This is a genomic window from Streptomyces sp. PsTaAH-137 (assembly GCF_003259365.1).
GTDB lineage: Bacteria > Actinomycetota > Actinomycetes > Streptomycetales > Streptomycetaceae > Streptomyces.
Genome location: NZ_QLLY01000021.1, coordinates 1 through 111,408, shown reverse-complemented (window position 1 = coordinate 111,408; position 111,408 = coordinate 1). Strand labels below are relative to the sequence as shown.

Here is a 111,408-nt window from a genome sequence, read left to right as displayed (position 1 = left end):
TGGCCGGCGCTGACGTTGATCGACGACTGGTGGCAGAACCACAGCTCGGTGCCGTCGTCGAGGGTGATGATCGTGCGGTAGCCGTACGCGCCCGCCCAGCCGGCCTCCGTGACGGTGCCGGAGTGGATCGCGTAGATCGGGGTACCCGTGGAAGCGGCGAAGTCCAGGCCCGTGTGATAGCCGGAGGACCACATGGCGCCGGGCTGCCCGAAGGTGCCGGTGATCGTGTAGGAGGCGACGGGGAGCTTGTAGCTCTTGGCCAGCTTGGCGAGGCGCTCGGCCTCGGCCTTCTTCTTGGCCTCCTCCTCCGCCTTCTTCTTGTCGGCGGCGGCCTTCTTGTCGGCCGCCTCCTTCTTGGCGACGGCCTCGTCGGCGGCCTTCTTGGCGGCGGCTTCCTCGGCGGCCTGCTTGGCCGAGGCGTCGGCGGCGTCCTGCTGGGTCTCGGCCTGGGCCAGGATCCGGGTGCGCAGCGCCTCGCCCGCGTCCGACGTGCCGCTGCCGACCGTGGTGAGCGGGGCCGCGGTGGCGGAGTCGGAGCTGTCGGAGCCGTCGGATATGAGCGCGCCGACGCCGGGCAGCGACCTGGCCTCGGGCAGCGAGTCCTTGACGGCCGAGAGGTCGGGCATGGAGATGTGGACGGCGGGCTTGCCGCCCTGCGCGGTGGCGATGCCGCCCGCGCCGACGGCCGCGATCACGCCGACGCCCAGCACGGTGGAGCTGCGCGCGAGACCTCCGCGCTGCCGGGCCACGCGGTGCTTGCCGCGGACCGGGCGGACGGACTCCTCGGTGGGGTTCCACTCCTCCCAGCTCTCGGGCTGGGGGCCGAACGCGTCGGTCGACGGATCCTTCAGTGAGGAGAACTCGGGGGCAGGCCGGTTCGACGCCACGGGGGCGCTCTCCTTTCCTTCCTTCTCGCCTACCGGGTTAGCTGACGGGTTCGGAGCAGGAAGGTCTCCTACGAGCACCCAAAGATGCCCGATTCACCCCAAGTTGGTGGTTCCCCGGCTCCCTTGCGGGATTAAGCGCGTGCGCGCGGAGCCGTCGCTGGTGACGGCTGGGACGACCGCGCTGCGTTATCGAACGTTAATAGACAGCCGACAGTAATTCCAAGCTGTTCCTACTGATCGTTCACGTCTTTGGCCAGGATTTAACGGGTCAAGACCGGCCGGAACGGGTCGACTTGACCGGCGGTGTGAACCGGCCACCTATCTGACGGTTCGTCAATTGTTATCCGCGGCATCTGCGGAGAGTCACGGCCGCCGCACCGCGAGCAGCGCCATGTCGTCCGTCGCGCCGCCCCCGGTGTGCGCACGCACCTCCGCGGCCAGGGACAGGAGCAGTTCCTCGGGCCCGGGGAAGATCCGCCCGGCCAGCCGGGCCGCCGGGTCGTAGAAGACGCCCGCCGCGTCGCGCGCCTCGGAGAGCCCGTCGGTGTAGAGCAGCAGCGTGGCCCCGGCCGGGAACTCGGCCTCGGCGACCCGGTCCGGCCAGGAGCCGAGTTCGCCCATGCCGAGCGGCAGCGCCCCCACGCCGTCGACGACGGGGATCATCCGGACGGTGCCGTCGCCGAGCAGCAGGATCGGCTCGGGGTGGCCGCGGTTGACGATGCGGACGCGGTGCTCGCCGTGCGGGATCTCGGCGAGCACGGCGGTGGTGAAGCCCTCGAAGTCGTCGATGCCGTCGCGCCGGGTGCCCTCGCGGGCCAGCGCCCGCTCCAGGCGCAGCGCGACCGCCTCCAGGCTGCCCTCCTGCTCGGCGGCCTCCCGGAACGCGCCGATGACCACGGCGACGGCGGAGACCGCGCCCATGCCCTTGCCCCGCACGTCCCCGACGACGATGCGCACGCCGTGCGGGGTGTCCTGGACGGCGTACAGGTCACCGCCGATGAAGGCACCGGCCTGCGCGGCCTCGTAGCGCGCGGCGATGGCCAGGCCGGCGATCCGGTCGGCCGGTTCGGGCAGTACGGCGAACTGGGCGGCCTGGGCGATCTGCCGGGCGGAGTCCAGCTGTTCGTTGCTGCGCCGCACGATCTGGTTGATGAAGCAGGCGAGCACGCAGACGGTGGCCACGGTGGCCATCTCGGTGACGATGTCGGTGCCGACCCGGTGCGTGTACCGGAAATGCACGACCAGGATGGCGACGACCGATCCGACCCCGGCCAGGATCGTGCTGCGCAGCGGGAAGAACGGGGCGGCGACCAGCGGAGCCGCGCTGAACAGCGGGGCCCCAGAGAAGCCGGAGGGGGTGACGTACTCGTAGAAGGCGCCCCCCAGGATCAGCAGAACCGGCAGCACGCGCAGGAACCACTGGGTGCCGCTGCTGTCCGCGACCGATCTGTGCCGTCCTCCGCGCTTCCCCACCGCTCGTCTCCTGACACGTCCGCGCCCGGTTTCCGGCGTCTCGTCAAGGGTTCCCGGGGAGCGTGACGGCGGCGACCTGGTGTGGTCCGTACGGGTGGCGGGCGCGCGCAACGACAGAGGCCGGAATCTCGATGAGATTCCGGCCTCGGCCTTCAGTAGCGGGGACAGGATTTGAACCTGCGACCTCTGGGTTATGAGCCCAGCGAGCTACCGAGCTGCTCCACCCCGCGTCGGTGAACCCGACTCTACGTCATCGGAGTGGGAGAACGCGAATCCGTCAGGCGGCGGTGGCGTGGGTCAGGGTCTCCCAGGCCACGAAGAGGTCGTCGGTGCCCTCGGGCCGCTCCTTGCGGGTCAGCTTCTCGGTCTGCGGGAGGTCCATCTTCAGGCGGCCGCGCAGATGGCTGAGGCCGACCTCGGTGTCCGGCCCCATGTCCCGCTGCACCTTGCCGCCGCAGAGCCAGGACGGGGCGGCGGCGCCGAGCTGGTACTTGGAGTGGAACTCCAGGGCCGCCTTGAGCCGGTCCCTCACCTCGCCGTACAGGTCGACGCCCTGGTGCCAGGCGGTCTCGGCGATGTGCGAGGTGGCGGCCAGCGAGTAGGAGGCGTGCTTGAAGTTGCGGCAGGTCTCCTGGGCGAGGCCGTCCTTGAAGGTGGTCTGCCCGAACCAGTACGTGTGCAGCTTCGCCGGGGTGTCGATGCCGCTGCCCTCGGGCTTGACCGGCAGCGGGCCGTCGGAGGAGAGGTAGAAGTAGGCGGGCACGCGCGCGCGGAAGTGGTGCACGGCCTTGTCGAAGGCGCTGTGGTCGTTGAGGTAGACGGCCATGTTCATGGTGGCGTCGGCCATGACCAGGTCCCAGTTGCCGTTGAAGTCGGCGGACCCCGGCTGCACCACGGGCAGGTACACCTCGCGCAGCATCCGCTGGAACTTCAGCTCCTGCCCGTCCGCCCAGCCGTCGTACGTGTACTGCGTCAGCTCGGCGGCCTTGGCCCAGGAGCTGCCGGCCCAGGCGGTCTGGAGGCCCGCGTTGCCCTCGGTGTGCCGCTTCACCTTGTCCGACCAGGCGTCCATGATCTCCACGGCCTTCTCGGCGTGGGCCTTGTCATGGGTGATGTTCCACAGGAGGGCCTGGGTGTACGCGGCGATGGCGTCCTCGCGCTCCTCGACGCAGCCCTGCCCGGGGCGGGTGTCGGGCGGGCACTCCACGGTCTCGTACGCCTTGGGCCTGTAGTCGAGCGCGGCGTACTTGCTGCGGCTCATCTCCTGGTACGCCGACAGCCACGGCTCTTCTTTACGGGCCACGTGCTCACGGGTGGCCGTCAGCTGGTCCTTGCCGACGAGCACGCCGGGGTGGGTGAAGGCCCCGCCCGCGGCCCGCGGCGGCGCGGCCACGGCCTGCGCGCCGCTGTCCTCCTTCGCGTCCGAGCCGCAGCCGGCGGCCGCGATCATCACCAGGGGGAGCAGGCTCCCCACAAGAAGGCGTCTCGCCGCTGCCATGCCCTACCTCCGGCTCAGATTCGGTCACTGGCAGCCTGACCCCTGCGTCCGTCACCCGCAGTTTCTGTTGAGCCGATGGAGATCATCGGGGGCCGCTACAACCCCCACACCCCCTTGCCCAGGGCGACGACCCCGCCCGCCAGCGCCAGCCCCAGAACGAGCCACCGCATCCCCCGCTCCGGCACCCGCCCGGCAAGCCCCCGCCCCACCAGCGCCCCCACGAACAGGGCCCCGCCGGCCACGCCCCACTCGCGCGCGTCCAGACCCGGCAGGCCCCCCGAGGCGACCGACACGACATTGACCACCACCCCGTAGAACTGCGCGTTCGGCACGAACTCCCGCATGGGCCAGCCCGCGTTCACGGCGTACAGGGAGAACGGCGGCCCGCCCACCCCGGCCGCCGCGTTCATGAACCCGCCCGCGCCTCCGGCGACGACCGCGCCCCCTGGCCCGCCGAACCCCGGCAGCCGCGCACCCCGCGCGACCAGCGCCACGGCCCCGCACACGAGTGCGCCGAACACCGTCATCAGGACCGGTTCGGACAGCCGCGCCGCCGTCCACGTACCGACCGGCACCGTGCACACGGCCGCCGCGACGAACGGCACCATGTCCCGCGGCCGCACCCGCCGCCACCCGCCCACGAGCCCGGCACAACTCACCACTCCCCCGGCGCAGATGGCGAGCAGCACCCCGTCGGCGGGCCCGAGCAGCAGCACCAGGGCGGGCGCGGCGACCAGCGCGAACCCCATCCCGGTCAGCCACTGCACACATCCCGCGACCGCCACGACCAGCGCAAGACCCACCTCACCCGCCATGCCGCGGAGCGTACGTGGCCCCTACACCCGTACGGCACCCCGCCGACGGAACCGAACAGGCCGCCCGGCGCTTAGACCTGACGAGTGGGCACCCTCCGGCCCCCGTATCCGCCCGGACGGCCGCTGCGTTGTAGAGGCATGACCTCAACTCGACGCGCCATGACCGCTGTCCTGCTCGCCGTCGGTGCCACCGCGATCGCGGTGCCCGCGGCGAGCGCCGCTCCGCTTCCGCTTCCGCTGGCCGGGGACGGCGAGGCCATCTCGCCGACCCAGACGCTCGACTCGGTGTCGACGATGGCGATCCCGGAGGAGCAGCGCGCGGCGGTGCCCAGCACCACGGCCCAGCTCGGCGGCCTGAACCGGCTGAACGAGCTGCACCAGCTCACCGACCTCGCGGCGCCGGTGACGGGCCTGGTGCCCTCGGTCGAGTAGGACCCGGGCGGCACGACGACGGCGGCGGATCGCAGTCGATCCGCCGCCGTTGTCGTGCCCGGGGGCCAAAAAAAGGGGGCAGCCGCGTGTCGGCGACCGCCCCCTCAGGTACTTCAGTGGTTCGCGGCACCGTTGCCGGACAGGACCGGGATGTCGTCCAGGATGTGCGACAGCGGCTCGTCGCCCTTGGCCTGGGTGGAGTTCTCGGTGCACTGCTGGTTCTGCGGGGCCGACAGGATCGGGATGTCCTGGACCGCGACCGGCACGACGCCGACGAGCGAGCCGACGTTGGCCTTGGCCGGCAGGCCGATGCAGGGCTTGTTCAGCGAGCCCTGGACGAGGCCGAGCTGCGGGCTCATGTCGCCGTGGGTCGCGGAGTTGCCGTACGCCTGCTCCGCGCCGTTGCCGCTGATGGACGTCGTGCCGCCGTCGTCACCGATGGCCAGCGCCTGGGGGGCGGCCACGGCCGACAGACCGGCGACGGACACCGCGAGCGTCGCGGTTGCCCACAGCTTCTGCTTCATGTGTATTCCCTTCACTGAACGAACTCCGATTGCGGAGCCACACTTGATCAACTGACGAGGGTTCGGACGGTTGCGGAGCGCGACCCGTTCGGCCCAGCGCTTCCCGCGTCACCGGCTCACGCGCAGGCGTACTTGTCGCCGCGCACGACGGGCTGGTCCTGGAGGCGCGGCGGGTCGGGCAGCTCGGTCTTCGAGGCGGGGGACGTCACCTGGCGGTCCTCGCGGAGCGCCGTGAAGAGCCGGTCGGCGCGCTCCTCGTCCCAGCGCAGGGTGGAGCCCACGTTCGGGATCAGGTCGTTGAACCCGGCGATGGGCACCGTCCCGAACTCCATGTTCTTGAGCGGCATCCGGTGCAGCTCGCGGGCCAGGGAGACGAGATCGGCCGCGGTGAAGCCCTGGTCGACCGAGGCCGAGCCGAGCAGCGTCCGGGCCAGCCCCGCCGCCTTCGCCGGGTCGGCGAGGGTCTTCTTCAGCCCGGCGCTCCGCAGGGCGTTGACCAGGAACCGCTGCTGGCGCTGTACGCGTCCCAGGTCGGCGCTGGTGTCCACATGGCGCGAGCGCACGTACTGCAGGGACGGTCCGCCGGCGAGGTGGTGCCGCCCGGGGGCGAGGTTCAGCTTCGTGGCCGAGTCCGAGAGCCGGCGCTCGGTGCACACCGTCACGCCGTTCACCGCGTCGACGCCGTCGATGAACCGGCGGAAGTCGATCTGCAGGAAGTGGTCGATCCGCAGTCCGGTCATGGATTCGACCGTCGCCACGGCGAGCGGCGCGCCGCCTTCCGCGTACGCGGCGTTGATCTTCGCCGGGTGGGCCTCGCGCTGCGTGCCGTCGGGCTCCTCGTACGCGGGGATCTCCGTGTACGAGTCCCGCGGCAGGCTGATCACGCTGAGCCGGTCGTGCTTCTGCGACAGATGGACCAGCATCATCGAGTCACTGCAATTGCAGGCGACGCCACCGGCGTGGAATTTCTCTTTCTCCGCACGGGTGATGGTGTCGCGGCTGTCCGTTCCCATCAGGAGGATATTGGTGCCGCTCCCTCCGGCGGGACGATTCTGCAGTCCGCTGAAGGCGTCCACCCGCGCGGGCAGGGCACCCGCCACCTGTCCGGCCGCCATCCCGGAAAAGGCCAGGAATCCCAGCGCGACAGCGCCGAACGCGATTCTCCTGCGGCCGCCCTGAAGAAACCTTTTCCTCATCGTGACACTCCACTGCGAAGGGGTCGATGCGCGAGGATCGTAGGCACATCTTCTTTTCTTCCTTCGAGCAGCCGCGCACGCCCGGGCGAAAACAACTCGTTCGCCTCACGGGCCGGAAAAGGCGTTGGGCCGCCGAGAATCGGCGGCCCAACGGAAATGCACGGTACGTCAGTTGTTGCCGGCACCGTTGCCGGAAAGAACCGGGATGTCGTCCAGGACGTGCGACAGCGGCTCGTCGCCCTTGGCCTGGGTCGAGTTCTCCGTGCACTGCTGGTTCTGCGGGGCCGACAGGACGGGGATGTCCTGCAGCGACACCGGCACGACACCGACGAGCGAACCGGCGTTGACCTTGGCCGGCAGGCCGATGCAGGGCTTGTTCAGCGAGCCCTGGATGAGCGCCATCTGCGGGCTCATGCTGCCGTACGTGGCGGAGTTGCCGTACGCCTGCTCGGCACCGTTGCCGCTGAGCGACGTGGTGCCACCGTCGTTGCCGATCGCCATCGCGGGCGCAGCCACGGCAGCCGAGACACCGACGACCGAAGCGGCGACCGCTGCGGCAGCCATAGCCTTCTTCATCATGAGAGGTTCCCCTTCATTTGCGTTTTGGGAGCACCGTGAACAACTCCGTATCTCCGGATCGGTTGTCCACGTTCACCCGGACGGGGGCCACCGCCGGAGGCAGAAGAAATGACTATCCGACCCGTCTCCGGAACCGGTAGCCCCGGGCATCCTCCGGGCAAACGAGTGAACCTGGAGAACCATTCACTCGGCTCGGAGTTGTTCCCTTCGCAGCAAACCGGTGCCTGTCAGAAAAGGAACACATCAATGCTCAAGAAGGCTATGGCTGCCGCAGCAGTCGCCGTTTCCGTCGTCGGCGTCTCCGCGGCCGCGGCCGCCCCCGCGCTCGCCATCGGCGACGACGGCGGCACCACCTCGCTCAGCGGCAACGGCGCGAAGCAGGCCTTCGGCAACTCCATGACCGAGGGCGACATGAGCCCGCAGCTCGGCCTGGTCCAGGGGTCGCTGAACAAGCCGTGCGTCGGCCTGCCCGTCAAGGGCAACGTCGGTTCGCTGGTCGGCGTCGTGCCGGTCGCCGTCCAGGACATCCCGGTCCTGTCGGCCCCGCAGAACCAGCAGTGCACGGAGAACTCGACGCAGGCCAAGGGCGACGAGCCGCTGTCGCACATCCTCAGCGACATCCCGGTCCTGTCGGGCAACGGCGTCGCGAACGGCTGATCGGCCGCCGCACCCGGAGCTCGGGCCGCCCGCTTCCTCGGAGCGCGGACGGCCCGAGCTTTTTTGTGCCCGAATGGCCGCAACCTTTCATCAATTAAGCGGGCACACAGTTTCCTCGCAGGCGGTTGTCTCGTTTTCCTTCCCGAGAGGCCGGGCGAGAAAGTGATCCCCTTTCGAACTGGCTCCTCATTCATATTTCTCGGAAATAAGGAGAGACACATGTCCCTGAAGAAGAGCGCCACGATCGTCGCCGGTGTCGTCATGGCCCTCGGCATGGCCGCCCCCGCGTTCGCCGACGCCGGCGCCGAGGGTGCGGCCGTGGGCTCCCCGGGCGTCCTGTCCGGCAACGTCGTGCAGGTCCCGGTCCACGTGCCGGTCAACGTCTGCGGCAACAGCGTCAACGTCATCGCGCTGCTGAACCCGGCGTTCGGCAACAGCTGCGCCAACGTCTGAAATACCCCGGCTCTCAGCCACCGGCCGGCCCTGGACACCCTCGGGATCCAGGGCCGGCCGCACTTTCACGGCACTTCAGCAGGAAGGGAAACGCATTGAGGCAGGCACTGAAGATCGGTGTCATGGCCGCCGCGGCAGCGACGGGCATGCTCTCCATGCCCGGCTCCAGCGCCGCGGCCCTGACCGGTGACGAGACCGACGCGGGCGCGGCCGCCTCCGCGGCCGACATCCACCCGCAGGACGCCCACGGGTACGGCGACTCGGCCCCGTCCGCGACCACCGCGAACTCCCCGGGGCTGTTGTCGGGGAACACGGTGCAGGCCCCCGTGGACATCGGCCTGAACCTCTGCGGGAACACCGCGGACGTGGTCGGCGCGCTCAACCCGACGACGGGCAACTCGTGCGCGGGCTCCGGTGACGCGTCGGCCACTCCCGCACCCCCCGAGGAGCAGCTGCCGCCCGCGCCGCACACTCCGCCGAGCACCCCCGCCGCGCCCGCCGCACCGGCCGGCCCCGGCACCCCCGCGCAGCCCCCGGCCGACCGGTCCGTTCCGCAGGCACCGCAGGTCGCCGTGGAGCATCAGGGGCAGAGCCGGGAGGTCCTGGCGCCGGTGGCGGCGCCCGAGGTGCGGGTGCCGCAGGCGCGCGAGCGGCTCGCCGACACGGGAGCCGACCCGAACCTGCTGGCCGCCGCGGCCGCCAGCGCCGGGCTGCTCGTCGGGGGCGGCATCCTGTACCGCAGGGCGAGCACCACGAGGCGCTGAGGGCCGGAAGTGCCGCGTGCCAGGTCGGGAAGAACTACGCAAAAGCTCTTCCCGACCCACAGAGGAAGCCGCGGACACAGGCTGCCTCCCCACGGCGTGACGCCGACGGCTGGGAGGAAGGCAGCGACGCGGCGGTTCTCATGACGGCGACCAGTGGACCACCGCCGGTTCCCCTGTGCAGAACCGGTTCACCCTTTCGCACACAACGTCACCCCAACGAGCCACCGGCCCCGCTCAGCCGCGGTCGGCCACCCCCGCCGCGACCGTCTCCTGCGCGTGCCTCCTGCCGCCGGGAACCGCCGCACCGCCCCGCACCGGCTGCCGTCCGAGGTGCCGCTCGACCCCGTCGACCAGCGCCGGCGCCGTGTAGGTCGCCCCGTGGACGAACCGCATCGCGGGACCGAAGTCGGCCGCCGTGACCAGACCGGCGAGGAAGAGCCCGGGGTAGGCGGACGCGAAGCCCCGGCCCACCCGCGGCGGGCCCTCGGGATCCGGCGCGAGCAGGTTCCGCAGCCGTGGGGCGAGCACCGTCATCCGGGCGCAGCTCGCCTCGAAGCCGGTGGCCGCGATGACGTGATCGGTCGTGAACTCCTCCCCGTCCGCCCCCGGCCCCGCCGTGCGCACCCGCAGCCGCCCCGCCGCGAGCCGGGTCTCCACGATCGTCCGCCCGAGCCGGATGTCGAGGTCCGCCGCCGCCACCCGGTCCCTGATCCACCAGGCCCCCGCGGGGCCGAGCGCCGTCTGCGAGATGCCGGCCCGGGTCCGCTCCGGCAGTCGGCGGAAGGCGCCCGGCCGCTGCGCGTAGAACCAGTTGCGCCAGCCGCAGCCGAGGCCGCTGTGCGGGGCGCGCAGGGACTTCCACCAGGGGCGCTCCCAGGGCGGCGGGACGTCGTTCCAGGCCAGTCGCGGGGCGCGGGCGACGAGCCGTACGCGGGTCGACTGCTCGGCGAGCAGCGCCGCGGTCTCCAGGGCCGCCTGGCCGCCGCCGACCACGGTGACGTCGGCCCCGGCGAACCGGTCCAGGTCGCTGTGGCGGCTGCTGTGCGTGACGTGATCCTCCGTCAGTCCGCGCAGGGCTTCCGGGAGATTCATGTACGGCAGCACCCCGGTGGCCAGGGCGACCGCCCGGGCGCGCAGGAGCTGTCCGTCCTCGGTCTCCAGGGTGAAGCCCTCGGGGGCCGCGTCGATGCGCGTGATCATCCGCTCGTCCAGGTGCGTCACCGCCTGCCGCGCGAACCACAGCCCGTACTCCGCGAAGGTCTCCACGGGGATGGGGTGCCCGTGCCGCGCGGTCGTGCCGATGCCCGCGCAGTACTGGTCCAGGGGGAAGGCCGCGCCGGGCGCGGAGAGGTTGGAGGCCCAGGGCTCCGACTTGAGGAACATGCCGCGCGGCATGGCGTGCCGCCACGACTCCATCGGCTTTCCGAAGACCGCGGTGCGCAGTCCCCTGGCCCCGGCGTGCGCGGCGATGGACAAGCCGTACGGGCCCGCCCCCACGATCAGCAGGTCGTACATCAGCAGCTCGCCTTTCGTTCGTCCGGAGTGGTGCGGGTGGTGACAGGTGGTTCGGTGCGGTGGCCGGGGGCGGCGCCGGGCGGTGGCCCGGACCTGCGCAGCAGGCGGCGCGCCGCGTGCCGGGACCACTCGGCGGCCATGTGCCGTGCGGGGGCCGGGTCGTCCGGGGCGTGCCAGGCCGGTTCACGCAGCGGGGAGGTGCGCCGGCCGGGCAGGGCGGCGGAGACCAGGGCCCCGAGCGCGGAGAGCGGGGCGTAGTTCTCGACGACGAAGGTGCGGCCCGGCAGGGCGCGTCCCGCGGGCAGCCGCTGGTGCGTCAGGTCGAGGTACTGGGCCCGTACGACGTCCAGGCCGCCCGCGTCCGCGAACAGCCGGAACTGCGCTCCCGGACGGGGGTTGAAGTCCAGCAGGCAGTACCGGCCCGTCTCCGGGTCGACGCGGAAGTCGATGTCGAAGATGCCCCGGTAGGCCAACTCCCCGACCAGGCGCTCGACCACGGCCTGGAGTTCGGGGACCGGGGTCCAGCGGCCCACGGCGGTCAGGCCCGCGCCGCGCGGCCATGACCGGTGCTTGGTCCCCGCTCCGCCGCCGTGCAGCCGGCCGCTCCCGTCGGCGTACCCGTGGCAGAACCAGTCGCCGCCGCCGGGTGCCAGGTGCTTCTGGAGCAGCAGGGCGCTGCCGGTTCCCACGCCCCTGCGGTACAGGCTCCTGGCCTCCTGCGGGGTGCTGATCAGGCAGGTGCTGCGCAGGCCCGCGTCCGGGGGCAGCAGCCACGGGCGGCTCCACTTGGCCACGACCGGGGCACCGAGGTCGCCGACCGCCGCGGCCGCCTCCCGCTCGTCGCGCGGCTCGACCGTGGCCGGGTGGGCGATGCCGGCGGCGCGGCAGAGCTCGGGCAGCAGCGCCTTGTCCGCGACGCGCTCGGCCAGGTGCCCCGGCTGGTCCGGCAGGAGGAAGGTCCCGGACAGCGCCTCGCCCAGTCGGCTCACCGCGACGGCACCGGCGTCGTCCATCGGGATCAGCACGGCCGGACGGGCGATCCGGGCCGCGATCCTGCGCAGTACCGCGGCGATCTCGTCGAGCGGGGCCCCCGGTGGCGGCGGCGGATGCATCTGGCGGACGAAGCGCGAGCGGGCGACCGGGCTGCGGTCCGCCTCGGCCGCCACATGGACCTCCACCCCGCAGCGGCCCAGGGACCGCACCGCCCCCAGGGTGCCGTGGTGGAAGGGGTTGGGATCGATCCTCAGCAGCAGCACCGGCACACAGGGGTCGAGCACGTGTCGATTCCTTCCAGGAGTTCCAGGAACTAGCCCGCGAGGGTGACGAGGATCGGCCATCGGCCGGTCCCCGATTGGCGCATTGGGCATATATATGACTGATTGTCAGAAATGGAGCGTCGCGCACGAGGAGCAAGGCATGGCCGCAGAACGCCGTTGGACGAAGAACAGACGACTGCCGCTGATCACCGCCGGAGTGCTGGTCTCGCTGGTGGTCGCCTCGGGATCCGTGACCACGGAGCCCGCGGACGCCAGTCCGCGCCCCGATCCGACCCCGACCACCGGATCAGGTCCCGTCCCGTGGTGGCCGGACGGCGCCGCCGACCCGAGCCCCGCGGCCGCGGACCCGGTCGCGGCGAGCGATCCGCCCGCGCCGGAACCGAGCGTGTCAGGCAGCCAGGACCCGGTGCCGTCCGCCACGCCGTCCGGCACCCCGTCCGGCACACCGACAGAGTCCCCGTCCCCGTCCGGGTCGCCGACCCAGGAGCCCGGCGCGAACGCGCCCAAGTACCCCGCGTTCGGCGCCTACCTGGACTACGGGCCCCGGGGCGTGACCCGGATGGCACAGCTCTCGCAGTGGCTCGGCGGAGCCGATCTGCGGGTCGGTCACACCTATCTGCCCGGAGACAGGTGGAGCAACATCGAGGGCGCCGACTCGTTCCTCGACAGCTGGGCCGAGTGGCGCAAGGAGCGCGACGACCGGCTCTTCGTCCTCAACGTGCCGATGCTGGAGCGCAACGAGGAGGGCGTCCCCGACGCCGAGGTGCGCAAGCTGCTCCAGCAGGGCGCGCAGGGCGACTTCGACCGGCACTACCGCGCCCTGGCCGAGAACCTGGTCGACCTGGACGTGCCGGACACCGTGGTGGTGCTCGGCTGGGAGATGAACGGCACCACGTACACCCACCGGTGCGGTCCCGACCCCGAGTCCTGGAAGAAGTACTGGAAACGGATCGTCACGGTGATGCGGTCGGTGCCGGGACAGAAGTTCCGCTTCGACTTCACCCCGAGCCGGGGCCGGGACGCCGTGCCGTGGACCGACTGCTACCCCGGTGACGACGTCGTCGACATCGTCGGCATGGACTCGTACGACCAGCCGGAGAACAAGTCCTTCGACGAGCAGGTCTCCGAGCCGTACGGGCTCCAGGCCCAGGTCGACTTCGCGGCGGAGCACAAGAAGCCGATCTCGTACCCGGAGTGGGGGCTGTTCCGCAACGGCGACAACGCCGAGTACATGAAGCGGATGCTCGACTGGATGGACGAGCACAAGCCGCTCTACAACACCCTGACGGACTACTGCCCGCACGGGGTGTGGCAGTGCGACAAGAACCCGAAGGCGTCGGAGGTCTACCGGACGGCGCTGACCGGCCGCGACAGGCCGACCGACCAGCCGACCGAACCCACGGTCCCGACCGAGCCCACCGGCCCGACCGAGCCGACCGCGCCTCCGGAGTGTTCGCCGGTGAACCTCGGCGACTGGATCGAGCACTGGCTCGGCGGCAAGCTGTGCCTGCGGTTCGACTGGTGGAAGCCCCGGTCCTGAACCGCCCGGCCCGGTGAGCGCGGTGGCGGCCGGTCCTCTACGTCGAGGGCCGTTCGTCACCGCGCTCCTTCCATGCCCGCCGCGCGGCTCTGGCCAGCGACCGGGCGCGTACGTCGGCGAGCAGCGCCGCCAGTTGCGGGGCGGAAGCGGCGCGGGCGAGCAGCAGCCGCTGGTTGACCAGCCGCTCGGGCCGCCAGTGCAGCTTGTAGGGCTCGGTGCCGCGCAGCAGGCTCAGCACTCCGGCCCGGGAGCCGTCCTGGAGGTGCTGGGCGCAGCTGCGCAGCAGCATCGTGGCGACGTCGATCTTGCGTTCCCGCAGCTCGGGGTGGGCGCCGTAGAGATAGCCGCCCGCGAGCCGCGGCGAGACGAAGGTCAGGTCGGCGGCGACGACGGTGCCGTCCAGGGTGAACTCCGTGACGACGGCGTCCCCGGTCTCGGCCATGAGCGTCGCGGACCGGCTCAGATGTTCGGCGAACCGGGGCTTGACGTGCTCCGTCGTCACCTTCCGCTCCTGCCACTGCAGTTGGTGCAGCTCCAGCAGGCGGCGCACCGACGCGCCGACCTCGGCCGGGGGCACCACCCGGCGCTCGATCCCGGTCGCGTCCAGCTTGCGCATCTTGGCGCGGGCCCGCTGCGCGCGCGGCCGGGGCAGCCGCTGCACCAGGTCGTCCATGGGCAGTGCGGGCAGTTCCAGGCACGCCGAGTCGTCGAGCCGGCGCCGCGGCCCGCGCCACCGGTCGTGCAGGGCCTCGACCGTGGAGCCGGGCCGCACCTCGCGGAAGTCGATGACGGCGGTGCGCGCGAGCCGCCACAGTCCGGCGCCGAGCGCGTCGAGCACGGCGTCGGCCCCGCCGGGCGGGTCCGCGTCGACCAGGACGTCGCTGAAGTCGGAGATGTCGGTGCCGAGCGGGGTCAGCGTCGGGAACGGGCGCAGCCGCTTCATGAGGGGCGCGGCCGCCACGAGCCGCCCGTCCTGCCGTACGAGGACCACGCGCAGCCGGCCCGCGCTGCCGTAGGACAGCCACCACGAGTGGAGCCAGGCGTGGGCCTGGAACGGGGTCGCGGTCGCGCAGGACCGGTGCAGCCGGTTCCACTCCTCGCGCAGCGCCCCGAACCCGGCCGCGTCCGCGCACACCGAGACGACGGGCGCCGCCGCGCCGCTCGGCATCAGGCGCCCCGCACCGAGGCGGCGGCCGCGGGCTCGGGCTCGCGCTCCGGCTCGGCGGGGGCCGGCACCGTGGCCGTCGCGGCCGCCTGGCCCGCGGTCCGGCGCGGCCTGGCCAGCAGCGCGAGCCCGCCGAGCAGTCCGCCCGCGCTGGCGCCGACCAGGGTGGTCAGCGCGGCGGACGGCGACGACGGGTCGGTCGGCTTCACGGCCCGGGTGAAGCGCAGCAGCTCCACGTGGGTGTCGTCCTTGGTGTGGCTGGCGTTGGCGGTGAGCGCGCGGGCGACCGCGTTGGCCATCTCCATCGCCTGCGCGGGCTTGGCCGAGGACGCCGAGATCGCGACCATCGGCGCGTCCGGCGAGGTCTCCGCCCGCACGTTCGCCTGGAGCGTGCTGATCGGCACGCCCGCCGCGACCTGGGCGTCGCTGAGCACCGCGACCTGGGTGGCGACCCGGCTGTACGCCTGGGCGAAGCCGAGCGCGGACATCGAGTCGGACTCGCCGGTCGGTACGGCGATGACATAGCTGGTCGCCGTGTACTGCGGGGTGCTGACCGCGCCGTACACCCCGCCGGCCAGCGCGCCGATCACGAGGCCCACGGGCAGCGGCCACCAGCGGGGCAGCTTCCGGCCCTTGGCGGCGGCGCGGGCGAGCGGGGCGCGCGCGGCGCTCCTGTCCTGGGCGGCTTCGGTCATCACGTACTCACTCCTGAGGTCGGGGCGCCCGCGGCCGTCACGTACACGTCGTGGTGCAGTGCGGCGCTACGGGCGATGCTGTAGTGGAGAGCGGCCCGCGAGGGCTGCCTGGCGCCGTGCGGCTCCTCGCGGACTCTTCGGATCTCACGGACGAACGAGGCGGTGTCACCCGGGACACGGACGGCGCGGGCCTCGGTGCCCGGCGGCAGGTCGTCGAGTGCGGGGCAGGTCGCGTAGAGCACCGGCAGCCCGCTGGCCTGCGCCTCCACCACGGCCAGGCCGAACGCCTCGTCGTAGGAGGGCGAGGCGAGCAGGTCCGCCGCGGACAGCAGCGCGGGCAGGTCGAGCGTGCCGTCGGCGCGGTCCGCGGTGTGCGGGCGTTCCCCGGCGAGGACGACGCGGCCGCAGACCCCGGCGCGGCGTGCGGCCTCCCGCAGGGCCTCCTCCTGCGGGCCGGTGCCGACCAGCAGCAGGTGGACGTCGTCGGGGAGTTCGCGCAGCGCCTCGACGAGGACGCCGAACCGTTTGCCCTCGACGAGGCGTCCGACCCCGCCGACGACGAACGCGTCGGACGGCAGGCCCAGGGCCTCGCGGGCCCCGGCGCGCGCGGCGGGGTCGTAGGCGAACCGGTCCACGTCCACACCGTTGGGGACGACCGCCACCCGGTCCCGGGCCACGCCCCACGCGCCGAGCCGGTCGGCCACCGCGGGGGACACGGCGATGGTCGTGCGGCCGAGCCGTTCGCCCGTCCGGTACAGGGCGCGCACCGACCGGGTCAGCGGGCGGCCCTCGATCTGATGGTCGCCGAGCGAGTGCTCGGTGGCGACGACCGCCCGGACCCCGGCGAGCCGGGCCGCGATCCGGCCGTACAGACAGGCCCGGTAGAGGTGGGTGTGGACGAGGTCGTAGCGGCCCTCGCGGATCAGCCGCACCAGGCGGGGCAGGGCCCGGCCGTCGCGGTTGCCGGCCATGCCGAGGTGGGTGACGCGCACACCGTCGCGGCGCAGCGCGTCGGCGACCTGGCCCGGGTTGGTCAGCGTCACGACGTCGTGGGTGCCCGGCACATGGCGCAGCAGCAGCCGCAGCTGCTGTTCGGCGCCGCCCGCGCCCAGGCCGGTGATGACGTGCAGCACCTTCACCGCGCGCACTCCCCGACCTGCCAGGGGCGCCGCAGCACCCGGTGGGCCCGGCGCTTGAGTTCGAGCCGCCACGGGGTGTCCCGCTGCCCCACGTAGACGCGCGGCATGGCGTGCACGCTGGTCAGCGGGCCCGGGGAGATGGCGCAGCCGTAGCGGTAGCCGGCCCGGCGGACCGCCTCCACCGTCGCGGAGTCCACATACCCGTACGGGTAGCAGAAGCCGAGCACCTCGGCGCCGGTGATCTCCTCGATCTGGGCCTTGCTGCGCTGGACCTCGGCCCGGCGCTGGTCCTCGTCGGCGTGGGTGAGGTCGACGTGCATCAGGCCGTGGGAGCCGATCTCCATGCCGGCCGCGGCGGCCTTCCGGATGCCCTGCGGGGTCAGCAGCGGCTTGCGCGGGCCCTCGGTGTCCCAGGCGTTCTCGCCGCCGAGGCGGCCCGCGAGGACGAAGACCGTGGCGGTGCACTCGTAGTGGCGCAGCAGCGGCAGCGCGTTCTCGACGAAGTCGCCGTAGCCGTCGTCGAAGGTGAGGCCGACCAGGCCGCGCCCGGCGCCGCGGGCGCGGGCCCGCAGGAGTTCGGCGACGCTGACGCCGCGCAGCCCGCGCGAGCGCAGCCAGCGCAGCTGCTGCTGGAGCCGGTCGGGGGTGACGGTGACGTTGTACGGGTCGTCGGAGCAGTCGTCCACGGAGTGGTACATCGCCACCCAGGGAGAGCGTCCCGGCAGCAGTTCTCTCGATCTGAGTCCCGGGGTGTCCTTGAGCGCTGTTTCAACGGTCATGACGGAGCTTTCTGGTCGCGAAGCGGACGGCGGGTACGAACGCCTGGACGTTCAGGGCCCACAGGAGGAGGCCGAAGACGGTCCCGACGGCCAGACACCCGACGGCGAGGGATCCCAGCGGCTGCCCGACCCGGGCCGCGCACACCAGCCCCGCGGCCGTGGCGGCCACGGCCGCGAGCAGCGTCTTGCCGAGTTCGAGGAGCACCACGGGCAGCCGGACGGGGACGCTGCGCCGGTCCATCGCCGTCAGCAGCAGCACGGCGGTGAAGGTGATGCCGAGGGCGTTGGCGGCGGCGATCCCCGCGACTCCGTAGGTGCCGACGGTGAGCGTGCCCACACCGGCGGTCAGCGTCATCCCGAGCGCCATCGAGGCCACCGGGTACCAGGTGGGGCGGCCCGCGGAGAAGTAGGAGCGGACGAGCGCGCCGACCAGGCAGTGGCCGAGGAGGCCCAGCGAGTAGACGCGCATGATGGACGCGGTGGCGGCGGTGTCCGCGGCGGTGAACGCGCCGCGCTGGAAGAGCAGTTGGATGATCTGCGGGGCGCAGGCGAACACCACGGCCGCGCCGGACAGCACGATGCAGGCGGCGAGCGCGACATCGCGCTCGACGCGGTCGCGGGCCCGCTCGATGTCGCCGCGTGCCAGTGCCTTCGCCACCACGGGGAAGGTGACCGTGCACAGCATCAGGGACAGCACCATCGGCAACTGCGCGACCTTCTGCGCGTAGTTGAGGTGCGAGATCGCGCCCGACGGCAGGGACGAGGCGAGGAAGCGCTCGATGAACACCTGCGACTGACGGCACAGCGCGAACAGCAGCACGGTGGAGATCAGCATCATGTTCAGCGACTGCTTCTGCGCCGGGCCGCCGTCGCCGCCCGCGCCCTGGGACGCCTGGAGCCCGGGGTCGGTCCGGGCCAGTCGGCGGCGCAGCACCGGCGCCTGCACCAGCACCATCAGGCAGCCGCCCACCGCGACCCCGGCCGCCGCGGCGCGCACGCCCCAGCGGTCGGCGAGCAGCAGCAGGGTGGCGATGATGCCGGTGTTGTACGCGACGTAGATCGCGGCCGGCGCGAGATAGCTGCTGTGGGCGCGCAGCGCGGCGCTGCAGTACCCGGTGAGCCCGAAGGTCAGCACGCAGGTCGCGGTCAGCCGCGTGCAGTCGACGGCGAGCTGCGGATCGGGCAGGCCCGGCGCGAGCAGCTCCACCAGCTGGGGTGCCCCGGCGATCAGGGCGAGCCCCGAGGCGACGAAGGCCAGGGTCAGCCGGGGCAGGGAGGCGGCCACCAGGGCCCGCACCGGGTCCTGCCCGCCTCCCTGGCGGCTGCCGCGCAGGGCGATCGCCGCGCTGAAGGCGGGCACGAGCATGAAGGCCAGGCCGTCCTCGATGAGGAGGGTCGCGGCCACCTCGGGCACGGTCCACGCCACGAGGAAGGCGTCCGTCTCGCTGCCCGCTCCGAAGAGATGGGCCAGCGTCTGGTCGCGGACGAGGCCGAGCAGCGAACCGGCGGCGGAGAGCACGGCCGTCAGGAGCGCGGCCCTGGCCAGGAAGGTGCTGGAGGTGCCGTGGCTGTCACGGCCGGGGTCGGGCGGCGCGGGGGCCGTCTGCTGGGCCGGGACCGCGGGCGGGCGGACGGTCTCGTCGTCGCCCGCGGGGAGGGTCGGTTTCATCGCCGGGTGGCCGCCTCACGGTCGGCGGCGGGCGCCAGCGCCCACCAGGCGGCCAGGCCGAACACGACGGAGGTGAGCACCGTGGAGGGCCCGCCGATGTCCGCGTACACGAAGTCGATCAGCTGCCAGACCAGCAGCCCGCAGGCGATGAGCGCGCAGTCGAGCCCGCCCTTCCCCCGGTGCGCCGTGACCAGCCGTCGCGCCCCGCACACCAGCATCGCGGCCCACGCCCCGACGATGGCGCACAGGCTCAGCAGCCCCTGCTCGCTGAGGACGAGCAGGTACATGTTGTGCGGCGAGAGCAGCGGCTGACGGCGGAAGGACGCGCCGGCGCCGGCCACGTCGCTGCCCGCGGACAGCGCGACGGAGGCGTGGCTGTCGCGGTAGGCGGGGAAGTTCTTGAGCCCCACGCCGGTGGCCGGGTGCTCCTCCCACATGTCGATCGCCGCGGCCCACATCGTGTACCGGTCCGTCACGGACTGGTCCGGGGCCGCGGTGACCTGCGTGATGCTGCTCAGCCGCTCCTGGAGCATCGAGGTGCCCACGCCGAGACCGCCGACGAGGACGACGGCCGCCGCGGCCCCGATCGCCAGCAGGCGGACGGCCCGGCGCAGTCCGGCGCAGACGATCTGCGCCACGCAGACCACGGCCGTCGCGATCCAGGCGCCGCGGCTGAAGGAGAGCGCGAGCGGCACCACGAGCCCGGCCGCGCAGGCCAGCGCGGTGAGCCGCACCCGGGGGCTCGCGCCGCCGAGCGCCAGGGCGACCGCGCACACGAGCCCGTACGCCACGACCGTGGACATGCCCATCACGTCCGTGGCGCCGAAGGTGCCGACGGCCCGGATGTCCTCGCCCGCGTAGCTGGCGCCCGTCCCGGTCAGGTACTGGTAGACGCCGAGCGCGCCCTGCCACAGCCCCAGCGCCACCAGGCCCCATGCGACGAGCCTGAAGTCGTCCCGGTCGCGTACGAGGATCAGCACGGCGGCCGGGACCAGCACCAGGATCTGGTAGTAACGCGCCATCCCCACCAGGGAGTTGGACACCGAGTCGGCGCCGAGCGCGGCGACCGCGACGGCGACGACGGGCAGCCCGAGCACGACGAGCGCGGTCCGGGTCAGCGGACGCTGCCGGTACCGCACGGCGCGGACGGCGCAGAAGATCACGACGAGCCCGGAGACGGCGTCGGCGAGGGTGCCGGTGCCGCCGCTGCCCTCCGTCTCCGCGCCGGCGCCGAGCGGCAGGCCGAGCATCGCGATCAGCAGCAGGACCGGGAGCACAGGACCGTGGCGGCGCAGCGCCGCCCACAGGGGCGTCTCCGCGCGCGGGCCGGTGACGGCAGGGAGGACGGTCACAGGTCAGCTTCCCGTCGGGCGGAAGAACTCGGACGCCGTGCGCAGGAGGATGCTGATGTCCCGCCACAGCGACCAGTTGTCGATGTACGCGTTGTCGAACCGGCAGCGGTCCTCGATGGAGGTGTCCCCGCGCAGCCCGTTGATCTGGGCGAGCCCGGTGATGCCGGTCGGCATCCGGTGCCGCTCGCTGTAACCGGGGTGAGTCTCGCTGAACTGCACGACGAAGTAAGGGCGTTCGGGCCGCGGGCCGACCAGGCTCATGTCGCCGCGGAAGACGTTCCACAGCTGGAGCAGCTCGTCCATCGAGGTGCGCCGCAGGAAGCGGCAGAACCACGGCATCCGGTGCTCGTTGGCGACGCTCCACCGGGTCGCGGACTCCAGCGGGTCGGCCGGGCGGTGGGTGCGGAACTTCAGCAGGGTGAACGGCCGGCCGTCCTTGCCGATGCGCTCCTGCCGGAACACCACACCGGGCCCCTCGCTCAGCCGCAGCCAGACGGCGCAGGTCAGCAGCACCGGGCCGGCGAGGACCAGCAGCACCGAGGAGATCGCCAGGTCGAGGGCGCGCTTGCCGGGGTGCCGCGGGAACGGCGGGGCGACGAGCGGCCGGACGGGGAAGCCCGCCAGCTGCCGTCGCGGCTCCCGGTGCTGCGCGACGTACGGTGACGGCTCGGGGTCCAACTCCCAGATCTCGCACCGCAGTTCGCTCAAGGACCGCAGCCAGGGCAGATGTTCGGGGGCGCCCGCGCTGCCGAGGACGATCGCGCGCCGGACGCCGTTCTGGATCACCGCGCGCCGCATGTCGCCCACGGTCGTGAGCACCGGGAGCGGGGGCGTCTGGTCGTCCGCGCGCTGCTCGGCCGCGCCGTCGCCGCTGACGACGCCGACGAGGTTGACGCCGCTGCGCGGGCTGCGCTGGAGCGCGGCCGCGACCCGCGCGGCGGTCTGCTCCGGCCCCACCAGGAGCGTCGTGCAGGGCCGCCGGACGAGGGTCACGCGCCGCCGCCAGTAGACGAGGGAGCGCCCCAGGAAGGTGAGGACGCCCTGCGCGGCGAAGCCGGTGAGCACCGCGTGCGGGGAGACCCGCTCCAGCGGCGGCAGCGTCGCCGCCAGCGCCATCAGCGCACACCACGCGACCGCGAGCCGCCCGGCCACGGTGGGCAGGTCGTCGAGCATGTACCGCTCGTCGAAACGGCGGTAGAGACCGGCGTTGCGGTACAGGGCGAGGACGAGCACGACGAACCCGGCCACCAGCAGCGGATGGCGCTGTACGGGCGTCAGGACGAGGGTGCCGAGCAGCGCGGCCGTGCTGTCCGTGGCGCACAGGAAGGCGCGCGAGGAGTGGCCCCGGGCGGGGCCGCCGATGAAGGTGACGCGGTTGCCTGCGGCGGTGCGCTGCGCGACGACGGTGCCGAGCCGGCCGGTGTCGTCCACGGCAAGCCGCTGGCCCGCGGAGGAGGCCACGGTTCGTTCCTGGGTCACGTCGCGACCGGCTCTCTGCACTCGATGGTCTCCAGACCCAGAAGTTCGCGATAGACGTCCGTGACGGCTTTGGCCGTCCGCCGTACGTCGTGGTGCGCGTGCACATGGCCCTGGGCCTCCCGGCCCAGCGCGCGCAGCGCGTCGGCGTCGCTCAGCAGCCCGGACAGGGCGCGGGCGAGGGCCGCGGGATCGTCCGGCGGGGCCAGGCACCGCTCGGCCAGGGGTGGCGGCAGGCTCTCGCGGGCTCCGTCGACGTCCGTGACGAGCACGGGTCTGCCGCAGGCCATGGCCTCCAGCGGGGCGAGCGCTATGCCCTCCCACCGCGAGGGCAGGACGACCAGGTCCGCCGCCCGGTACCAGGGGGCGGCGTCGTCGACGGACCCCGCGAAGCGCACCGACGGCGGTGCCGCGGCCCGGAGCCGGTCCAGGTCGGGGCCGTCGCCGACCAGCACGAGCCGCGCACCCGGCACCCGGGCGAGCACGTCCGGCCACGCCTCGACGAGGACGTCCTGCCCCTTCTGCCGGCACAGCCGCCCCACGCACACGACGAGCGGTCCTTCACCGTCGCCGGTGTCCGCGGCGGGGCCCTCGGGGCGGAACCGCTCCAGGTCGACGCCGTTCGGGACGAGCCGCCACGGCGCCTCGATCCCGTGGCCGGTTCCGGTCTCCTGCTCGGCCCGGCTGACGCAGATCAGCCGGGACGCCCACCGCGCCCCGCGCCGCTCCCAGGCCAGCGCCAGGCGGGCGCCGAGCCCGCCGACCGCCTCGAACGACCAGGCGTGCGGCTGGAAGACGGTGGGGATCCGGCCGCGTACGACGAGCCGGGCGGCCAGGCCCGCCTTGGCGCTGTGCGCGTGGACGAGCTGCGGCCGAGCGTGCCGCACGATCCGGGCCAGCCGGCGGCACTCGCCCGGCACGGCCCTGCCCGGCGCACGCGAGGCCTCCCACTCCAGGACCTCGCAGCCGAGGGCCGCGAGCATGCCGGGAAGCTCGCCCGAGGCGGGGCAGGCCACCGACACCTGCATCCCCGCGGCGCGCTGCGTGCGCACCAGGTCGGCCACCACACGCGCCACTCCGCCGTCGACCGGCTGGGTCACGTGCAGAACGTGCGGCGGCAAGGGTGCGGACGTCACATGCATCGCCTCTTCCGGCAGAACTGAGAGAGCGGTCGGCTCGTGTCCACAACGTCTCCAGGCCGCTCGGAGAAACGGTTCGAACCCGGCCTAGGACCGGGCGTCGACGGCGCCGAAGAGCACCCCGGCCCAGGCCGGGTCCCCGGTCGACGCCAGCCGGAAGTCCAGCGCGTCGCCGCCGCGGGCCAGGGCCCGGTCGAGCGGGAGCACGTCGGAGTCGTAGCCGAGGGTGTTGTCGTGGGCCGGGACCCGCTCGGGCTGGGTCCCCGGCTGGCTGATGGTCGAGTTGAGGACGTCGTCCGCCGGGTTGGCCCGGTCGGACAGCGTCACCGGGCGGCCCCGGCCGGCCGAGACGGTCAGGGAGTCGCCGGTCCCGCCGCGGTCGCCGTTGTAGGCCACCAGGCCCGCGTAGCCGCGCGCCCCCTCGGGGAACGCGGTCTTGACGTGCACCTTCTCGGCGGAGCGCGCCTTGGTGAAGGTGTCGAAACCGTCCCGCAGGAACAGATGACGCAGCGGCTCGGACGGCTTCTCGTACGCGGCCACGAGCGTCCACCCGCCCCAGGCCCCGGCGGCGGTCTGCCCCATGGCGACGTTCAGCTGCGCCACGGTGTAGAGCCCGGACCCGCTGGAGCGCACCAGATCGGTGACGTCCGCCGAGGCCTGGTAGGCGTCCGCGCCGTTCGCGACCCGGTGGCCGACCACGGTGTCGGCGAGCACCTGCTTGTACTCGCCGCCGGGCTCCGCGATCAGGACGCGTCCGTTGTCGCGCGGGGGCTTCTGCTCCCCGACCCGGAGGTTGCCGCCCCAGTACAGGCGCGCGTAGGTGACGCGCGCCCCCTCGGGGACGCGGACCTCCGCGCGGGTCGAGTTGTAGGTGTTCGGGTCGCGGTCGACGTCCGTGTAGAACATGTCGAAGTCGCCGTTGGCGGCCGTCGCGCCCGCCCGCGCCTCGGGGCAGCCCACGTTCTTGTCCGACGCCGCGCCCCGGCAGGTGATGGCGGAGTTCGCCGCGCGCACGAAACCGCCGTGCTGCACCGCGTCGTAGCGGCTGGTGAACGGGAGGGCGGGCTTCTCCGCCGCGGGCTTCGGTGGTGCCGAGGGAGTCGCCGACGCCGTCTGGCACAGCGGGGGCACTGCCGCCAGCGACAGGAGTCCCACCATCAGGCGACGCACAAAACAACCTTTCGAATTACGCATGGCCGGCGTCCCTTTCAGGAATGAGGAAGACGCTCTACTACACCCGGGAAATCAGAAAGTCACACTTATCCAACCGCGGCACGAAGGCCAGACCCCTTGCTCAGGGGGTGGCCAACGACAGCGGCGGGAAAGCGAGTTTCACTTCATACACGATGTGTGTCGGAGTTGTGAAATTCCCGGTACCCCGGTGTCGACACTCCGCGAGCCACTTCAACGAACCAATCGGTATTCACTCTTTCGGAGCCGAAACTCTCTGGCGCGTCGTCCGTTGCACACGAGCCGGGCGCCTGTCCCGGCCGTATGGATCGACCCAAGGAGCATGTTCATGTCGCGTACCGCGAAGGCAGTCGTCTTCTCCGCCATGGCCGCCGCCGCCGTGGCCGGCACCGCCGGCATCGCCGCCGCCGACAGCGGCGCGCAGGGTGCCGCCACCCACTCCCCCGGCGTGGTGTCGGGCAACGTCGTGCAGGTGCCCGTGCACGTGCCGGTCAACGTCTGCGGCAACACCGTGAACGTCATCGGTCTGCTGAACCCGGCCTTCGGCAACAGCTGCGTCAACAGCTGACCCGCGGAGCCTGACTCTTCCTCAGCCGCCCCTCTTCCAGGGGCGGCTGCTTCGTTTCCTGCCCCATTCGGACGCAGCGGCCGGAAGCCGGCCACACCGGCCTCACCAGGCAGAACGGCACAGACGCAGGGCATTCCGATCACGGAGAGCGGTCACTCGGTTGCGGACCGTCGTGCGGCATTTCACGGTGATCTCAAGCACCAACACGCCCTCGAAAGGGAAAGAAATGCCTGCTCTGCCCGTACGGCGCATCGCGACCTCCGCTCTCTGCGCGTCCCTCCTGATCGGTGCGGCGGCACCCGTGTTCGCCGCGGACTCGTCCGACGAGCGCGCCAGCCGCACGGTTGTGTCCACCTCCGTCGCTCCCGACGCCGCCGCCCTGCTGAGCCAGGTCAAGACCCTCCAGGACACCGGTGGCGTCCTGACCCCGGTCACCGGCCTGCTCGACGCCGTCCTCAAGACGAAGGACGGCAAGCTGCCCGCGGACGAGGCCCAGAAGCACGCCGACGCGATCAAGTCCGCCATCGACACCGCGAAGGCGGCGGCCCCCGCGGCTCCCGCCGTCCCGGCCACGCCCGGCAAGGCGGTCCCCGACGACGCGAAGGCGCCGCTCGACGTCAAGGCCGACGCCCTGGCCGCGCTGCAGTCCGCGGTCGACGCGCTGGTGAAGTCCGCGACGGCCGGCGATGTCACCGCCATCGCCACCCAGGCGCCCGTCGTCGTGACCGGCCTGGTCAACTTCCTCGCCGCCACGCTGCTCAGCGGCGCGCTCCCGGCCCCGAACCTGCCGGGCCTGCCCGCGCTGCCGGAGGTCCCGGCCGCGAACACCCCGGCGCTGCCCTCCACGCCGTCGCTGCCCGCGACCCCGTCCCTCCCGCAGGCGCCGGCTCTCCCCTCCGTGTAGCAGCGCCTCACACAGCCCGCCCGGGGCAGGTCGCACGACCTGCCCCGGGCGGGTTTTCGATGTGCGCACGGTAATTCATATTTACGCCGAGGAACCGTTCTTTCGAGTGGGGATCAAGGAACCCGCACACCCCGGAGTTTCCGTCGGCGAAGACGGTCGTTGAGTAAGCAGAAGCCGAACACCGCGCATTAAGAATGCCCCGCGGTGAATATTCCATGCCGATGACTTAAAAGTCGTCGAGGAAAGGATAAACAATGAAGTCTCTGAAGGCCGCTGCCGTTGTCGCCGGTTCCCTCGCCCTGGCCGGTGCCGCCGCCCCCGCCTTTGCCGCGGACCTCGCCCCGACGAGCCTGAACGGCGCCCTGGACACCATCGCCAGCCAGCCGACCCTCGACGTCCAGCCGGTCAGCAGTAACCTGCTCGACCCGAAGGCCGGCGGCGCGGTGGACACCGTGACGGGCGCCGCCGACCAGCTGAACCCGGGCGGCGCCGCGGCCCCCGGCGACCTGCTCGGTGGTCTTCCGCTCGGCGGCTGACCGCCCTGTTTCGTTGATCCGAACGGGCGACGAAGGGTTTACGCGGGTGTGTCTTTGCGGCAATTCGCGCGGAGCGCGCCCCTACGATCCCGGAAAACCCCCGTAGGAAGGTTCGCGAAATGAACACTGCCAAGAAGGCCGCCCTTGTCCTTGCCACCGCCGGCCTCGCGGCGGGTGCCGCTTCCGGTGCCGCCTTCGCCGACGGCGGCGCGAGCGCCGAGGGTGCCGCGGTGGGTTCGCCGGGCGTCGCCTCGGGCAACCTGGGCCAGGTTCCGGTCCACGTTCCGGTCAACGTCTCCGGCAACACGGTCAACGGCATCGCCGGCCTCAACCCGGCCTTCGGCAACACCGCCGTCAACGACTGACACGACGTCGCGGCTTTCCCCGCACGTTGAGCCACGTATCGAAGGCTGGTTCGGAACGCACCTGTTCCCGGACCAGCCTTCGGCGTTCTCCGACATCAATTCGAGTGCACCGCGTTCCGCCAATGGAGTGACAGCGCCGCAATCGACGGTCTCCGTCTCGCTAGGCTTCCTCGGTGACTTCAACGTCGAGTATTGACACCACGTTTCGGGCAGCGGATCTGGGAACACTCGCTGTCATCGCCTGGAGTGGGGAACACGTCGATGAGGAAGAGGACATGCCTTTCCTCCTCGCCTACTCCATGGGTGATTCCCCCGCCGGCCCCGAGGGCTCGGAGGCGGCCGTCCGGGCGCTCCTGACCAACAACGGGCTGACCGTGGGCACCACCGTCCACGACGGTTCCCGGCATCCCAGCTTCCCGGTCTCGCTGCTCGTCGAGGCGGGCCAGGCCGTCGTCACGATGCCGCTGCTGAACGCCCAGTGCCAGGTGCCCCCCGAGTGGCTGGAGGCGGCCGACGCGCGGGGCAGCGCGTACTTCATCTTCACCACCCGCCCCTGGCCCACCGCTCCTCCCGGACAGCCGGTCGCCGAGGGCGAGCTGGAGAAGTTCGCGGGCGCCGAGGAGACCCTGACGGCGGCCGCCCACTGCATCCTGCCCATCCGCAAGATCCGCGGATAGCACCGCACACACGCGTCCGCGGTGCGGCGGTGGCTGGCCGAATCATCGGCCCGCCCCGCCGCACCGCGGCGCACTGCTTCCCTGAGGCTCGGTCAGCCGAGGCCCAGACCCAGGCCGAGACCGAGGTCTAGACCGTGGCGGTGCCAGTGGTCGTGGTGGCAGCCCCACCCGTCGTCGCACGGGTGGGCGGCGGCCACCGACCGGGCCGGCGCCTGCGGCGCGGCGGCCTGGGCGGCACCCGCGAGGGGCACGAGGGCGGCGGCAGCGATCAGGGCGGCCACGGAGGTCCGAACTTGTCGCGCCGAGCTTCACATTTAGTAACGCTGCGCAATCAGCCCTGTTCGCAGCCACCAGGAGGGTCGCGTGAGCACCACCCACCAGAAGGCAACCACCGTTCCACACGCGCGGACGGGACCGGACGCGACAGCGGCGCCGCCGGGTCCACGGGACACCGCTCTCGGCGTTCTGCTGGTCCTCACCGGGGCCGCCGGGCTGCTCGCCTCGTGGGTCATCACCCTCGACAAGTTCAAGCTGCTCGAGGACCCGGACTTCACCCCGGGATGCAGCCTGAACCCGGTGGTCTCCTGCGGGAACATCATGAAGAGCGCGCAGGCGGCCGTGTTCGGGTTCCCCAACCCGATGCTCGGGCTCGCCGCCTACGCGATGGTGGTCTGCACCGGGGCCGGTCTGCTGGCCCGCGCGCGCTTCCCGCGCTGGTACTGGCTGGGCCTGCACGCCGGGTCCGCCTTCGGCGTCGGCTTCGTGACGTGGCTGCAGTTCCAGTCGCTCTACCGCATCAACTCGCTGTGCCTGTGGTGCTGTCTGGCCTGGGTGGCCACGATCCTGCTGTTCTGGCGCGTCACCGCGCACACCGTGTCCACCGGCGCCCTGCCCGCGCCGCCCGCCGCGCGCGGCTTCTTCGCCGACTTCTCCTGGGTGGCACCCGCACTGCACATCGGCGTCGTCGGGATGATGATCCTGACCCGCTGGTGGGACTTCTGGACGAGCTGATCCGGCTGATCCCGCGACAGAGTCAGGAACATGACGGGTGATCGGTTCCGCAGCGGCCATGAACCGTGAGCAGATAGCGGGCCTTGAACCGCAGCGCCTGCGGGTCCAGCGGCGTCGTCAGCACGTCCGCGACCTCCAGCTCGGCCGCCTCGGTCACGAATCCGGGCAGGTACCGGCGCTCGGACACGGTGATGACGGGGATGCAGCGCATCGGGCCGAGCCGCCGCATGTACCGGACGACCTCCAGCCGGTCCGCCCCGGGGCGCCCGAGCGCCAGGACGACCAGGCCCACGCCACCCCGTATCAGCGCCTTCAGCGCCGCGTCGTTCGAGGACGCGCCGGCGGTCGGGACGGCCAGCGGGACGAGGGCCGCCTCCAACGCCCTGATGCCCCAGGCGCATTCATCGATCAGCAGAATTTTCATCTTGGGCGCCCCCGATCTTTTCCGCCTCGCCGACAGATCGATTGTCCTGCAGATCGACGGTTCGGGAGGTGCACTATCCGCCGATTGCTCCCGCCGGGGGAATTCTGCACTGATACGCAAGAAGGTTCGTTAGCCCTGATGCGTCATCAATCCCGAACGGAAAGAGACAGCATCCGAAATGAGCATCAAGGTACGAGGAACGATCGCCGTGCTGGCCGGCTGCCTCGCCGCCGCGGCCGGGGCCACCCCCGCCGTCGCGTCGGCGAACGTGCCCATCGAGATTCCCCTCGCCGGCGTGGAGAACGCGCTGCACATGGACGTACCGGAGCTGAGCACCGAGGCTCCCGTCCCGATCCCCGGGGCTCCCGAGGGACCCCGGTACTCGCAGGACCACGTCCTGCCGCAGAACGCCCTGCCGCGGCTGCCGGTGAGCAGCGAACTGCCCGCCACCCAGGCCGGGGTGCCGGTGCCTCGGCTGCTGCCCGGCGAGCCCGCCGAGCAGATCGGGCTGAGCGCCGAGGGCTCCCCCGTGCACACCCTGACGCCGGGAGCCTCCGTGAACCCGCCGCTGAGCGGCCCCCGCTCCGAGCGGTTCGGGCTGCCCCAGGTGTCGGCCCCGCAGGCCGCGGTCGGCACCCCCGACGTACAGGCCCGGCCGGGGGCGGACCTGGCGCTGGGCTGATCCCCGAGGGGCCGGTCCCCCGGCCCCCAGACCTCCAGGAGGACATGGCCGTGAATTCCCGACTTCCCCTGACCACGGGCCGGGCACCGGGCGCGAGAGCGTTACTGACCCGGCGCAGCGCGGGCCTGGTCCTTCTGGGCGCCCTCTCCGCCACCGCCGCCGTCCTGCGGATGCGTCCCCGGCCGCAGCGGTCCGGCCCACGGACCGAGGCGGGCGAGACGTTCGACGAGATGTACCGCGGACGGCGGATCACGGGGAGCCGGGCCGCCGGGGCGGGCGGTGCGTGGCAGGTCATGGTGGACGGCCGTCCCCTGCACCTCATGCGGCGGGCCGACGGCTCGTACCTGAGCATGGTCGACCACTACGACTCGTACGCCACTCCCCTCGCCGCGGCGAGGGGGGCCGTGGCCGAGCTCGGCGGCCAGGCGCTCCGCGACCACACCGGGGAGGTGTGAAAGCCGATGGTGCACACCCGGCAGAACCAGAACACGCTCACCAAGGCGCAGAAGCGGCGCTTCGTGGACGCCGTCCTCGCGGTCAAGAAGAGCGGCCGCTACGACGACTTCGTGCGGACGCACATCGAGTTCTACCAAGGAGACGGTGACGGCGGTCTGCGGGTCGCGCACATGACCCCGTCGTTCTTCCCCTGGCACCGCAAGTTCCTGCTGGAGTTCGAGCGGGCCCTGCAGAAGGTCGACCCGGGCGTCACGGTCCCGTACTGGGACTGGACGGCGGACCGGACGCCGGCCGCCTCGCTGTGGGCCGAGGACTTCCTCGGCGGCAACGGCCGCGACGGCGACCGGCGGGTGACGACGGGACCGTTCGCGCGGGCGCGCGGCCACTGGACCGTCACGGTGGCCGTGACCGACGGCGACTTCCTGATGCGGGACTTCGGGCGGCCGCAGGCCCCGGTCGAGCTGCCGGGCAAGGACGAGCTGGCGTCGGCGATGCGGGAGAGCGCGTACGACGCCTCTCCGTGGAACTCCATGGCGACCAGCGGATTCCGCAACGCGTTCGAGGGCTGGCCCAGCCGGCTCGGGGACCGCACCTGGTACAACCACAACCGGGTGCACCGCTGGGTGAGCGGCCACATGCTGGGCGCCGGTTCGGTCAACGACCCGGTGTTCTGGCTGCACCACGCCTTCGTCGACCTGTGCTGGTCGCGGTGGCGCGAGCGGCACCCCGACGCGGCGCCGTACCTGCCCGCCGAGCGCCCCGGCCTCGGCGACGCGCAGCGCAAGAAGATCCTGATCGCGGGCGACTCCATGGAGCCCTGGAACACCCCGGTCCGGGACATGCTCGAACACAAGAGCCTGTACCGGTACGTGTGACGAGCGCGGGACGCACGAGGGCCCCCGGCACATGGTGCCGGGGGCCCTCGTCGGTGCGCGTACGCTGCTGAGTGTCAGCCGCCGTAGCCCATGTCGCCACCGTCGCTGTTCACGCAGGTGTTGCCGAACGCCGGGTTCAGCAGACCGATGACGTCCACGGTGTTGCCGCAGGCGTTGACCGGAACGTGGACGGGGACCTGGAGCAGGTTGCCCGACAGGACGCCCGGCGAGTTGGTGGCAGCGCCCTGGGCGCCCGCGTCGGCCATGGCCAGGCCGGCGCCGCTCATCACCACGGCACCCGTGCCGAGGGCGACAGCGGCTGCCTTCGCGATGCGAGACATCACGTTCTCCTTTTGCTTGGCAGTGCGGCCGCGTGGTCGCAGCCGTCGGCCTGTTCAACGGCCGCGCCCCCTCGGCAGTAACGGCTTTTGCGGGGATACCTCCTGAAAAGGGCAGGCATCCGGCGGCCGGTGTCCCTCAAACGGCGGGCGCCACGGTCCTCCCGTCGTACGCGCCGCCCCGGCACATCCGCACATCGCCGTCGGCAGCCCAGTGCGGGACACCGCCGCCCGCCCGGCACTCGGCGGGCGCCAGATAGTCCAGGTCGAAGCGCGGGCGGCGGACGTAGGCGAACCCGGTGTCCGTGCCGCCGGCCGAAGGACCGGCTCCCGCGACCCGCTTGACGCACCGGTAGGCATCGCCGCCGCCGAAGACGCGGAACGCGGGGACGCCGCCGCGCGCCCGGCACTGAGCCGCCGTCAGCAGCGCGGTCGGGTCGTGGGTGTCCGCCGTCGCGGAGCCCGCCGTCACGGGGAGCCAGGCGAGGGCCGCCGCCACGAGCGGGACCGCGCACCGAGTGAGGAACATCCTTGCGTACGCCTTTCGTCGCCCCCTCCCACAGTGCTCGCCGCCGGACCCGCGCGCAGGCGGGGAGGACCGAACGGGGCGCGCCCCGATCAGGAACCAGAGGCGCGCGCCGTCGTTTCCCGGGTGTCCCGCTCATCACTCGCGGAGGAGGACGCATGAAGGTGGTCTGCGCCGGCGGAGGGCCCGCGTCGCTGTACCTGTCCATCCTTTTGAAACTCCAGGACCGGCGGCGGCACGTCGCCGTCCACGAACGGAACCCCGAAGGGGCCACGTACGGCTGGGGTGTCACCTACTGGCCGGACATGCTCGGCACCCTCACGGCGCACGACGCGGAGTCCGCGCGCGCCATCGAGCGGCACTCGGTGCGGTGGACCGACGGCGTGGCGCACATCGGCGGGCGGACCACGGTCCACCACGGCGACACCGGCTTCGCGATCGGCCGCCGCCGGCTCCTGGAGATCCTGGGCGACCGGGCGTCCGCGCTGGGCGTCGAGGTGACCTACGACCGGACGGTCGCGCCCGGCGACCCGGACCTCGACGGCGATCTGGTCGTGGCCGGGGACGGCGCCCGCAGCGCGCTGCGCGACGCGCACGCGGAGCACTTCGGCACCCGGACCGTGCCGGGGCACAACCGGTTCGTCTGGCTCGGCACGACCCAGGTGTTCCGGTCCTTCACCTTCGCCTTCGTGGAGAGCGACCACGGCTGGATCTGGGCCTACGCCTACGGCTTCGACGGCGAGCACAGCACCTTCATCGTCGAGTGCTCGCCCGCCACCTGGAGCGGCCTCGGCCTCGACGCGCTGGAGCGGGACGTCGCCCTGAAGCTGCTCGGGGACCTCTTCGCCGAGCCGCTGCGCGGGCACCCCCTGATCGGCCGGACCGATGTGGACGGGCCCGCGCAGTGGCAGCGGTTCGGCACGGTCACCAACCGGACCTGGTCGCGCGGCAATCTGGTCCTGCTGGGCGACGCCGCCCACACCACGCACTACTCCATCGGCGCGGGCACCACCCTGGCGATGCAGGACGCGATGGCGCTGGCGGACGCCCTGCGCGGCGACGCCCCGCTCGCCGCCGCCCTCGGCGCCTACGAGCGGACCCGGCGGCACGCGCTGCTGCCGTTGCAGAGCGCGGCCCGGCACAGCGCCGCCTGGTACGAGAACCTGCCGCGCTATGTCGGGCTGCCGCCGGACGAGATGTTCGCCCTGCTCGGGCAGCGCCACTCGCCGCTGCTGCCGTACGTGCCGCCCCGGCTCTACTACCGGCTGGACCGGGCGGTCAGCGGCGCGGGGCCGCTGCGGTCGCTGAAGCGGAAGATCGGCCCGCGCCTCGCCCGCTTCCTCCAGAAGGACTGACGCACGGACCGGTGCCGATTCCGGTCATTTTCATTGCACCGGGGTAACGGTCCGTTCTTCCGGCCGCCGCACTTCGTTGAGCAGGCCATGGAGATGCAGAGAAACGATCCGACAAGCATGTCGAATCCTCCGTCGGACACTCCGATCTACGAAACCGTGGTGCGGCTGTGGCAGGCCCACGGAAGGACGGTGCCCGTGCCTCCGCAGGCCCGGCCCGCCCGGCCCTCGCGCGGCTGGGTGCGGGTGGATCAGGCACCGCACCGGGGGCACTGACCGTCGGCGGGACACGCCCGCCGTCGGCCCAATTCGCCGTTCCGCGGGCCCCGCGGCGGTGTGATTGACGCGTCATATTCCCCTCACCTTTTAGGGAGAAACGATGCGTCTTCGCGCATTCGCAGCCGCCACGGTCCTGGCCGGGACCGCGGTTCTGGGTTCCGCTGCCGTCGCCTCCGCGCAGGACGGTCCCGACGGGGCCACCGCCGCCGGGTTCGCCGCGAACAGCCCCGGCGTGCTGTCCGGGAACGTCGTCCAGGTCCCGATCGACGTTCCGGTCAACGTCTGCGGCAACTCGGCCAACGTGATCGGCCTGCTGAACCCGGCGTTCGGCAACGCCTGCGTGAACGGCTAAGCACCACCCACGGGTGTGCCCGGGCCCTTCGGCCCGGGCACGCCTTTCGCACACGGCACGCCTATCGCAGGCGGCGCGCGGGGAGCGACGCGGTGTGCAGCAGGAGTTCCAGGGGGCCGCGGCGGAAGCGGGCGGTCCACAGCACGGCGAGCAGCATCGCGCCCGCGATGAACGCCAGCAGCATCGGCAGCGCCGCCATCGAGTCGCTGTCGGCCGCGGGCACGTACCAGACGTCGGTCAGCAGCCAGAGCGCGACGATGTGCAGGGCATAGACGGTCAGCGCCATCGTGCCGACCGCGGCGACGGGCGCGGCGGCCCGGGTGAGGCGCGGCATCCGGTCGACGACGAAGAGACAGCCGGCCAGGACCACGAGCGCGACACCGGTGTTGCCGACGATCCAGAACGTGGTCTGGCTGTGCGGCGCGGCCACGAGGAGCCAGCTGAGCGGGGTGCTCGCCGCGCCGTAGGGATCGCCGACCGCGTCGGACCACCAGGCCGAGGAGGCCGAACCGCCGTCCGTGGCCGAGGCGATGAGGCCCGAGGCGCCGGGGACGAGGCGCAGGGCGAGCCAGGAACCCCCGTAGCCGAGGACGGCGAGGCCCGCGCCGGTCAGGGCGAGCCGGGAGCGGATCCGCGGGCGGGACAGATCGAGGCGGGCCACCGCCATGCCCGCGAGCAGGAACGGCGCCCAGGTGAGGACCGGGTACTCGCCGGTGAACAGCAGCTCCACGAAGCCGTCCGTGTCCGTGATCCGGGCCAGCGGGTCCCAGGAGATGAGCGCGTCTCCCCACGATCCCTCGTCGAGGGCCACCCGGATCGCGTAGAGGATCTGCGGCATGAGCAGTGCTCCGGCGGCCGCGAGCAGCCCGAGTGTCCTCGCCCGCAACCGGTACAGCGGCAGGAGCAGCAGGAAGAGCAGTCCGTAGAAACTGAGGATCACCTCGATGGTGGTGTCCAGTGCCGTCAGGGCGTAGCCGAGGGCGATGAGCAGCACGGAGCGGATCACGATCCGCGCCGCCGCCCGCCGGCCGGCCCGGCCCCTGCGCGGGCGGCGCCTGCCCATGATGATGATCAGCGAGAACCCGGCGAGTACGCCGAACAGCGTGGCCGCGCGGCCGCGCGCCGCCTCCATCAGGAAGCCCAGGGGCCCGCCCACCGAGGGGTCGGGTCCGACGTGGACGGCGTACATGCCGAACACCGCGAGGCCACGGGCCAGATCGACGCCGATCAGGCGACCTGCCGGGGTCCGGGTCGGGAACCGGGGAGAGGCGGCGGCGGAGGAGAGAGGAGAGGGGACCGCCGCCGCCTCGCGCAGCGCCGCATGCGGCGGGACCGGAGAGCCTTCGTCTGTCATGGCTCCCAGGGTTCGCTCGCCGACCCGTCGCGTCCCACCCGCCGACCGGCCGGAGCCGACCCCGCCGACCGGCCGGATCGTGGCCGTCCACCGGCCCGCGTACCCACGGACCCCGCAGACGGCCGCCCGCGCGCGTGGTACGCATCGGGTGACGGCCCATGGCGAGTGGAGCGCGCATGATCCGGGTTCTGTTGGTCGACGACGAGGCACTGGTCCGTACGGGCTTCACGCACATCCTCGACGCGACCGAGGGCGTCGAGGTGGTGGCGGCCGTGTCCGGCGGTCAGGCCCTGCCCGCGGCGAGAGAGTGGGAGCCGGACGTCGTGCTCCTGGACATCCGGATGCCCGACGTGGACGGGCTGACCGTCCTCGACGAACTGCTCCGCCTCGACAGTCCCCCCGTCGTGGCCATGCTGACCACGTTCGACGCGGACGAGTACGTCGATGCCGCGCTGCGCTCGGGCGCCGCCGGGTTCCTCCTCAAGGACACGGATCCGGAACAACTCCCGTATCTCATCCGCACGCTGGCCGACGGCGGCACCGTGCTGTCCTCGCGGGTGACGCGCACCGTGGTCAACGGCTTCCTGGACCAGGGCGGACGCGAGCCGGCCGCCTCCCTGCTCGTCGGGCGGCTGACCGGGCGCGAGCGCGAGGTCCTGGTCCTGATGGCCGAGGGGCTCGCGAACGCCGACATCGGCACCCGGCTGCACCTGAGCGTCGGCACGGTCAAAGGGCACGTCAGCGCCCTCCTTGAGAAGCTGGAGGTCGGCAGCCGGGTGCAGGCGGCGCTGCTCGCCGAGCGGGCCGGGGTGCTCTGGCGCGACCGGGGCCGGGGCGAGCGGTGAAACCCTCCGACGCCGCGCTCGTGGTCGTCGCCCTGGCCGACGTCTGGGTCAACGTCGACAGCGAGGACCGGGGCCGCGTCGCCGCCGCGCTGCTCGCGGTGGCCGCGCTCACCCTGCGCCGGCACCGGCCGCTGGTCGCCTTCGTGCTGACCCTGCCCACCGCCCTGCTCACCGACGCGGTCTTCGCCACCCTGGCCGCGCTCTACACGCTCTCCTCGCTCGCCCGGCACCGCAGCCTGCTGGTGTGCTGCGCCCTCGCGTTCACGGTCTGCGACTTCATGCCCTGGCCGTGGTCGAGCCTGGAGACCGGTGAACTGGGCAGAACCCACGCCCTGGTCAACATCACGTACACCCTCGCCACGGCCGCCGCCCCGGTCTTCCTCGGCCAGCTCGTGCAGGCCCACCGCGAGCTGTCGCTGCGCCTCGCCGAGATCACCGAGGCCCGCGAGCACCAGCAACTGCTCACCTCCCAGGCGGTGCTGGCGAAGGAGCGCGCGCAGCTCGCCCGGGAGATGCACGACGTCGTCTCGCACCAGGTCAGCCTGATCGCGGTGCAGGCCGGGGCGCTCCAGGTGGGCAGCCGGGACGCCGACGCCCGGGCCGCCGGTGCCACGATCCGGCGGCTCAGCGTGCAGACCCTGGACGAGCTGCGGCACATGATCGGCGTGCTCCGCGCCTCCGGCAGCCGCCCCACCGAACTCACCCCGCAGCCCTCCCTCGCCGACCTCCACCAGCTGATCGGGGCCAGCGGTATCGAGACGGAGCTGGTCACCAACCTGCCCGGCGAACTCCCCCCGAGACTCCAGCGCGCCGTCTACCGCACGGTCCAGGAAGCCCTCACCAACGTACGCAAACACGCGCCCGGCGCCACCGCCACCGTCCGCATCCAGCGCCACGGGCCCCGGCTCCGCGTCACCGTCACGAACACCACGCCCACCCGCCCGGCCCTGCGTCTGCCCGGCGCCCACCACGGCCTCGTCGGGCTGGGTCAGCGGGCCGAACTCCTGGGCGGCAGCGTGACGTCGGGGCCGACGCCGGACGGGGGGTTCGCGTTGCGCCTCGAACTGCCGACGGGGGTCGCGGACTGAGATCGGGCCGGGTGGGTGCCGGTCAGGGCGGGGTCTGGTAGAGCGTCTGCATCGGGGGGCGGCCGTAGGCGCGGCGGTAGGCGGCGGCGAAGCGGCCGGGGTGCAGGAAGCCCCAACGGGCCGCGATCCGGGTGACGGTGGCGCCGCTCCCGATGTCGGCGGCCAGCAGATCCTGGTGGGCGTGGGCGAGCCGGACCCGGCGCAGATGGCCGAGCGGCGTGGTGTCCAGGTGGAGCCGGAAGGCGTACTGCAACGCGCGGGGGGAGACCCGGGCGACGGCCGCGATGTCCGTGATGCTGATGTCACGGTCCGCGTGGTCGTCGATGTAGGCGAGGGCGCGGCGCAGGGTCTCCGGGTGGGCGTCGCGGCGGTCCGCGCCGGTGGGATCCAGGAGCGCGTTGCTGGGAAAGGCGTTCAGCACGCTCGCGGCCAGGAGCTGGGAGGCGGTGGAGGCTATCAACGGCGCGTCCCGCACGGCCGGTTCGGCCAGCACGTGGTCGCGCAGGTGGGCGATGGTCCGGCGCAGATGCCGGGCTGCGGCCGGGGAGACGGGCCGGTCACCGGTGAGCCGGACGGGCCAGCGGCCGGGCCGCGGGGCGGCCACCTGGTCGAGCAGGGCGGGGTCGAGCAGGATGAGGTCGTAGCCGGCGCTCTGGATGACGCCCTTGTAGCCCCGGTCGTGCGGGGCGTACAGGAACACGTCCCCGGGGCCGAAGAGGCCCTCGGTTCCCCCGGCGTGCTGCCGGACGATGCTGCCGGAGTGCACGTTGCCCAGGCAGATCTGGCCGATCGGCCGTCCGGCGTCGTGGCTCATGTCGTAGTCGAAGGCGAGCCGGTCGATGCTCATGGCCCCTGTGCTGTCCCGTGAGACCTGCGCCCTGGTGTGCTCGGCGGCGCCGCCGATGTGCATCTTCGTGTACGCCCTGCTGAGGAAGTCCTCGGTGAGGGCGAGGTCCTCGCTGTCGAACCGGAGTGTCTCCATGTCCGTCCTCGTGCCCGTGACTCAGGTCGCCCGGTCGCGGCGCTGTTCCGCTTCCTGTGGGGACTTGCTCGCGTCCCGGCCGACGGGTTTCGCTTCCACCGGCCAACGGTACTCAGCGGACCGGACGGCCGTCCCGGTCTCGGTGCGATCGAAACCGGGCCCCGGACTTCGCTGCGCGGATGATGTCGGCGCTGAGCTGCGCGATCACCCCTTCGCCCACCGTGCTGCCGAACCTGTGACCGACACGGACAATCTCGGCCAGGGGTTCCTGAATCGGTCCCCCCGGAGCACACCCTGTCGTCGTTCGGCGGTCACGGCCGAACGGACCGCGGGAGGAGAGAGTGCATGGATTCCATGTCCCTCGGCGAGGAGATCCTGTGGCTGAAGCGGCGGGCCCGTGAGATGCAGGAGTCGGCACGGCTGATGCGTGAGCGGGCCATCAGGCAGCGCGAGCTGGCGAAGGAGGTGCGGGCCACGGCAGTGGGCATGCGGGGGCTGGCGGTGGCCCAGCGCATGTCCCTGCGCTTGGCCGGCCCGAGTGCCGAAGAGGCCGGGGGCGGTCGCCGCCCGGACGCCGAGATGGTCCGGAGCGCGTAGGCGAACCCGCTCGTCCCGGCAGCCGACGGCGTATCTGCGCCGGGGTGCGTGAGGGTCCCGGGAACGACGGCGGCCCCTGGTCGGATACCTCCTGACCAGGGGCCGAGCCGTAGACCCTGTGGGACTCGAACCCACAACCAATGGATTAAAAGTCCACTGCTCTGCCAATTGAGCTAAGGGTCCACGCGCCGGCCGCGGGCCGACGCACCCCCGAGCATAGCCCGCCGGGCCCGGAACACCGATCGGGTATCGGTGTTCCGGGGCGGGTCAGGAGCGGCGGAGGAACCAGTGGCGGGCCGAGGCCAGCCACCACACGCCCGCGAAACCGAGCACGACGAGCACCGCGACCGGTGCGTAGTTGAAGGTCTCCCAGGTCACCGGGGAGACCTGCGGGAGCATGAAGAGGACGGTGATCACGGCCACCCAGGTCACCGCCACCACACCGACCGCACCGGACCAGCGGCCCAGGTGCCACGGGCCGCGTTCGAACGCCTCGCCCTTGCGCAGCCGCAGCAGCGTCGGGATGACGTACGCGATGTAGAGGCCGATGACGGCGATCGAGGTCACGGCCGTGTACGCGGTGACGTTGATCAGGTACGGCAGGCCGAGGACGAGCGCGCCCGCCGCCGCCAGCCAGACCGCCGCGACCGGGGTCCGGGTGCGCGGGCTGACCGTGTGCCAGACGCGGGAGAACGGGAGGGCGCCGTCGCGCGAGAAGGCGTAGATCATGCGGGAGTTGGCGGTGACGGACGCCATCCCGCAGAACAGCTGCGCCCCGATGACGACGAGCAGCAGCAGCTTGCCCGCGGTCGCGCCGAGCGCGTCGAGCAGGATCTGGGCCGGGGGCGCGCCCGTCGCCGAGTCGAGGGAGCCGTTGTACGACTGGATCGCGAAGGTGAAGCCGAGAAGCAGGACGAATCCGGCGATCCAGGATGTCCAGATCGACTGGACGATGCCCTTCGGGCCCGCCGTCGACGCGTCGTGCGTCTCCTCGGTCATATGGGCGGAGGCGTCGTAGCCGGTGAAGGTGTACTGGGCCATGAGCAGGCCGATCAGCACGACGTACGCGCCACTGCCCCACCCCGTGTTGTTCACGAACTCGCCGAAGACGAACGACGCCGACTGGTGGTGGTCCGGCACGAAGGCCAGGGCGCCCACGATCACCGCGACCCCGATCACGTGCCACCACACGCTGACGGAGTTCAGGAAGGCGACGATGCGGACGCCGAAGGTGTTGAGCAGGCCGTGCAGGACCAGGATCGCGGCGAACAGCAGGATCGTGCGGCCCGGCGTCACCTCGAAGTCGAACTGGAGATTGAGGTACGCGCCCAGGAAGGACGCCGCGCCGAAGTCGATGCCGGCGGTCACGGCGACCTGCCCGAGCACGTTGAACCAGCCGGTGAACCAGGCCCACGCGGCGGCGCTCTTCTCCGGCGCCAGCCGGTGCGCCCAGAAATAGAGCCCCGCCGAGGTCGGGTACGCCGAGCAGATCTCGGCCATCGCGAGCCCGACGACGAGGGTCATCAGCCCGACCCCGACCCAGCCCCAGGTGATCAGCACCGGGCCGCCGGTGTTCATGCCGAACAGGTACATCGTCAGGCAGCCGGAGAGCACCGAGATGATCGTGAAGGAGACCGCGTAGTTCGAGAACGCGGACATCCGGCGGGCCAGGACCTGCGTGTACCCGAGCTGAGCGAGCCGCTCCTCGTCGGAGCCGGGCGGTGCCGGGGGCTGTGTCGGGGGCGGTGTCGAGGGCGGTGTCGAGGGCGGTTTCACGTCAGCGGCGTCGCCTGCATCACTTGTCATGCCCCCAGCGATTCCCTCGTCGGGGGCGCGACATGCGGCCGATCAAGGCCCAACTGCCCGGCTAGAAAACGCCCTTGTACGTGCTCCAGCCGCTCGCGATCTTCGTCCGCGACGTGAACGAGCCGTTCCCCTTGCCGTCGTTGCGGTACAGGTTCCCGGACGTGTCCCGCACGACGAGGTCGTTCTTCCCGTCCCCGGTGATGTCACCGACGCCGACGATCGTCTTGTACGTCGACCCCCAGTCGGTGAACACGGTGACCCGGTCCTTCAGCGTCCCGTCCCCCGCACCGTCGTAGCGGAACAGCGTGCCGTCGGTGCGCCGGGCGAGGACGTCCCCGATCCCGTCACCGTTGAGGTCGCCGACACCGACGATGTGCGTGTACGTGGTCCAGGCGGAGCGAATCTTCTTGCCGGCCGCCAGCGTCCCGTCGCTCTTGCCCGCGAAGACGTAGATGTCGCCGGTGGAGGACTTGCGGGCGAGCAGGTCGGGCCGCCCGTCGCCGGTGAGGTCGCCGGGCGAGGTGAGGACGTTGTACGCGTTCCAGCCCGTGCCGAGCTTGATGTACGAGGTGGTCGTCTTCAGCGCGCCACCTCCGGTGCGGTAACTGCGCAGTTCACCGCCGGTCGTGCGGACCAGCGTCTCGTTGTCGTCGTCCCAGGTCAGGTCGCCGAACGGCACCGCGGTCGTGCCCGTGGGCCAGCCGCTCGCCGAGGTCTTCCCGGAGAAGGTGCCCTGGCCGGTGCCGTGCTGGTACGTGAAGGCGCCCGAGGAGTTCATGGTCAGCAGATCGCCGAACCCGTCGCGCCCCGTCATGTCGTGGTGTGCCGGGCGGGCGCCCGAGATCGCCACGGTGCCGGACTTCGTGAGCGCCGCGCCCTGGCCGTCCGCGGGCTGTGCCGTGAGGGTCCAGGTGTACGAGGCGTCGGCCGCTCCGGGCAGGCCGGAACCGACCGAGCCGTCCCAGTCCGCCTTGATCGCGTCACGGGCCTCGCCGCCGCGGAGCGTGGTCACCGCCTTGCCCGTGACCTTGTTCTTCAGCGTCAGCGTCCAGGACGCGACGGGCTTGGAGATCCACCAGCGGGGCTTCCAAAAGGACCCCTCCAGCATGACGCGGGCGCTCGCCGGGACCGCCGCGTCGGTCTGGGCGAGGGGCGACGCCGTGATCCCGGTGGGGACGACATGCACGTTCTCGTCGTCGTCGACGAAGGCCACCCGGTCGCCGGTGGGGTCGGCCGTCCAGTCCCGGCCCGCGTCGCCGCCGCGCGCGGTGCCGAGCGTGCGGGTCGTCGGCGTGGCCGCGGTGACGTCGGTGACGCGCACCGTGCGGTCCGCCCCGACGTAGGACACGGAACCGTCGCCGAGCAACCCGTGGCCGGTGGCCGTCAGACGGCGTGCCGTGCCGTCGGCCAGGGTCACGACGCCCGCGCCGTCCGCGGGCGTGGAGCACTCCCAGTACACGTAGCGGGCGGACGCCTGGACTGAGCCGAGCCCGCAGGAGGCGCCGATCGAGAGGGTGCGGGTCACCGTTCCGGACGCGACGTCGGTGGCGGACACCTTGCCCGCACCGGCCGGGCGCCACAGGGTCCCGCCCCACAGACCGGCGGCGGAGGCGGCGCCGCTGCGCACGACCTTGCCGGTGTCCAGGTCGCGGATCTCGGTGGCGGTGGCGGTGCGGTAGACGACGTAGCGGCCCGAGACGCCCTGCACGGTCCCCTTCTCGTCCAGCTGGACGGTGGTGCCGGGCGCCGGCCTCGCCTGGTCGATCAGGCGGTAGGTGCTGTCGGTCGCCTGGTACAGGACCCGCCCGTCGCCGGTCGGGTACGGCACCGGGCAGCCGGCCGCGCCGCACTGCCCGAGCGGTCCCAGGTTCTCCTTGGTGACCGGCTGGGGCGACCCGGTGAGCGCCAGCTTCCGCTCATGGAGCACGGGGTTGCCGCCGAGGTACGTGTCGACGGTGGCCAGGCGGCCCTGCGCCAGGGCGAGCGAGCCGGTACGGGTCGGATGCCAGGGGGCGGTGAGGACCGCGTCGTCGGTCAGCGTGCCGTCGGCCGCCTCGGTGAACCGGTGCACGGCGTAGTCGCCGCCCGTGGTCTTTCGGCCGAACAGCAGCACGGTGCCGTCGGGTCCGGGTACGACCTGGGCGCCGCCGCTCTCGGCGAGGTCGAGCACCCGGGTCGCGGTGCCGTCGGGGGAGACGGCGGTGACGGGCCCGTTGGTCGCGTTCTTCCAGAGCAGGCGGGAGCCCGCGAGCTCGAACTGCACGGCGTTCGACGACGCGGGAACGCTCCACCGCTGCCCCGCGCCGACCCGCGGCACCACCTGGATCGCCTTGGCCTCCGCGTCGTACCAGGCGATGGCCTGCGGCGAGATCCGCAGCCGCTGCGGGATGACGTTCGCGGGTGTGGGCAGCGCGGTGAACCGGGCGCTGTCGAGGTCCACCAGGCCGAAGCGGGCCTCGGTGGCGCTCGTGTACCGCACGACGGCCGAGGCGCCGTCACTGGTGAAGGAGGGGATCAGGCCCACGCCGCCCGTCGTGCAACGAGCGCCCTCCGGCAGGCCGGTCACGGTCCGGTCGCTCAGCACCCCGTCCGCGTCGGCGCGCAGGAGGTGGCACTGCCCGTCCCCGTAGGCCACGAGCGTCTCGCCGAGGACGGTCGCCAGGGTGAGTCCCGCGGGCAGCCGCAGGGTGCGCGACGTACCGGCGACGGGATCGGCGAGCCCGATCTCCCCCGCGGTGCCGGTCGCGTACGCGACGGTGTCGCCGTGTGTGTTGATGATGCCTCCCGCGCCTGCGGGCAGGGTGAACGGCGTCGACTCACCGGTCGAGTAGTCCGTCCACAGGTAGTGGCCGACCTCCGTGGTGGCCGCGTGCAGGAAGCCGGTCCGGCCCGCGACGAACACCCGCTCGCCGTCGACCGACGCACCGTACGGCGCGAGGACGGCGGCGGCCGGGGTGTCCGCGGCCGCCTGACCCGCCAGCGGGCTCAGCCCTGTCGCGACGACCAGGGCGGCACCGGCCGCGACAACGGATCTGCGGGCAGCACGTCTGCGCACGAAGGGACCCCTCCCGGAACAAGAACGGAGGGTGTGGGGCCCCTCGTAAAGTAAATGCCCTCTACATAGGGCCGGTTGAGCCTAACAGCAGGCGAACAGCAAGGAGGCCCGGGAGACGTGATCACGTCTCCCGGGCCTCACCTCATGCGAGGGGATCAGCCGTTGCGCTTCCAGCGCGGCTTGTCGTCGCGGCGGCCGAACGACGAGCCGGAGCCGGCGCGGTCGTCGCGGCGGCCGTAGGGGCGGTGGCCGCTGGAGGGGCGGTCGTCGCGGCGGTCGCGGTTGAACGGGCGGTCGCTGCCCCGGTGACCGCCGGAGGGGCGGTCGTCGCGGCGGAAGCCGCCACGGTCGTCACGACGCTCGAAGGAACGGCCACCACGGTCGTCGCGGCGGTCGTTGTCCCGGCGGAAGCCACCGCGGTCGTTGTCGCGACGGTCGTCGCGACGGAAGCCACCGCGGTCGTCACGACGCTCGAAGGAACGGCCACCACGGTCGTCACGGCGGTCGTCGCGACGGTCGTTGTCGCGGCGGAAGCCGCCACGGTCACCCGAGGGACGGTCGTCGCGGCGGAAACCGCCACGGTCGTTGTCACGACGCTCGAAGGAACGGCCACCACGGTCGTCACGGCGGTCGTTGTCCCGGCGGAAGCCGCCACGGTCGCCACGGTCGTTGTCACGGCGGTCGTCGCGACGGTCACGGCGCTCGTAGTTGCCCCGCTCGTCACGGCGCTGACGCGGCTCGTACGACGAACGCTCCGAACGCTCGGGGCGCTCCTCCTGGCGCGGCACCTCGGCGGCGGCGACGGCCTCGGCGGCGGCCTCGGTCGCGGCGGCCACGGCGGCGGCCACACCCTCCTCGTCCTCGCCACGGTCACGGGCGGCGCGGGCGGTGAGGCGGTCGGCCTCCTCACGCAGCTCGGCGGCGCGCCGGGTGGCACGCTCCAGCTGCTTGGTGAGGGAGGAGACCTCGCGCTCGGCCTGCTGCGCGGCGTTGCCCGCGGACTCGGCCTGGACCTCGGTCATCGAACGGGCGCCAGTGATCTCGGCGACCTCCGGGTCGAACGCGGCGCCGCCCTGGATGATGTGACGCCCGGCGTCGACGCCCGCGTCCTCCATGAGGCGGAAGATCTGGCGGCGCTGGTGCGGCAGGGAGAGGGAGACGACCGTACCCGTGCGGCCGGCACGCGCCGTGCGGCCCGCGCGGTGCAGGTAGTCCTTGTGGTCACCGGCCGGGTCCACGTTCAGGACCAGGTCGATGCCGTCGACGTGGATACCGCGGGCGGCGACGTCGGTCGCGACCAGCGCGTTGACGTAACCGTCCTTGAAGTCGGCGAGGGTGCGGGTACGCGCGCCCTGCGTCATGCCGCCGTGCAGCGCGTCGGCCTTCACCCCGGCGTCGCGCAGCTGCTCGGCGATGCGGTCGGCGCCCAGCTGGGTGCGGACGAAGATGATCGTGCGGCCCTTGCGGGCGGCGATGGCCGCGGTGACCGGCGCCTTGTCCTTCGGCTTCACGATCAGGATGTGGTGCGACATGGTCGTGACGGCGCCCTGGGCGGCGTCGACCTCGTGGCTGACCGGGTCGTTCAGGTAGCGGGTGACGAGCGTCTTGATCTCGTTCTCCATGGTGGCGGAGAAGAGCATCCGCTGGCCGCCGGCCGGAACCTGGTCGAGCAGCTCGGTGACCTCGGGCAGGAAGCCCAGGTCGGACATCTGGTCGGCCTCGTCCAGGACGGCGACCTCGACGTTGCTGAGGTCGGCGGCGCCGCGGTTGATGAGGTCGCGCAGACGGCCCGGGGTGGCGACGAGGATGTCGACGCCGCGCTCCAGCGCGTAGATCTGGTTGCCCATCGAGGTACCGCCGCAGACGACCTTCATCTTCAGGCCGACCTGGTCGCCGTACGGCTGGAGCGCGTCCGCGACCTGCATCGCGAGCTCACGGGTCGGGGTGAGGATGACGGCGCGCGGCTTGTGCTTCTCGCTGCGGCCACCGGCCAGACGCGACAGCGTCGGCAGGCCGAAGGAGAGGGTCTTGCCGGAGCCGGTGCGGCCACGGCCGAGGATGTCCTTGCCGGCCAGGGCGTCCGGGATGGTCGCGGCCTGGATCGGGAAGGGGGTGGTGACACCGTTCTGCGCGAGCTTGCGCACGACGCCCTCGGGCAGACCGAGGTCCGCGAAGGTGATGGTGGGCTCGGTGTTCTCTTCGGTCTCGTCGTTCTCGACGGCCTCAGGCGTCTCGTCGGTCTCGACGGCGTCCGTGATCTCGACAGCCTCTACGATCTCGGCAACCTCTGCGGGCTGCTCGGTCTGGGCCTGCTCGGGCACGGTGTTTTCAGTGGAAATGGACATGCGAAATGCGAAACCTTCCGGAGTCTCGGCACGCGCCCGTCAACTCCGTGTAATTGCGCTTTCGCAAGTCGACCGCCTCAATGCGGTCCAGCCACGGCAAGGGAGAGTACGCGCCACGCGGCGCTCTCTTGACGGCGCCGGGCAAATGGGATCAAACGATCTACCACCATACGCACCCCCCACCCCCCAAGGCAAACCGCATCCCTGAGACTCGGGTCACAGCCCCCTGCCGCCCGCGCCTAAGCCGGGTCCCCCGCCTGCGGCGCCGGCACCCCGTCCGCCGCGGGCCCGGACTGCTCATGGGCGGACGAGGACGGCTCGGCGGTCGTGGGCGACGGGGTCGGCGACGGCGTCGGCGGCTCCGAGGTGGGCTCCGGCGAGGACGGCGTGTCGCGCGGCACCGAGGGCCTGGCCGACGCGGTGGCGCGCGCGGACGTCGCGGTCCCCCGGCTCGGCGACGCGGCCGCCGCCCGCGATCCGGTCTCGGAGGGCTTCGGGGAGGCGGCGGAGGACGTCTCCCCGGACGACGGTTCGGGGTCGCCGGCCTGGGTCCCCACCCCGCCCGCGCCGTCGGAGACCACCGTTCCGCCGTCCGGCGCGGTGCCCGCGCTGCGCGGCGAGGCGGACGGCGACGGCGCCGCGGGACGGCCGTCGTCGGCGACGCTCATGCACCCGGCGGCCGCGGCGACGGCCACCGTGGTCACGGCGAGCCGGCCGACCGACCGGAAGAAGGCACGGGGATCGCGAGGGTCGCGGGCATCACGGGAGACGGACAGCGGGCGCACGGGCGGGCACCTCCGGGAATCCGGCAGGAGACGAGGTCACCGTCCCCAACTGGCACGCCCCTCGGGAGGACACGCAGCGGCACACGGACGGGACACGGCCGTCACCGGCACCGCACAAACCCCGCACAAAGAAGGACCGGCGGACGGCCGTCAGCCGTATCCCAGGGCATGCAGACGCGCGTCGTCGATCCCGAAGTGGTGCGCGATCTCGTGCACCACAGTGATCTCCGTCTCCGCGACCACGTCCTCCCGCGACGCGCACATGCGCAGCGTCGGCCCCCGGTAGACCGTGATCCGGTCCGGGAGCACGCCCGCGTACCACTCGCCCCGGTCGGTGAGGGGCGTGCCCTCGTAGAGCCCGAGCAGTTCGGGATCGTCCGCGGGCGGCTCGTCCTCCACGAACACCGCGACGTTGTCCATCAGCCGCGTCAACTCGGGCGGAATCCGGTCGAGCGCCTCGGCCACCAGTTCCTCGAACTCCTCGCGCGTCATCTCCAGCACAGCTCCATTGTCCGGTACAACCCGCATATCGACCCGCCCACTTGGGCATACGGGAGCAATGGTCCGCTCGCCCGCAGCAGCCCTCCGCCGGATCCGGTCGCTCCGACAGGTCCGCGGCGCACGCGGCACCAGCGGCGGCCCGGGGGCACCGGCACGGCCGCGCCGCACCCGCCACCCCCGCATCGCCCAGGAACTGGTCCACCAGCCCCACCCCTTCGCGCGCGCCCTCGGCCTCGTCGCGGTGGTCCTGCTGGGCGCCTGGCTCGGCCTGCTGATCGTCGGCAGCGTGCGGGCCCCGGTGGGCCCCATGGACACCAAGATGACCCTGCGCCCCTCCCTCACCGGCGGCACCAAGATCAACGTGTCCCCGCTGGGCGCCCTGGAACTCGACTCCCACACCGCCCCCATCCGCCTCGACGTGGACGTGGACCAGCTCGACCCGGCCCGCGCCCAGGAACTGGTGGACCACCCCGAGCGCTTCTCGGGCCTCCAGGACGAGGTGGCCCGCGACGTGGAGCACGGCACCGCCGATCTGGCGATCCGCTCCTGCGTGGCCGTGGTCTCCGGCGCGACGGCGCTCGGCCTCGCGGTCTACCGCCGCCCGCGCCGCGCCCTGGCCGCCGGCGGCCTCGCCCTCGCCCTCCTCGCGGCATCGGGCGCGACCGCGTACGCGACCTGGAACCCGAAGTCGGTCCTGGAGCCGAAGTTCTCCGGACTGCTCTCCTCCGCGCCCTCCGTCGTCGGCAACGCACGCTCGATCGTCACCGAATTCGACGTCTACCAGAAGGAGTTGGCGCGGCTCGTCACCAATGTCACCCAGCTCTACGACGTGACGTCCACGCTGCCCACGTACCAGCCGGACCCCTCGACGATCCGGGTCCTGCACGTCTCGGACATCCATCTCAACCCGGCGTCGTGGAAGATCATCGCCTCGCTCGTCCGGCAGTACCGGATCTCGGTGATCGTCGACACCGGCGACACGATGGACCACGGCTCGGCCTCGGAGAACGCCTTCCTCGACCCGATCAAGGGCCTGGGCGCGCCCTACGTCTGGATCCGTGGCAATCACGACTCCGAGAAGGACACACAGGCGTACCTCTCGGACAAGAAGCGGTTCAAGAACGTCCACGTCCTCGACGACGGCAAGGCGGTCACAGTCGCGGGCCTGCGCTTCGCCGGCACCGGCGACCCGCAGTACACGCCGGACCGCTCGACCGTGGCCCAGGGCGATCCGGCCGAACGGATGGCGGGCCTGCGGCTCGCCTCGGCCCTCCGCGACCAGGAGGCGGCGGGCACCCCGGTCGACGTCGCCCTCGCGCACGAGCCGGCCGCCGCGAAGGAGGTCGACGGCACGGTCCCGCTGGTCCTGGCCGGGCACGTCCACCACCAGGAGATGCAGGTCCTCCCGCTCGGCACCCGGCTGCGGATCGAGGGCTCGACCGGCGGCAGCGGACTGCGGGCCGTCGACAACAAGAACGGCCACCCCGATCCGGTCGAGGCGTCGGTGCTCTATCTGGACCGCGACAGCAAGCGCCTCCAGGCCTGGGACGAGATCCGCCTGGGCGGCCTCGGCCTGACGAAGGCCGAGGTCAGCCGCCATCTCCCCAAGGAGAACCAGCCCGGTGCCACCCCCTCGCCGAGCGCTCCGAGCGGGTCCCCGTAAACCGTTTTGGCGATAGCTCCCCGCATCCCATATGCTTCTCACGTCCCCGACGCGCTGCGAAGCGCGCAGGCGGGCCGATAGCCCTCATCGTCTAGCGGCCTAGGACGCCGCCCTTTCAAGGCGGTAGCACGGGTTCGAATCCCGTTGGGGGCACGTAAAACCGTGTGCGACACTGTTGCACGCAACAGCTTGGTCCTGTGGAGCAGTTTGGAGTGCTCGCCACCCTGTCAAGGTGGAGGCCGCGGGTTCAAATCCCGTCAGGACCGCTGCAGTTCTTCTGAACTGCGTGGCTGGGTAGCTCAGTTGGTACGAGCGATCGCCTGAAAAGCGATAGGTCGCCGGTTCGATCCCGGCCCCAGCCACTTCCTCGAAGGCCCCGTCTCCGGACGGGGCCTTCGGCGTTCCTCCGTCAGGTGTTCACACCGCCGCCGCGTGCAGCGGCTGGGTTCCCCGGCCGCCCGGGTGCCGGTGCCGCCAGAACCAGAAGAGACCGGACGAGAGCACCGCCCACCCGGCGAGCACCAGGAACGGGAACGCGTGCTGGTGGCCCTGGAAGTAGACCGCGGTGTGCTGCGCGTTCACGGACGCGCCCGGCGGCAGCCACTGGCCGAGCCGGCCGAGGGCCGTCGGCAGCAGCGGCGGTGCCACCGCACCGCCCGACGCCGGGTTGCCGACCAGCACCAGCAGGCCCCAGGTCGGGATCATCGCCCAGCGGTGGAAGAACGTGTTGAACATCGTGAAGACCATCCCGCACGTGAACATCGTCAGCGAGAGGATCAGCCACGACTCCACGAACGGCAGATCGAGCGCGCCGAGCCCCCAGTCGACGACCGCCGCCACCGCGAACCCGCCGAGCAGCGCGTACGCGATCGTGGCCACGATCCGCTCCGACGGGTTCAGGCCGCGCGCGTGCACGCTCAGCTGGATCGCCCCGACGAAGCCGATGATCACCGCCGCGAGCGAGATGTAGAAGATCGCCAGGCCGCGCGGATCGCCGCTCTGCAACGGGTTCAGGTCCTTCACCGTGACCGGGACCCCGGTCGCCTTGCTGACCTGCGGCGCCGACTCGGTGAAGACCTGGGCGACCGAGACCCCGGACGCGCCGGACACCTCCAGATCGACCCGGGAGCCGTCGTCCCGCACGTCCAGGACCGCGTAGATCCGCTGCTCGTCGATGGCGTTCCGGGCCGCTTCCCGGGTGTCGTAGTGCTTCAGGTCGAGCTGGGCGTCCAGCGCCTTCTCCATCGCCCCGACGAACGCGCTGCGCCGCGCCGCGTCCCGCTCGCCGGTGACGCCGGTCGGGATGTGGTGCGGGGTCGGGTTCGCCATGGAGTACGTGTAGGAGGCGGCGAACAGGGCGGCCGCCGCGGCCAGGATGAACGTCAGGACCAGCGCGGGCAGGAACGGCGACTTCTTGAAGCCCGCCCAGCGCTCGGCGCGGGTCGGCGGCCGGCCGTGTGCGCCGTGCACCGGGTGCTCGGGCTGGGCGGGGTCCTCGGCGTGCGGCGGGTGGGGGCGCGGTTGTTCCTCGTCGGGCTGGGGCGACATACCTGCACGCTAATTCAGTCATAAGCCGCATACATCCCGAGAGCGGTACGCGGCGCGGACCCAGCCAAAACCGTTCGCCACGGATTTCCCCGAGGTGAGATCCTGGAGCACGTATGTCTACGCAGCCTGCTCCCGCCGCCGATCAGTTCGCCGCCCTCGCGCGGCGGCTGTCCGAGCTGTCCCTCCGCGACGCGCACCGGCTCGGGCGCAGGCTCGAGGGCGCCCGCAAGATCCGCAAGCCCGAGGCCCGCGCCGCCGTCCTGGCGGAGCTCGGCGCCGAGGCCGAGAAGGCCGGGGCCCGCACGGCCGTACGCCGCGAGCGCCGCGAGGCCCTCGACGTCACGTACCCCGAGCAGCTTCCGGTCAGCCAGAAGAAGGACGAGATCGCCGCCGCGATCCGCGACCACCAGGTCGTGATCGTGGCCGGTGAGACCGGCTCCGGCAAGACCACGCAGATCCCCAAGATCTGCCTGGAGCTCGGCCGGGGCGTGCGCGGCATGATCGGGCACACCCAGCCCCGCCGGATCGCGGCCCGCACGGTCGCCGAGCGCGTCGCCGACGAGCTGCACACGCCGCTGGGCGAGGCGGTCGGCTGGAAGGTCCGGTTCACGGACCAGGTCGACCAGGACGGTACGTTCGTCAAGCTGATGACCGACGGCATCCTGCTCGCCGAGATCCAGACGGACCGCGAGCTGCGCGCCTACGACACGATCATCATCGACGAGGCCCACGAGCGGTCCCTCAACATCGACTTCCTGCTGGGCTATCTGGCGCAGCTGCTGCCCAAGCGGCCGGACCTGAAGGTCGTCATCACCTCGGCGACCATCGACCCCGAGCGCTTCTCGCGGCACTTCGGCGACGCCCCGATCGTCGAGGTCAGCGGCCGGACGTATCCGGTCGAGGTCCGCTACCGGCCGCTGCTCGAAGAGGATTCGGACGACTCCGACCGCGACCAGATCACCGCGATCACGGACGCGTGCGAGGAGCTGATGGCCGAGGGCGACGGCGACATCCTCGTCTTCCTCTCCGGCGAGCGCGAGATCCGCGACACCGCGGACGCCCTGGAGAAGAAGAAGTACCGATTCACTGAGGTGCTCCCCTTGTACGCGCGGCTCTCGCACGCCGAGCAGCACCGGGTCTTCCAGCAGCACACGGGCCGGAGGATCGTTCTGGCGACCAACGTCGCCGAGACGTCCCTGACCGTCCCGGGCATCAAGTACGTCATCGACCCGGGCACCGCCCGCATCTCGCGCTACAGCCACCGTACGAAGGTGCAGCGGCTGCCCATCGAGCCGGTCAGCCAGGCCAGTGCCAACCAGCGCAAGGGCCGCTGCGGCCGTACGAGCGACGGCATCTGCGTCCGGCTGTACAGCGAGGACGACTTCCTCGGGCGCCCGGAGTTCACGGACGCCGAGATCCTGCGCACCAACCTCGCCTCCGTCATCCTCCAGATGACCGCGGCCGGCCTCGGCGACATCGAGAAGTTCCCCTTCATCGACCCGCCGGACCACCGCAACATCCGCGACGGCGTGCAGCTCCTCCAGGAGCTGGGCGCGCTCGACCCGTCCGAGAAGGACCACCGCAAGCGCCTCACGCAGCAGGGCCGCAAGCTCTCCCAGCTGCCCGTCGACCCGCGCCTGGCCCGGATGGTCCTGGAGGCCGACAAGAACGGCTGTGCGCGCGAGGTCATGGTGATCGCGGCCGCGCTGTCCATCCAGGACCCGCGCGAGCGCCCCTCCGACAAGCAGGCGCAGGCCGACCAGCAGCACGCCCGCTTCAAGGACGAGACCAGCGACTTCCTGGCGTTCCTGAACATGTGGCGTTACGTGCGCGAGCAGCAGAAGGAGCTGGGCTCCTCGGCGTTCCGCCGCATGTGCAAACGCGAGTTCCTGAACTTCCTGCGCATCCGCGAGTGGCAGGACATCTACACGCAGCTGCGCACGGTCGCGAAGCAGATGGGTATCCACCTCAACGAGGACGACGCCCCCGGCGACTCCATTCACGTCTCCCTCCTCGCCGGCCTGCTCTCGCACATCGGCATGAAGGACGTGAAGGAGTCCAAGGAGTCGCAGGCCAAGGACCCGAAGCAGGCGGGCCGCGACCGCGGGCGCAACGAGTACATCGGCGCCCGCAACGCGAAGTTCGCGATCTTCCCCGGCTCGGCGCTGTTCAAGAAGCCGCCGCGGTTCGTGATGTCGGCCGAGCTGGTCGAGACGTCCCGGCTCTGGGCCCGGGTGAACGCGCGGATCGAGCCCGAGTGGGTCGAGCCGCTCGCCGAGCACCTGCTCAAGCGCACGTACAGCGAGCCGCACTGGGAGAAGGACCAGGCCGCCGTGATGGCGTACGAGAAGGTGACGCTGTACGGCGTCCCGCTCGTCGCCCAGCGGAAGATCAACTACGGCCGGATCGACCCCGAGGTCTCGCGCGAACTGTTCATCCGCAACGCGCTGGTCGAGGGCGACTGGCGTACGCACCACAAGTTCTACGCCGACAACCGCAGGCTCCTCACCGAGGTCGAGGAGCTGGAGCACCGGGCCCGGCGCCGGGACATCGTGGTCGACGACGACACGCTCTTCGACTTCTACGACCAGCGGGTCCCCGAGCACGTCGTCTCCGGCGCGCACTTCGACTCCTGGTGGAAGCACAAGCAGAAGGAGGAGCCCGAACTCCTCGACTTCGAGCGCTCCATGCTCATCCGCGAGTCCGCGGAGGCGGTCACCAAGGCGGACTACCCGGACTCCTGGCGGCAGGGCGCGCTCAAGTTCCGGGTGACGTACCAGTTCGAGCCGGGCGCGGACGCCGACGGTGTCACCGTCCACATCCCGCTCCAGGTGCTCAACCAGGTCACGGACGAGGGCTTCGACTGGCAGATCCCGGGCCTGCGCGAGGACGTGGTCGTGGAGCTGATCCGCTCCCTGCCCAAGCCGATCCGCCGCAACTACGTGCCCGCGCCGAACTACGCGAAGGCGTTCCTGGAGCGCGCCGTACCGCTCCAGGAACCGCTGCCGGCCACGCTCGCGCGCGAGTTGCAGCGGATGGTGGGGGTGCCGGTGCAGGCCGGTGACTTCGACCTCACGCGCGTACCCGACCACCTGAAGATCACCTTCCGGATCGTCGACGAGCGGCGCCGCAATCTCGCCGAGGACAAGGACCTGGAGGCGCTGAAGCTCCAGCTGCGCCCGAAGGCCCGGCAGGCCATCTCCAAGGCCGCGGCCGCCACCGCCGAGCGCGCGGGCGGCCCGTCGGTCGAGCAGAAGGGCCTGACGGACTGGACGATCGGCACCCTGTCGAAGGTCTTCGAGACCCGCCGGGCGGGCCAGCCGGTGAAGGCGTACCCGGCGCTGGTCGACGACGGGGACACCGTGTCCGTACGGCTCTTCGACAGCGAGGCCGAGCAGGCGCAGGCCATGGGGAAGGGCACCCGCCGGCTGATCCTGCGGAGCATCCCGGTGAACCCGGCGAAGTTCGCCTCGGACAAGCTGAACAACGCGGCGAAGCTGGCCCTGTCGGCGAACCCGCACGGCTCGGTCCAGGCCCTCTTCGAGGACTGCGCGTCGGCCGCCGCGGACAAGCTCATCGCGGACTTCGGCGGCCCGGCCTGGGACGAGGAGTCGTACCGCAAGCTCTACGAGAAGGTGCGCGCGGAGATCGTCGACACGACCGTGCACACCGTCGACCAGGTGCGTCAGGTGCTGGCCGCCTGGCAGGCCTGCGAGCGCCGGCTGAAGTCGATGCGGAGCCCGACGCTGCTGCCCAACCTCCAGGACGTGCGCGCCCAGCTGGACGCCCTGGTGAAGCCCGGCTTCGTCACGGCGACCGGGACGCGCCGGCTCGGCGACCTGATGCGCTATCTGGTCGCGGCCGACCGGCGGCTCCAGCAGATGCCGACGGGCGCGCAGCGGGACACCTCCCGCATGGAGAAGGTCCACGAGATGCAGGACGAGTACGCGTGGCTGCTGGAGCAGATGCCGCAGGGGCGGCCGGTGCCGCGCGAGGTCCTGGACATCCGCTGGATGATCGAGGAGCTGCGGGTCAGCTATTTCGCGCACGCCCTGGGCACCGCGTACCCGGTCTCCGACAAGCGGATCGTGAAGGCGATCGACGCCCAAGTGCCGTGACGGAGCAGGCACACCGGGTGAGTTCGACCGGTGGGCCTGCACTGCTGTAGAGTCCTACTCGCAGCGCAGGGAAGAAAACGAAGCGCCGCACATCCTGGTCCTGTGGAGCAGTTTGGAGTGCTCGCCACCCTGTCAAGGTGGAGGCCGCGGGTTCAAATCCCGTCAGGACCGCAGTGAAGAAGCCCCGCACCGATGGTGCGGGGCTTCTTGCGTTGCCCGCCGCACTCTTGACGCCGCATCGGCCCGCCGGTACTCCGGAAACCACGACCCGGCCGAGGCCAGGAGGTGGCCCATGGCAGCAGGCAGACACGAGACGCGGGCGCTGCTGCGCGCCCATCTCTCCGCCGCGTCCGGTCATCGCCACCTCACCCGCCACTGTCCGGTCTGCCACCGCCTCCTGCGGCTCGCCATGGACCCGTCGGCGGACGCTGCGACGGATGCACCCGATCCGGCCATGAGTGCCGCCACAGAGGCCCTGGAGGGCCGCGAGAGCGCCCCGGAGGGCGGCGGGGACGAAAGTCCCCCGAAGGCGTGACCAAAGGCGACCCACGAGCCCCTCAACTGGTGGGAGCCTGAAGAGAGTCGGAGTGGGCAGGGAGAGGGCGGGGAGGGGCACAGAAGCGCCGGCGGCTCCTCTAGCGCACTTGTGTCATCTGCAACAAGCTGCGGGGCGTGTGACGGGTGTCACCGAACTAGTTTTGGAAACACCGTTTCTTACACCCCTCCTACAACTCCTCAATTTAATATGTGCAATTGCACCACCTTCACAGGCGTCCGCAAGGGACCGATCAAGGTACGACAAGAGCACGCACAGATCCCCGCCACAGAGCGGCCCACGCGCACAAAAAAGATCGCGCTGGACCCGGCGGAGTCCAGCGCGATCGACGACGCGCTCTGTTGGGGCAGATCTGCGTCAAGTGGAGCTAGGGGTGGGCGCGGTACGGGTTGGGGGGCCCGAAACGCCCGGTGTTGCAGCGTTATGCGGTGCCTCAGGCCTCGCTGCGCTGCTGGGGGATGCCCGCCAGCAGTGCGCGGACCTCGGCCTCGCGGTAGCGGCGGTGTCCGCCGAGCGTGCGGATCGACGTGAGCTTGCCAGCCTTCGCCCAGCGCGTGACCGTCTTCGGGTCGACGCGGAACATCGTGGCGACCTCGGCGGGGGTCAGCAGCGGCTCGGCATCAGGGGTGCGAGCGGTCATGAGCGGCCTCCTCGGGAGAACCGAACCTTCTCGGTTCTTTCCTTTAAATTCTGCACCTTGACCCGCGTTGCCCGATATGGCGGACACGGGTCGAGTCGGTTATAGGACGAACGGCTTGTCCTCGGCACTACAACTACACCATCCGTCCAGCCGCGTCGGCCAAACCGATGGAATTGCCCTCCCAGGTGTTCATCAGCGACGGAAGCCGATGGACCATGCCATAGCGGACAGTCACGCCACAGTGACGATCAGTCACAGAGCGATCAGGAGTCATCAGACCCCCCACAGACAGTGCAATGCTGAGTAATCCGTCCATGGTTGGACTTAGATGGACGGATGGAGCCCTCCCCGGACTCCTTGTCCTATTTTGGCACGAGGAGGGGTGATGGACGCAAGGGCCCCGTAAGTGCGGTCCGTCACGCTTGGGCCATACGCCCGGATCGGGACGTAGGTCCTAAGACCAGCGCCCAGACCGTCAGTTGGCGTACTGCCGGTCCCGCACCGCGCGCCAGCGCTCCACGAGCCGCAGGTACGCCTCGCCCGCCCCGTCGCCGTCACCGGAACGCAGCGCCGCGATGCCCTCGGCCACGTCCGCCGCCGAGTGGTCCTCGTCGAGCAGCCCGGCCGGCAGCGCGTGCACCAGTCCGCCGTAGTCCAGTTCGACGTACGAGCGCGGGTGGAACTCCTCCAGCCAGCGCCCCACATCTACCAGGCCGTCGATGAGCGGCCCCTCGTCGATCGCGTCCCGCAGCGCCCGCAGCCCGCGCGCCACCCGCCGCCTGGCCTGCACCATCGGGGTCCGGTAACGCAGGTACGGGTCCGCCGGGCAGCCTTCCCCGCCCTCGACGCCCGCGCCGCCCTTCGGCTCGTACTCCCGCTCCTCGTCCGCGACGAGCACGAACCAGTTCAGCGGCACCTGCCAGATCGACGTCCGGATCCAGGGCCGGGCGTCGGGGTTGCGCTCCAGCCAGCGTTCGTAGTCGGCCGCCGCCTGCCGGCGCACCATGGGCGGCAGCACCGCGTCCAGGACCGGGGTCGGCAGCGACTCCGGCAGCTCGCCGAGCGCCTGCCAGCCGCGCAGCCGGGTCCGCCACGGGCACACGCAGAGCACGCCCTCGACCTCGATCACGAACGCGTCGTCGCTCTCGTGCACCGGTACCGCGACCGGCGGCGTGGGCACCAAGTCGGCCAGCGAGCGCCGGAGTTCGTCCTGGTAGGACGGCCGGCGGTCACGGCGGGCGTAGCGCTCCCAGTGGTCGCGCTCCGGGTGCGGGAAGGCCGCGAGCGGCTCATAGACGCGCAGATACGCCGCGTACGGGACGGTCACCGAGGACACCTTGGGCACGGCTGCTCCCTCCCCTCGTCCGAAGGCTGGAAACCCTGAAAGCACTGCATATCGTCCCACTCGGGCCCGAGTCGCGACGCGGCGGGATTCGACGGTACGTCGAGGGGCCCTCGACGCGAGAGAGTGATCCTCGGCACTGCGCCCGTGGCGGGCCCACGCAGGTTCTAGTCTCTTGCCCACGCACCACCACGGACGCCCGCCACCCGTACGGGTATCCGCTCAACCGCCGCTATGTACTTGGGAGTCACCACAGTGACCGATGTGACCGGCGCGCCCGCTGACGTACTGCACACCCTCTTCCACTCGGATCAAGGGGGCCATGAGCAGGTCGTTCTCTGCCAGGACCGGGCCAGCGGCCTCAAGGCCGTCATCGCCATCCACTCCACCGCCCTGGGCCCGGCCCTCGGCGGCACGCGCTTCTACCCCTACGCCTCCGAGGCGGAGGCCGTCGCCGACGCGCTCAACCTCGCCCGCGGCATGTCGTACAAGAACGCCATGGCCGGGCTCGACCACGGCGGCGGCAAGGCCGTGATCATCGGCGACCCGGACGTCGTGAAGAGCGAGGAACTGCTGCTCGCCTACGGCCGCTTCGTCGCCTCGCTCGGCGGGCGGTACGTGACCGCGTGCGACGTGGGCACCTACGTGGCCGACATGGACGTCGTCGCGCGCGAGTGCCGCTGGACGACGGGCCGCTCCCCGCAGAACGGCGGGGCCGGCGACTCCTCCGTGCTCACCGCCTTCGGCGTCTTCCAGGGGATGCGGGCCAGCGCCCAGCACCTGTGGGGCGATCCGACACTGCGCGGGCGCACGGTCGGCATCGCGGGCGTGGGCAAGGTCGGGCACCACCTGGTCGAGCACCTGCTCGCCGACGGCGCCGAGGTCGTGGTCACCGATGTGCGCCCCGAGTCGGTGCGGCGGATCACCGACCAGCACCCCGAGGTGCGGGTCGCGGCCGACACGGACGCGCTGATCCGGGAGCCCGGACTCGACATCTACGCGCCGTGCGCGCTCGGCGGCGCCCTGAACGACGACACCGTGCCCGTCCTGACGGCGAAGGTGGTGTGCGGCGCGGCCAACAACCAGCTCGCGCACCCGGGCGTCGAGAAGGACCTCGCCGACCGCGGGATCCTCTACGCGCCGGACTACGTGGTCAACGCGGGCGGCGTCATCCAGGTCGCCGACGAGCTGCACGGCTTCGACTTCGACCGCTGCAGGGCGAAGGCCGCGAAGATCTTCGACACCACGCTCGGAATCTTCGCTCGCGCAAAGGATGACGGGATTCCGCCGGCCGCCGCGGCCGACCGGATCGCCGAACAGCGGATGGCGGAGGCGCGCGGGCGGCTGTGATCCGCCGGTGATCGGGCTCTGTGGGTAAGAAGAGTCACGCCGATCGGCGGGTCGCCCGCCAAGAAGAGGTTAAAATCGCAGCTGACCAGCGAGGACAGGGCTCCTTGCTGGTCCTGTGCACAGGCGCGTCCTGCGGGCGACGTACCGTATGGGCGTGGGCTCAGGTACCGTGGAAGCCCTACGGACCGGTCTCTCCGCGGAGAGCCCGTTCCAGATCATGAACGCGTGTCAAGACTCTGGGGCCGTGAAGCCCCATCACCGAGGGGGTCGAGCCATGGGGCGCGGCCGGGCAAAGGCCAAGCAGACGAAGGTCGCCCGCCAGCTGAAGTACAGCAGCGGCGGGACTGACCTGTCGCGTCTGGCCAATGAGCTGGGCGCATCGACGTCGAATCCAGTATCGAATCAGCCGCCGAACGGTGAGCCTTTCGAGGACGACGACGAGGAAGACGACCCGTACGCCCGCTATGCGGATATGTACGACGACGACGAGGAAGACGACTCCGACGAGTCGGGCCCTTCGTCGCAGCGCCGCGGCGCTTGACCTCGTACTGCATCGAGCACATTGAACACATCGGGCATTTTCAGCGCGTAACCCGCTTCTGATCATTGCTGCACTCACCCGGTCCGGGGTGGTATCCACACCGGACCGGGTTTTGTGCTGCTTCGCGCGCCCTACGCGGCGTAGTCGCCCGTGAGCTCGGCGCCGGTGGCGTGGTCGCCGCGCTCGGTGATCTCGCCGGCCACCCAGGAGTCGACGCCGCGGTCGGCGAGGGTCGCGAGGGCGACGTCCACCGACTCCTGCGGGACGATCGCCATCATGCCGACGCCCATGTTCAGCGTCTTCTCCAGCTCCAGGCGCTCGACCCGACCCGCGCTCCCCACGAGGTCGAAGATCGGGTCCGGGGTCCAGGTGGCGCGGTCGACCGTGGCGTGCAGGCCGTCCGGGATCACCCGGGCCAGGTTGGCCGCGAGGCCGCCGCCCGTGATGTGGCTGTAGGCGTGGACCTGGGTGGTGTTCGTGAGCGCCAGGCAGTCCAGGGAGTAGATCTTCGTCGGCTCCAGGAGCTCCTCGCCGAGCGTGCGGCCCAGCTCGTCCACGTGCCGGTCGAGCGACAGGCCCGCGCGGTCGAAGAGGACGTGGCGGACCAGCGAGTACCCGTTCGAGTGAAGACCGGAGGACGCCATGGCGATCACGGCGTCACCCGTGCGGATGCGGTCCGGACCCAGCAGGTTGTCGTGCTCCACGACGCCCGTACCGGCGCCCGCGACGTCGAAGTCGTCGGGACCGAGCAGGCCCGGGTGCTCGGCCGTCTCGCCGCCGACCAGGGCGCAGCCGGCGAGCACGCAGCCCTCGGCGATGCCCTTCACGATGGCGGCGACACGCTCGGGATGCACCTTGCCGACGCAGATGTAGTCCGTCATGAAGAGCGGCTCGGCACCGCAGACGACGATGTCGTCCATGACCATCGCGACGAGGTCGTGGCCGATCGTGTCGTAGACACCCATCTGGCGCGCGATGTCGACCTTCGTACCGACACCGTCGGTGGCGGAGGCCAGGAGCGGGCGCTCGTACTTCTTCAAGGCGGAGGCGTCGAAGAGGCCGGCGAAACCGCCGAGGCCGCCGAGGACCTCGGGGCGCCGCGTCTTCTTCACCCACTCCTTCATCAGCTCTACGGCACGGTCGCCGGCTTCGATGTCGACGCCCGCGGACGCGTAGGAGGCACCGGAGTTGCCCGTCGACGGAGTCGACTGATCGGAAACAGCAGACATTGCCTGGGATCTTTCGGGTTGGTGAATACGGGGCTACGGGCGACGGATCGCGTCGGCCGCGGCCGTGGCGGCGGGTCCCGCGGCCAGTTCCGTCTCCAGGAGCTGCTTGCCGAGCAGTTCCGGGTCGGGGAGATCCATCGGGTACTCGCCGTCGAAGCAGGCGCGGCAGAGGTTCGGCTTGTCGATGGTCGTGGCCTCGATCATGCCGTCGATGGAGATGTAGGAGAGGGAGTCCGCCCCGAGCGAGGTGCCGATCTCCTCGACCGACATGCCGTTGGCGATCAGCTCGGCGCGGGTCGCGAAGTCGATGCCGAAGAAGCAGGGCCACTTAACGGGCGGGGACGAGATCCGGATGTGGACCTCCGCCGCGCCGGCCTCGCGGAGCATCCGGACCAGGGCGCGCTGGGTGTTGCCGCGCACGATCGAGTCGTCGACGACGACCAGCCGCTTGCCCTTGATGACTTCCTTGAGCGGGTTCAGCTTCAGCCGGATACCGAGCTGGCGGATCGTCTGGGAGGGCTGGATGAAGGTACGGCCCACATAGGCGTTCTTCACCAGACCGGCACCGAACGGGATGCCGGAGGCCTCCGCGTAGCCGATCGCGGCCGGAGTGCCGGATTCCGGAGTCGCTATGACCAGATCGGCCTCGACCGGAGCTTCCTTCGCCAGCTTGCGGCCCATCTCCACACGCGAGAGATAGACGTTCCGGCCCGCGATGTCGGTGTCCGGGCGGGCCAGATACACGTACTCGAAGACACAGCCCTTGGGCTTTGCTTCGGCGAAGCGGGATGTTCGCAGGCCGTTCTCGTCGATGGCGACGAACTCGCCCGGCTCGATCTCGCGGACGTACGCGGCGCCGCAGATGTCGAGCGCCGCGGACTCGGAGGCGACCACCCAGCCGCGCTCCAGCCGGCCGAGGACCAGCGGGCGGATGCCCTGCGGGTCGCGGGCGGCGTACAGCGTGTGCTCGTCCATGAAGACGAGGGAGAAGGCGCCCTGGACCTGGGGCAGCACCTTGCCGGCCGCCTCCTCGATCGTCAGGGGCTTGCCGTCGTCGTCGACCTGTCCGGCGAGCAGCGCCGTGACCAGGTCGGTGTCGTTGGTGGCCGCCACCTGTGTGGCGCGGCCGTTCTCCTTGGGGAGGTCGGCGACCATCTCGGCGAGCTGCGCCGTGTTGACCAGGTTGCCGTTGTGGCCGAGCGCGATCGAACCGTGCGCGGTGGCGCGGAACGTCGGCTGGGCGTTCTCCCACACGGAGGCTCCGGTGGTCGAGTAGCGGGCGTGACCGACCGCGATATGACCTTGGAGTGAACCTAGGGAAGTCTCGTCGAAGACCTGGGAAACGAGCCCCATGTCCTTGAAGACGAGGATCTGGGAGCCATTGCTGACCGCGATTCCCGCGGATTCCTGACCCCGATGCTGGAGGGCGTAGAGCCCGAAGTACGTGAGCTTTGCGACCTCTTCGCCCGGAGCCCAGACACCGAAGACGCCACACGCGTCCTGGGGGCCTTTCTCGCCGGGGAGCAGATCGTGATTGAGTCGACCGTCACCACGTGGCACGCGACCGAGTGTAGACGTGATCGACCACTGGTCCGAATTGGGGACATGGGGTCCGGGGGTTGACGGGCCGCGCCACGCCGTCGGCGGGCCGGTCGGCGGCGGCTGCGGCCGGGCCGTCCGGCGCTGGACAAAGATCCAAGGCCGCCCTTCTGACCAGGACAAACGTTCCGCGTACGGCGATCGGCGGGGCGCGGGGCCGAATGTGACCCATGTCGCTGCCGTACCCGGGGTGCCGGTCCGGAGTGCGGACGCCCCGTTGACAGTGGCACGTCACTCTCGGCAAGGTGCTGGATCATGCAGCCCCTCAGTGACCGCACGGTCACCCTTGTGGAGCGCCGCCACGTCGACCTGGTCCGTGTCGCGAGCGCGATCTGTCGCTGCGTCTGAGCTCCGCTCGTCGCCTGATCCTCCCTCGGCCGTGATCGGCGGTTGAGGTCCCTTTCGAGGCGGTTTCGTCTGCCTCGTTCCCCTTTTCGCGGGTTTTCGGTTGTGTCCGATTGCTCGCGCAGTTCCTCGCGCCCCTGGCGGGGCGCCACTTCCCCGGAGTTCTTCCTATGCCTCCGCATGCCTTGTCCCGTCGTGCTGCCCTGGGTGGGGCCGCTGTCGCCGCTCTCGGGACCACGGCCGCCGCCGCGCCTCGTGAGACGCCGTTCCGGGCCGCCGCTCATCGCCCGTCCAGGCGGCCCAACATCCTGTTCATCCTGGGTGACGACCTGGGATGGGCCGATCTGTCCTCGTACGGTGCGCCCCACATCAAGACGCCGAACCTGGACCGGCTGGCCCGGCAGGGGGTCCGCTTCACCGATGCCTACAGCGGGTCGGCGACCTGCTCGCCGACCCGCTTCAGCCTCTACACGGGCCGCTATCCGGGGCGTACGAAGGGCGGGCTGGCCGAGCCGATAGCCGACCGGTCCGTCGGGCTCGACCCGAACCACCCCACGCTCGCCTCGCTGCTGCGCGGCGCCGGGTACGCGACCGCGCTGATCGGCAAGTGGCACTGCGGCTACCTGCCGGACTACTCGCCGACCAAGTCGGGCTGGGACGAGTTCTTCGGCAACTTCGGCGGGGCCCTGGAGTACTACTCGAAGCTGGGGCTCGGCGGCGAGTACGACCTGTTCGAGGGCGAGGTGAAGGAGGGCGACGCCGAGTACAAGGACCTGCGGTACTACACGCGAATCCTGACCGAACGGGCGAGCGAGTACGTGCGCCGGGACCACGGGGACCAGCCGTGGCTGCTCAACCTGAACTTCACCACCCCGCACTGGCCGTGGATCGCCGACGGGGACGAGGAGGAGAGCGCCGAGGTCGTACGGAGGATCAAGGCGGGGGACGGTCGGGCGCTCTTCCACACCGACGGCGGGTCCGTGGAGAAGTACACGGAGATGGTCGAGGACCTGGACCGGTCGATCGGCAAGGTGCTCACCGCCCTGCGGGAGTCGGGCCGGGAGAAGGACACCCTCGTCTTCTTCGCCTCCGACAACGGCGGTGAGCGCTTCTCGTACAACTGGCCGCTCTCCGGCAACAAGTCGTCCCTCCAGGAGGGCGGCATCCGCGTGCCGACGATTCTGCGCTGGCCCGCCAGGATCGACGGCGGGCAGGTCAGCCACGAGCCGGTCTTCACCCCGGACTGGACGGCGACCCTGCTGGAGATCGGCGGCGCCCGCCCCGACCCGGCCCACCCGCTCGACGGCACCAGCCTCGCCGGGTATCTGCTGCGCGGCGCGGAGCTGAAGGAGCGCGATCTGTTCTGGCGGGTGCGCGGGGAGCGGGCCGTGCGCCGGGGCGACTGGAAGTACTACCGGGGCAAGAGCGGCACGGACCAGCTGTTCGACCTCTCCGCCGACCGGCGCGAGCAGGCCGACCGGGCCGCCGACGAGCCCGCGCTGCTGGCCGAGCTGAAGGCGGTGTGGGAGAAGACGGACAGGACGCTGCTGCCGTACCCGTCCTGAGGCCCCGCCGGCCGCCGGTGTCAGGCGCCGGCGGTCAGGGTGATCGCGGTGCCGTCGGCCGCCTTCACGACCAGGGTGTCGCCCTGGATGTCGTAACTCGTCCTGCCCTTGAGGACGGTCCGCATCGTCTGCTCCACGTCGGACGCCTCGCCGACGCACCCCATCTTGGTGGAGGTCAGCGGGCCGAAGGTGATGTGGCCGTCCTCGACGGTGGCCTTGGCGTCGCCGCTGTTGCAGCCGAGGCGGGCGCTGACCGTGCCGTTCTCGGCGAAGACGAGGCGGGCCCGGCCCTCGGCGGACTTCGGCAGCGACTCGGTGTTGTCGTCCGCGCCGAGACCCGTGACGGTCCACTTGGTGCCGACGAGCGCGGCGTCGCGCTGCTTGACCAGGGAGATCGTGGCGCCGTCCGGGCCGGTCAGGGTCAGCCGGCTGTCGTCGCCGGCCGTCTTCACCGTGTTCTCGGCGGCGAGGGCGTGGGCGAGCTTCTTCTCGAAGGCGCGCTGCTTCTTGTCCTCGCAGTACATCTTCGTGGTGGCGGACCTGCCCAGGGCGACACTGGCGTCGGTGACGGTGGCCCGGGCGTCGAAGCGGTTGCAGCCGTAGTTGCCGCGGACCCGCTGGTCCGAGACGAACTCCAGGTACGTGCCGCGCGGCGCCTCGGTCGTCGTCCCGTCCACCGTCATGCTCCGCACGGTCCAGTGGACACCGGTGACCGGGGCGCCGCCGACCTTCACCGAGCCGGGGGCCTTCTCGTCCCCGCAGGCCGTGACCATGGCGAGGCCGGCCACGGGCAGGGCCGCGAGGAGCAGGAGGCGGGGGGCGCGGGGCTTGCGTTGCGTGAACATGCCGATTCGACGGGACCGGCCCGCCGATCGGTTCCGTCCGGCCGCCGGATCAGGCCATGATCGGCAGCAGGGCCGCCAGATCCGCCCGCTCGCCACTGGCGCTGACGAGCGCGTCGTCGAGCGCGGTCTTCCACGCCGTACGTCCCGTGGCCAGGCGGATCCAGGTGAGCGGATCGGTCTCCACCACGTTCGGCGGGGTGCCGCGGGTGTGCCGGGGGCCCTCGACGCACTGGACGACCGCGAACGGCGGGATCCGGACCTCGGTGGAGCCGCCGGGCGCCTTCGCGGCGAGCGCGTCGGCGAGGAACCTCGTCGCCGCGGCCAGCAACTGCCGCTCGACGGGGAGTCCGAGCGCGGGCAGCGCGTCGTTCAGGTCGTCGGTGTGGACGGCGAGTTCGACGGCGCGGGTGACGAGGACGTCGGTCAGGGTCATCGTGCCGACCCGGTGCGCCACGGGCCGGGCGCCGTCGACGCCCGGCGGCAGATACGTGTCGAGCCCGGCGGCGACCCGCGCGTACAGCTCGCTCAGCGGCGCGCTGTCCGCCAGCTCCCGGACGCCGGTGGCGATGGCGGGGGCGGCGGGCGCGGTCAGGGACGGATAGTCGAGCAGCGCCAGATCGGCCCGGGCCGGGGCGGGCTCGGCGAGGCCGCGCGGCAGCATGCCGACGGCCATGGTCACGTGCGCGGCGAGCTCCCGCACCGTCCAGTCGCCGAGCCGGGTGGGCGCCGCGAGCTGCTCGGGCGTCAGCGCTTCGACGGCCTCGCGCACGGCGGCGAACTGGGCCAGGACCGCGGTCCTGAGCTTCTCGGCATCGTAGGAACGCGCACGCTTCTTGGGTGTCCTGGGCGGGGCCATGCCCGTGACCCTACGCCCGCACCGCGAAGCCGCTCAGGCCGTTGTCGACCAGCGCGAAGGCGCGCTCGGCACGCTCGGCGGCGTCCGCCGCGACCTCTCCCGGGGACTCGCCCGCGAGGATCCGCCGGTGGTTGTCGCTGATCAACGCGCTGACCACACCGGACAGCTGGGCCGCGGCGACGGCGGAGAGCAGGCTGTCGCCGGTCTCCGCGGTGAGCGCCTCGGCGGCGGCCCGCTCGCCCCGCACCGCCCAGAGGAGGGCGCGGCGGGCGAGCGCCGGAGTGCGGTGGATCAGCTGGATCAGCGCCAGCTCGTTGCCCTGTTCGCTCAGGCCGACCGACGGGTCCCGGTCGGCGATCTTGCGCAGCACCATCGCGCGGGCGGCGTCGACCGCCGAACTGCCGGGCGAGCGCTCGCCGATGGCCCGCGCCAGGTCCTCGACGTGCTCCTCCATGGGGCCCATGAGGAGGTCTTCCTTGGTCTTGAAGTAGTTGAAGACCGTCATCTTGGAGACGTCCGCGGCCTCGGCGATCTGCGCGACGGAGACCTCGTCGTAGCCGTGCTCCAGGAACAGGTCGGCGGCCGTGCGCCACACCTTGATCGCCGTCTGCCGCTTCTTGCGCTCGCGCAGTCCGAGTCCGCCGTGCCCGTCACCGTCGTCAGCCATGCCCGCACTGTACCAAGATGAAATTTAAGCCCGGATGAAATATTGACCGAGTACATTTTCTCGGGCAGGGTGTGCCGCATGCCTTCTCCTGTGAGCACGACTCAAGTGAGCACGGCCCCCATGAGCGCGGCCCGGCGCAGGATCGGTGTCCTGGTCTGCCTGGTCACGATCGTGCTCGCCGTCCTCGATCTGCAGATCGTCTCGGCGGCCACGGTGCCGATCGTCCGCGACCTGGACCCGGTGCACGGGATCGACCGGTTCCCCTGGCTGATCAGCGCGTTCGCCCTCGCGTCGGCCGCGATGCTGCCGCTGTACGGCAAGCTCTGCGACACCCTCGGCGCCCAGCGCGTCTTCCTGGGGGCCGTCGCCACGTTCCTGCTCGGTTCCGCGCTGTGCGGGGCCGCGCAGTCGATGGACTGGCTGATCGCGGCCCGCGCCGTGCAGGGCCTGGGCGGCGGCGGCCTGATGAGCATCACCATGGTCGTCGTCGCCCACCTCAAGGACCCGGACGCCGAGGACGGGGACGGAGGCGGCGGGCGGTCCGGCGGGATCGGCGGCATCGTCGCGGGCGGCGGCATGGCGCTCGGCCCCTGGCTGGGCGGCTTCCTCACCGACCACGCGAGCTGGCGCTGGATCTTCTACGTGAACCTGCCGCTCGGCCTCGCCGTCCTCGCCGTCGGCGCGGTCGTCCTGAAGCTGCCCGACGAGCCGGTGCGGCGCCCGCTCGACTGGGCGGGCGCGGGCCTGGCCGCCGCCTTCTCCACGGCGCTGCTGCTGGCCACGGACTGGGGCGGCAAGAAGTACGCCTGGTCGTCCCCGGAGACCGTCGGCCTGCTCTGCGCGGCGGTGGCGGCGCTCGCCCTCTTCCTGTGGCGGCAGACCCGCGCCGCCGAACCCGTCCTCCCCCTCTCCCTGTTCCGCATCCCCGAACTGCGCTGGGGATTCGCCGTCCAGGGCATCACCGGCGCCGCGATGATGTGCGCGATCTACTACGTCCTCGTCTATCTCCAGGTGGTGCGCGGCCTCAGCAGCTCGTCCGCCGGGCTGTTCCTGCTGCCGATGGCGGTCGGCATGACGGCCGTCGGACTGCTGGTGGGCCGGCTGCGCGCCTCGGCCCGGACCTTCACCCTCTCCGGCACGCTGACCATGACGGCGGTCTTCGTGCTCCTCGCGACGACCCTGCGCCCCGACACCTCACTGTGGCTGATCCGCGCCGAACTCCTGCTGGCGGGCGCCGGGTTCGGCCAGCTGATCGGGCAACTCATCCAACTGGTGCAGGACGCGGCGCCGCGCCCGCTGCTCGGAGTGGCGACGACGAGCATCCGCTTCTTCCAGACCCTCGGCAACGCCCTGGGCGCGGCCCTCTTCGGCACCGTCCTGTTCCGCCTGTTCACCGGCGACGTGAACGCGATCCCCACCCTCGATCCCGTCCAACGCGCCTCCGCGGTAACGGACTTCGTGCACGCCACGGACACCGTGTTCTGGTGCGGGGCGGCCCTGATGCTGCTCGCCACCCTCCTGGCGACCCGGCTTCCCGCGCGGCGCGGCGCCGACGCGCCGGCCCTGGCCCGGGCCGCGTAGACCGACAGCGCTCCGGACAGCGAAAGGCCCCGCCCGGAGCATCCCGGGCGGGGCCTTCACGTACGTACGGCCGTCAGGCGAAGATGCCCGGCAGCGTTTCCTCGTGGGCCACGCGGAGTTCGGCGAGCGACAGGGCGAACTCGCCCTGGACGTCCACCGCGGCGGCGTCGCCGGAACCGTCCACGACACCGATGCGGGTGACGGGCAGGCCGCGGGCGCCGCACATGTCGTTGAAGCGGAGCTCCTCGCTGCGCGGGATCGACACGACCGCGCGGCCCGCCGACTCCGAGAAGAGGAACGTGAACGCGTCCAGGCCGTCCGGGACGACCAGGCGCGCGCCCTTCCCGCCGAGCAGCGCCGACTCGATCACGGCCTGGATCAGACCGCCGTCGGACAGGTCGTGCGCGGCGTCGATCATGCCGTCGCGCGAGGCGGAGATCAGGATCTCGCCGAGCAGGCGCTCGCGCTCCAGGTCGACCTTCGGGGGCAGCCCGCCGAGGTGGTCGTGGACCACCTGCGACCAGGCCGAACCGCCGAACTCCTCACGGGTGTCACCGAGCAGGTAGAGGAGCTGGCCCTCTTCCTGGAAGGCGACCGGGGTGCGCCGGGCCACGTCGTCGATGACGCCCAGGACCGCGACGACCGGCGTCGGGTGGATCGCCGCCTCGCCCGTCTGGTTGTACAGCGACACGTTGCCGCCGGTGACCGGGGTGCCGAGCTGGAGGCAGCCGTCGGCGAGACCGCGGATGGCCTCGGCGAACTGCCACATGACGGCCGGGTCCTCGGGCGAACCGAAGTTCAGGCAGTCCGAGACCGCGAGCGGCTTGGCGCCGGTCGTGGCGACGTTGCGGTACGCCTCCGCGAGCGCGAGCTGCGCGCCCGTGTACGGGTCGAGCTTCGCGAACCGGCCGTTGCCGTCCGTCGCGATGGCGACGCCGAGGCCGGACTCCTCGTCGATGCGGATCATGCCCGAGTCCTCGGGCTGCGCGAGGACGGTGTTGCCCTGCACGAAGTGGTCGTACTGCTGGGTGATCCACTTCTTCGACGCCTGGTTCGGCGACGAGACCAGCGCGAGAACCTGCGCCTTCAGCTCGTCGGCCGAAGCGGGCCGAGGCAGCTTGTTCGCGTCGTCCGCCTGGAGCGCGTCCTGCCACTCGGGGCGGGCGTACGGGCGCTCGTAGACCGGGCCGTCGTGCGCGACCGTGCGCGGGTCGACGTCGACGATCTTCTCGCCGTGCCAGAAGATCTCCAGCCGGTCGCCGTCGGTCACCTCGCCGATGACGGTGGCGATGACGTCCCACTTCTCGCAGATCTCCAGGAAGCGGTCGACCTTCGAGGGCTCGACCACGGCGCACATGCGCTCCTGCGACTCCGACATCAGGATCTCCTCGGGGGAGAGTGTCGAGTCGCGCAGCGGTACGTCGTCCAGCTCGACGCGCATACCGCCCGAGCCGTTCGACGCCAGCTCGGAGGTCGCGCAGGAGATGCCGGCCGCGCCGAGGTCCTGGATGCCGACGACGAGCTTCTCGGCGAACGCCTCCAGGGTGCACTCGATGAGCAGCTTCTCCTGGAAGGGGTCACCGACCTGCACGGCGGGACGCTTCGACGGCTTGGCGTCGTCGAAGGTCTCGGAGGCCAGGATGGAGGCGCCGCCGATGCCGTCGCCGCCCGTGCGGGCGCCGTACATGATGACCTTGTTGCCCGCGCCGGACGCCTTCGCGAGGTGGATGTCCTCGTGCCGCATGACGCCGATCGCACCGGCGTTGACCAGCGGGTTGCCCTGGTAGCAGGAGTCGAAGACGACCTCGCCGCCGATGTTCGGCAGGCCCAGGCAGTTGCCGTAGCCGCCGATGCCGGCGACGACGCCCGGGAGCACGCGCTTGGTGTCGGGGTGGTCGGCCGCGCCGAAGCGCAGCGGGTCCACGACCGCGACCGGGCGGGCGCCCATCGCGATGATGTCGCGCACGATGCCGCCGACGCCGGTGGCCGCGCCCTGGTAGGGCTCGACGTACGACGGGTGGTTGTGCGACTCGACCTTGAAGGTGACCGCGTAGCCCTGGCCGACGTCCACGACACCGGCGTTCTCCCCGATGCCGACCAGCATCGCGTCGGACTGCGGGGCCTTCTCGCCGAACTGGCGCAGGTGCACCTTGGACGACTTGTACGAGCAGTGCTCGGACCACATGACCGAGTACATGGCGAGCTCGGCGCCGGTCGGGCGGCGGCCGAGGATCTCCACGACGCGCTCGTACTCGTCCTTCTTCAGGCCGAGTTCGGCCCAGGGGAGCTCGACGTCGGGGGTCTTGCTCGCGTTCTCTACGGTGTCGAGGCTCATGAGGCGGCGACCAGCTTCTTGAGGATCGAGGTGAAGAAGGGGAGGCCGTCGGTGCGGCCGGACCCGATCAGCGGTTCCACGGCGTGCTCCGGGTGCGGCATCAGACCCACGACGTTGCCCGCCGCGTTCGTGATGCCGGCGATGTCGCGGAGCGAGCCGTTCGGATTGACGTCCAGGTACCGGAAGACGACGCGGCCCTCCGCCTCCAGCTCGTCGAGCGTGCGCTCGTCGGCGACGTAACGGCCGTCCATGTTCTTCAGCGGGATATGGATCTCCTGGCCCGCCTCGTAGTCGGACGTCCACGCGGTACCCGCGTTCTCCACCCGCAGCTTCTGGTCGCGGCAGATGAAGTGCAGGTGGTCGTTGCCCAGCATCGCGCCGGGGAGCAGGTGGGCCTCGGTGAGGACCTGGAACCCGTTGCAGATACCGAGAACGGGCAGGCCCGCCTTCGCCTGGTCGATCAGCGTCTCCATGACCGGCGAGAACCGCGAAATGGCGCCCGCGCGCAGGTAATCGCCGTAACTGAAACCGCCCGGCAGGACCACCGCGTCGACCTGCTTCAGGTCCTTGTCCTTGTGCCAGAGAGCGACCGGCTCCGCGCCCGCGAGGCGGATCGCGCGCTGGGTGTCCCTGTCGTCGAGCGAGCCGGGAAAGGTGACGACGCCAATACGAGCGGTCACTTTTCGGCTCCCGCGACAAGCTCCTCGACCTTGACGGTGAAGTTCTCGATCACGGTGTTGGCGAGGAAGGTTTCCGCCAGCTCGTGGATACGGGCGAGCGCGGCGTCGTCCACCGGCCCGTCCACTTCGAGCTCGAAACGCTTTCCCTGGCGGACGTCGGAGATGCCGTCGAAACCGAGGCGCGGCAGTGCACGCTGCACCGCCTGGCCCTGGGGGTCGAGGATCTCCGGCTTGAGCATGACGTCGACTACGACGCGTGCCACTGGCACTCCCGGTGTGTGGTGCTGAGCAGGTCCGTTCAGAGTACCCGCCCAAATCTTCTACTCGCGTAGACAGTAGGAATCTACGAGAGCCGCATCACGTTACGGCAACGACATGAGATCCGCACGGAAAATTAAGGGAAAGACAACGAAAGACACCGGCATATCTGCAACCACAGACACGCGGAGGTTTTTAAATGGTCTTCCCTCCGCAATGCCGGACAAGGTAAAAAGGAATGGGCAGAAACCGGAAACAGACCGGAACAGTCGACATCACCGCACGTCAAAGCGGGGTGCCGGACGAAGGGACCGATATTCGTGGCGCAGCGTGTCGTGGTCACTCTCTTTGACGACATCGACGGCTCAGAAGCGGCGGAAACGGTCGCCTTCGGTCTCGACGGCAAGTCGTACGAGATCGACCTGAATCCCGCCAATGCGAAACAGCTCCGCAAGGCGCTGGCCCCGTACCTCCAGGCCGGCCGCAAGCGGAACGGCAAGGCCGCCAAGGCCGACAGGACGGACAGGGCGGCGAAGGTGTTCAAGCACACGGCCGTGAACCCGGACCCGGCCGCCGTGCGCGCCTGGGCCCGCTCGAACCAGCTGGACGTGCCGCCGCGCGGCCGGATCCCCAAGCGGATCTACGAGGAGTTCGCGAAGGCCAACTGAGGCCGCGCGCGGGGCCGGGCCGGCCCGTCCGGCCACCCCGTCAGATGCCCCCGGCGGCAACCGACTTGCGCTGCACCCCCGGCGGTCGGCTAGAGTCTGGAGCACGCCGAGGGGCAAGGCCGCAGGGCCGGAACCCCAAGGAGTACATGCGGGTGTAGTTCAGTAGTAGAACATCCCCCTTCCAGGGGGAAGGCGCAGTGTGCAATTCCTGTCACCCGCTCCGCATCGCGTACCGACCGCCCTCCGGGGTGCGGTAGGCTGGTGCTCGCGCCGATCGGTGAAAGCTGGTCGGAGGCAATGCGAACGTAGCTCAGTTGGTAGAGCGCAACCTTGCCAAGGTTGAGGTCGCGAGTTCGAACCTCGTCGTTCGCTCCAGTTCCGAAGGCCCGGATCCCCCAGGGATCCGGGCCTTCGGCGTTTCCTGCACCGGCCGTCCGCCGGCGTCTGACATTTGTCATGGACGCCGATGACAGCGCGCACTGCCGCCCGGCCCCGGCCGGCGGAAGGCTTGAAGCATGACCAACAACGAGCGCGTGATCGACGTCACTGATCTGCGCCGCGTGTACGGGGACAAGCGGGGGTCCTTCGAGGCGGTGCGCGGAGTGAGCTTCTCCGTGGGCCGCGGCGAACTCTTCGCCCTCCTCGGCACCAACGGCGCGGGCAAGACCTCCACCGTCGAGCTCCTCGAAGGGCTCGCCGCCCCGGCCGGCGGACAGGTACGGATCCTCGGCCACGACCCGCACACCGAACGCGACCTGGTGCGGCCGCGGATCGGCGTGATGCTCCAGGAGGGCGGCTTCCCCTCCGAGCTGAGCGTCACCGAGACGGTCCGCATGTGGGCCGGGTGCACCAGTGGGGCGCGGCCCGTCGGGGAGGCCCTGGAGATGGTCGGGCTCGGCGGGCGGCGCGGCGCGGTCCGGGTCAAGCAGCTGTCCGGCGGTGAGAAGCGGCGGCTCGACCTGGCCCTCGCCCTGCTCGGCCGCCCCGAGGTGCTGTTCCTCGACGAACCCACCACCGGCCTCGACGCCGAGGGGCGCCGGGATACGTGGGAACTGGTGCGCGGGCTGCGCGCCGAGGGCACCACCGTGCTGCTGACCACGCACTACCTCGAAGAGGCCGAGGACCTCGCCGACCGGCTCGCGATCCTGCACGAGGGGCGGATCGCCGCCGAGGGGAGCGTCGACGAGGTCGTCGCCGCCCAGCCCTCGCACATCTCCTTCGAACTGCCCGAGGGCTATCTGCCCGGCGACCTGCCGCCGCTCGCCCCGCTCGGGATCAGCGGGCACGAGACCGAGGGCCGGATCATCCGGCTGCGCACCGGCGAACTCCAGCGCGCCGCGACCGGGCTGCTGCTCTGGGCCCGGGACGCGGGGATCGAGCTGCGGCGGCTCGACGTCCGCGGCGCCTCCCTCGAAGAGGCGTTCCTGCGGATCGCGCGGACCGCGAAGGACGGCACGGAAGACAGCAGCGGCGAGGCACGGCAGAAGGAGATGGCGGCATGAGCACCGTGGCGACGACGACCTCCGCGGGGCGGCTCGCCTCGCTCGCGCGGGCCGAGTTCACCCTCATCGGACGCAGCAAGGGCGTGCTGTTCACGGCGGTGTTCGTACCGCTCGTGCTGCCGCTGAGCCTCTCCCGGTCGATGGACGAGGGGGACCTGAAGGACGCCGGGCTGAACCTCGGCACCGTCCTGATCTCCTCGGCGATCGCGTTCTCCCTGCTCTTCGCCGTGTACAGCGCGCTGGTGAGCGTCTACGCCTCGCGGCGCGAGGAACTCGTCCTCAAGCGGCTGCGCACCGGCGAACTGCGCGACCTGGAGATCCTCGCCGGGGCCGCGGTGCCGTCCGTGGTGATCGGGCTCGTCCAGTGCGCCACGGTGGCTGCCGTGTGCGCCGTGGCGCTCGACGCGGGGGCCCCGAGCGCGCCCCACCTGGTGCTGCTCGGCGTCCTGTTGGGCATCCCGCTGTGCGTCACGCTCGCCGCGTTCACCACGGTGTTCAGCCGCAGCGTGGAGAGCGCGCAGGTCGCCGCGATGCCGATGCTGCTGGTGTCGATGATCGGCTCCGGCGCGACCGTTCCCCTGGAGATGCTGCCCGACCGGATCGCGGCCGTGTGCGAGTTCCTGCCGCTGACGTCGGCGCTCACGCTGGTGCGGGGCGGCTGGAGCGGCACCCTGTCCGGCGGGGAGTCCCTGAAGGCGATCGCCGTGGCGGTGGCCTGGATCGCGATCGCCGTGTTTGCTGTCCAGAAGCGGTTCCGGTGGGAACCGCGGCGCTGACGGCGGGAGGATCTTCGGTGGCGCGGGTTCGGTGGCGGGACCGCAGCAAGGTCGAGCGGGTGGAATGGCAGAGCCGCTTCACACTGGCCGCGGTGAACTGGTTGTTCCTGCTCGCCTGGTCGGGCAGCGGCCTCGCCGGGAGTCTGCGCGGCGATCCCACCGCTTTCGGCCTCGGGATCGCGCTCGTCGTGGTGAACATCGCTCAGTGCCTCGTCGCCGGCCGGCACACCGGGCTCGCCCTCGACCAGTACCTCGGGCGCGGGACGGTGCCGCGGAGCCTGACGCTCACCGCCGGGGCCCTCACCGTCGTCGCGTTCGCGCTGATCGCCGCCATCGTGGCCACCGACAGCAACCGGAGCGGGCTGATCGCGATGCCGCTGCTGTTCGCGCCGATGCCCTTCGGCGGGGCGTACTCGCTGATGGTGCCGGTCCGCCGGTTCATCCGGGAGTCGGCCGTGGTCATCGCGGTCGTCCTCGCGGTCAGCGCCGCCCTCGGGAACGTCTCGACGAGCCTGATCGCCGAGGCCGCGGTCCTCAGCCTGGGTGCCGCGCTGGCACTCGGCTCCTACCGATGCAGCGCCTGGAACCTCTCCGTCATGTGGGAGTCCGAGCGGGCCCGCGAGACCAAGGCGCTGCTCGCCGTCGCCGAGGAGCGGCTGCGCTTCGGCCGCGATCTGCACGACGTCATGGGCCGCAATCTCTCGGTCGTCGCCCTCAAGAGCGAGCTCGCGGTCCAGCTCGCCCGGCGCGGCCGGACCGAGGCGGCCGTCGCGCAGATGGTCGAGGTGCAGCGCATCGCGCGGGAGTCGCAGAAGGAGGTGCGCGATGTCGTACGGGGATATCGCGAGGCCGACCTCACGGTCGAACTGGCCGGTGCGCAGGGAGTGCTGGACGCCGCCGGGATCACCTGCACGGTGACCGGGTCGGCGGCCGGGCTGCCCGACGAGGTGCAGGCGGCGCTCGGCTGGGTGGTGCGGGAGGCGACGACCAATGTGCTGCGGCACGGAGACGCGAACACCTGCCGGCTGGACATCGAGAGCGGAGCGGAGGACGTGGTGCTGACCGTGGAGAACGACGGGGCGGGCGACGGCACGGAGACCGGTTCGGGCTCCGGGCTCGCCGGGCTGCGGGAGCGACTGGCCGTCCTGGACGGGGAGTTGACGGCGGGGAGGGCCCGCAAGGGGGTCTTCCGGGTGCGGGCGCGCGTCCCGCTGCCCGGGGTCGGGAACGCCCCGGCGCGCCAGGAGCGGGAGGAGGCCCGATGACCGTACGGGTCCTGCTCGCCGACGACGAGCACCTGATCCGGGGCGCGCTGGCCGCCCTCCTCGCGCTGGAGGACGACCTGGTGGTGGTCGCCGAGGCCGCCACCGGCCCCGAGGCGCTGGCCATGGCACGGGCGCACCGGCCGGACGTCGCCGTGCTCGATCTGGAGATGCCGGGCGCGGACGGTGTGAGGGTGGCCACATCGATCAGGGCCGAGCTGCCCGACTGCCGGACCATGATCGTCACCAGTCACGGCCGCCCCGGGCACCTCAAGCGGGCGCTCGCGGCCGGGGTGCGCGGCTTCGTGCCGAAGACGGTGAGCGCCCAGCGGCTCGCCGAGATCATCCGGACCGTGCACGCCGGAAACCGCTATGTGGACCCGGAGTTGGCCGCCGACGCGATCGCCTCCGGCGACTCCCCGCTGACCGCGCGGGAGGCCGAGGTGCTGGAGTTCGCGGCGGACGGGGCCCCGGTCGCGGAGATCGCCGAGCGGGCCGCCCTGTCCCAGGGCACGGTCCGCAACTATCTGTCGTCGGCCGTCTCGAAGCTCGGGGTGGAGAACCGGCACGCGGCCGTGCGTCTCGCGCGCGAGCGGGGTTGGGTATAGTTGGCGTCGCGCTTCGGCGCACGGAGCACCGCGAAAGCGGCGCTTTGCGAACGTAGCTCAGTTGGTAGAGCGCAACCTTGCCAAGGTTGAGGTCGCCGGTTCGAACCCGGTCGTTCGCTCCAGAATCGCAAGAACCCCGGTCCTCTCGGACCGGGGTTCTTGCGTTGCCGGGCTACAGGCTCCAGGGCGTCCCGGTCAGCAACTGATACGCCTCGATGTACTTGGCGCGCGTCGCGGTGACGACCTCGTCGGGCAGGGCCGGCGGTGGGGTCTCGCTCTTACGGTCCCAGCCGGACGCGTCCGACGTCAGCCAGTCCCGGACGAACTGCTTGTCGTAGCTGGGCTGGGCGCGGCCCGGCTGCCACTGGTCGGCCGGCCAGAAGCGGGACGAGTCCGGGGTGAGCACCTCGTCGGCGAGGATCAGCGTGCCGTCCTTGTCGAAGCCGAACTCGAACTTGGTGTCCGCCAGGATGATCCCGCGCTCGCGCGCGATGTCCCGGGCCCGGCTGTACACGGCGAGGGTCGCCTGGCGCAGCTGGGTGGCGGTCTCCGCGCCGACCTGGCGGGCCACTTCCTCGTAACTCACGTTCTCGTCGTGCTCGCCGACCTCGGCCTTGGTGGCGGGCGTGAAGATCGGCGCGGGCAGCTCCGAGCCGTCCTCCAGGCCCTTGGGGAGGGCGAGGCCGCAGACCGTGCGCGACGCGTTGTACTCGACCAGGCCCGAGCCGGTGAGGTAGCCGCGGGCGACCGCCTCGACCGGGACCATGTCCAGGCTCTTGCAGATCAGGGTGCGGCCCGCCCAGTCGGCGGGGGCGCCCTCGGGCAGCTCGGTGGACAGGACGTGGTTCGGGATCAGGTCCTTGAGCTGGTCGAACCACCACAGGGAGAGCTGGGTGAGCACCTTGCCCTTGTCCGGGATGGGGCTGGGCAGCACCCAGTCGTAGGCGGAGATGCGGTCGGTGGCGACCATCACGAGGTCGCCCGCCTCGTTGCGGTACAGGTCCCGCACCTTGCCGGTGTGGAGATGCACCAGGCCCGGCACCTGAAGCGGCTCGGGCTTTTCGACGAATCCGGACACGGTTCCTCCCCGTGGTTCTGTACGAGTACCTCTGATTCTCCCGTACGAGGGGGTGGGCCCTGGCCAGGGGTCCCGGTCGGGGGTCGGTTCTCAGTCCCGTTTGCAGATGCGGTCCAGAAGGTTGGCCGTCGCCCGCTGGATACGGGGGTCGACGTGCCCGGGGCGGTCGAGCGCCGGGGACCAGGCGAACGTCCCGGACGCGAAGACCAGCGCGCCGGACGGTGCCCGGTACAGCGAGGTCTCCTGGTGGCGGCGGACCTTGTCGCCGTCCCGGTAGGGGGAGTGCGCGAGCAGGATGCGGTCCTCGTGGTCGGGCAGGGCGGTGCGCGGGAAGTACCGATCCGCCTCACCGGCCACCAGGCCGTCGATCTCGTCGCCCTCGTGCGCGCCCGTCGCCTCCCACAGCCAGTGGTCCGCGTTCCGCACGACCAGCGGGTGCGGCTCGGGGACCCGGCCCGCGTACTGGATGCCCATGAGCTGCTGCTCGGGCCGATCGATCTCCCGCCACAGCGTCGGCTTGCCGGGGCCGCGGCGCTTGCGGCAGGTCAGCAGGCGGTCCGGGACACCGGAGGCGGACGGGCCCAACTCCACCTGCCAGTACATGGTGTTGGCCGACAGGAAGACCAGGGACGTGCCGTGCTCGCGGGCCAGCTCGGTCGTACGCCGCATGTTCGCCGACCAGTACTCGTCGTGGCCGGGGAAGACCAGGCCGCGGTAGCGCGTCGGGTCGACCCGGCCCGCGTGCAGGTCGCGGGCGTCCGCGTACGCCAGGTCGTAGCCGTAGCGCTCCGCCCAGCGGATGAAGTCGTAGGCGTGGCCGACGTGCAGCGGCAGACCCGCGCCCGCGTACGGGCGGTCGAAGGAGACCGTGATCGCGGCCTCGCTCTCGCCGAGCAGCCGGCCCTCCTCGTCCCACGCGTGGTAGAGGCTGGCGCCGGTGTGGCCGTCCTCCGGGTACAGGTTGTACGCCTGCCAGGTGATGTCCGGCAGCAGCAGGAGCAGATCCGCGGGGCGGGTGTCCCGCACCGTGAACGGGACGTGCGAGCGGTGGCCGTCGACGGTGGTCAGGACCGCCACGTACGCCCCGACGTTCCAGAACGACGGGATCTGCAGCCGCCAGGACTGCCACCAGTGGTGGCAGGAGACCGTGCGGTCCACCGACAGCGGCGCGGGCTGGACGATGCCGGAGAGCCGGGGGCTCGTGGTGATCTTGGCGGCGCCGTCGCCGCCGTAGTGCCCGATCCGGTAGATGTCCACGCTGAACTGCTGGGGCGGGTCGACCGTGATGTGGAAGTCGATCGCCTCGCCGGGCGCGGCCGCGCCGGTGGAGGTGAAGCCCTTGATCTGGCGGTGCACGTCGTCCGCGGTACGGGGGCCGCCGGTACGGGGGCTGGGGATGGCCGCGGTGTTCGTGGAGCCGGGCTGCGCCGCGTGGCCCAGATCGACGTACCAGGGGACGACCTGGCCCGTGTCGTCGAAGTAGTGCTCACTGCCGCGCAGCCAGGGCAGCGGGCCCTGGCCGAAGGGGTCGCTGACGGCGTGCGCCATCGCGCCGGACTCCCAGCGGCGGGTGCGGGGGCGCGGGGGCGGTGCGGCGTCCCGTCCGGCCTGCTCCTCGGGGTGCTCCGCCCTGTCCGGACCCAGCGCCATATGTGTTCCCCTCCCTCGCTCCCCCGAGCCGAGCGCGGATGTCGGGTCCGCCCGGCGCGCCGCTCTGGCACGCCCGCTCGTCGCGTCCTTCTCCAGGGCCGTACGGCACGTCCGCCTGTTGTGTCCGCGACCGGTCCCAGCACATCACATTACGCACGCGGTCCGTCACCGTTCGTCGTGAATTGACGGGACAGGAACGATTCCCTCCGGGGCGCGCTTCGGCACGCATCCGGTCATACCAGACGTACGGGCTTCTCCGGCCGGATACCGAGGCGGGTCAGCCAGCCCTTCAGCGGCTCGGGGTCGCCGTCCTCCACCAGGCTCAGCACGCGGGGCGCGAGATCGGCCGCCCGCTCGCCGCCGACGAGCAGCGACGGGCCGTCCAGCCAGTCCAGGCCGGGGGTCGCGCCGGCGGTGTCCACGGCGGCGCAGCAGACCATCGCGGTGACGTGGTCGGCCAGCAGCTCGCGGCCGGTGCGCGGGGGCTGGAGCGGGAAGAGCGGCAGGGCGCCCTCGTCCCACAGCGCGCCGTCCGGGCCCTGTCCGGCCGCGGCGACCGGCGGGGCCGGGCGCTCCTGCTCCTCGCGGGCCAGCTCGGCGGTGAGGCCCGCCGAGAGGGACTCCACCTCGGGGCGGGGGGTGGCGTCGAGGTCCGGGTCCAGGTCGAGATCGAGGTCCCGGGGGAGACCGAGGTCCCGGTCGGGGTCCTGGTCTGCGTCCTGGTCTGCGTCCTGGTCGGGATCCTCGTCGAGGTACTGGTCGGGGCCGGGGGTCGGGCCGGGGCCCTGGCCTGCGCTGCGACCGTGTTCGAGGTCCTGGCCGGTGGTCAGGGGCTCGGGGTCGGTGTCCGTGCAGGCAGAAATCGCGCTCGGGTCCGCGGGCGTCGCGAGGTGGTCGAGGATGCGGGCCAGGGTCGGGCCCTCGGGGGCTGCGGCGGGGGCGGTCCGGCTGTCCACGCCGAGGGTGTCGAGGACCCGGTGCAGACGGGCCGCGTCCGTGCGCCACTTGCGGTCCACGACCTCGTCCGGGTACTCCTGCCAGTCCACCGGCGCCCAGTCCGGGCCGGATTCGGCGGGCCCGCCGTGGAAGAGGCGGGCGGCGAGCAGCGAGGCCGCTTCGTCGACGGTGCCGGGCTCCTCCAGCAGATCGCAGGCGGGGCGCTCGCCGAGCCGGGACGCGAAGGTCCCGTTCTGCGCGGCCAGGCGGTCGCGGCGGGAGAGCTCCGTCAGCGCGGCGACGACGCCCGCGTCCAGCCGGGAAGGCCAGCGGCCCATCCGCCAGGCGGGCAGCGCGACCCGGGTGAGGAGCCGGTCCCAGCCCGCGTACGCGAGTCCGACCTGCTCCTGGGCGACGATCCGCAGGCCGTAGTCCACAGCCTGTGCACGCTCGGCGGCGGCCGCGGCGACCCCGCGCTCCATCTCGGCGGCGTGGATCCGGCAGCCGCTCAGCATCTGCCGGGCGACCCAGCCGACGCCGCTCAGCACGCTCCGGGCGAGCGGCCCGCGGTCCGGTGCGGCGGCGACCGCCACGGCGGCGTCCAGGCCGCGCACGAAGCGCCGGGCGGCGGCTATGTCGGGGTGGGCGCTCGGCCCCGTACCGGCGACGACCGGGGCGAGGACGGCGCGCAGCTCGCCCACGCGCATCCACCACAGGAACGGGGAGCCGATCACCAGGACAGGGGCGGCGGGAGCGGTCCCCTGCGCCGGGTCCGCGGGTGTCTCGCGGCGGCCGCGGGGCGGGCCGTGCGCGGGGTGCGTGCGGTCCTCCAGCCAGCTGTCGCAGTCCGGGGTGAGCGCTATCGCCGACGGCGCCGGGACGTCGAGCCGGTCGGCCAGGTCGCGCACCAGGCGGTACAGATCGGGGGCGGTGTCCTCGGCGATCGGCACGGTCGGGCTGACCGCCGGGCGGGCCCGCGCGACAACGAGCGCGACGCAGGCCGCGGCGAGCAGCACGACCACCGCGACCGCGGAGACCACGATCCGGGCGACGTCCCAACTCCCGCCCGTCAGATGCCCGGTGGCGCCGCCCGCGAGCAGCACCACGGAGGCGGCCGCGGGCAGCAGGGCGAGCGCCGTCGCCCTGCCGCGGATGCGCAGCACGGCGAGAGCCCGGGAGCGCGCCGCGCGCACACCCACCTCCGCACCCATACCGGACACGACCGATGTCACCCCCTGCTGCCTCTGCCTTTTGTCCGGCCGGGGGCCGAGGCCCGCGGCAGAACACTGGTGGCGTTGCTCACTCCCCCACTGTGGCACCCGTCACTGACATCGCAATGCCGGTGGTCCGTCTGGTTCTCTCCGGGCCGCACGGGTGCCGGAACTCCGTGCGCCGCACCCTAGTTGGGCTCCGGCGCATCGTCAGCCGGATGGGCGAGCGGTCACCCGATGGAATGGCTTTGGGCAAAGGTGGCTGACATGAAGGCGCCGGGCGGGAGAAGGTGACTCCCGCCCGGCGGCACGATCTTCGCGTGGTCGCGGTCAGCTCTCGGCCGCCGCCTTCGCGGCGATGTCCGTGCGGTGCTGGGAGCCGTCGAGGCCGATGCGGGACACGGCGGCGTACGCGCGCTCGCGGGCCTGCGTGAGATCGCCGCCCGTCGCTGTGACGGAGAGCACACGGCCGCCCGCGCTCAGGACCGGCCCGTTCTCGCCGTCGCGCTTGGTCCCGGCGTGCAGGACGTACGCGGACGGGGCATCCTGCGCGGCCACCTCGTCGAGCCCGGTGATCGGGTCGCCGGTGCGCGGGGTGCCGGGGTAGTTGTGCGAGGCGATGACGACGGTGACGGCAGCGTCGTCGCTCCAGCGCAGCGGCTCCAGGTCGGCGAGGGTGCCGTTCGCCGCCGCGAGCAGGACGCCGGTCAGCGGGGTCGTCAGACGGGCCAGGACGACCTGGGTCTCCGGGTCGCCGAAGCGCGCGTTGAACTCGATGACGCGGATGCCCCGGCTCGTGATCGCCAGACCGGCGTAGAGCAGGCCGGAGAAGGGCGTGCCGCGCCGCTTCATCTCGTCCACGGTCGGCTGGAGGACGGTGTCGAGCACCTCCTGCACCAGCTTCGGGTCGGCCCACGGCAGCGGCGAGTACGCGCCCATGCCGCCGGTGTTCGGGCCCGCGTCGCCGTCCAGGGCCCGCTTGAAGTCCTGGGCGGGCTGGAGCGGGACGACCGTCTCGCCGTCGGTGATCGCGAAGAGCGAGACCTCGGGGCCGTCGAGGAACTCCTCGATGACGACGCGCTCGCAGGCGTTCGCGTGGGCGCGCGCCGCGTCGACGTCGTCGGTCACCACGACGCCCTTGCCGGCCGCGAGGCCGTCGTCCTTCACGACGTACGGGGCGCCGAACGCGTCCAGCGCCTCGTCGATCTCGGCCGGGGTCGTGCAGACGTACGAGCGGGCCGTGGGTACGCCCGCGCCGGCCATGACGTCCTTGGCGAACGCCTTGGAGCCTTCCAGCTGGGCGGCCTCGCCGGACGGTCCGAAGACCGGGATGCCGGCGGCCCGCACGGCGTCCGCGACGCCTGCCACCAGGGGGGCTTCGGGGCCTACGACGACGAGGTCGGCCTCCAGGTTCTTGGCGAGGGCGGCGACCGCCGCACCGTCGAGGGCGTCGACCGCGTGCAGCTCGGCGACCTCGGCGATGCCTGCGTTGCCGGGGGCGCAGTGCAGGGCGGAGACGTCGGGGTCGAGGGACATTGAGCGGCACAGGGCGTGTTCGCGGGCGCCGCTGCCGATGACGAGGACCTTCACGCCGTCAGCCTATCCGGCGTGCGGCGGGCATCTTGTAGGGGCGTCCCACGGTGAGGTGGGGCGGGGTTTGTGGGTTTCTCCAGGGGGTGGGGCGTCGGCTGCGGGTGGTGGGGGTTGCCGGGTTGTTCGTCGGGCGGCGGGTGGTGGGGCTTCTCGCGCAGTTCCCCGCGGCCCTGGGTCGTTCGTCGGCCGACCGCCGGTGGGTGGTTGCTCGCGCCGTTCCCCGCGCCCCTGGGTCGTTCGTCGGCCGACCGCCCGGGGGACTTCTCGCGCCGTTTCCCGTGCCCCCGAGAGCCGCTTGCGCGGCTTCTGGGGGCGGCTACTCGTTGGTGAATTCGTCCAGCACCGTCGCGCCCAGTTCGCGGACGATCAGGTCGTGGCCCGAGAGGGCGTTCTCGTCGAGGTCCGGGTCGTCGTCCTCCGGGGTGTCGTCCTCCACCGAGACCGGTCGGCGGACCGGTGCCGGGGGCGGCGTCGGGGCAGGGGCCGACGGGGCCGGAGCCGGGGGCGGGGTGGGGGACGGTGCGGCGGCGGGCTGGGGCGCGGCGGGCTGCGGGGTCGGCGGGGCAGGCGTGTAGCCGCCACCCGCGGCACCGCCGCCGTAGCCGCCACCGCCCATGGGTGCGGGAGCGCCGCCGCCCGAGGCGTCGACGACCGCGTCGATCTTCCACTGGACGTGGAACTGCTCGGACAGGGCCGCCTTCAGGACCTCTTCGCCGCCGCTGCTCGCGAAACGGTCACGCGCGCCCGCGTTCACGAACCCGAGCTGGAGCGTGGTGCCGTCGAAGCCCGTCACCTGGGCGTTCTGGCTGATCAGCATCCAGGTGAAGCGGCGCTTGTTCTTGACCGCCTCCAGGATGTTCGGCCAGAGAGTGCGCGGGTCCGGGCCGCCGGCCGGGGCGGCCGCCATGGGCGCGGGGGCCGGGGCGGCAGGCTCCGCCGACGGGGCGGGCGCGGGCTGCTGGCCGGTGCCGGCGGCCGCCGCGGTGGGCCAGCCACCGGGCCTGCGGCCTCCTCCGGCGGGCGCCGCGGTGGGCCAGGCGCCCGGGGCCTGGGCGGCCTCGGGAACGGGAGCCGGAGCGGGGGGCGCCGCCGGTGCCGGAGCCTGCGCCTGTACGGGGGCCTGGACCGGGGCAGGTGCCGGAGCCGGAGCCGTCGGGGCCGGAGCCTCACCGCGCGCCGCCGCCCGGGCCGCCGCCGGGCCACCGCCGGGCGGGACCGGCGCCGCGGGAGCCACGGCGTGGGCATCGGGACCGGGAACGTACGCCATCGCCGGACCGGGCCCCTGCCCGCCCGGGGTGAAGACGCCGCCGCGCTCGATGCGGTCGAGGCGTGCCATGACGGAGCGCTCGTCGTCGTACGCGGCGGGCAGCAGGACGCGGGCGCAGATCAGCTCGAGCTGGAGGCGCGGCGCGTTGGCCCCGCGCATCTCGGTCAGGCCCTCGTTGACCAGGTCGGCGGCGCGGCTCAGCTCGGCGGCGCCGAACGTGCTCGCCTGCGCCTGCATCCGCTCCACGACATCGGCCGGGGCGTCGATCAGACCCTTCTCTGCGGCGTCCGGCACCGCGGCAAGGATCACCAGGTCGCGCAGCCGCTCAAGGAGGTCGGAGACGAACCGGCGCGGGTCGTTGCCCCCCTCGATGATCCGGTCCACGACCTCGAAGGCGGCCGCGCCGTCGCCGGTGGCGAAGGCCTCGACGACGGAGTCGAGCAGCGACGCCTCCGTGTAGCCGAGCAGGCCGGTCGCCATGGCGTACGTCACACCTTCCTCGCCGGCGCCGGCGAGGAGCTGGTCCATGACGGACATGGAGTCACGCACGGAGCCCGCACCGGCCCGCACGACGAGCGGAAGCACACCGTCCGCGACGGGGATGTCCTCCTTGCCGCACACCTCGCCGAGGTACTCGCGCAGGGTGCCCGGCGGGACGAGCCGGAACGGGTAGTGGTGCGTGCGCGACCGGATCGTCCCGATGACCTTCTCGGGCTCCGTCGTCGCGAAGATGAACTTGAGGTGCTCCGGCGGCTCCTCGACGACCTTCAGCAGGGCGTTGAACCCCGCCGAGGTGACCATGTGGGCCTCGTCGATGATGTAGATCTTGTAGCGGCTGCTCGCCGGTCCGAAGAACGCCTTCTCGCGCAGGTCACGGGCGTCGTCCACACCACCGTGCGACGCGGCGTCGATCTCGATGACGTCGATCGAGCCCGGCCCGTTCCTCGCGAGGTCCTGGCAGCTCTGGCACTCCCCGCACGGCGTCGGGGTCGGGCCCTGCTCGCAGTTCAGACAGCGGGCCAGGATGCGCGCGCTGGTCGTCTTGCCACAGCCACGCGGACCTGAGAACAGGTACGCGTGATTGACCCGGTTGTTCCGCAGCGCCTGCTGCAACGGGTCGGTGACATGCTCCTGCCCGATGACCTCGGCGAACGACTCCGGGCGATAACGGCGGTACAGCGCGAGAGACGACACGCATACGAGGTTATAGGCGCCCACCGACAACCGGCCCCGCCCCACGACCCGGGGAACGCAAGCGCCCCCCACGCACCCGCCAGAGCCGACCTACCCTTGCTGCCTTCCGGCCCTGGGGGAGTTCAGTCAGATAGCGCCACGTGAGGGGCTGCGCCAAGAGTACATGCTCCGGCCGGGTGGGAACGAGTTCGCGAGCACTCCTCAACGTCTTGTATTGTTTGCCGCGGAGGATTCGCCTAGAGGCCTAGGGCGCACGCTTGGAAAGCGTGTTGGGGGCAACCCCTCACGAGTTCGAATCTCGTATCCTCCGCCGGCAGAAGGCCCGGACCGATCACTCGGTCCGGGCCTTCGTCGTTGTCCGGCTCGGTCGGGGCGGTCGCGAGGGTGTGACGTGCGCCATGCGGGGGAGGGTCTCGTAAGCCCGCGCCCCGAAGCGGCTCGGGCAGCGGCGCTCCCGGTTCCGGCCGCCGTGGGGAGGGGCGAGCGATGACAGACGCGGAGTGCGCGGCGTGCAGGTTCATTGAGGGCGTGGAGCCGGTCCCAGGTGGAACGCTTCTGAGGACGGCACAGTGGGTCGTGCAGCATTCGAAGGGGCCGCTGGGCCTCGGCACGCTCGCGGTCATGCCGGTCAGGCACGTCGTTCATGCAGCGGGCCTGACCGCCGATGAATCCGCGGAGCTCGGGCCCCTGTTGCAGCGAACGAGCGCGGCGGTGCACGCCACGATGAACCCGGAACAGGTCTACGTCTGCCTGTGGTCCCACGCTGACGCGGTCCCCGGCCACCTGCACTTCGTGGTGCAGCCCGCGTGCCGGGACGACATGACCGAGCACGACGCGTACGGGCCGGTCCTGCAACTGGCGATGTCGCAAGCCAACCGGGTGCCGAGCGCGGCGGCGGTCGAAGAGGTGTGCGCGCGTCTCCGGACCGAGCTTTCGGACGTCCCGGGCTACACCTCACCCAGCAGCGGGGCCAAGGGATCGCAGTCGAGCAATGTCGGTGCGGCCAGGCTCTCGTCGTAGGCCGGGCGCGGGAAGACGTAGGGGCCCAGGGGGAGTTCGCCCCACTCCGGTCGCTCGGGCCGGCGGAAGCCGGACCAGACGACCTCCGTCGCGGTGGTGCGGATCTCGGCGAGCAGGGGCCGGCACGCGGGGACCCCGCACGGGCAGTCCATGAGGCACAGGGCACCCGTGGCGCTGTGGCGGAGTTCCGGTGGGGCGTCGCCCAGGAAGTGTGCTCGGGCCCGGGCGCCGTCGGTGTCTCCGTCCAGGTACAGCGGGGCGTGCTGCCCCAGCAGGAACTCCTCGCGCTCCTGCGGGGTGTCGTCGTCCTCGTCGAGCTCCTGGCCCCAGAGCGCGCGCGTCGCCTCCGCGACCAGGACGCGGAGGTCGGTGCCGTCGATCCGGATGCCCCAGGCCGTGAGGTGCGGGAAGCCGGGGTGGGGGTGGTGCAGGAACTCCATCCGGTGCGTGACGGTGGTCGGCAGGCTCATACGCCCCATCCTGCGGCGCCCGGCGCACCGGGTCGAGCGAGTATCGCGACCCGTGGTCACGCGCGCTACGGTGCCGCTCGGGGAGGGCGGGATGGCTGAGCGCGCTGATGTTCTGAGGGGGCTGGCGGTCGACGGCCGCGACTCTGCCCCGGCCGACCTGTGCGTGCTCGCCGCCGATCTCGGCATGCTCACAGCCGATGTGCTCGTGGTCGCGGGGCACGAGGTTCCCACCCGTCTGCTGCCACCGCGCCGGTCCAGCGAGGCCATGAGGGGCTTCGGCTATCGCGTAACGCATTGCGACCACGCTGCCCTGGCCTCGCTCAGGGACTTCGTGCTCGCGTTGCCCGAGACGGACCATGTCTCTGCTCTTGCGGGTCCGGAACGAGTGGAAGAGACAGGGGCGTCCACGGCTCGGTTCTCGCGGACGCTCGATGGCCTCATGCGAAACCGTGGCCTCACCGCACTGACCATGCCGTTCACCGGACTGTCCACATCCACGGTCCTCTGCATGCTGCATGGCCGCCCTCTCAGGTTGCAGCAGCTCAAGGCCATGGCGGGGCCGATCGGCTGGACGCTTCAGGACCTCGCCGCCGTCGCGGGCGTACCGCTCGGGGAGTTCGACGACTGCTCCGTTCTCTGCCGTCATGTGGGCGAGGTGTTCATCGCGGCCGTTCGTCTCGACACCGAACAGCTGATCCTGGCCGGTGCGGAGGCGGATCGCCTCAGTGGGCGCGTGGACCAGGGGATGTGGCAGCCGGTGGCGTACGGACTGCGTGAGACCTGCCCGGACTAGCCGCGCTCTCCCGGAACCGGCTGCCTTCGGTCAGGGACTCAGGCCGTCACCGCCGTCAGCAGCACCACCGCGTCGGTCAGGGCCACCAGCCCGTGCCGCTCCTGCGGAATCGGGCGCAGGTCGCCGGCTCCCAGTTCCACGTCGCCCGAGACGGCGGTGAGGCGGACGCGGCCGGTGAGGATCTGGAGGGCGGCCGCGGGCGGGGCGTTGTGTTCCTCCAGGGCGCTGCCCTCCACCAGGGCGATGACGCTCTGCCGCAACTGGTCCTCGTGCAGGATCAGTTCCGCGCTGCGGCCGTGCGGGGCCGAGCGGGCGGCGGCCAGGTGGTCGTCGGCGAGGGCGGCGAGGTGGTGTGTGGTCGTCATGGGTTCAGGGTCGCCGGGCGCACCGCCGGGCGCGAGGGCGCGTCAGCCGTTCGGGCGGACCGCGGTGCCGGGGCAGCTGCCCTCCACCAGGTCCGCGAAGGCACGCGCGGGCGGGGAGAGCGCGGCCCAGCGGCGCACCGCCCAGCCGACCTGGAGCGGGGGCAGACAGGGGACGGGGACGAGGACGAGCCCGGGGTGGCCCGGTCCGCGCAGGCCCGGCAGGTCGGGGACGACGGCGTGGCCGAGGCCGAGCTGCGCCAGGTGGGCGGCGGTGTCCCAGTCGGCGATGCCGGTGCCCGCGGAGGCCGCGTCCGCGATGCCCAGTTCGGCGAACCGGTCGTTGAGGTGGGAGCGGGACGTGGAGTGCTCGGGCGGCAGGATCAGTTGCGCCGAGTCGGCCAGTTCGGCCGGTCCGGCCGAGGTCATCGCGGCCAGCGGGTCCTGGTCCTGCACCGCGAGGACCCAGGGCAGCTCGACCACCGGCCGCAGCTCGATGCCGCGCTCGGCCGGTCCCATGGTGATCCAGGCGAGGTCCAGGTCGTGCGCGGCCAGCGCCTCGAAGCAGCTGCGGCTGGAGCTGACCGTCTGGAACTCCAGGCTGATCTGCGGGTGCCCGCGCCGGTAGGCGACGATCGCCTCGGCCATGAAGTGCCGCACCGAGGTGGCACCCGTGGTCACCCGCACCGAGCCGCTCGCCCCGCGCGCCAGGTCGTCCAGGCGGCGCAGCGCGTCGTCGAGGGCGCCGATCCCGTCGGCCGCGGCGGCGCGCAGGATCCGGCCCGCCGGAGTGGGCACGACCCCGCGGGCGTGCCGTTCGAGCAGGCCGATCCCGGTCTCCTTCTCCAGCCGCTTCACGTGCTGGCTCACGGCCGACTGCGTACAGGACAGATCGCGCGCGACGGCGCTGAGACTGCCCGCGCGGCAGACGGCGACGAAGACGCGGAGGTCGTCGAGGGTCACGGCGATCAAAGCTACAGCTTGGGCATCTGCAAGAAAACCCGAGGATTGACTTGCATCGGGCGGGCGGCGCACGATCGTCGGCGGGACGGCCCAGGGCGGCAACCCGTCACGGAGGTCGCGAACTCCGGGCGGGTGCCGACCCGTTGACCTGCGAGGAGCTGCAAACGGTGGACGTGGTGGAAGCGGTGGCGATCGGCGCCGCCGGGGTCGCGGCGGGCGGCATGAACGCGGTGGTCGGCTCCGGCACCCTGATCACGTTCCCGACCCTGCTCGCCTTCGGTTACCCGCCGGTGCTCGCGAACGTCTCCAACAATGTGGGGCTCGTGCCCGGGGTGCTCAGCGGCGCCTACGGCTACCGGCGTGAACTGCGCGGTCAGCGGGCGCGGTTGATCCGGTTCGGTGCCGCCTCGCTGCTCGGCGGGCTCGTCGGGGCGCTGCTCCTGCTGCGGCTGCCCGACGCCGCGTTCCGCGCGATCGTGCCGGTGCTGATCCTCACCGCGTGCGTCCTCGTGCTGGTCCAGCCGCGGCTCAACCGCTGGATGAAGGCGCGGCAGGACCGGAAGGAGGCCGCCCGTACCGACGGCGGGGTGCCGATGTGGCTCGGCGTGCTCGGTACGGGCGTCTACGGCGGCTACTTCGGGGCGGCCCAGGGCGTTCTGCTCATGGGCATGTTCGGGGCGGTGCTCCGGGACGACCTGCAACGCCTGAACGCCGCGAAGAACGTGCTGGCGTCCCTGGTCAACGGGATCGCCGCCGTCGTGTTCATCGCGGTCGCCGACGTCGACTGGGCGGTGGCGGGGCTGATCGCGGCGGGCTCCACGGCGGGCGGTCTGCTCGGCGCCCGCGTGGGCCGCAGGCTGCCGCCGGCCGCGCTGCGGGCCGTCATCGTCACGGTCGGCGTCTCGGCGTCGGTGCTGCTGATCGTGCGCTCGTGAACTATCGCGTACGGAGCGCCAGTTGCGCGCGCTTCTCCGGCAGGTACACCTCGGGCAGGTCCACCTCCGGCAGCACGATCTCGCCGACGAGCTCGAAACCGGAGCGGGCGAACAGCGCGATCGCCTTGGCGTTGCGGGCGTCCGGTTCGACGACGATCCGCTTCTTGCCGAGGCCGTCGAGCGCGTACGAGACGAGGACGTCGACCAGCGCCCCGGTGAACCCGTGGCGGGCGCCGGCCTCCCCGGCGGGCGGCCCGACGAGCAGGTGCGCGCCGACGTCCCCGTCCTGCACCTCATAGCACTCGCTGACCCGGTCGGCCTCCGGCTCGTACGTCTGGAAGAGCGCGACCGGCACCCCGTCGAGGCGGACCAGGAACGCGTGGTGGGTGTCGAGCGTGGCCATGTGCGCGTAGATGTCGCGGACGTCGTCGCGGGCCAGGCCGGTCATCCCCCAGAACGTGGCGCGCTCCTCGCTCACCCAGGCGTGCAGGATGTCGATGTCGGCGCCGGACGGGTCGACGGGCGCGAGCCGGAAGGTGCCGAAGCCGTCGACGGCGCGCTCGTACACGTCGGTCACTGGGATCTCCTCGGTGGGGGTGAGCCGGTCGAAGTCGGTGACGACCGGGGCGAGTTCGCCGCGCAGCCACAGCGGCAGCTGGTCGCGGTGGTGGGGTGTGCCGGGGATGCCGGACGCGCCGTGCGGCACGATCCAGCGGCTGTTGTCGCGCCGCGCGAGGTCCCACACATAGCGGGCGGCGGGCCCGCGCGCGGCGAGGTCGGTGAGGCCGGGCACGCTCGACGTGGACAGGACGCAGTCGTGGTCGCCGTCGAGGGCGGGCCGCTCGGCGCCGGGGTCGGGCAGCGCCTGCCAGGCGGCGAGCCGGTGCAGCTCGCCCCAGGTCGTCTCCGGCACGCCCGCGACCTCCTCGACCGCCTCCCGGACGGCGGTGAGCCGGTCCTCGTACGGGAGTCGAGCGGCCGTCAGCAGGTTCTCCAGGCCGTAGGCGACGCGCGGCACGAGTCCGAGCCAGGGGCGGAAGACCTCGGGGTAGGCGGGGGCCAGGCCGGTCAGGTCCGCGAGGGAGGGGTGGGCGGCGATCCGGCGTACGACGGCGGAGCGCACCCGCGCGTACGCGGCGGCGCGCACGCTGCCCGCCGCCATGCGCCGGTCCCAGTTCAGGAGCGACGCGCGCAGCCGGGCGGCGGCCGGGGAGAGGTCGTCGAGGCGCTCGACGAGGCCGAGGAGGGGCCGGGCGGAGGCGAGTTCGGTGTCGGTGTGCACGACGGCCATGTCCCCGGCGGCCCAGACCGGGCGGTCGGCGAGCAGCTCGGCGATGCGGCGGGCGCGGTGCGGCGGGGCGAACTCGGTGCCGAGCGGCGCGGCCAGCGACCGCTCGTTGGCCATCACGGCGACACCGTCGACCTCGGCGCGGGGCAGCGGGTCGTGGACGCCGCGCCACGCGTACCGCTCCTCCCACGCGGGCACCACCCGCACCCGGTTCTCCGGGTCGCGCAGGGGCACGGTGCCCGCGACGCGGTGCAGCGTGCCGCCCTCGGTGTCGGCGGCCATCACGACGTTGACCGGCTCGGCCCAGCCGTCGAAGGCGCGGTCCACGTCGGCGACGGTACGGGCGCGCAGCAGGGCGGGCAGCGTGGCGAACCCGAGGTTCCCGAAGACGCGGGCGGGCTGGCGCAGGCTGACGCCCTCGCCCTCGTCCGGGCCGCCGATCACGACGACACCGCGCTCGGTCTCGACGACCTCGACGCCCTCTTCCACGTGGGCGTGGGCGGGCCGCCAGCCGTCGGGGCCCAGCGCCTCGACACCGCCGTCGCCGGTGCGCCGCAGTCGCTCGCGGTACAGGTCCTGGTAGTCGGCCATGGCGTTGGTGATGGCCCAGGCGACACCGCCCGCATGCCCGAAGTGCCCGATACCGGGGACGCCCGGCACGGCGAGGCCCACCACGTCGAACTCCGGGCAGGCGAGCCGGATCTGCTGGTAGACGCCCGGGTCCTCGATGTACCGGTGCGGGTCGCCCGCGATCAGCGCGCCGCCGTCCGCGGTGCGGGCCGCGTCGACGAGCCAGCCGTTGCTGCCGAGCGTGCCGGGGCCGTCGGTCGCGAACAGCTCCACCGCGTCCGCGCCGAGCCGCCGTACGACCTCGTCGCGCCAGAGCTTTCCGGGGAATCCGGCGAACAGTACGTGCGTCGAGAGCCACACCCCGAGCGGCGTCCACGGCTCCCAGCGGCCCGGCACCGTGCCGGTCCGGGCGAACTCCGGGGCCTGGCCGCCCCGCTCGCGCAGGCCCTGGTTGATCCCTTCGACGTACGCGGCCACCCAGGCGCGGGTGTCCGGGTCGAGGGCGTCGTGGCAGCGCCGGGCGGTGTCCGCGAGCCGGGCCCGCCGCGCGAAGGCGTCCCAGCCGGCCTCGCCCGCGCCGAGCGGTCCGGCGGAGGTGCCGAGCATCCGGTGCCGCTCGACCTCGATCTGCCAGCCGCGGTCGGCGGCGGTCACGTATCCCTGCCCGTACGCGAGCGCCGACGCGTCGCCCGCCCGCAGGTGCGGAATCCCCCACGCGTCCCGGAAAACCTCGAAGTTCACCGTTCCCCCACTCGACTTGCACATTTATTAGGTGAGCCTAACCTAATCCCCACATGTCGGTTCCGTTCAGGTGGGCCATCATCGACGTATGGACGTCACCCTCCACCTCGCCCAGGACCCCGCCGCCGACGAACTGCTCGGCCGCAGCCCGCTCGCCGCGCTGGTGGGCATGCTCCTCGACCAGCAGGTGCCCATGGAGTGGGCCTTCGCGGGGCCCCGCACGATCGCCGACCGGCTCGGCGCCGACGACCTCGACGCCCACGAGATCGCCGCCCGGGACCCCGAGGCGTTCGCCGCGCTGCTCTCCGAGAAGCCGGCCGTGCACCGCTACCCCGGCTCGATGGCCAAGCGGATCCAGCAGCTGTGCCAGTACCTCGTCGAGCACTACGACGGTGACGCCGCGGCCGTCTGGACCGGCGTCGGCACCGGCAAGGAGCTGCTCGCCCGCCTCGTCGAGCTGCCCGGCTTCGGCAAGCAGAAGGCCCAGATCTTCCTCGCCCTGCTCGGCAAGCAGCTCGGCGTGCGGCCCACGGGGTGGCGCGAGGCGGCCGGTGCCTACGGCGAGGCCGAGTCGTTCCGCTCGGTCGCCGACATCACCGGGCCCGAGTCCCTGTCGAAGGTGCGCGCGCACAAGCAGGAGATGAAGGCGGCGGCGAAGGCCGCGAAGGCGTCAGCGACGTGACTTCCGCGTAGCCCATGAGAGGGGAAAAGGGCGCCCGGTGATTGCGTCACGGGCGCGTCCGGGGGACAAGTCGACCCATGAGTGTCGCGCCGTTCCCCTCCGTGCCGGGCCCCCGTGCCCGTGCCCGGACGTGGGCGGGCACGCTTCTGCTGGTGCTCGCGCTGCTGCTGGCGCCGTTCGCCGCGGCGCCGGTCGAGGCCGCGGTGCCGGTCGCCGCGGTCTCCTGCGAGGGCGGGGAGCACCATGACGCGCCCGAGGCGGCGCTCCGGCTTCCCACCGGGCATCCGACGCGGCTTCCCGCGGGTCCGGTGCCCCGGCCGGTCCCCCGGGTGGTCCCGCTCCTTCCGACGGCTCCCGCCGCGGACCCCGCGCGCCTCTCCCACCGCGCCCTGCGCACCGTCGTCCTGCGCTGCTGACAGTCCCGGCATCTCCGGGCCCTTCCTCACTGTCAGCACCGAAAGGACGCTTCACCATGCCCAAGGATCCGTACGCGCTGCTGCGCGCTCTGCTCCGCGCCGAGGCCGCGCGCGACGCCCGCGCCCACCAGTCCCCCGAACCCACGACGCCCCGCGAGGGTTCGGCCCGGCCTCCCCGGAAGCGGGCCGGCAGCTGAACGGTGCCGGGCGGCCACGCAGGCCGCCCGGCGCCCCTGGGTCGTTCTCCGAGCGCGCGCCGGTGGCCGCTTCTCGCGCAGTTCCCCGCGCCCCTGATCGGGTTGTCGGCCGGGCGCGCCACCGTCGTGGCTGATCGCGCAGTTCCCCGCGCCCCTAGGTCGTACCTCACGCGCGCCACCGTCGTGGCTGCTCGCGCAGTTCCCCGCGCCCCTAGGTCGTACTCCACGCGCGCCACCGTCGTGGCTGATCGCGCAGTTCCCCGCGCCCCTAGGTCGTACCCACGCGCGCCACCGTCGTGGCTGGTCGCGCAGTTCCCCGCGCCCCTGAGATGCGCACTTCGTGCGCCATCTCATCAACGACAGAGGCGCGGCCGGGCTGCGGGCGGAGGGCTAGCGGCGGCGGGTGCCGAAGATTGAGCGGGAGATCTCCCGGCCCAGCTGGGTGCCCATCGAGCGGGCCAGCGACTTGAAGATCCCGCTGCCCACGACCTGGTCCACGACGGACGCGTCCTGGGACGGCTTCCTGGTCCGGGCGGCAGCTTTGGCATCGGCCTCCGCCTGCTTGCGGGCCGCCGTCTCGGCCTCCCGCGCGGTCAGCTTCTCGAACGCCGATTCCCGGTCCACGGCATCCGCGTACCGCGAGTACAGCAGCGACCCCTTCACGGCCGCGTCCAGCGCCCCGGCCTCCACGGGCCCCATCAACGACTCCGGCGCCCGCAGCCGCGTCGCCGCGACCGGCGTCGGCGCCCCCTTCTCGCTCAGTACGGTGATCACGGCCTCACCGGTACCGAGCGAGGTCAGCGTCTCCTCCAGGTCGTACGGCGAGTTCGGGAACGTCTTCACGGTCGCCTTCAGCGCCTTCTGGTCCTCCGGCGTGAAGGCGCGCAGCGCGTGCTGGACGCGGTTGCCGAGCTGCCCGAGGACGTCGGCGGGCACGTCCTTCGGGGTCTGCGTCACGAAGAAGATGCCGACGCCCTTGGACCGGATCAGCCGCACGGTCTGCGTGATGGCCTCCAGGAACGCCTTGGACGCCCCGTTGAACAGCAGATGCGCCTCGTCGAAGAAGAACACCAGCTTCGGCTGCTCCACGTCACCGACCTCGGGCAGCCGCTGGAACAGATCGGCGAGCAGCCACATCAGGAACGTGGAGAACAGCTGCGGCTTGTCCTGCACGGCGGGCAGCTCCAGTACGGAGACCAGGCCCCGCCCGTCGGAAGCGGTCCGCAGCAGCTCGCTGGTGTCGAACTCCGGCTCCCCGAAGAAGTCCCCCATGCCCTGCGCCTCGAACGCGGTCAGGGCCCGCAGGATCACCCCGGCGGTGACGCTCGACAGACCGCCGATCGTCTTCAGCTCGGGCTTGCCCTCGTCGGAGGTCAGGAAGGTGACGACGGCCCGCAGGTCCTTCAGGTCGTAGAGCTCCAGGCCCTTCTGGTCCGCGTAGTGGAAGATCAGGCCGAGCGACTGCTCCTGCGTCTGGTTGAGCTGGAGCACCTTCGAGAGCAGGACCGGGCCGAAGCTGGTGACGGTCGCGCGCAGCGGGATGCCGGTGCCGATGCCGCCGAGCGCGTAGAACTCGCAGGGGAACCCGGTGGCCCGCCACTCCTGACCCACCTGCCCGGCCCGCTCGCGCACCTTCTCGCCGTCCTCGCCGGGCGCCGAGATGCCGGAGACGTCGCCCTTGATGTCGGCGAGGAAGACGGGCACGCCCTGCGCGGCCAGCTGCTCCGCGATGAGCTGGAGGGTCTTGGTCTTGCCGGTGCCGGTGGCGCCCGCGACGAGGCCGTGCCGGTTCAGCATCGGCAGCGGGATGCGGACCTGGGCGTCCGGGTGGCACTGCCCGTCCCACAGCAGCGCGCCGAGATCGAGGGCAGGGCCGGTGAACGCGTACCCGGCGGCGATCTCCAGCGCCTCGGCGGGCAGCGCCGGGGCGCCGGTGACGGTCTCGGGATGCGCCCCCTGCGTCTCCTGCGCCTCCTGCTTCTCCTCCGTCAAGGAAGCGCCGCGTTCTCCCCCGGACGGGTCCGTTCCACTCGCCTGTCCGCCCGCCATCGGCTCGCTGTCACTCATTTCAGGCCCCTGTCCCGGGTTTGAGTGGTCCTGTTTCGCCCCAGTTCAGGGCGGTATTTCACAGGGTCGCACTCCGTCTCCATGGCTGCGCCCGGAGAGCCCGGCCCGGTAGGCTTTCCGTGTGATCTTCAAGCGCATCGGAAACGGCCGGCCGTACCCCGACCACGGCCGGGAAAGCACCCGGCAGTGGGCGGACGTCGCGCCGCGCCCGGTCCGCCTCGATCAGCTCGTGACGACGAAGGGTCAGCTCGACCTGGAAACGCTGCTCGCCGAGGACTCGACGTTCTACGGCGATCTCTTCGCGCACGTCGTGAAGTGGCAGGGCGATCTGTACCTGGAGGACGGGCTGCACCGCGCCGTCCGCGCCGCGCTCCAGCAGCGCCAGGTGCTCCACGCCCGCGTCCTCGAACTCGGCTGACGGCCCCCGCGGCCGAGAGTCCCTCAAGTCCGTATTGGCCCTTTCGGGTTGGACTGAGCGGCCACCACTGATCATTTAATAGGCATCGCCGCCGGGCGGCACTACGCTGCGCCCATGAGCATGCTCACTCCCCCCGGCATGGGCGGCAAGTACCGCATCACGGGGGACAAGTACCCCCGTATGCGGCGCGGCCGCTCGCGCAGCAGGATCGTGCTCGCCGTCGTCGCGTCCGTCGCGGCGATCGGCCTGATCGGCTGGGGATCGTTCCAGCTCGTCGATGTCTTCACCGGCGGTGGCAGGACCAGGACGGCCGCCTCCGGCGCCGCGGGCTGCCCGAAGCATCCGAGCGCGAGCCCGTCCCCCGCCAAGGCCGCGGCGAAGCTGCCCGACCCCGCGAAGATCAAGGTCAATGTCCTCAACGCCACGACCCGCGGCGGCCTGGCCAAGGACACCGCCGACGAGCTGAAGAAGCGCGGCTTCGCCATCGGGGACGTAGGAAACGCGACAGAGACGTACGACAAGAAGGTCACGGGCGTCGGGATACTGCTCGGCGCCAAGTCGGCCTCCGACGCGGCGCTGCCCGTCCTCGGCACCCAGCTGGCGGGCGCCGAGCTGAAGTCGGACACCCGCGCCAAGCCGACCGAGGTCGACCTGATCATCGGCAAGCAGTTCAAGGGCCTGTCCAAGAAGGCCGACGCCGACAAGGCGCTGGCCGCGCTGACCCACCCGGCCCCTTCGGCCTCCCCGAGCTGCGCCCCGTAAAGGGCGCGACCAGCCACGAACAAAGCCGCGGTCGCGTCCGCTCATGAAGTGAGCGGACGCGACCGCGGCTTTCGTCGTGGCCCGTGGCGGGGCCGGCTACTCGGCGGCTCCGTACATCCGGTCGCCGGCGTCGCCGAGGCCCGGCACGATGTAGCCGCTCTCGTTCAGCCGCTCGTCGACCGACGCGGTCACCACGGTGACCGGCGTCCCGGCCAGCTCCCGCTCCATGATCTCGACGCCCTCGGGCGCGGCCAGCAGCACCACGGCGGTGACATCGTCGGCGCCGCGCTTGATGAGCTCCTGGATCGCCGCGACGAGCGTGCCGCCCGTGGCGAGCATCGGGTCGAGCACGTAGACCTGGCGGCCGGAGAGGTCGTCCGGCATGCGCGTGGCGTACGTGGACGCCTGGAGCGTCTCCTCGTTGCGCACCATGCCGAGGAAGCCCACCTCGGCGGTCGGCAGCAGCCGCACCATGCCGTCGAGCATGCCCAGACCGGCGCGCAGGATCGGCACCACCAGCGGGCGCGGGTACGACAGCTTCACGCCCGTCGTACGCGACACGGGGGTGTCGATGTCGACCTGCTCGGTGCGCACGTCCCGGGTCGCCTCGTAGGCGAGCAGGGTGACCAGCTCGTCGGCCAGGCGCCGGAAGGTCGGGGAGTCGGTGCGCTTGTCGCGCAGCGTGGTGAGTTTGTGCGCCACCAACGGGTGGTCGACGACGTGGATCCGCATGTCCTCAACAGTAACCGGGCCCCGGACCCATGGCTCCCCCGCGCACCTTCCGGCCACAGGCGCCGCACAGGGGCATCAACAGCGCGCCGGGAGGGAAACCGGAGGGTCGGGGACAATGGACAGGACCCGTCGAGTGGGGTGGTGATGTGGCTCATGCCGGACAGCAAGCGCCGAGCGCGGTCGGCCTCCGCCGGTGACGCAGCCGACGACATAGCGGCGGCGGAGCGTCCCGAGCCCGAGACGGACGCCGAACGAAGGCGCCGCCGCGCGGTGTTCCTGCGGGAACTGACCGAGGCACGCGAACTGCGGGCCCGGGTCCAGCCGCGCCGCGCCCGGGCCGCACGGATGCGCCAGCAGATGCGGATGCGCACGTTCCGCTGGTGACGCCGCGGCGCGCCCGGCGCCGGGGACCGGCTCCGGGCGGCTCAGCGGTACCCACGGGGTGACGCGGCTCACACGGGACACGGGTGTGCGTGGCCTGTCGAGGACGCGACGCCAACACAGCGCGCGGAAGACCTCTCCTGACGGCGTTCTTTCTGCCACGATTCCGAGTGGGCGGGGCTTGAACTGCACTCCCGTCCATCAGACTCCGCCGGGGGGACCCCCGACCGGCACTGAGACCAGTGGGAGAGTCACGGTGTACTTCGCCGCACTGCTCGCGCGCACCGAAGACGGGTGGGAAGCGAGCGACACAGAGCTCGACGACGTGGAGACCCTGTCGGACCTGTCCGACCTGGCCCGCGAAGCGGCCGCCGAGGCCGACGCGGGGGACGACACGGTCCTCGTCTTCATCGAACAGGAGGACGCGTGGTTCGGCGTCGTCCGCGTGGACGGCGAGGACGACCCTCGCATCTACGTCTCGGACGCCGCGGCCGCCGCTCGCAGCAGTTACGGCGAGATCCTCCTCACCGACGAACTGCTCGGCAAGGATCCGGACGCCGACGAGCTCGATGCCCTCGACCTGGACGGCACCGAGGACGGCGAGCCGGACCAGGCCGCCGACGACGACAGCGACGACGACGCCACGGACGACGGCGGTGGCCGGGACTCCGATGCGGTGCCCGCGGGACCGCTCGGCGACCGGGACATCCTCGCCGACCTGGGCGTCTCCGAGAAGGAACTGCTCGCGCTCGACGGGGCCGACGCCCTGAGCGAGATCGCCGACGCACTGGGCGCCGCGGAGGTCCTCGAAACGGTCCGCTGACCCCGGGGCCCGGCGGCCGGGGTTAGATTCCTGGCCGTGACGCCCCAGCCCCCCGACACCACCGACGTCCCCGACACCCCCGATCCCGTACGCGACCCGTGGCGGCCCGCCATGCGGCAGGCCCTGGCCGAGGCCGGGCTCGCCGCGGCGGGCGGCGACGTCCCCGTCGGTGCCGTCCTGCTCGCGCCGGACGGCACGACGGTCCTCGCCACCGCGCACAACGAACGCGAGCTGACCGGTGACCCCACCGCCCACGCCGAGGTCCTGGCGATCCGCCGGGCCGCACAGCGGCTGGGAGAGTGGCGGCTGACCGGCTGCACGCTCGTCGTCACCCTGGAGCCGTGCACCATGTGCGCGGGCACCGCCGTCCAGTCCCGCCTCGACCGCGTCGTCTACGGAGCCCGTGACGACAAGGCCGGGGCGGCCGGCTCCCTGTGGGACGTGCTCCGCGACCGACGGCTCAACCACCGCCCCGAAGTCATCGCCGACGTGCTCGCCGAGGAGTGCGCCGAACCCCTCACCCGCTTCTTCAGGGATAAGGATTTCAAACCACGGCCCCCTATGGGCTAGAGTTCCTCTCGGTAGCGTGTCCGAGCGGCCGAAGGAGCTCGCCTCGAAAGCGAGTGTGGCGTAACCCGTCACCGTGGGTTCAAATCCCACCGCTACCGCTGACAACGCCCCTCTTCCACGGGTCACCGAGGAAGAGGGGCGTTCTGCATGCCCGTACAGCCGCGCCCCCTTGTCGCGTCGGCGCACACAAAGATCCCCGGCGCCTGACCAGGGGCACCGGGGATCTCGTCCCGCTCGGGGCGGGGGAAGCGATTTCGGGGGGCGAACCGCTTCCCCCGATGAGGACGGACTCCCGTCAGTCCACGCCGCTTCAGGGGGGAAGACGCGGCGTGAACCCCGCAGTCGGGGTCCGGTCCCTGCCCGTCGGATTCCTGCCAGATCCTCCGGGCTCATCACCTATCCTCCGGCACGCGAACACCACCGGGGCACGGCAAAGGGCCTGGAACGAGGGGTCGTTGGTCCCTAAGGTCGGGGAGAGATCACCGAGGCCGGCTGAGAGATCGTCACGTTAGACTCGCGCCCGGCACCAGGGCACACACTGGCGACGCAGGACACCGGGGCACGGGGCAAGGGGAGGCCGGACGCGATGGATCCGAAGAAAATAGGGCTCTTCGTGGTGATCGTGTTCGTGCTGTATCTGATCATCACCGACCCCGCCAAGGCCGCGGACTACGTCCAGATAGGGTTCGAGGGCATATCGTCCGCCGCACAGTCCATCGGGGACTTCATGACCTGGGTGGCCAACGGCGGCAAGTGAGTCCGGCTAAGGAGCCTCGCCCGTGATCCGCCATCTGGTCCTGTTCAAGCTCAACGACGGCGTCGCCCGCGACGAGCCCCGCGTGGTCGAGGGCGTCGAGGCCTTCCGCGCGCTGGGCGGGCAGATCCCCGAGCTGACGTTCTGGGAGTGCGACTGGAACATCACCGACCGCCCCATCGCGTACGACTTCGCGATCAACTCGGCGGTCGAGGACACCGACGCCCTCAAGCGGTACCTGGAGCACCCCGCGCACCAGGCCGGCGTCGCACAGTGGCGCGAGTTCGCCACGTGGGTGATCGCGGACTACGAGTTCTGACGCTCCCCGCGTCACACGATCGAGCGGCCCCTCACCTGAACGGTGAGGGGCTTTTCGCTGTCCCGGGACACCCGCGAACCCCTAACTGGCCCATCAACACGGCGTTATGGGGTGCTTGCACACAGTGCACATGTCTTGTGATGCTATGACCGCTTTTGATCGAAGAGTTGACGAAACAGAGGTGGGGTTGACCGTGCCGGCCAGTACTGCGCCTCAAGAAGCACCGCAAGCGCCACAGGCACCGCAAGCGCAACAGGTGCCACCAGCACAACAGGCGCCAGAGACACCGGCGCCCCAGGCGTCGACCGCGAAGTCGCGCGGGGCCGACACCCGGGCGCTCACCCAGGTCCTCTTCGGCCAGCTCAAGCACCTGCTGCCGGGCAGCCCGGAGCACTCGCGGGTGCGCGGCGCCCTGATCGAGGCGAACCTGCCGCTGGTGCGCTACGCGGCGGCCCGCTTCCGCAGCCGCAACGAGCCGATGGAGGACGTCGTCCAGGTCGGCACGATCGGGCTGATCAACGCCATCGACCGGTTCGACCCGGACCGCGGCGTGCAGTTCCCGACGTTCGCGATGCCGACCGTGGTCGGGGAGATCAAGCGGTACTTCCGCGACAACGTACGGACCGTGCACGTCCCGCGCCGCCTGCACGAGCTGTGGGTGCAGGTGAACGCCGCGAGCGAGGACCTGACCACCGCCTTCGGCCGCTCCCCGACCACCGCCGAGATCGCCGAGCGGCTGCGCATCGGCGAGGACGAGGTGCTCGCCTGCATCGAGGCCGGGCGCTCGTACCACGCGACCTCCCTGGAGGCCGCGCAGGAGGGCGACGGGATGCCGGGTCTGCTCGACCGGCTCGGCTACGAGGACCCCGAGCTGGACGGCGTCGAACACCGCGATCTCGTACGGCATCTGCTCGTACAACTGCCCGAACGCGAGCAGCGGATCCTGCTCCTGCGCTACTACAACAACCTCACGCAGTCGCAGATCAGCGCCGAACTGGGCGTCTCACAGATGCATGTGTCAAGGCTCCTCGCCCGCAGCTTCGCCAGACTCAGATCCGCAAACAGGATCGAGGCGTAGCTGAATCGGGTAGACCGGTCCTGCGGGGATTTCCCGGCGGAAACGGCGCTCTCTTCGGCCACACCCCCTGCTATCAGCGCTGATTCGCCCCATCCATGTCGACATGTCACTACAGCGTGTTGCCGACATGTGACATTCTGCTGGAACCGCGTTTGGCGCAGCCCCGCGTCCGGTATTCAGGTGGAGGCTGCGTTCCTACCTGACGGGAGCGTCCGCCGCGACCGTCCGCGACCTCAAGGGGGTGGCATGTCCGCAGACCAGGGCAGCTCGAAGGTGCTCACGCTCTCGCCCGACACGCCTGTTCCTGTTCCGGCCCAGGCCTCGGCCACGACCCCGGCTCCGGAGGCCTCCGGTGAGCCGGTCGCGCCGGTCGTCGAGCCGGCCGCCCCGGCGTCGACGGGGGCCATCGACACCCGCACCCTGTCCCGCTCCCTCTTCCTGCGGCTCGCCTCGCTCGACGAGAACAGCCCGGAGCGGGCCTATGTCCGTGACACCCTCATCGAGCTGAACCTGCCGCTGGTGCGGTACGCGGCGGCCCGCTTCCGCAGCCGCAACGAGCCGATGGAGGACATCGTCCAGGTCGGCACCATCGGCCTGATCAAGGCGATCGACCGGTTCGACTGCGAGCGCGGGGTGGAGTTCCCGACCTTCGCGATGCCGACGGTGGTCGGGGAGATCAAGCGGTTCTTCCGCGACACGTCCTGGTCGGTGCGGGTGCCGCGCCGCCTCCAGGAGCTGCGGCTCGCCCTCACCAAGGCCAGCGACGAGCTGGCGCAGAAGCTGGACCGGTCGCCGACCGTGCCCGAACTCGCGGCGGTGCTCGGGGTCTCGGAGGACGACGTCGTCGACGGGCTCGCGGTGGGCAACGCCTACACCGCGTCCTCGCTGGACTCACCGGCCCCCGAGGACGACGGCGGCGAGGGCTCCCTCGCGGACCGGCTCGGGTACGAGGACACCGCCCTGGAGGGTGTGGAGTACCGGGAGTCGCTCAAGCCGCTGCTCGCCAAGCTGCCGCCCCGCGAGCGCCGGATCATCATGCTCCGCTTCTTCGCGAACATGACGCAGTCGCAGATCGGCGAGGAGGTCGGGATCTCGCAGATGCACGTGTCCCGGCTGCTCACGCGGACGCTGGCACAGCTGCGCGAGGGCCTGATCGCGGACTGACCGTCGCGGACGGATGTCACGGGGCGGCGACCCGGCAGGGTCGCCGCCCCGACGCCGTTCCCGGACCAGAACTCCCTGAGGGTTCCTAATTGACGGACCGTCAGACACACTGGCGCGATGCTGCGGACGTGGGTACGAGGACGTAAGGGCGTCGCCGTCGGGGTCGCGTCGGCCGCCGTGGTCGGGCTCGGCGGAGCCGCCACCGTCGCCTTCGGCGGGGACGGCGGACCCTCCAAATACGTGGCCGTGGGCGCCGCCGGCGGTTCGGCCGCCCCGGGTGACAGCGTCGCGCCCACCGGCGAGGTGCGGCTCGTGCCGCTGGACCCCGGCTCCACCGGCTCCCCGGCGTCCTCCGGGAGCGGGCGGCAGGGCGGCGGGGACGACGAGAGCGGCGACGGCAAGGGGAGCGGTGGCGGATCGTCCGCCGGGGACTCCCCCGGCGCCGGGTCGTCGTCCAGCAACGGAACAGGCTCCTCCGGCTCCGCGAGCGACGGCGGCGGCGGCGGCAACAGCAGTGCCAGTGGCAGTGGCAGTGGCACGCAGAGCGGCAACAAGGGCGGCGGCACCCCCGGCACCCCGTCCGGCTCGGGATCGGGCTCGGGTTCCGGCTCGGGCTCGGGCTCCGGGACCCCCGCCGGCAGCGGCACCCCCGCATCCCCCGCCCCCGCCGCCCTGAAAGTCGACGACCCCGTACTGAAGGACGCCGACGACCGCTGGTGCCAGGACGTGACCCTGAAGATGCGCAACTCCGGCGGCACGGAGGTGCGTTCGGGCACCGTCACCTTCGAGACCCACATCATCGGGGCGCTCGGCGTCGACTGGGCGACCGTCGAGTCGACAGAAAAACTCCCCGTGCCCATCGGGCCCGGGGAGCAGAAGGAGAAGACGTGGACGGTCTGCGTCGACTCCTGGCGCGTACCGCTGGGAATGCATGTCGAGACGCGGGACGTCTCGGTGAAGTGGAAGTGAGGGCGCGGTCGGCCGCTACTTGAGCGCCAGCCAGGCCACCGCCGCCACCACGACGATCGCGACCACGATGCCGACGATCAGTCCCGCGCCGGGACCGGACTTCACCGGTGCCGCCTGCGCGCGCGGCGTCGGCGTGCCGCCGTCGTCCACGAAAGCGCGGAACATCTGGGTGCTGCCCGCGGGGTCGATGTTGCCTTCGGGGCCCGGGCCCTGGGGGTTGTGTGCCATGGGGCAGGACCCTAGCGAATCGGCGCCACAGGCGCCACAGGTCAGCCACAGCCCCTTTGAGCTGCGGCTTTACACCATTAGGCCCGGAGGTTTGCCTAGTTTTTAGGGTCGAACGCCCTTTTTAGTTTGCCTGCGGCAACCAACTGCTTCTATGGTTGCTCTAAGCAACAAATAAGGTTTTGGTCAGGAGGTGCTGTGGCCGCACAGCGTCATTACGACGAACTGGCCCGACAGCTCAGTGCCTTCGGCGCCGTCAAGAGGGACATGGCGCGCATCCTGCCCCACGACTGTCCGGCAGGTTCGGCTGCCGTCCTCGCTCTCCTCAAGCGCTACGGCGACATGCGGATGAGCAGGATGGCCGAGCTGATGGCCGTCGACATGTCCGTGGCCAGCAGGCACGTCGCGCACACCGCGGACCGCGGCTGGATCGAGCGCCGCCCCGACCCCGCCGACAAGCGCTCGCGGATCCTCACCCTCACCGCCGAGGGGCACGAACAGATGAACAACCTCGACGCCCGGACCACCGAGCTGCTCGCCGAGCGGCTGAGCGACTGGTCCGACGACGAGGTCAACCAGCTCATCGCCCTGATGACGCGACTGCGCGACAGCTTCGGGGACTGCCGGACGACGGCGTCCCGGACACCGCTCCCCGTGGCGGCGCAGCCTTCGACACAGACCACCCGTACACCCGCGTAAGACGTAAGAAAAGGAATCCCATGGCAACATCCACACCGTCCGGTGTGCGGGGCAGCCATGCCGCCAAGCACGGAGGCAATGCCCCCGACGCCGGCGCCACCATGACGCACCGTCAGATCATGGAGGCGCTGTCCGGGCTGCTGCTCGGCATGTTCGTCGCCATTCTGTCGTCGACGATCGTCACCAACGCTCTGCCCGAGATCGTGGGCGACCTCGGCGGCGGCCAGTCCGCCTACACCTGGGTCGTCACCGCGTCGCTGCTCGCGATGACCGCGACCACCCCCCTGTGGGGCAAGCTCGCCGACATCTTCAGCAAGAAGGCGCTCGTCCAGATAGCCCTGATCATCTACGTGGGCGGTTCGGTCGTCGCGGGTCTCTCGCAGAACCCCGGCATGCTGATCACCTGCCGTGTCGTCCAGGGCATCGGCGTCGGCGGTCTGTCCGCCCTCGCGCAGATCGTGATGGCCGCGATGATCTCCCCGCGCGAGCGGGGCCGCTACTCCGGCTACCTCGGTGCGACCTTCGCCGTCGCCACCGTCGGCGGCCCGCTGCTCGGCGGTGTCATCACCGACACCTCGTGGCTCGGCTGGCGCTGGTGCTTCTACGTCGGTGTGCCGTTCGCGGTCATCGCGCTCATCGTGCTCCAGAAGACGCTGAAGCTCCCCGTCGTCAAGCGCGAGAACGTCAAGGTCGACTGGGCCGGTGCCTTCTTCATCACCGCCGCGGTCTGCACCCTGCTCCTGTGGGTCACCTTCGCCGACGACAAGTACGACTGGCTGTCGTGGCAGACCGGCGCGATGGTCGGCGGCGCGGTCGTGCTCGCCCTGATCTTCATCCTCGTGGAGAGCAAGGCCGCCGAGCCGATCATCCCGCTGCGGCTCTTCCGCAACCGCACCATCACGCTCGCCTCGATCGCCTCGCTCTTCGTGGGTGTCGCGATGTTCGCGGGCACCGTGTTCTTCTCGCAGTACTTCCAGCTGGCGCGCGGCAAGTCGCCGACGATGTCCGGTGTCATGACGATCCCGATGATCGGCGGCCTGTTCATCTCGTCGACCGTCGCGGGCCAGGTCATCACCAAGACCGGCAAGTGGAAGGCGTGGCTGGTCTCCGGCGGCGTCCTCATCACGGCGGGCCTCGGCCTGCTCGGCACGATCCGCTACGACACCCCGTACTGGCACGTCGCCATCTTCATGGCCCTGATGGGTCTCGGCGTCGGCATGACGATGCAGAACCTCGTGCTCTGCACCCAGAACCAGGTCGCCCCGCAGGACATCGGCTCGGCCAGCTCCACGGTCACCTTCTTCCGCTCCCTCGGTGGTGCGATGGGTGTCTCGGCGCTCGGTTCGATCATGTCCACCCGCATCACGCACTACGTCAAGGACGGCCTCGCCGACCTCGGCCCGAAGGGCGCCGCCCTCGGCCACGGCGGTACGGGTGGCGGCGCCATCCCCGACCTGGACAAGCTGCCCGCGCCGCTGCGCACGATCATGGAGAGCTCCTACGGGCACGGCATCGCCGACGTCTTCCTGATCGCCGCGCCGATCGCGCTGATCGCCCTGATCGCCATGCTGTTCATCAAGGAGGTTCCGCTGCGTACGTCCGGCGGCCTGGACCAGGCCAAGGAGACCGAGGCGGCCGCGTCCGGCGCCACCGCGGGCCTCACCGCGAACCCGGTCACCGAGCCGGAGAAGGTGCCGAGCCTGGTCGGTGCGGGTGAGCCCGCCGCCGACACCCAGACCCAGCGTCTGGCGGCCGTCGCGTCGGCCCCGGCCGGCAGCGTCCCGGCGCAGCCCGGCACGGGCGGCACCCCGGTGCACGGCTTCGTCCGCGGCGCCGAGTCCGCCCCGGTCCCGCGGGCCGCGGTCACGCTGATCTCCCTCGGGGGACGGCAGCTGGGCCGCGCGGTCGCCCAGGCCGACGGCTCGTACACGATCGACGCCCCCGGCGCCGGTTCCTACGTCCTGATCGCCTCGGCCGACGGCTACCAGCCGCAGGCCTCCACGGTGCTCGTCGGCGAGGACGGCACCGGGACCGGAACCGCGTACGACATCCTGCTCAGCGGCACCAGCGGCCTGAGCGGTGTGGTCAGGGCCGCGGAGACCAAGGCGGCGGTCATCGGCGCCATGGTCATCGTGACCGACGTCCGCGGTGACGTGCTGGCCACCGGACTCTCCGGCCAGGACGGCGAGTTCACCTTCGCCGAGCTGGTCCCGGGCGCGGTGACCGTCGCGGTGAACGCGGCCGGACACCGGCCGCTCGCCCTGCCCGTCGAGGTCGGCGGCACGGGTGTCACCCGCGTCGAGATCGAGCTGAACTCCGGCTCCCAGGTCCAGGGCACGATCCGGGCCGCGGGCCGCTCGCTGAACGACGCGCGGGTCACGCTCGTCGACGCCGCGGGCAACGTGGTCGCGACCTCGACCACCGGTGAGGACGGCGCGTACGCCTTCACCGACCTGGACGGCGGCGAGTACACGGTCATCGCGACCGGCTACCCGCCGGTGGCCACCCACCTGACCGTGAACGGCAGTGGTGTCGACGGTCACGACATCGAGCTCGCCCACCCCGGCGAGTAACGGACTCCGGACGAACACACCGGTGCGGCCCGCGTTTCGAGCGGAGACGTGAGCCGCACCGTCCGTCCGGATGTGGGAAAAGGGCCCCGGACCCGGTGGCGTCGTTAACGGCAGGGGACGGCCGAGACGCTGCGGGCCGGGGCCGTTTCACGTACAGGGCGCACTCAACTCCCTTACGTGTGTGAGAACTTCAGCTAGGAGATGTGGACGATGGGACTCAGCGCGCGGATCCGGACGCGGGACGGGTGGGCTCTGCCGCACGCCGTCGTCACGGTGACCGACATGACGGGCGCGCAGGTACTGCGTGCCGAGGCGGACGACGAGGGCGCCGTGCACGACGCGACGACCCTCACCCCCGGCCCGTACACCGTGATCGTGACCGCCGTCGGGTACGGCCCCGCGGCCTCCACGGCGCTGGTCACGGCGACCGGCCGGGCCGAGGTCGGCACCGTCGTGCTGGCCCGGCAGGGCGGGGCCGAGCTGCCGCCGCCCGGACCGTGGACGGTTGACCCGGCGCACTCCGCGGTCGCCGCGACCGCCCAGCACCTGGGCATCACCTCCGTGCACGGCCGGTTCACGGACTTCCGGGCGCGGATCGACATCGCGCAGGACGTGGAGAAGTCCCGCGTCGAGGCGGTCATCCGGTCGGCGTCGATCGACACCGGCAACGGGATGCGCGACGGCCATCTGAAGTCCCCCGACTTCCTGGACGTCGAGTCGCACCCCGAGATCACCTACCGCTCGACGGGCCTGACCCCGGCCGGCACCGACCGCTGGACCGTGCACGGCGAGCTGAACCTGCACGGCGTGGTGCGCGAGGTCGACCTCGACCTCAGCTACCTCGGCACCGGCGCCGACCCGTGGGGCGGCACCCGCGCCGCGTTCAAGGCGACGGCCGAGCTCAAGCGCGAGGACTTCGCCATGAACTACAACCAGGTCGTGCAGGCCGGTATCGCGGCGATCGGCGCGACGCTCAAGGTCGAGCTCGACATCCAGGCGGTCCAGGGCGACGCGCTGCCCAGCATGTAGCACCGGCCGGTGACAGGCGCAGTCATTAGGCTGGGTGGCATGGCTCCGAACATCGCGACCAACACCCGTGTTTCCCTGGACGAGTTGCTCGACTTCGTACGACCCCGCCACCGCGCCCTCCTCATCACCGCCCGCGCCGACGGCACCCCGCAGGCCTCTCCTTTGACCTGCGGGGTGGACGACGCCGGGCGGATCGTCGTCTCCACCTATCCCGAGCGCGCCAAGACCCGTAACGCCAAGCGCGATCCCCGCGTCAGCGTGGTCGTGCTGAGCGACGACTGGAACGGGCCGTGGGTGCAGATCGACGGCGCCGCCGAGGTCCTCGACACCCCCGACTCGGTCGAACCCCTCGTGGAGTACTTCCGGAACATCTCGGGGGAGCACCCGGACTGGGACGAGTACCGCGAGGCGATGGTGAAGCAGGGCAAGTCGATCATCCGGATCACCCCCGAGAAGTGGGGCCCGGTGGCGACCGGCGGCTTCCCGGCGCGGCTCGGCTAGCGAGCCCCCTCCCGCGCCACCAGCGCCGCGATCCCGGCGATCTGGAGATCGAGCGCGACGTGGAAGTCGAGGTCACGGACCTGCTCGACCGTGCCCCCGGCTTCCACCTGCGCCATCGTCTCCTCGGCGTGCCGCAGCATCTCGGGCTTGTCGGCCGGTGCGGTGAAGGTGGTCATCGTCCGCCGGAAGTACTCGTCCTGCGTCATGCCGACATCGGCGCACCGCTGCCGGAAGTGGCCCTCGACGGTCCCGTAGCCGTACACGAACTGCATGACGCTGGCGATCGCGCCGCGCTGCGCGCTCATCGGCAGCCCGGTGCGGGCGAAGACGCGCTGGACGACGGCGGAGAACTCCAGGGAGTTCGGGCCGATGTTGAGGTAGTTGCCGACCAGCGGCGAGATCCAGGGGTGGCGCACGAGCAGCGCCCGGTACTCGGTGGCGAGCCGGCGCACCTGCTCGCTCCAGTCGGCGTCGTCGGGGTCCTCGACGCCCATGCCGCTGACCTTCGGCTCGCCGAACGCCCGGTCCAGGGCGAGTTCGAGCAGGTCGTCCTTGGTGTCGACGTACCAGTACACGGACATCGCGGTGACGCCCAGCTCGCCCGCGAGGCGCCGCATGGAGAACTTGGCGAGCCCCTCGGCGTCGAGCAGCTTCACGGTGGCGCTCGTGATGCGCTCCCGGTCCAGGCCGCTGGGCTGCTCGCTGCGCCGACCGCGTCCGGGCCTGCTCTCTTCGAGCCAGACGCTCATCCGCGCTGCCTTCGCCATGGCGCACCTTCCCAGGAGTTGACGTACCGGGCGGGGGCGGACCCCTCTGGGCTCCTACCCTCGGAATCCGCCCGTCCGCCTGCCTTGATGCTAGGGCTGTTCAGGGCCGGTGGGGAAAGCGCCCGAAGCCGCCGTCGCCCCTGCTGACTCTGCCCGCTCGGCGCGCCGCAGCAACGCCGCGGCGAGGAGTCCGCCGACGAGTACGGCGACGGCGCCGACCACCTGGCTGGTTTCGAGCCCCGAGGAGAAGGCGTCCGCGATCCGGGCCCTCTCCTGCGCGGAGTCGGCGGCCGCCAGCGCCGCCGGGAGCGAGGCGGCGGACACGGCGATCAGCGCCGCGAACCGGGCGTTGAGCACCGCGCCGAGGACGGCGACGCCGAGCCCGTTGCCGAACTCGGCGAGGGTGCCGTTCACACCCGCGCCGACGCCCGCCTTCGCCGGCGGGATGGCGCTCATGATGGCGTTGGCCATGGCGGGCATGGCGAAGGCGATGCCGACGCCCATGACGACCAGGCCGACGAGCATCCCGCCGTACGAGTCGCCGCCGAGCACGGCGATCGCCGCGAGCCCCGCCGCCAGGCAGGACATGCCAGCCGCGATGGTGACCGGGGTGCCGACCTTGGCGAGAAACTTCGCACCGACGCCGGTGAGGTTCAGGGCGACGATGGTCAGCGCGAGCGGCGCGGTGCGCAGGCCGGCCTCCAACGGCCCGTAGCCGAGCACGAACTGGAGGTGCTGGGTGAGCAGGAACAGCGAGCCGCCCATGCCGAACGCGACGAGGATCGCCCCGGCGACCGCGCCCGTGAACTTCTGGTTGCGGAAGAAGTGCATGTCCAGCATCGGGTACGGGATGCGCAGCTCCCAGCCGACGAACGCGGCCAGGAAGACGACGCCGACCGCGGCCGAGACCAGCGTGGTGCCGGACGTCCAGCCCTCGCCGGGCCCGCTGATGATCGCGTAGACGACGCCGGTCATACCGACCGTGGAGAGCAGCGCGCCGAGCAGGTCGGGCCGGTCGCCCTGCGGGTTCTTCGACTCCGGTACGAGCGTCAGGACGGCGACGAGCCCGATGACCGCGACCGGGATGTTGATGAGGAAGATCGCGCCCCACCAGAAGTGGTCCAGCATCACGCCGCCGAGCAGCGGTCCGACGGCGAAGCCGAGCGAGTTGACGGTCGCCCACAGACCGATCGCCTTGACCCGCTCGGTGTCGTCGAAGATCTGCACGACCACGGCCAGGGTCGTGGTCATGAGCAGTGCTCCGCCGACGCCCATCCCGGCGCGCGCGGCGATCAACTGGCCGGTGGAGTCGGCGAGTCCGGCGACCAGCGAACCGACGCCGAACAGTACGAGACCGGCCGCGAGCATCTTCTTGCGGCCGTAGCGGTCGGCGGTGGAGCCCGCGGTGAGCAGCAGCCCGGACTGGACGAGCGAGTAGGCGCTGATCACCCACTGGATGTCGGACGTCGACGCGTGCAGCTCCCTGGTCAGGGAGGGGATCGCGACGTTCAGGACGGTGTTGTCGAGCAGCACGGTCAGCTGGGCGAGGCAGATGACGCCGAGGATGATCCAGCGCTGCGGGTGGCCTGCGGCGGTTCCGGAGGGCTCGGAGGTCTCGGCGGTCGTCGCCGTCATGCGGGCTCCTGTCGGGTGGCGATGGGCAGTGCTGTACACCGTAAAGGACAACTCTTACGGCGTACAAGCGAGTTTTCGGCATACGGTGCGGCCATGCCGAGACGATCTCGCTCCGCTTCTCAACTTGCCCTGTCCGTTGCTGTGTTGACCCTGCTGGGGACGGCTCCCGCCGTGGCCGCCGGACAGCACGGGCCACCCCCGGTCCCGCTGCGCATCGCCACCTACAACATCCACGCGGGCTCGGGCGCCGACAACGTTTTCGACCTCGACCGGCAGGCGGCCGCGCTGCGCGCCCTGCACGCCGATGTGATCGGCCTCCAGGAGGTCGATGTGCACTGGGGCGCGCGCAGCCAGGACCTGGACGTGGCGCGGGAGCTCGCGGAGCGGCTCGGGATGCGGGTGTCGTTCGCGCCGATCTACAGCCTGGATCCGGTGACCGCGGGGGAGCCGCGGCGCGAGTTCGGGGTCGCCGTGCTGTCCCGGTATCCGATCCGTTCGGCCGTCAACCACGAGATCACCCGCCTGTCGACGCAGGACCCGAACCCGGTGCCGGCGCCCGCGCCCGGGTTCGGCGAGGTGACACTGAAGGTGCGCGGGGTGCCGGTGCAGGTCTTCGTGACGCACCTGGACTACCGCGCGGATCCGTCGGTACGGGTGGCCCAGGTCGCGGACACCCGCCGCATCATGTCGGCCGAGCGCTCCGCGGTGCCCGGGGCGCGGCAGGTGCTCCTCGGCGACTTCAACGCGACGCCTGACGCGCCGGAACTCGCTCCGCTGTGGACCGAGTTGCGCGACGCGGGCCCGGCGAACGGGGTCACGTTCCCGGCCGACGTCCCGGTGAAGCGGATCGACTACGTGGCGGTGGGCACGGGAATCGACATCCGCTCAGCCACGGTCCCGGCCGAACCGGCGGCGTCGGATCATCGGCCGGTGGTGGCGGAGGTGGGGGTGCGCAGGTAGGAGGGTGCGGGTCGGTGACCGCTTCTCGCGCAGTTTCCCGCGCCCCCGGGCCGTCTTTCACGCGCGCCACCGTCGTGGCTGGTCGCGCAGTTCCCCGCGCCCCTGAGCCGTCTTTCACCCGCGCCACCGTCGTGGCTGGTCGCGCAGTTCCCCGCGCCCCTGAG

Annotated in this window: 107 protein-coding genes, 11 tRNA genes, 1 other RNA gene and 1 riboswitch (1 of these 120 only partly in view); of the genes, 62 read left to right on the top strand and 57 right to left on the bottom strand. The window is 71.8% G+C overall.

Annotation, left to right across the window (positions count from 1 at the left end):
• The 5 genes from K377_RS34775 to K377_RS34755 form a co-directional block, all read right to left on the bottom strand.
• Nucleotides 1-887 carry the 5' portion of a M23 family metallopeptidase gene (locus tag K377_RS34775; RefSeq protein ID WP_111667604.1) on the bottom strand. Its footprint begins 148 nt before the window's first position, so only the first 887 of its 1,035 coding nucleotides appear in the window; its start codon is at nt 885-887; the stop codon falls past the left edge of the window.
• Nucleotides 888-898: 11 nt separating this feature from the next.
• A riboswitch (cyclic di-AMP (ydaO/yuaA leader) is annotated at nt 899-1,035 on the bottom strand.
• Nucleotides 1,036-1,250: 215 nt separating this feature from the next.
• Complete coding sequence (locus K377_RS34770; protein WP_111667603.1) at nt 1,251-2,360, bottom strand: PP2C family protein-serine/threonine phosphatase; 1,110 nt, start codon at nt 2,358-2,360, stop codon at nt 1,251-1,253.
• Between the two features lie 156 nt (nt 2,361-2,516).
• A tRNA-Met gene (locus K377_RS34765) sits at nt 2,517-2,590 on the bottom strand.
• Between the two features lie 47 nt (nt 2,591-2,637).
• The gene (locus K377_RS34760) at nt 2,638-3,858 is read right to left on the bottom strand and encodes an alginate lyase family protein (protein ID WP_111667602.1); all 1,221 of its coding nucleotides are present in this window, start codon (nt 3,856-3,858) and stop codon (nt 2,638-2,640) included.
• Nucleotides 3,859-3,953: 95 nt separating this feature from the next.
• Nucleotides 3,954-4,673: a sulfite exporter TauE/SafE family protein gene (locus K377_RS34755; protein ID WP_111667601.1), complete on the bottom strand. Its 720-nt coding sequence runs from the start codon at nt 4,671-4,673 to the stop codon at nt 3,954-3,956.
• Between the two features lie 159 nt (nt 4,674-4,832).
• Here K377_RS34755 and K377_RS34750 point away from each other — a divergent pair, with 159 nt between their 5' ends.
• Entirely contained in the window at nt 4,833-5,105 is a 273-nt protein-coding gene (locus K377_RS34750; RefSeq protein ID WP_309252259.1) for a hypothetical protein, read from the top strand.
• 113 nt (nt 5,106-5,218) lie between these two features.
• On the opposite strand, the gene K377_RS34745 is transcribed toward K377_RS34750, so the two are convergent.
• The 3 genes from K377_RS34745 to K377_RS34735 all read right to left on the bottom strand — a co-directional run bounded on the left by K377_RS34745 (nt 5,219) and on the right by K377_RS34735 (nt 7,404).
• Nucleotides 5,219-5,629 (bottom strand): rodlin, encoded by a 411-nt coding sequence (locus K377_RS34745; protein ID WP_111667599.1) that lies wholly within the window; start codon nt 5,627-5,629, stop codon nt 5,219-5,221.
• A gap of 116 nt (nt 5,630-5,745) precedes the next feature.
• Nucleotides 5,746-6,642, bottom strand: coding sequence for an LCP family protein (locus K377_RS34740; protein WP_237551728.1), 897 nt, complete (start codon nt 6,640-6,642; stop codon nt 5,746-5,748).
• Nucleotides 6,643-6,993: 351 nt separating this feature from the next.
• Nucleotides 6,994-7,404, bottom strand: a complete 411-nt coding sequence (locus K377_RS34735) for a rodlin (protein ID WP_111667597.1) — start codon at nt 7,402-7,404, stop codon at nt 6,994-6,996.
• Between the two features lie 246 nt (nt 7,405-7,650).
• Between K377_RS34735 and K377_RS34730 the strand changes: the two genes are divergently transcribed.
• From K377_RS34730 to K377_RS42765, 3 genes are all read left to right on the top strand, one after another.
• On the top strand, nt 7,651-8,061 hold the full coding sequence (locus tag K377_RS34730; protein WP_111667596.1) for a rodlin: 411 nt from the start codon (nt 7,651-7,653) through the stop codon (nt 8,059-8,061).
• A gap of 225 nt (nt 8,062-8,286) precedes the next feature.
• Nucleotides 8,287-8,514: a chaplin ChpD gene (gene chpD / locus K377_RS34725; protein ID WP_111667631.1), complete on the top strand. Its 228-nt coding sequence runs from the start codon at nt 8,287-8,289 to the stop codon at nt 8,512-8,514.
• A 95-nt stretch (nt 8,515-8,609) separates the two neighbouring features.
• A complete protein-coding gene (locus K377_RS42765; RefSeq protein ID WP_111667595.1) occupies nt 8,610-9,278 on the top strand; it encodes a chaplin in 669 nt (222 codons plus the stop codon).
• A 234-nt stretch (nt 9,279-9,512) separates the two neighbouring features.
• Here the strand turns inward: K377_RS42765 and K377_RS34715 are convergent, their stop codons facing one another.
• Both K377_RS34715 and K377_RS34710 read right to left on the bottom strand, forming a co-directional pair.
• A complete protein-coding gene (locus K377_RS34715) occupies nt 9,513-10,793 on the bottom strand; it encodes an FAD-dependent oxidoreductase (RefSeq protein WP_111667594.1) in 1,281 nt (426 codons plus the stop codon).
• A complete protein-coding gene (locus tag K377_RS34710) occupies nt 10,793-12,130 on the bottom strand; it encodes an ATP-grasp domain-containing protein (protein ID WP_202455494.1) in 1,338 nt (445 codons plus the stop codon). Before K377_RS34710 ends, K377_RS34715 begins: the two co-directional genes overlap by 1 nt.
• Nucleotides 12,131-12,209: 79 nt before the next feature.
• Here K377_RS34710 and K377_RS34705 point away from each other — a divergent pair, with 79 nt between their 5' ends.
• Nucleotides 12,210-13,610: a glycoside hydrolase family 26 protein gene (locus tag K377_RS34705; RefSeq protein ID WP_181512719.1), complete on the top strand. Its 1,401-nt coding sequence runs from the start codon at nt 12,210-12,212 to the stop codon at nt 13,608-13,610.
• A 37-nt stretch (nt 13,611-13,647) separates the two neighbouring features.
• On the opposite strand, the gene K377_RS34700 is transcribed toward K377_RS34705, so the two are convergent.
• The 9 genes from K377_RS34700 to K377_RS34660 form a co-directional block, all read right to left on the bottom strand.
• On the bottom strand, nt 13,648-14,778 hold the full coding sequence (locus tag K377_RS34700) for a GNAT family N-acetyltransferase (RefSeq protein ID WP_111667592.1): 1,131 nt from the start codon (nt 14,776-14,778) through the stop codon (nt 13,648-13,650).
• Complete coding sequence (locus K377_RS34695; protein WP_111667591.1) at nt 14,778-15,470, bottom strand: lipopolysaccharide biosynthesis protein; 693 nt, start codon at nt 15,468-15,470, stop codon at nt 14,778-14,780. Before K377_RS34695 ends, K377_RS34700 begins: the two co-directional genes overlap by 1 nt.
• A complete protein-coding gene (locus tag K377_RS34690) occupies nt 15,470-16,609 on the bottom strand; it encodes a glycosyltransferase (RefSeq protein WP_111667629.1) in 1,140 nt (379 codons plus the stop codon). Before K377_RS34690 ends, K377_RS34695 begins: the two co-directional genes overlap by 1 nt.
• Nucleotides 16,606-17,307 carry a polysaccharide deacetylase family protein gene (locus tag K377_RS34685; protein WP_111667590.1) on the bottom strand — a complete coding sequence of 234 codons (702 nt, stop codon included), beginning with the start codon at nt 17,305-17,307 and terminating at the stop codon, nt 16,606-16,608. The genes K377_RS34690 and K377_RS34685 overlap by 4 nt, the downstream gene beginning before the upstream one ends.
• A 70-nt stretch (nt 17,308-17,377) precedes the next feature.
• The gene (murJ, locus tag K377_RS34680) at nt 17,378-19,057 is read right to left on the bottom strand and encodes a murein biosynthesis integral membrane protein MurJ (RefSeq protein WP_111667589.1); all 1,680 of its coding nucleotides are present in this window, start codon (nt 19,055-19,057) and stop codon (nt 17,378-17,380) included.
• A complete protein-coding gene (locus K377_RS34675) occupies nt 19,054-20,409 on the bottom strand; it encodes an O-antigen ligase (RefSeq protein ID WP_375605986.1) in 1,356 nt (451 codons plus the stop codon). Before K377_RS34675 ends, murJ begins: the two co-directional genes overlap by 4 nt.
• Before the next feature lie 3 nt (nt 20,410-20,412).
• Entirely contained in the window at nt 20,413-21,888 is a 1,476-nt protein-coding gene (locus K377_RS34670; RefSeq protein ID WP_111667588.1) for a sugar transferase, read from the bottom strand.
• A complete protein-coding gene (locus K377_RS34665) occupies nt 21,885-23,027 on the bottom strand; it encodes a glycosyltransferase (RefSeq protein WP_111667587.1) in 1,143 nt (380 codons plus the stop codon). The genes K377_RS34670 and K377_RS34665 overlap by 4 nt, the downstream gene beginning before the upstream one ends.
• 84 nt (nt 23,028-23,111) lie before the next feature.
• Complete coding sequence (locus K377_RS34660; RefSeq protein WP_111667586.1) at nt 23,112-24,218, bottom strand: DUF3344 domain-containing protein; 1,107 nt, start codon at nt 24,216-24,218, stop codon at nt 23,112-23,114.
• Between the two features lie 325 nt (nt 24,219-24,543).
• On the opposite strand from K377_RS34660, the gene K377_RS34655 reads away from it, so the two are divergent.
• The 5 genes from K377_RS34655 (at nt 24,544) to K377_RS34635 (ending at nt 27,265) form a co-directional block, all read left to right on the top strand.
• Nucleotides 24,544-24,783, top strand: coding sequence for a chaplin (locus K377_RS34655; protein ID WP_111667627.1), 240 nt, complete (start codon nt 24,544-24,546; stop codon nt 24,781-24,783).
• A 226-nt stretch (nt 24,784-25,009) separates the two neighbouring features.
• Nucleotides 25,010-25,687 (top strand): hypothetical protein, encoded by a 678-nt coding sequence (locus tag K377_RS34650; RefSeq protein WP_181512718.1) that lies wholly within the window; start codon nt 25,010-25,012, stop codon nt 25,685-25,687.
• Nucleotides 25,688-25,941: 254 nt separating this feature from the next.
• Nucleotides 25,942-26,223: a hypothetical protein gene (locus tag K377_RS34645; protein WP_111667585.1), complete on the top strand. Its 282-nt coding sequence runs from the start codon at nt 25,942-25,944 to the stop codon at nt 26,221-26,223.
• Nucleotides 26,224-26,342: 119 nt separating this feature from the next.
• Complete coding sequence (locus K377_RS34640; RefSeq protein WP_111667584.1) at nt 26,343-26,588, top strand: chaplin; 246 nt, start codon at nt 26,343-26,345, stop codon at nt 26,586-26,588.
• Between the two features lie 173 nt (nt 26,589-26,761).
• Nucleotides 26,762-27,265, top strand: coding sequence for a DUF5949 family protein (locus K377_RS34635; RefSeq protein ID WP_111667583.1), 504 nt, complete (start codon nt 26,762-26,764; stop codon nt 27,263-27,265).
• A 92-nt stretch (nt 27,266-27,357) separates the two neighbouring features.
• On the opposite strand, the gene K377_RS34630 is transcribed toward K377_RS34635, so the two are convergent.
• Entirely contained in the window at nt 27,358-27,546 is a 189-nt protein-coding gene (locus K377_RS34630) for a hypothetical protein (protein WP_111667582.1), read from the bottom strand.
• An 82-nt stretch (nt 27,547-27,628) separates the two neighbouring features.
• Between K377_RS34630 and K377_RS34625 the strand changes: the two genes are divergently transcribed.
• Nucleotides 27,629-28,276 (top strand): vitamin K epoxide reductase family protein, encoded by a 648-nt coding sequence (locus tag K377_RS34625; protein ID WP_161195107.1) that lies wholly within the window; start codon nt 27,629-27,631, stop codon nt 28,274-28,276.
• 22 nt (nt 28,277-28,298) lie between these two features.
• On the opposite strand, the gene K377_RS34620 is transcribed toward K377_RS34625, so the two are convergent.
• Nucleotides 28,299-28,700 carry a two-component system response regulator gene (locus K377_RS34620; RefSeq protein ID WP_146614813.1) on the bottom strand — a complete coding sequence of 134 codons (402 nt, stop codon included), beginning with the start codon at nt 28,698-28,700 and terminating at the stop codon, nt 28,299-28,301.
• 178 nt (nt 28,701-28,878) lie between these two features.
• On the opposite strand from K377_RS34620, the gene K377_RS34615 reads away from it, so the two are divergent.
• From K377_RS34615 to K377_RS34605, 3 genes are read left to right on the top strand one after another with little or no spacing between them, the layout of a single operon-like run.
• Nucleotides 28,879-29,382, top strand: coding sequence for a hypothetical protein (locus tag K377_RS34615; RefSeq protein ID WP_111667579.1), 504 nt, complete (start codon nt 28,879-28,881; stop codon nt 29,380-29,382).
• A gap of 50 nt (nt 29,383-29,432) precedes the next feature.
• On the top strand, nt 29,433-29,837 hold the full coding sequence (locus K377_RS34610) for a tyrosinase family oxidase copper chaperone (RefSeq protein ID WP_375605985.1): 405 nt from the start codon (nt 29,433-29,435) through the stop codon (nt 29,835-29,837).
• 6 nt (nt 29,838-29,843) lie between these two features.
• Nucleotides 29,844-30,713 (top strand): tyrosinase family protein, encoded by an 870-nt coding sequence (locus K377_RS34605; protein ID WP_111667577.1) that lies wholly within the window; start codon nt 29,844-29,846, stop codon nt 30,711-30,713.
• Between the two features lie 74 nt (nt 30,714-30,787).
• On the opposite strand, the gene K377_RS34600 is transcribed toward K377_RS34605, so the two are convergent.
• Both K377_RS34600 and K377_RS34595 read right to left on the bottom strand, forming a co-directional pair.
• The gene (locus K377_RS34600; RefSeq protein WP_111667576.1) at nt 30,788-31,054 is read right to left on the bottom strand and encodes a chaplin; all 267 of its coding nucleotides are present in this window, start codon (nt 31,052-31,054) and stop codon (nt 30,788-30,790) included.
• Nucleotides 31,055-31,190: 136 nt separating this feature from the next.
• Nucleotides 31,191-31,580, bottom strand: coding sequence for a hypothetical protein (locus tag K377_RS34595; protein WP_146614812.1), 390 nt, complete (start codon nt 31,578-31,580; stop codon nt 31,191-31,193).
• Nucleotides 31,581-31,735: 155 nt separating this feature from the next.
• On the opposite strand from K377_RS34595, the gene K377_RS34590 reads away from it, so the two are divergent.
• Both K377_RS34590 and K377_RS34585 read left to right on the top strand, forming a co-directional pair.
• A complete protein-coding gene (locus K377_RS34590; RefSeq protein ID WP_111667574.1) occupies nt 31,736-32,932 on the top strand; it encodes an FAD-dependent monooxygenase in 1,197 nt (398 codons plus the stop codon).
• A gap of 376 nt (nt 32,933-33,308) precedes the next feature.
• Nucleotides 33,309-33,560, top strand: a complete 252-nt coding sequence (locus K377_RS34585; protein WP_111667573.1) for a chaplin — start codon at nt 33,309-33,311, stop codon at nt 33,558-33,560.
• A 61-nt stretch (nt 33,561-33,621) separates the two neighbouring features.
• Here the strand turns inward: K377_RS34585 and K377_RS34580 are convergent, their stop codons facing one another.
• Nucleotides 33,622-34,914, bottom strand: coding sequence for a DUF418 domain-containing protein (locus tag K377_RS34580; RefSeq protein WP_111667572.1), 1,293 nt, complete (start codon nt 34,912-34,914; stop codon nt 33,622-33,624).
• Nucleotides 34,915-35,090: 176 nt separating this feature from the next.
• Here K377_RS34580 and K377_RS34575 point away from each other — a divergent pair, with 176 nt between their 5' ends.
• Nucleotides 35,091-35,759 carry a response regulator transcription factor gene (locus K377_RS34575; RefSeq protein WP_111667571.1) on the top strand — a complete coding sequence of 223 codons (669 nt, stop codon included), beginning with the start codon at nt 35,091-35,093 and terminating at the stop codon, nt 35,757-35,759.
• Entirely contained in the window at nt 35,756-36,847 is a 1,092-nt protein-coding gene (locus K377_RS34570; protein ID WP_111667570.1) for a sensor histidine kinase, read from the top strand. The genes K377_RS34575 and K377_RS34570 overlap by 4 nt, the downstream gene beginning before the upstream one ends.
• A gap of 22 nt (nt 36,848-36,869) precedes the next feature.
• Here the strand turns inward: K377_RS34570 and K377_RS34565 are convergent, their stop codons facing one another.
• On the bottom strand, nt 36,870-37,829 hold the full coding sequence (locus tag K377_RS34565) for a helix-turn-helix domain-containing protein (RefSeq protein WP_111667569.1): 960 nt from the start codon (nt 37,827-37,829) through the stop codon (nt 36,870-36,872).
• 345 nt (nt 37,830-38,174) lie between these two features.
• On the opposite strand from K377_RS34565, the gene K377_RS34560 reads away from it, so the two are divergent.
• Nucleotides 38,175-38,426: a hypothetical protein gene (locus K377_RS34560; RefSeq protein ID WP_111667568.1), complete on the top strand. Its 252-nt coding sequence runs from the start codon at nt 38,175-38,177 to the stop codon at nt 38,424-38,426.
• A gap of 110 nt (nt 38,427-38,536) precedes the next feature.
• Here the strand turns inward: K377_RS34560 and K377_RS34555 are convergent.
• The 6 genes from K377_RS34555 to K377_RS34530 form a co-directional block, all read right to left on the bottom strand.
• A tRNA-Lys gene (locus K377_RS34555) sits at nt 38,537-38,609 on the bottom strand.
• A gap of 84 nt (nt 38,610-38,693) precedes the next feature.
• The gene (locus K377_RS34550) at nt 38,694-40,232 is read right to left on the bottom strand and encodes an amino acid permease (RefSeq protein WP_111667567.1); all 1,539 of its coding nucleotides are present in this window, start codon (nt 40,230-40,232) and stop codon (nt 38,694-38,696) included.
• A gap of 61 nt (nt 40,233-40,293) precedes the next feature.
• Nucleotides 40,294-43,287, bottom strand: a complete 2,994-nt coding sequence (locus tag K377_RS34545) for a VCBS repeat-containing protein (RefSeq protein ID WP_111667566.1) — start codon at nt 43,285-43,287, stop codon at nt 40,294-40,296.
• 155 nt (nt 43,288-43,442) lie between these two features.
• Complete coding sequence (locus tag K377_RS34540) at nt 43,443-45,632, bottom strand: DEAD/DEAH box helicase (protein ID WP_202455493.1); 2,190 nt, start codon at nt 45,630-45,632, stop codon at nt 43,443-43,445.
• Between the two features lie 239 nt (nt 45,633-45,871).
• Nucleotides 45,872-46,417, bottom strand: coding sequence for a hypothetical protein (locus K377_RS34535; RefSeq protein ID WP_111667565.1), 546 nt, complete (start codon nt 46,415-46,417; stop codon nt 45,872-45,874).
• A gap of 150 nt (nt 46,418-46,567) precedes the next feature.
• Complete coding sequence (locus K377_RS34530; RefSeq protein WP_181512717.1) at nt 46,568-46,918, bottom strand: metallopeptidase family protein; 351 nt, start codon at nt 46,916-46,918, stop codon at nt 46,568-46,570.
• A gap of 58 nt (nt 46,919-46,976) precedes the next feature.
• Between K377_RS34530 and K377_RS34525 the strand changes: the two genes are divergently transcribed.
• From K377_RS34525 to K377_RS34510, 4 genes are all read left to right on the top strand, one after another.
• Complete coding sequence (locus K377_RS34525) at nt 46,977-48,581, top strand: metallophosphoesterase (protein ID WP_111667563.1); 1,605 nt, start codon at nt 46,977-46,979, stop codon at nt 48,579-48,581.
• Nucleotides 48,582-48,661: 80 nt separating this feature from the next.
• Nucleotides 48,662-48,734 (top strand) — tRNA-Glu (locus K377_RS34520).
• Between the two features lie 38 nt (nt 48,735-48,772).
• A tRNA-Asp gene (locus K377_RS34515) sits at nt 48,773-48,847 on the top strand.
• A gap of 22 nt (nt 48,848-48,869) precedes the next feature.
• Nucleotides 48,870-48,943, top strand: a tRNA-Phe gene (locus K377_RS34510).
• 55 nt (nt 48,944-48,998) lie between these two features.
• Here K377_RS34510 and K377_RS34505 read toward each other — a convergent pair.
• Nucleotides 48,999-50,129: an ABC transporter permease gene (locus K377_RS34505; RefSeq protein WP_202455492.1), complete on the bottom strand. Its 1,131-nt coding sequence runs from the start codon at nt 50,127-50,129 to the stop codon at nt 48,999-49,001.
• A gap of 113 nt (nt 50,130-50,242) precedes the next feature.
• On the opposite strand from K377_RS34505, the gene hrpA reads away from it, so the two are divergent.
• The 3 genes from hrpA to K377_RS34490 all read left to right on the top strand — a co-directional run bounded on the left by hrpA (nt 50,243) and on the right by K377_RS34490 (nt 54,782).
• Nucleotides 50,243-54,247 (top strand): ATP-dependent RNA helicase HrpA, encoded by a 4,005-nt coding sequence (gene hrpA, locus K377_RS34500; protein WP_111667562.1) that lies wholly within the window; start codon nt 50,243-50,245, stop codon nt 54,245-54,247.
• Between the two features lie 96 nt (nt 54,248-54,343).
• Nucleotides 54,344-54,418: transfer RNA gene (locus tag K377_RS34495), tRNA-Asp, on the top strand.
• A gap of 121 nt (nt 54,419-54,539) precedes the next feature.
• Nucleotides 54,540-54,782, top strand: coding sequence for a DUF6274 family protein (locus tag K377_RS34490; protein WP_111667561.1), 243 nt, complete (start codon nt 54,540-54,542; stop codon nt 54,780-54,782).
• Between the two features lie 454 nt (nt 54,783-55,236).
• Here K377_RS34490 and bldC read toward each other — a convergent pair whose 3' ends face one another.
• Together bldC and K377_RS34480 are read right to left on the bottom strand one after the other, a co-directional pair.
• A complete protein-coding gene (gene bldC, locus K377_RS34485) occupies nt 55,237-55,443 on the bottom strand; it encodes a developmental transcriptional regulator BldC (protein ID WP_003949541.1) in 207 nt (68 codons plus the stop codon).
• Nucleotides 55,444-55,918: 475 nt separating this feature from the next.
• Nucleotides 55,919-56,788 (bottom strand): hypothetical protein, encoded by an 870-nt coding sequence (locus K377_RS34480; RefSeq protein WP_111667560.1) that lies wholly within the window; start codon nt 56,786-56,788, stop codon nt 55,919-55,921.
• 252 nt (nt 56,789-57,040) lie between these two features.
• On the opposite strand from K377_RS34480, the gene K377_RS34475 reads away from it, so the two are divergent.
• Together K377_RS34475 and K377_RS34470 are read left to right on the top strand one after the other, a co-directional pair.
• Nucleotides 57,041-58,135 carry a Glu/Leu/Phe/Val dehydrogenase dimerization domain-containing protein gene (locus K377_RS34475; protein WP_111667559.1) on the top strand — a complete coding sequence of 365 codons (1,095 nt, stop codon included), beginning with the start codon at nt 57,041-57,043 and terminating at the stop codon, nt 58,133-58,135.
• Between the two features lie 274 nt (nt 58,136-58,409).
• Nucleotides 58,410-58,676 (top strand): DUF3073 domain-containing protein, encoded by a 267-nt coding sequence (locus K377_RS34470; RefSeq protein ID WP_111667558.1) that lies wholly within the window; start codon nt 58,410-58,412, stop codon nt 58,674-58,676.
• A 131-nt stretch (nt 58,677-58,807) separates the two neighbouring features.
• Here K377_RS34470 and purM read toward each other — a convergent pair whose 3' ends face one another.
• Complete coding sequence (gene purM / locus K377_RS34465) at nt 58,808-59,905, bottom strand: phosphoribosylformylglycinamidine cyclo-ligase (RefSeq protein WP_111667557.1); 1,098 nt, start codon at nt 59,903-59,905, stop codon at nt 58,808-58,810.
• A 33-nt stretch (nt 59,906-59,938) separates the two neighbouring features.
• Nucleotides 59,939-61,465, bottom strand: a complete 1,527-nt coding sequence (gene purF / locus K377_RS34460; RefSeq protein WP_111667556.1) for an amidophosphoribosyltransferase — start codon at nt 61,463-61,465, stop codon at nt 59,939-59,941.
• Between the two features lie 294 nt (nt 61,466-61,759).
• On the opposite strand from purF, the gene K377_RS42905 reads away from it, so the two are divergent.
• Nucleotides 61,760-61,852 (top strand): putative leader peptide, encoded by a 93-nt coding sequence (locus K377_RS42905; RefSeq protein WP_343238130.1) that lies wholly within the window; start codon nt 61,760-61,762, stop codon nt 61,850-61,852.
• 167 nt (nt 61,853-62,019) lie between these two features.
• On the top strand, nt 62,020-63,414 hold the full coding sequence (locus K377_RS34455; protein ID WP_111667555.1) for a sulfatase: 1,395 nt from the start codon (nt 62,020-62,022) through the stop codon (nt 63,412-63,414).
• Nucleotides 63,415-63,434: 20 nt separating this feature from the next.
• Here the strand turns inward: K377_RS34455 and K377_RS34450 are convergent, their stop codons facing one another.
• Genes K377_RS34450 through K377_RS34440 form a run of 3 tightly spaced genes read right to left on the bottom strand, consistent with a single transcriptional unit; the run spans nt 63,435 to nt 65,782 of the window.
• The gene (locus tag K377_RS34450) at nt 63,435-64,259 is read right to left on the bottom strand and encodes an META domain-containing protein (RefSeq protein WP_111667554.1); all 825 of its coding nucleotides are present in this window, start codon (nt 64,257-64,259) and stop codon (nt 63,435-63,437) included.
• Nucleotides 64,260-64,308: 49 nt separating this feature from the next.
• Entirely contained in the window at nt 64,309-65,115 is an 807-nt protein-coding gene (locus K377_RS34445; RefSeq protein ID WP_111667553.1) for a maleylpyruvate isomerase family mycothiol-dependent enzyme, read from the bottom strand.
• Between the two features lie 10 nt (nt 65,116-65,125).
• Complete coding sequence (locus tag K377_RS34440) at nt 65,126-65,782, bottom strand: TetR/AcrR family transcriptional regulator (RefSeq protein ID WP_111667552.1); 657 nt, start codon at nt 65,780-65,782, stop codon at nt 65,126-65,128.
• Nucleotides 65,783-65,902: 120 nt separating this feature from the next.
• On the opposite strand from K377_RS34440, the gene K377_RS34435 reads away from it, so the two are divergent.
• Nucleotides 65,903-67,363, top strand: a complete 1,461-nt coding sequence (locus K377_RS34435) for an MFS transporter (RefSeq protein ID WP_111667551.1) — start codon at nt 65,903-65,905, stop codon at nt 67,361-67,363.
• A gap of 73 nt (nt 67,364-67,436) precedes the next feature.
• On the opposite strand, the gene purL is transcribed toward K377_RS34435, so the two are convergent.
• The 3 genes from purL to purS are packed head-to-tail and all read right to left on the bottom strand — an operon-like array spanning nt 67,437 to nt 70,641.
• Complete coding sequence (gene purL, locus K377_RS34430) at nt 67,437-69,698, bottom strand: phosphoribosylformylglycinamidine synthase subunit PurL (RefSeq protein ID WP_111667550.1); 2,262 nt, start codon at nt 69,696-69,698, stop codon at nt 67,437-67,439.
• Nucleotides 69,695-70,378, bottom strand: a complete 684-nt coding sequence (gene purQ, locus K377_RS34425) for a phosphoribosylformylglycinamidine synthase subunit PurQ (protein WP_111667549.1) — start codon at nt 70,376-70,378, stop codon at nt 69,695-69,697. Before purQ ends, purL begins: the two co-directional genes overlap by 4 nt.
• Nucleotides 70,375-70,641: a phosphoribosylformylglycinamidine synthase subunit PurS gene (gene purS / locus K377_RS34420; protein ID WP_018529550.1), complete on the bottom strand. Its 267-nt coding sequence runs from the start codon at nt 70,639-70,641 to the stop codon at nt 70,375-70,377. Before purS ends, purQ begins: the two co-directional genes overlap by 4 nt.
• Nucleotides 70,642-70,956: 315 nt before the next feature.
• Between purS and K377_RS34415 the strand changes: the two genes are divergently transcribed.
• From K377_RS34415 to K377_RS34380, 8 genes are all read left to right on the top strand, one after another.
• Nucleotides 70,957-71,304, top strand: a complete 348-nt coding sequence (locus K377_RS34415) for an Lsr2 family protein (protein WP_111667548.1) — start codon at nt 70,957-70,959, stop codon at nt 71,302-71,304.
• A 148-nt stretch (nt 71,305-71,452) separates the two neighbouring features.
• Nucleotides 71,453-71,524 (top strand) — tRNA-Gly (locus K377_RS34410).
• Nucleotides 71,525-71,603: 79 nt separating this feature from the next.
• Nucleotides 71,604-71,679 (top strand) — tRNA-Gly (locus K377_RS34405).
• A gap of 140 nt (nt 71,680-71,819) precedes the next feature.
• Entirely contained in the window at nt 71,820-72,806 is a 987-nt protein-coding gene (locus K377_RS34400) for an ABC transporter ATP-binding protein (RefSeq protein WP_111667547.1), read from the top strand.
• The gene (locus K377_RS34395) at nt 72,803-73,582 is read left to right on the top strand and encodes an ABC transporter permease (RefSeq protein WP_111667546.1); all 780 of its coding nucleotides are present in this window, start codon (nt 72,803-72,805) and stop codon (nt 73,580-73,582) included. Before K377_RS34400 ends, K377_RS34395 begins: the two co-directional genes overlap by 4 nt.
• A gap of 17 nt (nt 73,583-73,599) precedes the next feature.
• A complete protein-coding gene (locus tag K377_RS34390; protein WP_258395240.1) occupies nt 73,600-74,847 on the top strand; it encodes a sensor histidine kinase in 1,248 nt (415 codons plus the stop codon).
• A complete protein-coding gene (locus K377_RS34385) occupies nt 74,844-75,452 on the top strand; it encodes a response regulator transcription factor (protein ID WP_111667545.1) in 609 nt (202 codons plus the stop codon). Before K377_RS34390 ends, K377_RS34385 begins: the two co-directional genes overlap by 4 nt.
• 46 nt (nt 75,453-75,498) lie before the next feature.
• Nucleotides 75,499-75,574: transfer RNA gene (locus K377_RS34380), tRNA-Gly, on the top strand.
• Between the two features lie 50 nt (nt 75,575-75,624).
• Here the strand turns inward: K377_RS34380 and K377_RS34375 are convergent.
• The 6 genes from K377_RS34375 to ffs all read right to left on the bottom strand — a co-directional run bounded on the left by K377_RS34375 (nt 75,625) and on the right by ffs (nt 84,534).
• On the bottom strand, nt 75,625-76,530 hold the full coding sequence (locus K377_RS34375) for a phosphoribosylaminoimidazolesuccinocarboxamide synthase (RefSeq protein WP_111667544.1): 906 nt from the start codon (nt 76,528-76,530) through the stop codon (nt 75,625-75,627).
• Nucleotides 76,531-76,620: 90 nt separating this feature from the next.
• Nucleotides 76,621-78,078 carry a N,N-dimethylformamidase beta subunit family domain-containing protein gene (locus K377_RS34370; protein ID WP_111667622.1) on the bottom strand — a complete coding sequence of 486 codons (1,458 nt, stop codon included), beginning with the start codon at nt 78,076-78,078 and terminating at the stop codon, nt 76,621-76,623.
• Between the two features lie 335 nt (nt 78,079-78,413).
• Nucleotides 78,414-80,327 (bottom strand): hypothetical protein, encoded by a 1,914-nt coding sequence (locus tag K377_RS34365; RefSeq protein WP_161195108.1) that lies wholly within the window; start codon nt 80,325-80,327, stop codon nt 78,414-78,416.
• Nucleotides 80,328-80,657: 330 nt separating this feature from the next.
• Nucleotides 80,658-81,917, bottom strand: coding sequence for a phosphoribosylamine--glycine ligase (gene purD / locus K377_RS34360; protein ID WP_111667542.1), 1,260 nt, complete (start codon nt 81,915-81,917; stop codon nt 80,658-80,660).
• 319 nt (nt 81,918-82,236) lie between these two features.
• Nucleotides 82,237-84,381, bottom strand: coding sequence for a DNA polymerase III subunit gamma and tau (locus tag K377_RS34355; protein WP_111667541.1), 2,145 nt, complete (start codon nt 84,379-84,381; stop codon nt 82,237-82,239).
• 54 nt (nt 84,382-84,435) lie between these two features.
• An RNA gene (gene ffs / locus K377_RS34350) (signal recognition particle sRNA small type) lies at nt 84,436-84,534 on the bottom strand.
• Nucleotides 84,535-84,606: 72 nt separating this feature from the next.
• Here ffs and K377_RS34345 point away from each other — a divergent pair.
• Nucleotides 84,607-84,691: transfer RNA gene (locus tag K377_RS34345), tRNA-Ser, on the top strand.
• A gap of 176 nt (nt 84,692-84,867) precedes the next feature.
• Nucleotides 84,868-85,401 carry an HIT family protein gene (locus K377_RS34340; RefSeq protein ID WP_181512716.1) on the top strand — a complete coding sequence of 178 codons (534 nt, stop codon included), beginning with the start codon at nt 84,868-84,870 and terminating at the stop codon, nt 85,399-85,401.
• Here the strand turns inward: K377_RS34340 and K377_RS34335 are convergent.
• Complete coding sequence (locus K377_RS34335) at nt 85,329-85,871, bottom strand: hypothetical protein (RefSeq protein ID WP_111667540.1); 543 nt, start codon at nt 85,869-85,871, stop codon at nt 85,329-85,331. The two genes, K377_RS34340 and K377_RS34335, sit on opposite strands and share 73 nt — an antisense overlap.
• Before the next feature lie 91 nt (nt 85,872-85,962).
• Between K377_RS34335 and K377_RS34330 the strand changes: the two genes are divergently transcribed.
• Nucleotides 85,963-86,664: a hypothetical protein gene (locus tag K377_RS34330; protein WP_146614810.1), complete on the top strand. Its 702-nt coding sequence runs from the start codon at nt 85,963-85,965 to the stop codon at nt 86,662-86,664.
• 38 nt (nt 86,665-86,702) lie between these two features.
• On the opposite strand, the gene K377_RS34325 is transcribed toward K377_RS34330, so the two are convergent.
• Entirely contained in the window at nt 86,703-87,029 is a 327-nt protein-coding gene (locus tag K377_RS34325) for a cupin (protein ID WP_111667538.1), read from the bottom strand.
• Nucleotides 87,030-87,071: 42 nt separating this feature from the next.
• The gene (locus K377_RS34320; RefSeq protein ID WP_111667621.1) at nt 87,072-87,989 is read right to left on the bottom strand and encodes a LysR family transcriptional regulator; all 918 of its coding nucleotides are present in this window, start codon (nt 87,987-87,989) and stop codon (nt 87,072-87,074) included.
• A gap of 167 nt (nt 87,990-88,156) precedes the next feature.
• Between K377_RS34320 and K377_RS34315 the strand changes: the two genes are divergently transcribed.
• Complete coding sequence (locus K377_RS34315; RefSeq protein WP_111667537.1) at nt 88,157-88,924, top strand: sulfite exporter TauE/SafE family protein; 768 nt, start codon at nt 88,157-88,159, stop codon at nt 88,922-88,924.
• Between the two features lies 1 nt (nt 88,925).
• Here K377_RS34315 and K377_RS34310 read toward each other — a convergent pair whose 3' ends face one another.
• Nucleotides 88,926-91,547, bottom strand: a complete 2,622-nt coding sequence (locus K377_RS34310; protein WP_111667536.1) for a GNAT family N-acetyltransferase — start codon at nt 91,545-91,547, stop codon at nt 88,926-88,928.
• A 64-nt stretch (nt 91,548-91,611) separates the two neighbouring features.
• Here K377_RS34310 and K377_RS34305 point away from each other — a divergent pair, with 64 nt between their 5' ends.
• From K377_RS34305 to K377_RS41885, 3 genes are all read left to right on the top strand, one after another.
• The gene (locus K377_RS34305) at nt 91,612-92,205 is read left to right on the top strand and encodes an HhH-GPD-type base excision DNA repair protein (RefSeq protein WP_111667535.1); all 594 of its coding nucleotides are present in this window, start codon (nt 91,612-91,614) and stop codon (nt 92,203-92,205) included.
• Nucleotides 92,206-92,282: 77 nt separating this feature from the next.
• Entirely contained in the window at nt 92,283-92,621 is a 339-nt protein-coding gene (locus tag K377_RS34300) for a hypothetical protein (RefSeq protein WP_111667534.1), read from the top strand.
• A gap of 56 nt (nt 92,622-92,677) precedes the next feature.
• On the top strand, nt 92,678-92,818 hold the full coding sequence (locus K377_RS41885) for a hypothetical protein (RefSeq protein ID WP_161195106.1): 141 nt from the start codon (nt 92,678-92,680) through the stop codon (nt 92,816-92,818).
• Between the two features lie 390 nt (nt 92,819-93,208).
• Here the strand turns inward: K377_RS41885 and K377_RS34295 are convergent, their stop codons facing one another.
• Nucleotides 93,209-94,885: a helicase HerA-like domain-containing protein gene (locus tag K377_RS34295; RefSeq protein WP_237551726.1), complete on the bottom strand. Its 1,677-nt coding sequence runs from the start codon at nt 94,883-94,885 to the stop codon at nt 93,209-93,211.
• A gap of 121 nt (nt 94,886-95,006) precedes the next feature.
• Between K377_RS34295 and K377_RS34290 the strand changes: the two genes are divergently transcribed.
• Together K377_RS34290 and K377_RS34285 are read left to right on the top strand one after the other, a co-directional pair.
• Complete coding sequence (locus K377_RS34290; RefSeq protein WP_003955420.1) at nt 95,007-95,303, top strand: type II toxin-antitoxin system VapB family antitoxin; 297 nt, start codon at nt 95,007-95,009, stop codon at nt 95,301-95,303.
• 114 nt (nt 95,304-95,417) lie between these two features.
• Entirely contained in the window at nt 95,418-96,065 is a 648-nt protein-coding gene (locus tag K377_RS34285; protein ID WP_237551725.1) for a LytR C-terminal domain-containing protein, read from the top strand.
• Between the two features lie 96 nt (nt 96,066-96,161).
• On the opposite strand, the gene upp is transcribed toward K377_RS34285, so the two are convergent.
• Entirely contained in the window at nt 96,162-96,797 is a 636-nt protein-coding gene (upp, locus tag K377_RS34280; protein WP_111667532.1) for a uracil phosphoribosyltransferase, read from the bottom strand.
• A 153-nt stretch (nt 96,798-96,950) separates the two neighbouring features.
• Here upp and K377_RS34275 point away from each other — a divergent pair, with 153 nt between their 5' ends.
• From K377_RS34275 to K377_RS34240, 9 genes are all read left to right on the top strand, one after another.
• Nucleotides 96,951-97,181 (top strand): hypothetical protein, encoded by a 231-nt coding sequence (locus K377_RS34275; protein WP_146614809.1) that lies wholly within the window; start codon nt 96,951-96,953, stop codon nt 97,179-97,181.
• A gap of 253 nt (nt 97,182-97,434) precedes the next feature.
• A complete protein-coding gene (locus K377_RS34270) occupies nt 97,435-98,001 on the top strand; it encodes a hypothetical protein (protein WP_111667530.1) in 567 nt (188 codons plus the stop codon).
• Nucleotides 98,002-98,112: 111 nt separating this feature from the next.
• Nucleotides 98,113-98,571 carry a tRNA adenosine(34) deaminase TadA gene (gene tadA, locus K377_RS34265; RefSeq protein WP_111667619.1) on the top strand — a complete coding sequence of 153 codons (459 nt, stop codon included), beginning with the start codon at nt 98,113-98,115 and terminating at the stop codon, nt 98,569-98,571.
• Between the two features lie 10 nt (nt 98,572-98,581).
• Nucleotides 98,582-98,669, top strand: a tRNA-Ser gene (locus K377_RS34260).
• 488 nt (nt 98,670-99,157) lie between these two features.
• Complete coding sequence (locus K377_RS41880; RefSeq protein WP_181512714.1) at nt 99,158-99,328, top strand: hypothetical protein; 171 nt, start codon at nt 99,158-99,160, stop codon at nt 99,326-99,328.
• Between the two features lie 22 nt (nt 99,329-99,350).
• A complete protein-coding gene (locus K377_RS34255; RefSeq protein ID WP_111667529.1) occupies nt 99,351-99,644 on the top strand; it encodes a Dabb family protein in 294 nt (97 codons plus the stop codon).
• A 145-nt stretch (nt 99,645-99,789) separates the two neighbouring features.
• Nucleotides 99,790-100,722, top strand: coding sequence for an RNA polymerase sigma factor SigF (locus K377_RS34250; protein ID WP_181512713.1), 933 nt, complete (start codon nt 99,790-99,792; stop codon nt 100,720-100,722).
• A gap of 246 nt (nt 100,723-100,968) precedes the next feature.
• Nucleotides 100,969-101,886, top strand: a complete 918-nt coding sequence (locus K377_RS34245; protein ID WP_111667528.1) for an RNA polymerase sigma factor SigF — start codon at nt 100,969-100,971, stop codon at nt 101,884-101,886.
• 117 nt (nt 101,887-102,003) lie between these two features.
• Entirely contained in the window at nt 102,004-102,855 is an 852-nt protein-coding gene (locus tag K377_RS34240; RefSeq protein WP_111667527.1) for a hypothetical protein, read from the top strand.
• Between the two features lie 15 nt (nt 102,856-102,870).
• On the opposite strand, the gene K377_RS34235 is transcribed toward K377_RS34240, so the two are convergent.
• Nucleotides 102,871-103,083 (bottom strand): hypothetical protein, encoded by a 213-nt coding sequence (locus K377_RS34235; RefSeq protein ID WP_111667526.1) that lies wholly within the window; start codon nt 103,081-103,083, stop codon nt 102,871-102,873.
• A 195-nt stretch (nt 103,084-103,278) separates the two neighbouring features.
• Here K377_RS34235 and K377_RS34230 point away from each other — a divergent pair, with 195 nt between their 5' ends.
• From K377_RS34230 to K377_RS34215, 4 genes are all read left to right on the top strand, one after another.
• Entirely contained in the window at nt 103,279-103,779 is a 501-nt protein-coding gene (locus tag K377_RS34230; protein WP_111667525.1) for a MarR family winged helix-turn-helix transcriptional regulator, read from the top strand.
• 20 nt (nt 103,780-103,799) lie between these two features.
• A complete protein-coding gene (locus K377_RS34225) occupies nt 103,800-106,352 on the top strand; it encodes an MFS transporter (RefSeq protein WP_111667524.1) in 2,553 nt (850 codons plus the stop codon).
• A gap of 210 nt (nt 106,353-106,562) precedes the next feature.
• On the top strand, nt 106,563-107,381 hold the full coding sequence (locus tag K377_RS34220) for a YceI family protein (protein ID WP_111667523.1): 819 nt from the start codon (nt 106,563-106,565) through the stop codon (nt 107,379-107,381).
• A gap of 39 nt (nt 107,382-107,420) precedes the next feature.
• Nucleotides 107,421-107,882: a PPOX class F420-dependent oxidoreductase gene (locus K377_RS34215; RefSeq protein ID WP_111667522.1), complete on the top strand. Its 462-nt coding sequence runs from the start codon at nt 107,421-107,423 to the stop codon at nt 107,880-107,882.
• Here the strand turns inward: K377_RS34215 and K377_RS34210 are convergent.
• Together K377_RS34210 and K377_RS34205 are read right to left on the bottom strand one after the other, a co-directional pair.
• Entirely contained in the window at nt 107,879-108,649 is a 771-nt protein-coding gene (locus K377_RS34210; protein WP_111667521.1) for a TetR/AcrR family transcriptional regulator, read from the bottom strand. The two genes, K377_RS34215 and K377_RS34210, sit on opposite strands and share 4 nt — an antisense overlap.
• Nucleotides 108,650-108,739: 90 nt before the next feature.
• Nucleotides 108,740-110,284, bottom strand: coding sequence for an MFS transporter (locus K377_RS34205; protein ID WP_111667520.1), 1,545 nt, complete (start codon nt 110,282-110,284; stop codon nt 108,740-108,742).
• A gap of 93 nt (nt 110,285-110,377) precedes the next feature.
• Between K377_RS34205 and K377_RS34200 the strand changes: the two genes are divergently transcribed.
• A complete protein-coding gene (locus K377_RS34200) occupies nt 110,378-111,244 on the top strand; it encodes an endonuclease/exonuclease/phosphatase family protein (RefSeq protein ID WP_111667519.1) in 867 nt (288 codons plus the stop codon).
• Nucleotides 111,245-111,408 lie beyond the last annotated feature (164 nt).

Bases quoted from the DNA above. Each gene is read 5' to 3' on its own strand.
- K377_RS34445 (WP_111667553.1), bottom strand. From the start codon at position 65,115: ATGGCCCCGCCCAGGACACCCAAGAAGCGTGCGCGTTCCTACGATGCC.
- K377_RS34615 (WP_111667579.1), top strand. From the start codon at position 28,879: ATGAGCATCAAGGTACGAGGAACGATCGCCGTGCTGGCCGGCTGCCTC.
- K377_RS34695 (WP_111667591.1), bottom strand. From the start codon at position 15,470: ATGACCGAAGCCGCCCAGGACAGGAGCGCCGCGCGCGCCCCGCTCGCC.
- hrpA (WP_111667562.1), top strand. From the start codon at position 50,243: ATGTCTACGCAGCCTGCTCCCGCCGCCGATCAGTTCGCCGCCCTCGCG.
- K377_RS34565 (WP_111667569.1), bottom strand. From the start codon at position 37,829: ATGGAGACACTCCGGTTCGACAGCGAGGACCTCGCCCTCACCGAGGAC.
- K377_RS41880 (WP_181512714.1), top strand. From the start codon at position 99,158: ATGGATCCGAAGAAAATAGGGCTCTTCGTGGTGATCGTGTTCGTGCTG.
- K377_RS34295 (WP_237551726.1), bottom strand. From the start codon at position 94,885: ATGAGTGACAGCGAGCCGATGGCGGGCGGACAGGCGAGTGGAACGGAC.
- K377_RS34395 (WP_111667546.1), top strand. From the start codon at position 72,803: ATGAGCACCGTGGCGACGACGACCTCCGCGGGGCGGCTCGCCTCGCTC.
- K377_RS34450 (WP_111667554.1), bottom strand. From the start codon at position 64,259: ATGTTCACGCAACGCAAGCCCCGCGCCCCCCGCCTCCTGCTCCTCGCG.
- K377_RS34585 (WP_111667573.1), top strand. From the start codon at position 33,309: ATGCGTCTTCGCGCATTCGCAGCCGCCACGGTCCTGGCCGGGACCGCG.
- tadA (WP_111667619.1), top strand. From the start codon at position 98,113: ATGCGGCAGGCCCTGGCCGAGGCCGGGCTCGCCGCGGCGGGCGGCGAC.
- K377_RS34305 (WP_111667535.1), top strand. From the start codon at position 91,612: ATGGACGTCACCCTCCACCTCGCCCAGGACCCCGCCGCCGACGAACTG.
- K377_RS34705 (WP_181512719.1), top strand. From the start codon at position 12,210: ATGGCCGCAGAACGCCGTTGGACGAAGAACAGACGACTGCCGCTGATC.
- K377_RS34225 (WP_111667524.1), top strand. From the start codon at position 103,800: ATGGCAACATCCACACCGTCCGGTGTGCGGGGCAGCCATGCCGCCAAG.
- K377_RS34470 (WP_111667558.1), top strand. From the start codon at position 58,410: ATGGGGCGCGGCCGGGCAAAGGCCAAGCAGACGAAGGTCGCCCGCCAG.
- K377_RS34365 (WP_161195108.1), bottom strand. From the start codon at position 80,327: ATGGGTGCGGAGGTGGGTGTGCGCGCGGCGCGCTCCCGGGCTCTCGCC.
- K377_RS34300 (WP_111667534.1), top strand. From the start codon at position 92,283: ATGAGTGTCGCGCCGTTCCCCTCCGTGCCGGGCCCCCGTGCCCGTGCC.
- K377_RS34685 (WP_111667590.1), bottom strand. From the start codon at position 17,307: ATGTACCACTCCGTGGACGACTGCTCCGACGACCCGTACAACGTCACC.
- purL (WP_111667550.1), bottom strand. From the start codon at position 69,698: ATGAGCCTCGACACCGTAGAGAACGCGAGCAAGACCCCCGACGTCGAG.
- K377_RS34710 (WP_202455494.1), bottom strand. From the start codon at position 12,130: ATGGCCGATCCTCGTCACCCTCGCGGGCTAGTTCCTGGAACTCCTGGA.
- bldC (WP_003949541.1), bottom strand. From the start codon at position 55,443: ATGACCGCTCGCACCCCTGATGCCGAGCCGCTGCTGACCCCCGCCGAG.
- K377_RS42905 (WP_343238130.1), top strand. From the start codon at position 61,760: ATGCAGCCCCTCAGTGACCGCACGGTCACCCTTGTGGAGCGCCGCCAC.
- K377_RS34250 (WP_181512713.1), top strand. From the start codon at position 99,790: ATGACCGCTTTTGATCGAAGAGTTGACGAAACAGAGGTGGGGTTGACC.
- K377_RS34455 (WP_111667555.1), top strand. From the start codon at position 62,020: ATGCCTCCGCATGCCTTGTCCCGTCGTGCTGCCCTGGGTGGGGCCGCT.
- K377_RS34605 (WP_111667577.1), top strand. From the start codon at position 29,844: ATGGTGCACACCCGGCAGAACCAGAACACGCTCACCAAGGCGCAGAAG.
- K377_RS34370 (WP_111667622.1), bottom strand. From the start codon at position 78,078: ATGGCGCACGCCGTCAGCGACCCCTTCGGCCAGGGCCCGCTGCCCTGG.
- K377_RS34660 (WP_111667586.1), bottom strand. From the start codon at position 24,218: ATGCGTAATTCGAAAGGTTGTTTTGTGCGTCGCCTGATGGTGGGACTC.
- K377_RS34330 (WP_146614810.1), top strand. From the start codon at position 85,963: ATGGCTGAGCGCGCTGATGTTCTGAGGGGGCTGGCGGTCGACGGCCGC.
- K377_RS34220 (WP_111667523.1), top strand. From the start codon at position 106,563: ATGGGACTCAGCGCGCGGATCCGGACGCGGGACGGGTGGGCTCTGCCG.
- K377_RS41885 (WP_161195106.1), top strand. From the start codon at position 92,678: ATGCCCAAGGATCCGTACGCGCTGCTGCGCGCTCTGCTCCGCGCCGAG.
- upp (WP_111667532.1), bottom strand. From the start codon at position 96,797: ATGCGGATCCACGTCGTCGACCACCCGTTGGTGGCGCACAAACTCACC.
- K377_RS34210 (WP_111667521.1), bottom strand. From the start codon at position 108,649: ATGGCGAAGGCAGCGCGGATGAGCGTCTGGCTCGAAGAGAGCAGGCCC.
- K377_RS34640 (WP_111667584.1), top strand. From the start codon at position 26,343: ATGAACACTGCCAAGAAGGCCGCCCTTGTCCTTGCCACCGCCGGCCTC.
- K377_RS34645 (WP_111667585.1), top strand. From the start codon at position 25,942: ATGAAGTCTCTGAAGGCCGCTGCCGTTGTCGCCGGTTCCCTCGCCCTG.
- K377_RS34750 (WP_309252259.1), top strand. From the start codon at position 4,833: ATGACCGCTGTCCTGCTCGCCGTCGGTGCCACCGCGATCGCGGTGCCC.
- K377_RS34285 (WP_237551725.1), top strand. From the start codon at position 95,418: ATGAGCATGCTCACTCCCCCCGGCATGGGCGGCAAGTACCGCATCACG.
- K377_RS34665 (WP_111667587.1), bottom strand. From the start codon at position 23,027: ATGCATGTGACGTCCGCACCCTTGCCGCCGCACGTTCTGCACGTGACC.
- K377_RS34400 (WP_111667547.1), top strand. From the start codon at position 71,820: ATGACCAACAACGAGCGCGTGATCGACGTCACTGATCTGCGCCGCGTG.
- K377_RS34590 (WP_111667574.1), top strand. From the start codon at position 31,736: ATGAAGGTGGTCTGCGCCGGCGGAGGGCCCGCGTCGCTGTACCTGTCC.
- K377_RS34505 (WP_202455492.1), bottom strand. From the start codon at position 50,129: ATGTCGCCCCAGCCCGACGAGGAACAACCGCGCCCCCACCCGCCGCAC.
- K377_RS34235 (WP_111667526.1), bottom strand. From the start codon at position 103,083: ATGGCACACAACCCCCAGGGCCCGGGCCCCGAAGGCAACATCGACCCC.
- K377_RS34435 (WP_111667551.1), top strand. From the start codon at position 65,903: ATGAGCGCGGCCCGGCGCAGGATCGGTGTCCTGGTCTGCCTGGTCACG.
- K377_RS34560 (WP_111667568.1), top strand. From the start codon at position 38,175: ATGGATTCCATGTCCCTCGGCGAGGAGATCCTGTGGCTGAAGCGGCGG.
- K377_RS34730 (WP_111667596.1), top strand. From the start codon at position 7,651: ATGCTCAAGAAGGCTATGGCTGCCGCAGCAGTCGCCGTTTCCGTCGTC.
- K377_RS34715 (WP_111667594.1), bottom strand. From the start codon at position 10,793: ATGTACGACCTGCTGATCGTGGGGGCGGGCCCGTACGGCTTGTCCATC.
- K377_RS34700 (WP_111667592.1), bottom strand. From the start codon at position 14,778: ATGCCGAGCGGCGCGGCGGCGCCCGTCGTCTCGGTGTGCGCGGACGCG.
- K377_RS34755 (WP_111667601.1), bottom strand. From the start codon at position 4,673: ATGGCGGGTGAGGTGGGTCTTGCGCTGGTCGTGGCGGTCGCGGGATGT.
- K377_RS34655 (WP_111667627.1), top strand. From the start codon at position 24,544: ATGTCGCGTACCGCGAAGGCAGTCGTCTTCTCCGCCATGGCCGCCGCC.
- K377_RS34580 (WP_111667572.1), bottom strand. From the start codon at position 34,914: ATGACAGACGAAGGCTCTCCGGTCCCGCCGCATGCGGCGCTGCGCGAG.
- K377_RS34745 (WP_111667599.1), bottom strand. From the start codon at position 5,629: ATGAAGCAGAAGCTGTGGGCAACCGCGACGCTCGCGGTGTCCGTCGCC.
- K377_RS34200 (WP_111667519.1), top strand. From the start codon at position 110,378: ATGCCGAGACGATCTCGCTCCGCTTCTCAACTTGCCCTGTCCGTTGCT.
- K377_RS34650 (WP_181512718.1), top strand. From the start codon at position 25,010: ATGCCTGCTCTGCCCGTACGGCGCATCGCGACCTCCGCTCTCTGCGCG.
- K377_RS34760 (WP_111667602.1), bottom strand. From the start codon at position 3,858: ATGGCAGCGGCGAGACGCCTTCTTGTGGGGAGCCTGCTCCCCCTGGTG.
- K377_RS34340 (WP_181512716.1), top strand. From the start codon at position 84,868: ATGACAGACGCGGAGTGCGCGGCGTGCAGGTTCATTGAGGGCGTGGAG.
- K377_RS34325 (WP_111667538.1), bottom strand. From the start codon at position 87,029: ATGACGACCACACACCACCTCGCCGCCCTCGCCGACGACCACCTGGCC.
- K377_RS34575 (WP_111667571.1), top strand. From the start codon at position 35,091: ATGATCCGGGTTCTGTTGGTCGACGACGAGGCACTGGTCCGTACGGGC.
- K377_RS34240 (WP_111667527.1), top strand. From the start codon at position 102,004: ATGCTGCGGACGTGGGTACGAGGACGTAAGGGCGTCGCCGTCGGGGTC.
- K377_RS34310 (WP_111667536.1), bottom strand. From the start codon at position 91,547: ATGTGCAAGTCGAGTGGGGGAACGGTGAACTTCGAGGTTTTCCGGGAC.
- K377_RS34735 (WP_111667597.1), bottom strand. From the start codon at position 7,404: ATGATGAAGAAGGCTATGGCTGCCGCAGCGGTCGCCGCTTCGGTCGTC.
- K377_RS34245 (WP_111667528.1), top strand. From the start codon at position 100,969: ATGTCCGCAGACCAGGGCAGCTCGAAGGTGCTCACGCTCTCGCCCGAC.
- K377_RS34600 (WP_111667576.1), bottom strand. From the start codon at position 31,054: ATGTCTCGCATCGCGAAGGCAGCCGCTGTCGCCCTCGGCACGGGTGCC.
- K377_RS34335 (WP_111667540.1), bottom strand. From the start codon at position 85,871: ATGAGCCTGCCGACCACCGTCACGCACCGGATGGAGTTCCTGCACCAC.
- K377_RS34440 (WP_111667552.1), bottom strand. From the start codon at position 65,782: ATGGCTGACGACGGTGACGGGCACGGCGGACTCGGACTGCGCGAGCGC.
- K377_RS34550 (WP_111667567.1), bottom strand. From the start codon at position 40,232: ATGACAAGTGATGCAGGCGACGCCGCTGACGTGAAACCGCCCTCGACA.
- K377_RS34740 (WP_237551728.1), bottom strand. From the start codon at position 6,642: ATGGGAACGGACAGCCGCGACACCATCACCCGTGCGGAGAAAGAGAAA.
- murJ (WP_111667589.1), bottom strand. From the start codon at position 19,057: ATGAAACCGACCCTCCCCGCGGGCGACGACGAGACCGTCCGCCCGCCC.
- purM (WP_111667557.1), bottom strand. From the start codon at position 59,905: ATGTCTGCTGTTTCCGATCAGTCGACTCCGTCGACGGGCAACTCCGGT.
- K377_RS34490 (WP_111667561.1), top strand. From the start codon at position 54,540: ATGGCAGCAGGCAGACACGAGACGCGGGCGCTGCTGCGCGCCCATCTC.
- K377_RS34595 (WP_146614812.1), bottom strand. From the start codon at position 31,580: ATGTTCCTCACTCGGTGCGCGGTCCCGCTCGTGGCGGCGGCCCTCGCC.
- K377_RS34540 (WP_202455493.1), bottom strand. From the start codon at position 45,632: ATGTCCATTTCCACTGAAAACACCGTGCCCGAGCAGGCCCAGACCGAG.
- K377_RS34385 (WP_111667545.1), top strand. From the start codon at position 74,844: ATGACCGTACGGGTCCTGCTCGCCGACGACGAGCACCTGATCCGGGGC.
- K377_RS34215 (WP_111667522.1), top strand. From the start codon at position 107,421: ATGGCTCCGAACATCGCGACCAACACCCGTGTTTCCCTGGACGAGTTG.
- K377_RS34525 (WP_111667563.1), top strand. From the start codon at position 46,977: ATGGTCCGCTCGCCCGCAGCAGCCCTCCGCCGGATCCGGTCGCTCCGA.
- K377_RS34275 (WP_146614809.1), top strand. From the start codon at position 96,951: ATGCCGGACAGCAAGCGCCGAGCGCGGTCGGCCTCCGCCGGTGACGCA.
- K377_RS34205 (WP_111667520.1), bottom strand. From the start codon at position 110,284: ATGACGGCGACGACCGCCGAGACCTCCGAGCCCTCCGGAACCGCCGCA.
- K377_RS34620 (WP_146614813.1), bottom strand. From the start codon at position 28,700: ATGAAAATTCTGCTGATCGATGAATGCGCCTGGGGCATCAGGGCGTTG.